This is a genomic window from Kocuria rosea (genome assembly GCF_023715525.1).
Lineage (GTDB): Bacteria > Actinomycetota > Actinomycetes > Actinomycetales > Micrococcaceae > Kocuria > Kocuria rosea_A.
Genome location: NZ_JAMBOG010000012.1, coordinates 1 through 114,635, shown reverse-complemented (window position 1 = coordinate 114,635; position 114,635 = coordinate 1). Strand labels below are relative to the sequence as shown.

Below are 114,635 nucleotides of genomic sequence, written 5' to 3'. Positions count from 1 at the left end.
GACCCGGGACCAGACCTCGGTCCCGCAGGTGCTGTTCGTCGACGAGGAGGACACCAGCCGCTCCCAGATCGCCGCGGCTCTGCTGATCCACTACGCCCGGGGTGCGGTCGTGGCCCGCTCGGCCGGGTTCACGGCCGGGGACGCGGTGGACCCCCTCGTCCTGGAGAAGCTGGCCGACCGCGGCATCACCACCGAAGGGGTCTATCCCAAGCCGGTGACCGACGACGTGGTGCGCGCCGCCGACCATGTGATCACTTTCGGCGCCAGCGACGGCATCCATGTCCATCCCGGCACCGCCCAGGAGCACTGGACGGTCGGAGGCCTGCCGCCCGGGACGACCCCGGAACGGGTCGGTGAGGTGGTGGAGGCCATCGACACCCGGGTCAAGGAGCTGCTGGAGCAGATCCGCACCGCGACCCCCTCCCCGGCCGCCACGGCCAGCCCCCGGACCGGCTGAGCCCCCGGCCTCTCGGCCCGCCCCACCGCCTTGCCACTCGTGGGTGGGCGAGCGAACCCGCCCACAGCGCCAACAGAGCCGGTCAGAACGCGATCAGGGCCGCGATCATCAGCGCCACGGCCCCACCCGACCCGAGCACGGCCGGTATCACCGGTCGGGCCACCGGGGGCGTGGTGCGGCCCACCTCGGCCAGGTCGTCCAGGCGCCGCCGCTCCAGGACACCGTCGATCTGGGCGAAGGCCCATTCCATGTCCGCCAGCTTCTGTGCTGCCCAGGCGGGCCGGGCCGCGCATCGGGTGTAGATCCGCTCGTAGCTCACCCGAACCTCGGCCCGCAGGCTGGCATGGTAGGCCTGGACCCGGCGCAACCGCACGGCGGTCCGCCACCGGCGCACCTGATGAGCCAACCACCAGGCCCCCGCCCCGGTCACGGCCACCACACCCACGAGCACCAGCAGCAAGGATCGCGGCATGGTTCCCCCTTCTTGAAAACACATGCGCTACGCGCCGTAGCCGGCACCCGCCCCGTGCGCCCAGGACCAGGCCGGGATCGTGTCCCAGCCGTGACATGGACCGATGCCCCCGGACCGCTTCCTCGAAGCCGGCTCCCCAGGATCGGAGCGCACCCGAGGCGAGTGTAATCCACGTCACTTCGGTCGCGTATCATCGACCCCACTCCGGCGGGCGAGCCTTCCGTTCCCGCCGTTCCCGGATCGAGGAGGACACCATGACCGTCGCCGCGCAGCGAGAGCTCGAGCGCAAGTACGACCTGCCCGACGGCGCCGGGGCCCGGATCGACTGGAGCGGGCTGGCCGGGTACACGGTGACCGATGCTGCGGTGGAGCACCGGATGGAGGCGGTCTACTACGACACCGCCGACATGGCCCTGCACCGGCACGGGGTGGCGCTGCGCCGGCGGACGGGCGGGGCCGATGACGGGTGGCACGTGAAGCTGCGCGAGACCGGCGGGCGCCACGAGGCCCAGTTCCCCTTGGCCGATGAGGCCCCGGAGCAGATGCCCGACGTTGTGCAGCGCCTGGTGGAAGGGGCTACCGGTGGGCAGCCGTTGCACCCGATCGCCACGCTGCGCACGACCCGGCGGGTGCTGTCCGTCACCGACGCGGCCGGGGCGCAGGTGGGCGAGGTCGCCATCGACGACGTCGAGGCCGTCGACGAACGCGCCCGGGCACCGCGGACGTGGTCGGAGTGGGAGGTGGAGCTCACCGACGCGACCATCTCCGAGGAGCACCAGGACCGGATCTTCACCGCCGTGGAACAGGCCCTGTTCGCAGCTGGCGGCCGGGCCTCGACCTCCGAGGCGAAGATCCTCCGCGCCCTCGGCCTCGAGGACGGCAACGGCGCCGACGGCCTGACGGGCCTGGCCGACGAGGACCCGGTCACGGCTGCCGCCCAGGAGACGGGCCCGGCCTCGGGGCAGCCGGGGGCCGGGAACCAGGCCGGTCACAAGGCAGATCAGCAGGATACCGGGGCCGATGTGCTCGTCACGGTGCTGGGGCAGCTGGCCGAGCAGCTGGTGCGGTGGGACCTCAAGGTCCGGCTGGACGTGCCCGATGCGGTGCATCAGATGCGGGTGACGTCCCGGTCGCTGCGCAGCCTGCTCAAGGCCGCCGCGCCGTACTTCACCGGCGACGCCGCCCGGGAGCTGGATGTGCGGCTGCGGGAGCTGGCCCGGGCGCTGTCGGGCGCCCGGGACGCGGAGGTCACCGCCGAGCTGCTGCCCGCCCGCGTGGCCGCTCTGGACGGGAAGGTGAACCCTGTGGCCGCGGAGGTGCTGCAGCACACCGCGGAGCAGCAGGCGCATGCGGCCACCGCCACCGTGCGCGGTGACCTGAGCAATCCGAAGCACCTGCGGTTGCTGGCCGACGTGCAGGCTTTTGCCGCCGATCCGCCCCTGAGCGCGAAGTGTCGCAAGGTCTCGGCCCGCAAGGCCTGCGACAAGATGCTGCGACGAGCCCTGCACAAAGTGCAACGGGCCGGGGCACGCGGCGTCGAGGCCGAGGACACGGGTGCCGAGGCAGACCTGGAGCACCGGCTGGAGCACCTCCACCAGGTGCGCAAGGACGTCAAACGGGTCCGCTACGTCAACGCGGCCCTGAGACGTTCAGGATTCACCTCGGGCAAGGCGACAGCCCACGCGGCCGCCGACGCCAAGGCCCACCAGGAGGCGCTGGGCGAGATCATGGACGCCGGGGTCGTGGCCGGCTGGCTGGAGCGCACGGCTCAGGCCTACCAGGGAACCGGGGAGGACCGCTACGCCGTGGGGGTTCTGCACGGGGCAGAGCTGGCCGCGGTGCGCACCGGGGTCGAGAACGGCCACCAGGTCGTGGCCGAGCTGGTGGCCCAGCTCGGCCACGACCTGTCCTGACCCGGGCGCCCAGGCGGACTGGCGTCCCGGCCACTGGCGAAGGCGGCTGCCCGGGGCGGTTGTCGGGCGTCAGCGGTGACGGCCGCTGATGGTGACCTGGAAGGTCATCGCCGCCGGGTCGTGGTCGACCCCGGACACCCCGGCCAGGTCCGGCCCGTGCAAATTGCCCAGCACCTGGTGGCAGGTGCGGGCCTCCAGCAGCGGACCGTCGGGGCGCAGGGACCGCCCGGAGCTGTCGGTGATCTCGGCGAGGTAGAGCCCGTCCTCGACGTCGTCGCAGATCAGCAGCACGGATGCGGCGCCGGGATAGCGGGTGCGTACCCGCAGGATCAGCTCCTGCAGGGCGGCGACCGTCAACTCGCGCCGGGCCCGCAGATAGGCCTGGCGGGCGGCCTCGAAGCCCGGGTGCGTGGTGGTGGGGCCTTGAGTGTCGGGCGGGGTCGTCCGGTCCCTCATGGCTCCGACCCTACCCCGGGGTGCTGGTGTGTTCACCGGCCCTCCACCGTGGCTCTCTACACTGACGTCCTAGCGACGCGGTGGGAACCCAGGAGTGAGGAGCAGCAATGTCGGAGGCCAGGAGACTGTGGGTGCCGGAGGACCAATGGGCGGTGCGGGAGAACCTGCGGGAGTTCATCGACCACCTCACCGAACAGGGCTACACCGTCCGCGACGGGCACTCCCACGACCCCGACCTCATCGACCCGGGCGGCTCGGCCGTGGAGACCTGGCGGGAGGACTACCCCTACGACCAGCTGATGGACCGGGAGGCCTACGAGCTGGAGAAGTACCAGCTGCAGATCGAGCTGCTGAAGTTCCAGTACTGGGCCCAGGACCACGACCTCCAGCACGTGATCGTGTTCGAGGGCCGCGACGCCGCCGGCAAGGGCGGGACCATCAAGCGCTTCACCGAGCACCTCAACCCCCGTGCGGCCCGGGTGGTGGCGCTGACGAAGCCCTCGGACCGGGAGGCCGGGCAGTGGTACTTCCAGCGCTACATCGCCCACCTGCCCACCGCCGGGGAGATCGTGATGTTCGACCGCTCCTGGTACAACCGGGCGGTGGTCGAACCCGTCATGGGCTTCTGCACCGAGGCGGAGTACCACCGGTTCATGGAGCAGGCCCCGGTGTTCGAGAAGATGCTGGTGGACTCCGGGATCCACCTCACCAAGTTCTGGTTCTCGGTCACCCGCCAGGAGCAGCGCACCCGCTTCGCGATCCGCCAGATCGACCCGGTGCGGCGGTGGAAGCTCTCCCCCAACGACCTGGCCTCCCTGGACCGCTGGGAGGACTACACCCGAGCCAAGGAGGAGATGTTCCTGCGCACCGACACCGACCACGCCCCGTGGATCACGGTGAAGTCCAACGACAAGAAGCGGGCGCGGCTGAGCGCGATGCGGGTGTTCCTGGACCAGTTCGACTACCAGGACAAGGACCCGGCGGTGGTCTACCCGGTGGATCCATTGATCGTGGCGCGCGGCCGCGACGCGGTCGGCGACTGAGCCCGGCGGGGTGTGCTGGCCGGCCAGGGGACAGTGATCGCTGAGGGAGATGCGCCGATCGAGAACCTGGAGTGGCTGCGGGCCGGGGAGCTGAACGCGGCTCACCGCCACGGGGTGGTTTACCACCGAGGCACCGTGGAGGACACCGATGCCCGGGCCGGTGGGGTGTGGACCCGCGAGGCCACCACCGGTCAGCGCCGGACGCTCATCCTGGGCGACGCCGAGCTGCGCCGCCACTGACCCGCCCCGCGAGCGATCCACGGTGACCGCCGGAACCGCTGCCGACCACCGCCACCGACTGCCGGGCTGCGCGACGGCGGGTCCGGACCGTCCGCACCCCCGCTGCGGCGACCATCAGCACCACGGTGATCCACCGGGCAGCGAAGACGGCGGTGGGCCCGCGCCGGTCGACCAGCTCCAGCGCCCTCTCCCACCGCTGGGCGCTGTCGAGCTGCCCCAGGGCGGACCGGCGCAACCGGGGACCGAGACACCGGCCGATGAGGAATGCCACCTGGTTCACGGCCACCGGCAGGAGCACGGACATCAGCAGAGCGGTGCGCCGCGACGGCGTCCGGTGCCGGGCTTGTGCATGCTTCTGTCACCTCCGGCCTGTCACGACACCGTTGGGATCATCGCACCTGCCGCCGGAGAACGGGTCTGCGCTGCAGCAGGACCCCCGGATGCCCGCACAGGAACTCCGGGCCTCCGCGATGATGGCACCACGGGAGCAGGGGCCTGGATAGGGGAGGTCAGAGGTCGTTGCCAGCCCAGGGTGCGATCCGCGGTTGTCGGGGCGGGCACCCGAGCTCACGGCCGCTCACCGCGGTCATGAGCCTGGCGGCCTTGTCCGCCCGCGCGTGCAGATGCGCCGGCCGCCGGATGTGGTCGTGCGGCGAGCACCGAGCACAGGACCCGGCGCGATCATCTAACGTCACGGTCGCCACCAGCACTCCGGATGATTCACAATAGGGAACGGAACGGCTGAGCGTTCCTTTCCCCTCCCCTCGTTGACGCTCCGGTGGTCGTGCGTGCCTGCATGCCGCCGGGCAAGGAGAACAGCCATGTCCCGTACCCCCTTCCTGTCCCTGGCGGCCCTGACCGCGGTGGCGGCGCTGGCCCTGATGCCGGCCACCGACGCCGCCCCGCGGGCCGTGCCGCCCTCTGCTCCTCCCACCACGGCCTCCTCGGCCACGGCCCCGTCGGCCCAGTCCGTTTCGGCCAAGGCCGGTGGTCAGGCCAAGAGGAGCGCTTTCGTGCCGGTTCCCGACGCCTCTGCGGACTCGCCGGTGCCGCCCTCGGCGCACCTGCACGCCGATGCCTCCGCGACCTCCACCGGTGAGATGACGACCTCGACCGTCGTGACCGCGTCCCTGACCACGGCGACGGCCACGACGGCCACCACGGTGTCGACCACCTCCCCGCAGGTGCGTTCCTGTCCTCTGCGCTTCGGCGTGGGCACCCCCGGCGGGGCCGGGGCCTCCGCCGAGCTGGCCGAGGTGGCCTCGCTGACCGGGGAGAAGCCCTCGATGGTGCTCGCCTACAAGGACTTCAAGCAACCGGTGCCCTACTGGGAGCTCGAGCAGGCCCGGGCCGCGGGGGCCACCACGCTGCTGACCTGGGAGCCGTGGACCTGGGGCGCAGGGATGAACCAGCCGGCCTACTCCCTGGACCGGATCGCCGCCGGGGACCACGACGCCCACATCACCGACTGGGCCACCCGCCTGGCCGGCTGGGGCCACCCGGTGATGCTGCGCTTCGGGCACGAGATGAACGGCAACTGGTACCCGTGGGCCGAGGGTGTGAACGGCAACGGGACCGGGGACTACGTCGCCGCCTGGCGCCACGTCCACGACATCTTCACCAAAGCCGGGGCCGACAACGTCCAATGGGTGTGGAACCCGAACGTGCCCTACTGGGGCTCCACGCCCCTGGACGGGCTCTACCCCGGCGCCGCCTACGTCGACGTCGTGGCCCTGGACGGCTACAACTGGGGCACCTCCCAGTCCTGGTCCACCTGGCAGCAGCCGTGGGAGCTCTTCGGCTGGGGGCTCTCCGAGCTGCGGCGGATCGCCCCGGGCAAGGAGATCATCGTCGCCGAGACCGCCAGTGCTGAGGCCGGCGGGTCCAAGGCGCAGTGGAACGCCCACCTGGTGTACTACCTGGCCCGTGAGCCCGGGGTGACCGGGCTGGTGTGGTTCCACTACAACAAGGAGACCGACTGGCGCATCAACTCCACCTCCTCCTCGGCCACCGCTCTGGCCGGCGAGCTCGCCAAGCGTCCCTGCCCCTGAGCCGCTTCCCCAGCCCGGATCCGGAGGCCGTCGTCCCCGTCGCGGGGGCGGCGGCCTTCGCCGTACCGCGGACCCATCAGCACGGGGCCGGCGTCGGCGGCCCGGACAGGGTCCACGCTCTGGATCGCGCCCGGACGAGCAGGGTGCGGCCCCGCACGCATGCACCATGGCGCCGGCACCGGGTCGTCCTCGGGGACCCGGTGTGGCGGGGTTCTCAGCGGGGACGGTCCTGGCGTTCCTCGAGCTGGGAGCCAACAGGAATCCCTCGTGCTCGAGCGACTGCGGAGGTGCGGGGTCGTCGCGCGTGAGGGACCCAAGGATTTTCCAGGACGCGGTGGCCAGGGTCAGTGTGCAAGGGTCCGCGCGGGCGCCGGAGCGCGGGTCGATAAGGTGGGACGGGGAATCCCGGAAGGAGGTGGAGGGGATGGATCAACCGACGCCGGTGCGCCCGGTGGCGCGTCTGGTGCGCGGATGGCTGGCCGCCTTCCTGTCCACCTCCCTGGCCGGGCTCTCCCACTGCGCCGCTGGTGCTTCCACGCCGAATCCGGTGCTGCTGCTGATCGCGGTGGCCGTCGCCGGAGTGGTGTGCGTGGTCCTGGCCGGACACCGGATGGGTCCGTTGCGCATCGGCGCGGCGGTGCTGGTGAGTCAGGGCGCCTACCACGCCCTGTTCTCCGTCCCGGCCCTGGCTCCGTGCGCGGTGCGTGGCGGATCGGCGATCGATCACGCTCACCACGGGACCGCGGGGATGCCTACCGTCTCCGCCCTGCACCCGGCCGCGTGTCTGACCCCGGTCGTCGAGGGGCATTCCCCGATGGTCGCCGCGCACCTGCTGGCCGCAGCGGCCACCTTCTGCGTCCTCCGCCACGGGGAGACGTCCTGGTGGGCGCTGGTCGATGCGCTCACCCCCCGGCTTACCCAGGTGCTGACCCTGGTACTGCCGTTGATCCCGGCGAAGCGTCCGGTGCGGCGGTCCGGACAGTTCTCCCACCGCGAGCTGCACGACACCGGGTGGGTGCGGGCGGCCATCTCGCGCAGGGGACCCCCGGTACCGGTGGTGTGACCCGTTCCTCCTGTTCTCGCACTGCCCGGTGATCATCCGGGGTCGAGGACAGGGATTCCCACCACCTGTGGAGACACGACGGCTCCGCCCTCGGCCCCGGCCGCGGCGGCGGCCCACCCGTCCGGTGGCGCCCATGGCGTCGAACCGTCCGTGATGCAGTGCCGTCCTCGCCCGGCGATCGGCCGCGGGCAGTGCAGCGTCCGTCTCCGCCCGCCACGCACGAGAGGTCCTGCCATGTCTGCACCCACCACGTCCCACTCCGTCCCGCAGTCCCCGCCTCCGCCGTCAGCACCTCCGTCCTCGAGGGGGTGGGGCACGGCGCTGCTGCTGCGCCTGCACTTCTACATCGGGGTCTTCATCGGCCCCTTCCTGCTCATCGCCGCCCTCACCGGTGCCCTCTACGCGCTGAGTCCCCAGCTGGAGCGGGTGTTCTACGCCGAAGCACTCACCAGCACCGCCACCGAGGCCCCGCTGTCCCTCGACGCCCAGGTCGCGGCCGCCCAGGCTGCCACCGGGCTGGAGGCGGCCCCGGCGGCGGTGCGCCCGGCCGAGGACGGGGGCACCACCCGGGTGATGTTCACCGACCCCGCCCTGGGGGCATCCGAGCACCGCGCGGTGTTCGTGGATCCGGGCGCCGGGGACGTGGTCGGGGACCTGACCGTCTACGGCTCCAGTGGGTCGCTGCCGCTGCGCACCACCATCGCCCAGTTCCACCGGTCCCTGGGCCTGGGTGAGCCCGGGCGGATCTACAGCGAGCTGGCCGCCTCCTGGCTGGGGGTCATCGCGTTGAGCGGGCTGGGACTGTGGGGGGTCCGGTGGCGCCGGACACGTCCCGGGCGGCGGGCCCGAGGCCTGCTGGTGCCGGACACCACCACGCCCAACAGATACCGGAGGACGCTGTCCCTGCACGCCGCCACCGGGGTCTGGCTGGCGGCGGGGTTCCTGTTCCTCTCCGCCACCGGGCTGACCTGGTCCGCCTACGCCGGGGCCAACGTCACCGCCCTGCGGGCGACGCTGGGGTGGACCACCCCGGTGCTGGAGAAGACCCTGGATCCCGCTCGGACCCCGGCCGGCGGGGACGAGCACGCGGACCACGGTGGCCACGACCACGCCGCCATGCCGGAGGCGGCCCCGGGTGGTGGTTCGTTCGACGCGGTGCTGGCCACCGCCCGGGATGCCGGGATCGATGCGTCCCAGGTGGAGATCAAGCCCGCCCCCGAGGCCGGGACGGCGTGGACGGTGGCGGAGATCGACCGGTCCTGGCCCACCCAGGTCGACACGGCGGCGGTGGACCCGGGCACCGGGCAGGTCACCGACCAGGTGCGCTTCGCCGACTACGGGGTCATGGCCAAGCTCGCCCAGTGGGGCGTGGCCGCGCACATGGGCGTGCTGTTCGGGGTGGCCAATCAGGTCCTGCTGGCCGTCACCGCCCTGGGGCTGGCCGCGATGGTGGCGTGGGGATACCTGATGTGGTGGCGCCGCCGTCCCACCCGCGCCACCGGGGCGGCCTTCGGGCCCCTCCCGGGGCGCGGAGCCCTGCGCCGGGCGCCCTGGCCCGCGGTGGCCGGGACCGCCGTGGTCGCGGTGACCCTCGGGGTGTTCTTCCCGCTGCTGGGGATCAGCCTGGCCGCCTTCCTGGCCCTGGACCTGAGCCTGGGCGCGCTCAGCGCCCGCAGATCCCGGTCCTCGGCCTCCTAGACCCCGGCAGACCTCCTGTCGATGCCGTCCAGCCATCCCGCCGCCGCAGGGACCCGGTTCCAGGCGCCTGCGCACTCCTCCAACATGAGGAAGGACACCGTGCTTATGTTCACCGGCACCCATTCGACGGTGCTGCGCAGAACGGCCGCCACCGTGGCGGTGGCCGGTATCACCGAACTCACCGTCTCGGCCAGTGCCTCCGGTGCACCAGCCTCGGCAGAGGAGGACATCGCCACCATTGACACCGCCGGATCCGGCCCCTTGTGCTCCGTTGCAGCAGGCGGGGCGGCGTCGGCCCTCTTGGTGCTCCTCGTGGTGCGACCGGTCGGGCGACGCCGCAGCACCTGACTCCGCTTCCGGGGTTCTTCCGGGGCACGGGAGACGTTCTCACTGCCGAGGTGCGGGGAGAGCGGACCGGATCAGCGGCCCTGGCGTGCACGCTGGAGCACCTGGATCAGCACTGTTCGGTGTGACCTGCCGACCGTGTGTCGGACACGAGGGAAGGCCGGGGAACGTTCCCGGCCTCCGCCGTGGGCAAAGGCCTTCCCCAGGCCCCCCGTATCCGCCCGCCGCTCGGCGGTCACCAGAGGCGCCAGCTCCGCACCGACGTCCACGTCCTGTGAACCCAGCTCGTTGAACGGACCCGGCCTCCTGAGGCGACCGAGGACGTCACCTGCCGATGTCTATTCTGGGCGGGTGAGTTCCTCGTCCTCGTCGTCCTCCTCGCCGGTCACGTCCTCGTCGGGATGGCGTGTCTCGGTGCCGCGTCCGGTCACGCTGGCTCGTTCGGGGCTGGTGGTGCTGGTCGGTGCGGCGCTGATCTCGGACCTGTGGAACGTCCACACGGGGGACATCGACCAGGGGGAGCTCCCGCTGATCATGATGATGTATCTGCCGCTGTTCGTCGTGGCGTTCCACGTCGGGGTCGCCGCCATCGTGTGGGGATTGTCAGCGCTGGTGTTGATCCTTGCCGGGTACGCCTTGGGGATCCTGGTGCCCTCCGTGGTGGTCGGCGCGACGGGGACGTACGCTTTGCCGCGCGCACGGGCCGCGGTCCTGGCCGGACTGGTGGTGGTGGCCAATGTGGCGGTGCCCTTCGTCGACGCCGATCATCGCCAGTTCTTCGTCTGGGTGGCGATCCCGATCGTGCTGGTCGCCCTGACGTGCGGGGCCCTGCTGCGCTGGTCCCATGCCCGATCGCAGCAGGACGCACGCCGGATCGACGAGCTGGAACAGGTCAACGAGCGAATCCGGCACGACGAGCGCAGCCATCTGGCCCACGAGCTGCACGACATCGTCGCCCACGACGTCACCGTCATCGCCATGCAGGCCCGCCGGGCGGAGTTCACCGACGACCCGCAGAAGATCCGCGCGATCCTGGAGACCATCGGGAACTCCGCCCAGCAGACCCTGCAGGACCTGCGCCGGCTGGTGGTGATCCTCCAGGAGGAGCACGCTCGCGAGATCCAGCAGCACGAGCATGCGGCGGCTCCCCCGGAGGCTGCCGCCGGGACCGGCGCCTCCGGGCCGGCCGTGGCCGGGACGGCGAGTGCCGTGCGGGCCATGGCCACGCTGGATCAAATCAATGGGGAGACCACCACGGCGGCCGGTTTCGTCGAGGACCTGCGCACCGTCGTCGCCGCTCTGGAGTCCACCGGCCTGGCCGTGGAGCTGGGCGTGCACGGTGATGTTGCGCGCGTCCCGATCAGCGTTCGTCAGGTGCTGCGCCGGACCCTGCGGGAGCTGGGGACCAACGTCATGAAGCACGGGATGCCCTCGAGCACCGTGCGGGTGGATCTGGCGGTCGGCCAGGACGCGGTGCGTCTGACGGTGGAGAACGAACGGACCACGATCGCCCCGATCATGTCGACCAGCACCGGTCTGCCGGCCATCCGGGAACGGGCCCGCGTGTTCGGCGGCAGCGTCGAGTTCGGCGCCCAGGGGTCGAGGTGGCGCAGCAGCATTGCGCTGCCCCTGCGCGGGGCGGCCGAGGCTCAGGCCTCCTGACACGACCGGCCCCGTGCACCGTTCGCGGGTGCAACAAGTTGGTAGGATCCCGTCCCGGAGCCGGTCATCGAACCGGCTCGGCGACCATGGGAGAGGCGGGGCAATGACGACGACGGTGCTGGTGGTGGACGACGAGTCGATCACCCGGGAAGCCGTCGTGGAGTTCGTCTCCTCGGATCCTGAGATCGTCGTGGTGGGAGAGTCCGCCGATGGTCGGGTGGCGATCGGCCAGACGCGGGCGCTGGCCCCGGACGTGGTGCTGATGGACATGCAGATGCCGGTCATGGACGGGGTGGAGGCCACCCGGATCATCCGCCGGGAGTTCCCGGACACCGCCGTCATCGCCCTCACCACTTTTTCCTCCGAACGCTATGTCGTGCCGGTCCTGCGGGCGGGGGCCTCGGGGTATCTGCTCAAGGACGCCAGGCCGCAGGAGATCATCGCGGCGATCCGCACCGTGCGTGACGGCGGCTCGATCCTGTCCCCGGCCGTCACCCGGCACGTGGTCGCCGGCATCGCCCAGTCCGTTCCGGCCCAGCCGGTCCCGGACCCCGAGCTGACCGCAGCGCTGACCGAGAAGGAGATCGAGGTCATCCAGTTGCTGGCCCAGGGCATGAGCAACCGGGAGATGGCCGAGGCGCTGTTCGTGACCGAATCCACCATCAAGGCCCGGTTCGGCAAGGTCACCGAGAAGCTCGGGGTCCGTGACCGGGTCCAGGTGCTGGTGAAGGCCACCGAACGGGGCCTGGTGCGGATCCGGGTCTCCTGACCGGGGCGGGCAGGGCTCAGCGGGCGGCGCCCAGGGCCGCGGGCAGGGGTCCTTCCAGGACCGGCAGTGCGCTGCGGGTCGGCATCCTCGGCGTCGAGGTGGTCGAAGACGTCCCCGGGGTCCAGGACCGATGTCGTGCCCCGGCCCATCAGTGCGTAGCGCACCGAGGTCTGGGACAGCGGCCGGGGCGTCCCAGGCCGGCTCCGGGTGTGAGCGCAGGATGGTCACGGCCTGGGCCGGCCCAGGGTGGAGACGGCCGACGGCGCGGCGTGCAGGACCCGCCCGCCGGTCCCGCAGGGCCACAGCACGTCCCGGGTGACGACCGGGCGGTCCGCGGTGCGGTGGCGGCCGATCAGGGCGGTGGCATCGAGCCGGCGCTCGGCCGGCTCCCGCTGGATGAGCGCGCCGCCCCCTGGGCACCACGGAGCGTGGGGCCCTGGCCCCACCGGCCGGCGGACCAGTGCCCTGACGGCCCGAGCCGAAGCCCGTCCCCGGGGGCAAGGCCTCCGAGGCGCGGGCAGGTCGGACGGGGAGAGCGGTTCAGCCCAGCAGGCGCAGGACGAGGACCACCAGCACCACACCACCGGCGAAGGAGACCACGGTGCGCACGGCCTTGGCCGACCGACGGGGCGCACCCGGGGTGGTCCCCTCGGGGGTGCGGCCCTGCTCGGAGGGCGCGCCGGCGGGGTCGGCCAGCGCCCGGGCCAGGCTGACGCGGGTGCCGGTGCGCAGCACGTTGTTGCCGTACAGGCGCACGGCCAGGTTGATGATCAGCGGGACAGCCACCACAGCGATGAGCACCGCCGTCAACTGCTCCTGCCAGGTCACCGCGTCCAGCCCCTGCCGGATCGGCATGAAGTACGGCGCGACCATCGGCACCAGGGAGGCGATCTCGGTCCACCGCTGGCCGGCGGCGGAGGGCAGGAAGAACATGCCGGCGGCGTAGACGAGCATGATCAGGATCTGCAGCGGGTTCGTGGCCGCCGCCAGGTCCTCCTGACGGGAGGCGGTGGAGGCCAGGCCGGCGTTGAGGGACGCGAAGACCACGAAGCCCAGGACGAACCACACCAGGAACCACACCAGGGTCGGGCCCGGGTGGATCCGGACCAGGGACCACCCCCCGACCGCGGTGAAGGCCACCGCGGCAGCGCCGCCGACGGCCAGCAGCTGGACCATGGTGAAGATCCCGCAGCCGATCAGCTTCCCCAGCAGCAGTTGCCGCACGCTCAGGCGGGTCAGGAGGATCTCCACGACGCGGGTGGATTTTTCCTCCACGACGCCGCTGGCGATCGAGCTGCTGGCGTAGGTGACCACGGTGACCAGCAGGGTGGTCATCACCGCCGCCAGCAGGACCTCGGTGTCCAGCGGCGGGGTGCCGGTGGCAGCGGTGCGGTCGACGAGCAGGTACCCGCCGACACCGGCGACCGCGGCGGCCAGCGCGGCCAGGAACGCGGTGGAGGCCAGCATGGCGCGGTTGCGGACCCGGGAGCTGAGCTCGCGCTGGATCACCAGTCCCAGTCCTTGGAACCATCCGGCGTCCTGGTGGTCGTTGCGGGCAGGAGTCGTTGCGGTCGGGGTCCGTGCGGTGGTGGTCGACGGTGCCGTGGTGAGGCTCATGAGCTGGGTGTCCTTCGGTGTGCGGTCGGGGCGGGGAGCCGGGGTCAGTGGTGGACCAGGGCGCGGGTGTGCGGTGGGGTCGAGGGCTCGGCGGCGCGTCGGCGCCCGGAGAGGACCTCCGCCAGCGAGGTGCGCTCCGGGGTGATGCCCATCAGGGTCCCGCTGCGCCCGGCGGCGGCGAGCACGGCCGCCGGGATCGGGCGGCGGGAACCGTCCACGGCCACCAGCGCTCGGGCCGGGTCCTGCGCATCGGCGCTGACCAGTACCCCGGGAATGTTCCCGGCCTGCTGCAGGAACGGGGCGGCGGTGCCCTGGAACTCGATCGACCAGCGGGACGTGCCGTCGTCGTCGAGCTCCTCCACCGTGCCGTCGACGACGACCCGGCCGGCCTGCAGCACGCACACCCGGTCACAGAGCCGCTCGACCAGTTCCAGCTGGTGGGAGGAGAACAGCACGGCCACACCCCGGTTCGCCTGGGCCAGGAGGAGCTCGGCCATGGCCTCGACCGCCTCAGGGTCCAACCCGGAGAAGGGCTCGTCGAGCACCAGCAGCTGCGGATCCCCCACGAGGGCGACGGCCAGCTGCACCCGCTGCTGGTTGCCCAAGGACAGGTCCTGCACCGCCGTCTGCTCACGCCCCTGCAGGCCGACGGCGGCCACCAGTCGTTGGCCGATCTTCCGGGCCGTCGCCGCCCCGGACCCGTCGAGCCGGGCGAACCACTCGATCTGCTCCCGCACCGGCATCCTGGGGTACAGCCCCCGCTCCTCGGGCATGTACCCGAAGGCGCGGCGGACCGTGTCGTCCACGGGCCCACCACCCCAGCTGACCGTTCCCCGGTCCGCTGCCAGCATGCCCAGGATGATCCGCATGGTCGTGGTCTTCCCGGCCCCGTTGCCGCCGATGAAGCCCACGATCTCGCCCTGTCCGACCGTCAGGTTCAGCTCCTCGAGCACTACCCGGTCCCCGAAACGTCGTGAGATGCCCTCCAGGATCAACCCGTTCATGGTCATCAGTCCTCCTGCGTCAGTGCGTGGCATCGGGCTGCGGCCCGACACATCTGTCCCGTGTCACCACCACGCTAGGAAGCATCCGCAGGAACCCTGTTAGACCAAGGTCGAACCTTCTCCGGCACCGACGTCGAACACGACTCGCGGGAACACCGGGAACCCTTGGCCGGGGCGACACCCCCGCCCCGGGCCATGGCGTATCGCTGAGGCGGACGGCGTGTGCAGCGCCCGAGCCGGCCCTCGCACATCCGCGGGCAGCGCTGCGGGACCGCGGCATGGGACGCGTCGGCGCTGTCGCGCTTATGCGTGGCTCGCGTCGGGATCCGATCGCAGGGACAGCGCCTCGGGACGGGGGCCGGTGAGCGTGGCGCGTCCGTAGCGTTGGAGCACGGCCACGGCGACGACCTGCTCGAACAAGGTCTTCAGCAGGTGGCGGTCCTCCTCGGTCGCCAGGGGCGACTCCCCCAGCAGGTCCAGGGCCTCGACCCCGACGGAGGCCTTCCGGCCCTCGGCGTCGGTGGCGTAGTCCATCGCCCACTGCGTTCGGCGCCACCACTCGGCCCGTCCGTCGGCCTCCTTGCGCTGTCGGTCGCCGTGCCAGGCGAGCACCGCGGCGACCTGGATGCCGATGATCAGCGTCCTCGCGAAAACCAGCTGGACGACCACGAAGAACGCCTTCGGCCACCAGCGCAGCGCCGCCCGACGCAGCCGCGCCGTGATGGTGGGCTGGCCGTGCCGGGCCGGGTCGGTGCGGTCTGCGAGCTCGTGGTTCTCCAGGGGTCGGGGATCTCCCTGCCCATGTGTGCGGAGACGACGCGGAGGCCTACCGCGCTGCGGTGGACGCGAAGTCCCGGGCTGCGCGCAGCACCACGGCGCTGACCTCGTCCACCGGGTGCTCGCACAGGGTCCGCGGACGACCAGTCCTTCAGCGCCGGGTTCCCCCCCTGGAACCACGTCTGCACGGTCGACGCCGAGGTCCTCGTCTCGCCGATCACCGCGGCCACCTGGTAGGCCAGGCGCAGGCGGTGCTCCACGACTCGGGTCGGCCGGCGGGTGCCGGCGGCCCACTGCCGTACCGTCTTCGTGTCGGCCACCCCGCCGGGGTAGGCGACCGGCTGCGCGACCAGCTGCGCGCCCAGCCGCTCCCGCAGCTCGGCGACCACCACGGGGAACGGGAGCTCTACCGACTCGCGGTAGACCGGAGGAGACCGACCAGCTGGGGAACTGGTCGAGCCTGGGCTCCGAGTACGCCTTCACGGCGACGGCAAGGACTACCTGGTCGCCGTCGTCGACGGCCGGGTGTGGGGCTTCCTGCAGGGCTACCACGACTGCCAGGGGTGGATGGCCTGCGAGATGAGGCCGGTCCCGCCGCAGACGTGGGCGACCAACAGGGTCGCCCATCTCGCCGTCCACCCCGAGGCCCGTGGCCACGGTCTGGACGGGGCCCTGCTGCGCGGGTGCATGTCCCAGGCCCGTGCGGCCGGCTCACAGTGGGTCATGATGCACCCGGCCGAGCGCGGCGCCGGCGGACGCCTCCCGGTGGCGATGCAGAAGCTGTGCCGCCACGCCGGGCGGCGCTGCGTGGAGCCGAAGGAGCTGCGGCGGCGCAACCGCCCCGCCCTGATGGCCGCCCCGCTGGTCGCCGCCCCGGCCTACCACCTCAAGGCCGCCGCCCACGTGCCGGAGCCCCAGCCGGTCCACAAGCGCCGGCGCACCCCGCAGCGGTGCTCCACGAGCAGGACTTCCTGGCCGATCTGCCGGCCTACACGGTCGCGGTCGACGGTGGAGCAGTCGTCGGGGTCTGCTGCGGGCACCACGCCTCCGGGTCTCGGAGGGAATGCCGGGCCGCCCCGCTGCCGCCGGCGGACTGGGACTGCAGCTACATCGACACCCTCGTCGTCGACGAACACCACCGCCGCACCGGGATCGGGACCGCGCTGCTGCGCGACTTCATGGGCCGGACCGCCACGGCCGGGTCGGACTGGCTGATGCTGTTCCCCAAGCGCGGGGACGGGCGCCCGATGCTCTCCGGTGCGCTGCCGGGCTTCTACGGGACGGCCGGGTTGCGGCTGCTGGAGCCGGCCGAGGACTACCTGCGCACCCGCCCGTGGATGATGGGTGTCCCGCGGGTGGCCAACCCCCAGTACGTCTTCGCTCGCTCCGCCGCGGCCGCCTCCGCGGCCTGACCAGTCCGGAGACCGGCTCGAGGGCGCGCGATGCGCGCCGCGACGACCGATCCATGCCCTTCCCCCACCATCGAGGGCTACGAGGCTGTGATCGACGTCTACGCCGCGGCCACCCAGCACGTGGACCATGGCCTGTCGCTGACGCTGGTCTCCAAGGACACCACTACCACCCGCGACATCGACAAGGCCAAGTGGTACGCCTGGAAGTCCGGGATCAAGACGATGTCCTACTCCTGAACTCGCAAGATGGCCCCGGAGGGCACCGGGGTCGAGGGCTACGTTTCCTGCGTCCTGTGACCGGGTAGTGCGTCATTGGAACGAGCTCTGTACCGCATACGCGGTGCGCGCAGCCACCACGTCCTCGACGAGATCCTCGCCCACGACCACGACGCGGCCCTGACGTGGGGTGCAGCGCACCTGCCGGGCATGGGGAAGATCCTCACCGGCCACGGGTTCGAGCTGGTCGGCTCCTACTGGCGCCCGGCGATCACCAAGCGCAAGCTCACCCAGGCCATCAGCGCCTCCCGTGCGGCCTCGCACGACCACCAGCGCTGGCTCAGGGAAGGGCATACCCTCCGGGAGTCCGTGCCCGTCCAGGACGTCCGCGCCATGCTCATCGAGCCGGGTGGCTCACCGACCCGGTTGCCGCCTGAGCGCCGGGTCCGCTGCTAGGTTCCCGACCATGAGCACCAGCGCTGCCCCGACCGGCCTCGGGCCCGGTTCGCCCACCAGCCTCATCGTCTTCGTGGCCCTCGCCCTGGCCGTTGTCGCGGCCTGCGTGACGATCGTCGTCCGGGTGCGCCGGCAGCAGCGCTCGCGGCCCGGCGGACCGGCAGGCCGTTCCTCCTCGTCCGACGGCTCCACCGCCGGGGTGTGGGGTTCCGGTGCCGTCGGTTCCGACTCCGGTTCCGACCGCGGGTCCGGTGCAGACGGCGGAGGCGGTGGTGGCGGTGACTGATCTGAGTCCAGCCGCGGTCGCGGCCATCGTCGTCGTGGCCCTCGTGGTGCTCTCCTGGATCGCCACGACGCTGATCCCCCGCCTCCGGCGACGCCCTGATGCTCACGGGCCGTCCGGGGGCGAACGGCCAGGGCCCTACGACGGGCCCGCGCCCCGGCCTCGCCCCGGCGTCAACGACCGGTACGGCTGGCACGACCCCGCGGGGTACTCCGACGGGCCAGGTCCCTCTCCCACCGATATGGGAGCTGACGAATGCCGCTGCTGACAGAACAGAACCCCGTGCTCGAAACGGGTGTTCTGGAGATCCTGGCCTTCGCCGTCCCACTGCTGATCGTCCCCGCACTGATCATCACCCAGCTCGTCGTCGAGAGCCCCCTCCTGCGCCGGGAGCCGGCCGCCTCCCGCCGGCGCACCGCGGCCGCCGTCCTGGCGGTCATCTCTCTGGTCGTGGCGGCCCCTCTGCTGCTGATGGTCTGGGCCCTGGGCGTCTTCGGTCTGCTGCTGCTGGGTGGACTGGTCGTCCCCGCCCTCCTCACCCTGAACCGCCTGCGCCAGCCACCACCACCCCCACCGATCACAGGAGCGACCCATGGGGACTGACCCCATCCTCACCCAGACCCCGATCGCCGTGCCGGTCGGGGCGTTCATCGGCCTGATCGCGCTCACCATCACGGCCTGGCCGGTCCTGGCCGGCGAGCCCGTCACCGCGCGCCGGCGCCGCCAGGCGACGTGGGGGTCGTGGGCGTGCCTGGCCGGGGTGGTCTTCGCCGCGTTCACCGAGCTGGCGCCGGGCCTCTACGGCTTCATCACTCTGGTGGCCATCGCCGCCGTGGCCTCGCTGACCCTGTGGCGAGCCCGCGCCCTGCCCGCTCCCTGACCTGCCACCCACCGCCGGTCCCGACCGGCCACGAAGGAGACCTGCGTGGCCGACCTCAAGCTGTTCCGCATCCGGGAGGGCACCGCCACCGAGCCGCCCGGGGCCCACTCCCCGCTGGAGAAGCACCTCCAGCGCGTGGTGGAGGCCAGCATGGAGACCTTGTTCGGCGTGCGGTTCCTGCAGTCGGAATACCGCACCGGTGACCGGCACGGCGGACGCATCGACTCCCTGGGCGCCGACGAGACCTGCTCCCCGGTGAGCTTCGAGTACAAGCGCACCCGCAGCGAGAACGTCATCGACCAGGGCCTGTTCTACCTGGACTGGCTGATGGACCACCAGGCGGAGTTCGAGCTGCTGGTGATGCGCTCGGACCACGCCGAGCTCGCTGACCTCATCGACTGGTCCCGCCCCCGGCTGATCTGCGTGGCCACCGACTACACCCGCTACGACCAGCACGCCGTCCAGCAGATCGCCCGCTCCATCGGGCTGGTCCGCTACCGCGACTTCGGCGGGGAGCTGCTGGCCCTGGAGCTGGTGCACTCCAGCTCCACCGTCTCCACCACGGCCGCTGCCCTGCCCGCTGCCGCCGGCACCGCGGCACCCGATGGGCCGGAGCCGGCCGACGCCTCCAGCGAGACCCCGGACGGGGAGCCTGCGAGCAAGGCCAAGGACATGACGGTGCTCCAGCGATTCGAGCAGGCATCACCGGACCTGCAGGAGGTGTTCACCACGGTGGCCGACTACTGCGAGGCCCTGGGCCCGGACGTGTCGAAGAAGACGCTCAAGCACTGGATCGCCTTCCGGCGGCTCAAGAGCTTCGCCACCATCGACATCCACCCGTCCTCCGGGCAGATCCTGCTGCACCTGCGCCTGGATCCGGACGCCGTGGAGCTCGAGGACGGCTTCACCCGCGACGTGCGCGCCATCGGCCATCACGGGGTCGGGGACCTCGAGGTCCGCATCAGCTCTGTCGCCCAGCTGGAAGCGGTCTACGCGCTCATCCAGCACGCCTACGAGAACGGCTGAGCCGGTGACCCGACGGCGCATCTTCGAGGAGGATGCGTGGCGCTCCCTGGCCCCGGTCCAGCAGGACCTGGTTATCGGGGTCGGTCTCGGTGCCCTCCTCGGGGCGTTCACCGACACGCTGGTCTGGCTTGCCGTCGGCGTGGGCCTCGGCGTCCTCATCGGGCGCCGTCGCTCCCCTGCCACGACCCCACCACGAACCTTGGCTACTCCAGTGACCACCCCACCCCGCCGCAAGCCCGCACCGGGAGTGCTCACCGAGGAGGAGCACGAGCACGCCAGTCACGGAGTGGAGGTCCTGTGGACCTCACCGGCGGGACCCTTCAGATGGAGCTGGTCTTCGACCGGATGCTCGACAGCGGCGAAGCTCGCGGCCGGACGCTGTCGGCCTTCGACGCCGCGGCCGCCCGGCTGTGCGCCCAGCACAGCGACGCCCCAGGGGAAGGCGCCGGCGCCATCCCGGCCTGATGCCCGGTCTTGTCAGACGGTGGCGGCCCGCACATAGGATCGGGTCACCACCGTCAGATGAGGGAGGACCGTTCCATGACAGATCAGCCAGATGAACTGAGCGAGGCACGCGCCGAAGTCGAGCAGGAGGACCTGAGCGTCGTCGACGACGACTCGTTGACCGCCAACACGACCACCGACAACGAGCGGGTCGACGACGAGACGTCCGGCCCGCCGACCGAGCAGCCGGGCGCGACGGAGTAGGGGCGTCGAGCATGAGCGCCGAGATGCCCGGCGACGACATCGAGATCCGCGACGAGCCGCGGGAGGCAGAGGAGAAGGCCGACGAGGACGCGGACCTCTACAGCTCCACGGGGGAGGTCTTCGAGTCGTCCACCGACCCGGACGACGGTGCGCCGATAGAGGTCAGCAAGACCGACACCGAGCTGCCTCCCGCGGGGTAGCCGACCGCTGCGCCACCCCAGCCCGCAATCCCTTCGCACTCGGGAATCCAGCCGTAGGCTGAGCGCATGTCGATCGCGCTCATCCTGAAGCTCCTCGTCTCGGCGCTCACCACCGCAACCATTGCGGGGGTCGTCTGGTGGGCACGGAAGCACCCCAACCGGTCCGAGGAGTATCCGGAGCAGCAGCGGATGCCGAAGTTCGTGCCGGCGGTGGGCTGGCTGTTCCTGGTCGTGGGCTCCCTCATGGGCTTGCTGTCCCTCACCACGGACCGCGCCCCGCTCGGCGCCCAGATCTCCTCGGTGGCGATCGTCCTGGGCGGTGTGGCGTTCGTGCTGATGTACCGCAACTTCTACGTGGCGCCGCGCGACTTCGAGGTGGCCTTCCGCAGTGTGCTCGGCAACGAGCACGTCATCCCCTACAGCGAGATCGCTGAGTATCGCATGCAGATGCTGAAAGGGATGCCGTTCCTGACGGTCAAGTCCGTCCACGGCGTCACGCTGAACCTGAACATCAGCACCTACGACATGTCACCGCTGATGCGGGCCATCGACTTTCACCAGGTCACCGGCAACTGGCCGGCCCGCGTAGAGGTCAGCGGCCGGTAATCGAATGGCGGCCGTATCCGCCCCGCCGAGGCCTTCCCCGCACGAGGGCCCGCACTCCCCCGCGAGTGCGGGCCCTCGTCGTGCCTCCGCACACATGAGGACTACGAAGCCCATCGCACCGCTCGCCCGCGACGTCGTCCGCCGCGCCGGTCCGTCCGCCGCCCGGCCGCCGTCCCCGGTCCGGTCCGTGCCGGCCCGTGTCCACGCCGCCCGCCACCCCCCCCGAGCAGTGGGTCACCATCGACTGGTCCGAGGCCGACGTGTCCCCGTTCTGCCCCGACGAGGACGGGCAGATCGGATTCCTCTTCGGCAACCACCGCTCGGAGGGCCCGGTGCTCATCGAGGGCAGGACCGTGCCCGTGGACTGCCCGTCCACCATCGGGGCCCGGATCCACAAGCTCTCGCCCACGACCCCGCACAACGCCGACGCCCTGGAGCTCTACCCGCGCACTACCGGCCTGGTCTCCCGCGCGTCGGACTTCGAGGTCCCGCTCACGGTGCGGGTGGGCCGCAGCGCCTGGGCCGGCCGACCGTCGGCACCAGCGCCCCGAGGACGAGCGTGCTGGACAGGTACCACCCCGCCTCCGCCCCCAGCCCGCCGGCGGGCTGCGCAGCGAGCCGGTGGCGGCGGCCAGGGCGAGCGTGAACACCGGCATGCCCAGCAGAATCACGACCCAGCGCCCGGCGCCGCAGCGCCAGGCGAACGCCCGTCCCAGCAGCCTCCGGACGCCGCCCGGCCCGTCGGCCAGGCGGGTGACGAGCAGGGCCGAGCCCAGCAGCGCCACAAAGGTCAGGAGGAGCAGGAACGGCTCCGTGGGCGCTCCGGTGAGCACGGGGGTCATCAGCGCCGCCCAGCCCAGGCCCAGAGCCAGGAGGAGGAAGACCGCCACGGGCCGACACCGGGCCACAGAACCGGCTGGGGTACGGCGGTCGGTGTCCCGCGGTGGTGGGATGGGCGGGGTCATGGGTCCTCCTGGCCGGTGCGCGACGACCCCGTCGGGCGCCCCGGTGTCCGGTGTGCGCCCACTTCCGCGGGGTCGTCGCAGCACCGGGCCCATGTTCCAGCGTCCGGCCCGCCGAGGCCGCCTGCCCCTGCGCGTCCACGGCCCGCGACGCGGACAGGAACCGCGGGAGAGCCCCACTGGCGAAGACCTGGCCTGCCAGGTCGAAGACCGTGCGCGGCCTCGCCGGTGACCAGTCCCTGTCCTCGGACCCGGTTTCACGGCTCGTGCCGGACCGAACCACACCACGTGGGTACGACCGTCGGCGGGCCCACCCGCCTCCCGGGAGACGCACCCGCCGGCCTCTGCAGAGGGACCGTTGAGCTGACCGACGAACCACGTCATCGCCCCTGGCGTTCGCGGCCGCCCCGCCCGTGCCTCCACCGGTACGAGGCGATGCGCGGCTGCACCGGCATGCAGCACGGATGCCGGTGCTGGTGATCGTTGCTAGCCTTGATCGCATGGAGCGTGCTCAGCGATTTCAGCGCCCCCGGCCGTTCAGTGGCCGCGGGGGCGTGAGCGCGCTACGTCAAGCCGACTAGTCTCCGCAGGCACGGCCGGGGGAACTCCCGTTCCAGCACCGCTCCCGCCACCCCAGGAGACTTCCATGTCGACTACGTCGTACATCACCCCTGACCAGCTCGCCAGAGCACTGACCCTGCGCGACCTCAGCGACGCGGCCCAAGGCACGCACTCGATGCAGCTCCTGCTGGAGCATCTCGTCACCGAGCTGCAGCACCAATGGGGCAGCTCCGTCCGCCAGGTGCGCAATCCGCCCCTCGTTGCGGTCCACGACAACTACGACCGTCTGGGCTACGACCCCGGCGACGTCACCCGGGCGCAGCGGTACACCCGCTACGCCTCGCCCACCGTGCTGCTGCGCACCCACACCAGCGCGGAACTGCCCACGGCCCTGGAGGACTACCGCACCCGGTCCGGCGTCGACGAGCTGCTCGTCGTCCCGGGCCTCGTCTACCGACGCGATGTCGTCGACCGCACGCACGTGGGCGAACCGCACCAGGTCGATCTGTGGCGGATCCGGTCCACACCGAGGACGACCGAGCAGGACATGCTCGAGATGATCACCACCGTCGTGGACGCAGTCCTGCCAGGAGCGCGATGGCAGGTCACCGACGTCGAGCACCCGTACACGATCGGCGGACGACAGGTGGACGTGCACCTGAACGGGCAGTGGCTCGAGCTCGCCGAATGCGGGCGCATCCACCCCGATGTGCTGCGCGGGTCCGGCCTCGACCCGCAGAAGTGGTCCGGATCGGCCCTGGGCATGGGGCTGGACCGGGCCCTGATGTTGCGCAAGTCGATCCCGGACATCCGTTACCTGCGCTCCTCGGAGCCGCGCATCGCAGCCCAGATGCTCGACCTGGAACCATGGCAGCACGTCTCGCTGCTCCCCGGGACGCGCCGGGACATCTCCGTCGTGCTCGACGACCACGAGGACGGCGAGACCATCGGTGATCGGATCCGCACAGCTCTAGGGCAGGACGCGGACCTCCTCGAAGCCGTCGAGGTCCTGTCCCTGACCCGGTGCGAGGAGCTTCCCGCCGCAGCCCGCGAGCGCCTCGGCATCGTCCCCGGCCAGAACAACGCGCTGATCCGGATCCACATCCGTCCGCTCCTGCGGACACTCACCTCCGCCGAGGCCAACGAGCTGCGCAACAGGATCTACCTCGCCGTCCATCAGGGACCCCATGTCGAACTGACCCAAGGGCAGGCCGACCCCTCGTGGACGGGCGTGAGCGAGGGCCTGTGACCGGGAGCGGCGTGGGCGTGCACCGATGGAGCCACGGAAGGTGCCGCAGCCACCGCCCGGCCCGACCCGGCGTCGAGCGCCTCCAGGGGACCGGTCGGTTCCACGGTGCTGTCTCGGTGGTGTCCGTGGCACCAGGGCCCGCGCGTCCAGCGTCCGGCCCCTGCGGCCCGGCCGGCGCCCTGCGACCCGGACGCCCCAGTGGGCGCCCCGCGATCCGGACGCCCCAGTGGGCGCCCCGCGATCCGGCGCCCCGGGAGTGTCCGGGGACGGCGCGGATGGGTCGGCGGTCCAGGAGGCCGGCAGCCGCACAGCCGCCCGCCGAGGGCGAACCCGCCGGGCCGTCCCTTGGTCACCGGACCGGGGATCCGGGGTGCATCCGGAGATGACGGGAGGTTGCACCGGCACAGCACGCCAGAATGTCCGTTCGCACCTGGGCAGATGCCTCCTCCGCGCCGGCACTGGACGAAAGTCCTGGAGGCCCCGCCGAGGCCTGGACACGGTGTCCTCGGCTGGCCCACGACCCCCATCGCGGCTCGACTCCATCCTTCGCCCCATGCAGCGACGGCGCAGGGCCTCAGCCCGGTTCGGGCTTCGTCGCGCAACAGGACTTCTCGTGCGTGCTCCCGCCGTCCGTGCCCGCCGGATCACTGGGCTCTCCGCCGCCCCCGTCGCCGTGCTGGTGGCCGGCGTGATGGTCTGGCAGGGCTCCACCGCCGCCTCCCGCAACTCCGGCAACTCCTGGGCCACCGGCCAGGTCGCCTCACCGACGACGACGCCGGCCGCGCCGGCGTCACCGTGGAGAACCTGGTCCCCGGCCGGACCGGCCAGAAGTGCATCGTGGTCACCCCCAGCTCCACCGTGGAAGGCGAGGTGCGCGCCTACGTGCAGAACCTCTCCGGCTCCGCCGCGGCGCCGGAGGACCGCATCACCTTGCAGGTCGAGGGCGGCACCGCCGGGTCCTTCGACGACTGCACCGGCTTCACCCCCGTCCCCGGCGCACTTCCGGCCCAGCCGCTGTCCACCCTGGCCCGGGTCAACAGGGACTACACCTCCGGCGGGGCCGCCTGGGACACCACCGGCACGGCCGGGGAGTCGAGCACTTACCGCGGCACCTGGACCTTCGACACCGCCGGCATGACGCAGACCCAGATCGACGCGCTGCAGGGATCCCGCGTCATCGTGGACCTGGTCTGGGACCTGCAGGGCGACGACGCCCCGGCCGCCTGAGCAGCTCTCGCGTGCAGATCCGGACCGAGCCAGAGCCCAGCTCCACCGCCGAGTCAGCACCTGCCGGTGTGACGGCCGCGCCGTGGGGCTGGGCCCGGCTCCCGGCCGGGACCGCCGCCCGGATCTACCTGGTGATGCTGGCCACCCTGGCCGCCGTCGCTTCACTTCCGATCCTGCTCGGCCGGCACGCCACCGTCGTCCAGACCGGGTCCATGGAACCGCACATCGCCCCCGGCGACGTCGTGGTGCTCTCTGCCCTGCCCGAGGTCCAGCCCGTGCGGGTGGGAGGAGTCGTACAGTCCACCAGCCCCTCCGGGGCCCGGTCCGGCGGGGTCGACCGGTTGATCCTGCACCGCATCGTCGGTGACAACGACGACGGAACGTACACCACCGCAGGTGACGCCCACGCCGATGTCCACTCCGCCCCACCGGTGCGGGAGCAGATCACCGGCCAGGCCCGTCTGCTCGTGCCCGGCATCGGCCTGCCCTCCCTGTGGCTGGTTACCGGCCGGAGCGGACCTCTGGCAGTGTGGGCCGCCGGCACCGTGGGTGCACTGTCGACCGCTCTGGCCGTCTTCCTCCCGCGCCAGCGCCGAGCCGGCCGGCCCGACGGACCGGACGTCGTCCGCACCACGCAGGGGACCCCCGATCTCGCCCGGCAGGGCGCCCTGGCCGTGGTCGGCACCGGAGTCCTGGCCGGCCCGGTGTCCCCGCCGGCCGCACCGAGCACCGCGGCCTTCACCTCCCGCACCAGCACACGCGCCTCCTGGACAGTCGCTGCCGCACCACCAGCGCTGACTCCGGGCCGGGCCGCGCTACGGCCTGCTGGCCTCGGCCGGCACCGTCAACCACACCCCCGGCGGGCACCAGACCACCGTGGGCGGCAGCGTGGGAACCCACCCCGGAACGAACGTCGTGGCGCTGCAGAACAGCGGCGCGCGCCCCAACGTGACCGGCGCCGTCGCAGCCGGCACCCCGGCTGCAGCCTCGGCGATGGCTGACGCCCGTGCCCTGGAACGAGCCCTGACCGCCCGAGCTGTGACCGCGACCCGCCCGACGTCGCCGACGGGCCGGACCACCGCCGGGGTCTACACCAGCACCACGGGGGCCTTCACCGTCTCATCGACCCTGATCCTCGACGCCCAAGGCGACCCGGCGGCGATGTTCATCTTCCGCGCCACCAGCATCACCGTCGCCCCGAGCAGCCAGATCGTCCTGGCCGCTGGCGCCAGGGCCGCCAACGGCCACTGGCTCTCCGCCGGGACATCACCATGGGGCTCAGCGTCACCGCCCGCGGCACCTACCCCGCCCGCGGCAGCATCAGGGCCAACCTCAGCTCCGGCGGGCCCACCCAGCGGTTCACCCTGGAGGGGCGCCTGTTCAGTCTGGGCACCGCGTCCCCCGGTGGCGCCGTCGAACCGAACCGCCCCACCATCACGCTTCCGGCCCCCTGAGCTCGCACGGTATTCGTGGGGCGAGATGGGGCCTCGGGGCAAAAGCCCTGGCTGTCCGACCGTGATGGGTGGCACGTCAGGTCCCCGGATGGCGGACCGCACCCGGGCATCCCTGCTGTGGGTCCCGGCCGTATCGGGCCACCGCCCCGCAGGACGGCGCGGAACCGGCACCGGCGAACCCGGGCGCCGGGTGCACCGGCCCCGGGGAATCGCCGGTTCCCGTGCGGTGCCGTCATGGTGGTCGGTTGCCTGCCTAGGGTGGGTGCCACCGACCCGGAAGGACACCTCCATGCATCACGCTCTCGCCCGTCTCACCGATCCGGTCTCACCGGTCTTCGGGGTCGTCTCGGCCGCCGCCTTCGGGGCTCTGAGCCTGTTGGATCCCGCCGCGCTGAGCCCAGCACGCCGCCGGGCCTACCGGGCGGGCGTGGCCACGACCACGGCGTGGTGGGCCGGGGTCACCACCGACCGGGACCGCACCGCGTTCGTGCCCGCCCACGTGGTGGCCGCCCTGATGGCCGGCGGGGCCGTCTGGGCCCTGGCCGGGCCCTCCGAGGCCCTCGACGCCCGGGTCGTGTCCCGGTTGCACGCAACCGGGGTGCGCCGTCCTCGGCGGTGGCTGGCGGCGGTCTCCGCCGCCGGTGTCCTGGCGTCCTTCGCCGCCGACCGCGCTGCGGCCGGCACCGAGGAGGGGTGTGGGTGGACGAGCTGCTGCGCGCCCGCCCCGTGACGCCACAGGTCCGTCAGATCATCGAGGGAATCCTCCAAGCCACCGACACCCCGGACGCTCAGGTGCTGCTGGCCCAGCTGGACGTGGCTCAGGAGTCCTACTACGACACCGGCGCCGACGTGGAGGCCGGCACCGGCGGGTTCTCCCCCATGGTGGAGTTCGAGGTGCCCGATGAGGTGGTCCGCGTGGTGCCGCACTCCCAGGTCCACCCGGTCCAGGCCCGGTTCCGGGCCAGCGGCGGCATCGAGCTGCAGGTGAGCCTGCAGCTGCACCGGGGCAAGCTGGCCCACCTCACCGTCGAGTACCCGGACCAGGACGAGGTCGTCGTCGGTGACGCCCTCGTCGAGGAGCTCGTGGACCGCTGGCCCGACCCGGCTCAGCTCCGGTATGTGCTCGACGGCTCCGACGGCGCCTCCCATACGCTGCCCTGAGCAGGCCCGCGCCTGCAGGACAGCCCCACCCGGCTCGGGGCATCCGGCGGCCGGTCGGCGCTGCCCCGATCCCGGCCCGCGCAGTACCGGAGGGAGACCATGGGCACCGGCCGCCCCGTCCCGCCGAGGGCGGCACGACCGGCGCACCAGGCGTTCTCGCCGGTCACCAGCACCCGGGGACTGTGCCGGCGTGGCAGCTCCTGCACCGGCCCGGGGCCTGAGCGCACCCGCACGGCGTGTCGATACCCTCCGGTTCTCCGTGCCGGGTTCTCGCGCACGGTCACACGGATGCTCGCCTGAGCGCAAGCGGCTGCGGTGGACGCCTCAGGTGCCCGGTGCGGTGCAGGAGGTCTCGGGGGCGTAGCGCAACCAGCCAGGAAGAGCTGCGGTGAAGGCCGCGCGGACGGCAGGGTCGTTGGTGGTGGTCCAGTCCACCTCCCCGTCGATCTCCACCTCGTGCTTGTCCCACTCGAACCAGTTGATCATCTTCAGCTGCGGGAAGTCCCGGGGGATCGAGGAGTCGAAGACCTGATCCCACCAGGCCTGCTTGATCTCCAGCTCCCCCGCCCCTTCCGCCACGGCCGAGGCGTAGAGGGCACCGGTCTCCGGAATGGACACCGGCTTGCCCCGGTCCCTGCCGTACTCGGCGTAGAAGTCCGGCACCGCGGTGTCGTCCCCGCCGGCCCCGTCGTAGGTGCCGGTCAGCTGGGCGAGGAACTTGCCCTCCTCCGGGACCTCGTTCTCCCCCCACGGGTGGGCGTCGCCCCAGTGGTAGAGCGACATCCCCACCCAGTCCACGTACTCGTCCCCGGGATAGTAGGGGGCATAGGAGTCATCAGCCATCGTGAGCTCCCCGTCATGATCGGTGTCCAGGATGGCGAAGTCCTCGGTGCCGGGCTCGGCCTCGTGAGCCCCACCGGCGAACGGGTAGCCGCCCCCGTAGTTGGGGGCCCACATCATCGCCGACCCCGGGGCCCTCTCGTGCACCGCCTCCGCCACGCGCCGGTAGGTCTCCACGTAGGCGACCGGTTGCTGGCCCCAGGCATACCAGGAACCGTTCATCTCGTGAGCGAACCGCACGATCACCGGCACGCCTGAGTCGTTGATCTCGGCCAGATCCGCCGCCAGCTCCTGCGCCGTCTCCTCGGTCACGGTCTGCAGCCCGCCCTCGGGCTCGAGGGTCAGCAGCATCATCTGCCCGTCGGCGCGGATCTGATCAGCGGCCATCCGCAGATACCGGTGGCCCCGCTCGTCATAGGGAAACCCGGTGAACGAGACGCTCACCGCCGGCTTGTGGCCCAGCCGCAGGGCGTAGTCGGCCAACGGCTTGTCCACCCAGTCCAGGTTCACCCCGAACAGCGCCCCGGCCTCCGGGACCAGCTCCTCCCGCCCCAGGACCTCGCACCGCGGGGCGACCGATGCCTGCTGCTGAGCGGCCTGGGCCTCCTGCCGGGACCTCTCCGACAGGTCGGTCCAGATGCCGACCCCGCCGTAGGCCAGGGTGCCGATGACGACCAGGGACACCAACGTGGATTCCTTCACCGTCCCAGCCTAGTAAAAACCAATGAATATTCATATGTATGACTGTCTCCTCGGGTGTGGACAGCATGAGCGACATGACGGTGTCCGGCCAGATCGGCCCCCCGCCGCGCCCAGGCGTGCAGTGCCGGTGCCGGCGAGGGGCAAGCCGGGACGCTCCTGCCCTTCCTTCCGGTGGCTGCCGCCCCGGGGGCAGACCCGACCCCGGCACCGACCGGGCAGTCCCTCACCGCCCCTGGGGCGTCGCCCACCGGGAACGCCGCACTGCCGCCTCCTGGGACCGCTACGGACAGGCCCCGGCCACCACCCTGCCTGCATGCCCGGTCATCGCCCGTCGGAGCGGACCCGGTGCGAGGCACGGCCTGGACGCCAGCCGCTGCCGGGCGCGCCGGTGGTGGGCTGCCCGCGACGCGCCGAGCGCGTGGGCCACCGGGGACCGTCACAGCCGTTCTCCACCGGCGACTCCGGGAGGTCTCCCACTGACCCGGGGACGGGGCATCGACCCGTGACCGCGGTGGGGCGCAGGCGCCGTGACACGTGGGGGCCTCCCCGGGGTGGTGTACCGGAGGGTGGATGCGGCGTAGCGTCCTGCCCATGGGGGACGACGTGCAGCGGTCGATGTTCACCACCCACGACCGAGCAGAGGCCCTGGCCGTGCTGGAGAAGGTCTACGCCGTGCGGGGAACGCACCAGCCCTCGACCGACGACGTCTCCGTGAGCGTGTCCACAGCCGGCACCGGGCCCGTGGCCCTGGAACGGGTGCGGTGGCAGGGCGCCCCGGCAGGCGGGGTCGGGGAGCACCCCGGAGTGCTGCGGGTCGGGCAGGTGCTGGGGGGCGCGGTGAGGGTCACCAGCGGCCGGGACACCCTCGCGTGCCGGGGCCCGTTCCTCCTGCCCCAGCAGCCTTATACGAGCCTCTGGGAGGACCTCGATGTGCTGACCCTCTCCCTGGACGCCGCAGTGGTCCAGGACGAGGCCCGGAACCTGTTTGCCTCCGATGTGCTGCGCCTGGAGTTCAGGGGTGCCGGCCCGGTGACCCCGGCCCTGGGCCGGTACTGGGCGGGCCTCATCGCCCACGTGGGCCGGGACCTGCTGCCGCGTGAGGAGGTGATGAGCAACCCGCTGCTGCGGGCGGAGATGACCCGGTCCCTGGTCACCGCGCTGCTGCACGTCTTCCCGAACTCGTTCCTCGAGCACCTCCAGGACCCCGCCCCAGCACCGCAGCCCGGCTCCGGTGGGGTCCGGCGGGCCGTGGCGTTCATCGACGCGTCCCTGGGCGAGCCCATCGGGCTGGCCGAGATCGCCGCGGCCGCCCGGATGAGCCCGCGAGGTCTGCAGGCCGCCTTCCGCCGGGAGAAGGGCACCACCCCGCTGGAGTACCTTCGCGCCGCACGGCTGGAGGCGGCCCACGCCGACCTCGTGGCCGCCGACCCCACCACGGGGGTGAGCGTGGCGGCGATCGCCGCCGGCTGGGGGTTCGCCCACCCGGGGCGGTTCGCCGCCGCCTACCGGAACCACTACGGCCAGGCCCCCTCGACCACCTTGCGCAGCTGATCCCGGCTCGCGAGGCACGCACGGGCGGAAATGCTCCGAGGTCATCTGTCCCGGGGGCCTGGGCGGGGCCCGGGACGGTGGCTAGCCTGGACGACATGATTGCCGCTGCCGTGGGGACAGCCGGAGCCTGGGCTCGGGACAGCCCCGGGGGGATGCTGCCCGGGGTTCTCGCGCCTGGGGACACTGCACCGGACGGAGCCTGCAGGGGGTGGACGTGACGCAGATCCTGCCGATCCGTCTGCGCTGTGTGACCACCGATCCCGATGTGGTCAACGAGCAGCTGTCCCGGGCCTACGCGGGCGCGGTCATCCATCCGCTCCGCGATGACCCGGCCTTCGTGTACCGCCAGGACGTGGACGGTGACGCGGAGCTCGCCCTGGGCCGTTTCCACTTCCGGGGTCAGGGGCAGGTGCACCTGGTGCTCGAGGACAGGGTCACGGTCAGCCTGCCGCGGTCAGGGACCCATCGCTGGGAGATCAACGGTCACCGCGGCACCGGCCTGGCGGTGAAGCAGCCGCACCAGGACTATCAGGCCGCACTCGAGTTCCTGAGCCTCGACACGGTCGATCTCAGCCTGGCCACCCTCGCCCGGACCGCCCGCACCGCCTACGGCAACGAGTCCCTCCCGGTCGTCTTCACGGCTCCGGGCCCGGTGTCGGCGCAGATGGCCGCCTACTGGCAGACCACCCAGGCCTTCGTCCACCGGGCGCTGACCGACCCCGAGATCGTCTCCGTGCCGATGCTGCGGGCCGAGCTGGTGCACCGGATGACGGTGGCCACCCTGGAAGCCTTCCCCCTGGCCGGGGACCCCCAGGCCCGGCGGGAGACGGTGGCGGCCCGGCAAGCCGCCTACACCCGGGCGGTGCAATTCATGCACGCCGCCGTCTCGCTGCCGATCACCGTCGAGGACGTCGCCCGCCACGCGCACCTGAGCACCGTCGAGCTCACCCGCACGTTCCGCGCCCACGCCGACACCACCCCCGGGGCCTATCTGCGCGGGCTGCGGCTGGCCGCCGCCCACCAGGACCTCGTCGGGGGTGATCCGACCGCTGGGGACACCGTGGCCGCGATCGCCGCGCGCTGGGGCTTCGCCCACCCCGGGGACTTCGCCCGCCGCCACCGTCAGGCTTACGGCCAGAACCCCGCCCACACGCTGCGTCACTAGGCCGTGTCCTGCGAAGCGGTGCTCCGGGGGTCCCCGGTCAGTGCAGCGGCACGACCGGAGATCCGTCCTGCCGGGTCGACGGAGGTGAACGGCGACAGCCCGGCTCGAGCCTGGCGTGGTGGAGGCACAGCACTGCGGCCACGACGAGGCCGATCGACCCCACCGCCGCCATCGTGGCCACCACCACCGGACGGGGTTGGAGCTGCAGCTCGAAGGGCAGCCGCAGCACGAAGATCTCCACGGCGGCCCCCACCGGCACCACCAGCCTGCAGAGCAGGCCCGACCGGCCGGAACGGGTGGTCCAGGCTCCGACCGGACCGAGCACCAGCCCGAGGAGAAGAGCGGCCGCGCCCCAGAAGGTCGTGTCGCCGATGAGACCGTCCCATGACGTGACGACGGGCGCCTGGGTGGGATCGATGTCGTACACCGGGTGGTCGCGATCATGATGGGTGTAGACCCCGTTGCGCAGATCGACCAGGTAGTACCCCACCACGGCCGGCAGCAGCGTGCCGACCGCGGCCACGGCCGGCCGTCGCCGCGCAAGGGCGCCGACCAGGATGCCGAGTCCGGCCCAGGACCAGCCGACCCCCAGGACCTGGGACAGAACGACCAGGGCAGGATGAGCCGCCGAGACCGCGTTGAGGCCCGCGACCAGGGCCCCGAAGCAGAACCCGCCCACGGTGCAGCAGAGCACCTGGGTGCTCCCGCGACTGTCTGAGGCCATTGCTCCACCGTACCCATGGGGCCGTGCCGTCCCGGGGAGGCGTGAGTGCACGTCCTGACCCGTGGTGCTGTCGCGACCACCGCACGGTGGCGGCGAGGGGCACCTCGGCCCGGCGGCAGGCGGCGCGTCAGGGGGAAGCTGCCGGATGACCACTCCCCTACGTGGACACCGCCCCATCGCCGAGGGGTCCCCACCGGCACAACCGGAAGCTCCCGGATGCTGCGGTGGAGGGCGGCCCCCGGCATGCCCGGGACGCGGTCGGCACCGTGCGGCCGAGGAGGCCCTCACTGCCACGCCCGGTGCGGGGGCGAGACAGCACTTCCGCGGGCGGGGCGTCGAGGGCGGCGAGCAGCCACTCCGGCGGTTGTCGCTGGGACCCTTGCGGCATGAAACCCCGACCGTCACCTGTCGACGCTTCAGTCCCTGCTCTTCCCGGCACTGAGGCCCGTCCGACCGAGCTGTCCGCCGGTGTGGGTGGTGGAGAACCGAGCCCGGTACTGGCTGGGCGCGACACCGAAGCGCGCCACGAAGACCCGGCGCAGGGTCTCGGTGCTGCCGAATCCGGCGGCGCGGGCGGTGACGGTGATGCTGTGCCCGGCGTCGAGGAGCACCTGGGCGTGGTCCAGGCGCGTGCGCTCGACCAGCCTGGCCGGTGAGATGCCCAGTTCGGCCGCGAAGAGCCGCGCGAGATGCCGGGGGCTGAGGCCGACGGCGGCTGCCAGCGACCCGGTGCTGTGGTCGAGCGCGGGCTGCGCGGCGACGAGCTCGACGGCGGCGCGCACCGCCGGCGCGCGAGGTGACCGCAGTCGCAGAGAGTCGGAGAACTGGGACTGGCCGCCTGGGCGCTGCATGAACATCACCAGGTTGCGGGCGACCGCCCGGGCGAGGTCCGGCCCGTGGTCGCCCTCGAGCAGGGCCAGGGCGAGGTCGATGCCCGCCGAGACCCCGGCCGAGGTGAACACGCCCCGGTCCTCCACGAACAGGGCATCGGACTCCACGCGGACATCGGGGTGGGCGCGGGCCAGGAGCGGGGCGTGGCGCCAGTGCGTGGTCGCCCGCCGCCCGGCCAGCACCCCGGCGGCGGCCAGGACGAAGGACCCGGTGCAGATGGAGACCAGCCGGCGCGGTCGGTCCCCGAGACCCCGGACCGCACCGACCAGGGCCTCGGGGATCGGCGCGGCCACGAGTCCGTCGCCCCCGGCGACGACCACCGTGTCGACCTCGGCCACCTCCGAGGCGGGCGCATCCACGGGCAGCCGGGTCCCGATGGAGGTCAGCACCGGCGCGCCCGACGGCGAGGCGTAGCTCAGCGCGTAGTCCGCGCCGAGGGCGTTGGCCTCGGCGAACACCTCGGCCGGGCCGGCGACGTCGAGCATCTTCACGCCGTCGAACACGAGGAACACCACACGCCGGGTCTGGGTCGTCACGATCTCACGCTACCGTCCGCGCCTCACCGGGTGCGCTCCGGGCCGGTTCACTCGGGCCAGGCGTTGTCCTGGATGATCCGCACGAAGTCCTCCCTGCGGAAGCCGGGGTCGAAGTGGGCGAGCACGTCGTCGTTCATGGTGCCGAAGGTCGTGCCGGGCCGGTCGGCCATGCCGTCGTAGAAGGCCCGGAGGATGCGGTTCTTGAAGTCCGTGCGGGGGTGGGCGGCGACGACGGCGGCGCGGTCGGCCTCGCTGATCCGGTCGAGCTCGAGCCCCAGGACGTCGGTCTCCACGCCGAGGGTGACGACCGCGACCTCGGGGCCCAGGTGGTGCGGGATCTCCGGGGTGGTGTGCAGGGCGATCGCCAGCCACACGGTGCGCGCCTCCTCCCGCGACCGGCCGTGGTCGCGCAGGAACGCCTGCGCCGCCTCGGCGCCGTCGATCTCGAACCGCTGCTCTCTCCTGCGGTGGGCGGCGGTGAGGCCCAGGTCGTGGAACATGGCGCCGACGTAGGCCAGCTCCGGGTCCACCTCGAGCCCCCGGGCGGCGGACTGGAGCATCCCGAAGAGGAAGACGCGGCGGGAGTGGTGGAACAGGTTCTCGTCGGCGGCCTGCCGCACCAGCGTCGTGGTGTCGCGGGCGAGGGCGGAGTCCGGGACGGCGATTCCGGCAATCGTTTCAGGCACTGTCTCTCCTCGTGGTCGGTGCGTGGCGGGACCGCTCATGGCCGTCCTCCCTCCACCCTCCCCGCTCGGCGGACGGGGGTCCACTGTCCGGGCGGACGACCGTCCCACAGATCCGGACATCCTCCGCCGGGTACGGCGTCATGGGCCGACGGAGGGGAGTCGGGGCCGCGGACCGGGGCGGCCGGCCGGCCCCGCATCCACCGGTAGAGGAGTCCAGGACATCCTGAGGTGGCGGATGACCTGGATGGCCGGATCCTCCGCCTCGATCGGTGCCGGCGCATGGCGGGTGCGCCGGCGGTGGGGGCCGGGCGTCGTCAGCCCGGATCCTTTCCGGCGGCCCGGCGCGTGGCCGCGGAGCCGGTGCTCCGCCCGGTGCGATCTCCCGCTCCCTCTGGATGCGGGCGGCCCTGACGGTGGACGGCATCGGTTCCATCGCAGTGGAGAAGTCCACGTCCTCCCGCATCGACCTCCAGGTGCTCCCCGCTTCGCTGACGGCGGGCCGGAGCACGTGACCGCGCACTCGGTGCCCGAGCTCAGCGGCTGGGCCGACTCCCGCTGCACCCGCGGGGCCCTGCCCCGTGGGGTGAGGCGCTGTCGCGCCGTCCCCACATGTAGCCACGCCGCCCGGTCCCCCGCTGCATCTACTGACCAGTAAAGTCGACTTCAGCAGGCACCGGGGTGCCGCCGGGGTTTCGCTGCGACACACGTCCCTGGGGGGACAGCGAAGCCCGTCCCGGACCACCCCCGCCTGCCGGAGCATTTCTGCCCTCCCCCGGGCAGGAATGCTTCCCCCCTGCTCCCCCTTCGCGGAGCTGCCCACGGAGCCGGCCTCCGCACGGGATCGGGCCGATTTCCACGACGCCGCACCCCACCCGACCGGTGGTTGGCCCCGCCACTCCGTCGGCGCATCCCTTGGTGACCCCTGCCCGGGGAGCGCGGCGCGGACCTCAGCCGGACAAGAACTCGGCACCCGCGGAATCTATTCGCCGGTCAATCTATTTCATAATGCAAATAAAAGTTATCGCATTGAATACTGAGGGGCATGACGCGCGATGCGGTGAGCTGTCGGCCTCGCAGCCGAAAGCATTTTCGGCATTCACCGACTTGGCGCGCGATCGGGTCGTGACGGAGCAGCATGGCCAGACGCGCACCGGATCACCGAGGGGGGCGACACCGCCGTCGGCCCGCCCCCTGCTCCTCGGTCTCCCTCCGGGGCAGACACGCACTGACCTGGGGCGCCATGCGCAACGGGGCCGGGGTCAACCCAAGAGCAACTCGCTCGGGCACCGCGTGCCACCGCCGCCGCACCGGGGTTTCGGCCTCTCCCCCAGGACGCGGACAACCTCCAAATATCGGTGACAATGGGCGCGTTTCACCCTCTTCATGTCATTTCATCTTTTTACAGGGCAATTCGAAGAAAACTATTAACACGCGTGAAATTTGCTTGCGAACAATGCGGAGGCGTCCTTAGCGTGTGCATACACCTGTTTCACCAATGGGAACCAGGTCACACACACAGGGGGAACACCATGGAAAAGCTGCACAAGACTCTGGCCGGCGCTGCGCTGGCGGGCCTGCTCGTGACGGGCGGCGCCTCCGCCCCGGCGTTCGCGGGGGACGACAAGGGCGACGACAAGGGCGGCTACAGCCACGACCACAAGGACAAGGGCAAGGACCACAAGGGTCGCCACCACGACCACGATGACGAGCGCAAGAACGGCGAAGTCGACGTCCACATCAAGTACAAGGACCGCCACGGCAAGTGGCACAAGAAGCACTACGAGGATGTCAGCCTCAAGAAGGCCGCCTCCATCGCCGAGCACAAGGGCGACGACGACTGGAAGAAGTACTACCGCGACGCCAAGTACACCGACAAGACCGGTAAGACGGTGCACACGGTGGACGAGTACAAGGTGGACGTCTGGTTCAAGCAGGACAACGATGACCACGACCACGACCACGACCACGACCACGACCACGACAAGGGCCACGGCAAGGGCCACGACCACGGCAAGGGCAAGGGCAAGGACTGAATTCACGGCCTGATGCGCTGAGGGCGCCCGTCCACCGGACGGGCGCCCTCGGTCGTTGCCCCGGGCAGTACCGGGCTCCGAACAGGTCGACGGCCTCCAGCGGCGCGATGTCCTCGGCCGTGGGCTGGCGCTGCGCACGTGATCGGCGTCCCCGCTCGCGGTGGCCGGTCCTGTAGCAGGGACCGGTCCACGTCCTGCGGAACGGAGGGCTTCTCGCGCGGCGCGTGCTGGAGCTCCGCCTGGCGAACGGAGTCGAGCCAGCCCTGGACCGCAGTGCGCGCCTTCCGGGGGATGTGCTCGGCCAGTTCGTGGTCCACCGCCGGATGCCCGGAGGCGAAGTCCGTGGCGCCGGAGCCGGTGCCGCCCAGCGTCCGGTTGGCGTTCGGGAACGGGGAGGAAGCAGTGTCGTGGAACATCGCCGCAGATGGGACGGGCCCTGCCCAGGCCGCCACGGCCTCGTGGCCGTCGTGTGCACCTGAGCCGCACCCGATTCCCGTCCGTCGCGTCCGCCCCCAGTGCCCCAGGGCCGGCCACGATCGCCCGGGTGGCATCCAACCCGTCCACCTCAGGCCAGCGGATGTTCATGAGCACGACGTCACGGCGAAGCTACCGCACCCGGGCCACCGGTCCCGGTCTGCTGCGGCCTCGTCGACGACGGCGACCTCCCCGGCCGTCGACCACGGCGGCGGGGATCAGGGGGCCGGACTCCGGGGACGCCTCGCACGGACGGCGGACCTGCCGTCGGCGCCGTGGCGGGCGGCGCGCGTGCGGCCGTGCAGACCCACGCGTTCGGCCCTTCCCAGGAGGTAGCGAACGCCGATGTCGGCGCCGGGGTCCGCTCGGCGAGATGATCCGGCCGCGAAGACCTCGTCCCGCACCCGCCCGGAGGGTGCAGCAGGAACGCCACCACAGCCACAGCCGATCCAGAACCGCCGGAACGCATCAAGCCCTCGCGCGACGCGAGCCCGGGGACAGGGGCGCCTCGCCGGGGGCCTGGCGCCTCCGGTGGATCGGGCGCGGGTCAGGCCGCCAGAGCGGGAAGCGACCATGTCTCTTCGGGCGCCCCGAGCGGCAGCGCGCGCACGGGCGGGTGGGCGCGGGAGCCGGAGGGCACGGCGATGGTCACCTCCCCCCGCCCGGGGAAGATCTCCTCGCGGTCGATGGCCGCGCGCAACGACGTCACCGCGGTGGGCTCCAGGTGCCGGACGGAGTCCAGGTCGACCTCCACGTGCACTTCGGGAGTGAGTGCGCGAGCGCGCCCGATCACGGGGTGGAGCACGTGCTGGTTCGCCGCGGTGAGACATCCCGTGACGAGTATGTGGACGTAGGTGCCGTCGAGGTCCACCTGGACCAGGACGGACATGGTGTGTTTCATGGTGAAGCTTTCACAAGATCGGGACCGGCGACCGCGAGGGCCAGCCGGTGAGGAATGAACGGACCCCAGGGGAACAAGGATGCAGGGCGCCCGGGGGCCGTGGCGGGGGCCGCGAAGGCGCTCCGCCGGAGGGAAGCGCCGCCGGCCTGTGGAGGCCGTGACGGCGGCAGGTCCGCAGGTCGCGCCCCGGCGGCGGGGATCCACGCCGGAGGAAGCGGGTGGCTCCACCTGCGGAGGCGGAAGGTGCCTCGAGGCCGTCAGCGGCCGCGGACGCTCCTGTTCCCGCGTGCCCCGGTGACCGGTCCGGGCGCCGCAAGCAGGCGTCCGACGACGGGGCGGGGACCCCGTGGGACATCGACGCACCCGGAGCACCGGGGTTCCGTGTCGGGGCGACGGGGCTCCTCGCCCGCAGCCGTGGCGGCGCGGGCGAGGCCGGCGTGCTGTCGGACCGGGGCGGTCCGCGGGCGGGTCGGCGAGGTGGTGCGCTCGCGGTCGGTGAGCTGGGGGGCCCACCGGGCGCGGACGCGATCGCCGGAGGCGTGACGGCTCTCGTCCTGGGCCTCCGTGCCCGGCCGGTGGCTGCGGCGCCGCAGACCACGGCAGGAGCCTAGACGCCGCCGGCTCCGGCAGAACCTGCGGCCCCGGCCGGGGCCGATGAGGCGCGCCGGTCCGAGGAGGCGGGCCCGGCGTCCGGTGATCGCCCCGTGGACCCGGGCCATCCCGTGCGCGGGGTGGCGACCGTGGAGGACCGCCACCCCGGCAGCGGGGACGAGGCAGAAAGCGGAAGTCGCCCCCCCCCCCCCCCCGGGGGCGGGGGGGGCGGGGCGGCCCGGCCGTTTTCGGGGCGCGCTCGCCGCGGCGGTACCCTGGGAGCTGATCGAGTCCAGGAAAGCCCCAGGCCGGACCGGCCCCCACCCACCCGCGTGCCCGGGCCGGCGCGCGCCGGGCACGAACACGACACGAAAGAGCGGTGCCACGAGTGACCCAGCGAAGCGACGAGAGGATCCCCGGGACGGGCGAGTTCGCGGCAGGGGCCGTCGGCCCCACGGGCCGCCCCGTGCGCAGTTTCCCGGAGCCCCCCGAGCTGACCGAGCACGGGCCCGCGCGGATCATCGCGATGGTCAACCAGAAGGGCGGCGTCGGCAAGACCACGTCGACCATCAACCTGGGCGCCGCCCTCGCCGAGCTGGGCCGGAAGGTCCTGCTCGTCGACTTCGACCCCCAGGGCGCGCTCTCGGCCGGGCTCGGGGCGAACCCGCACGAGCTCGAGCTCACGGTCTACAACGTCATGATGGACCGCAGCGTGGACGTGTGGGACGTCGTCCAGGAGACCGACGTCGACAACGTCGACCTGCTGCCCGCCAACATCGACCTCTCCGCCGCGGAGGTCCAGCTCGTCACCGAGGTGGCCCGCGAGCAGGTCCTCGCCAGCGCCCTGCGCAAGGTCGAGGAGCACTACGACGTCATCATCATCGACTGCCAGCCCTCCCTGGGCCTGCTCACCGTCAACGCGCTCACCGCCGCGCACGGCGTGATCATCCCGCTCATCGCCGAGTTCTTCGCGCTGCGCGCCGTGGCCCTGCTCGTCGACTCCATCGAGAAGGTCCAGGACCGGCTCAACCCGCGCCTGCAGATCGACGGGGTGCTCGCCACGATGTTCGACGCCCGCACCCTGCACTCGCGGGAGGTCATGGCCCGGATCGTCGACGCGTTCGGCGACAAGGTCTTCGACACCGTCATCAAGCGCACCGTGAAGTTCCCCGACGCCACGGTGGCCGCCGAGCCGATCCTCTCGTTCGCCACGGCGCACCAGGGCGCCGAGTCCTACCGTCAGCTGGCGCGGGAGCTCATCTCGCGCGGCGGCGCACCCTGATGCACGCCGAGGAGCTCCCAGGGCCCGACGGCCCCGGGGGCTTCGCCGTGCGGCTGGAGAACTTCGCGGGGCCCTTCGAGGTGCTGCTGTCGCTGATCGCCAAGCACGAGATGGACATTACCCAGGTGGCGCTCGCGAGCGTGACCGACGAGTTCCTGCACTACGTGCGCGCCCTCCAGCGCACCGGTTCCGCCCGGGCCCTCGACGAGGCCAGCGAGTTCCTCGTGGTCGCCGCGACCCTGCTCGACCTCAAGGCCGCCCGGCTGCTGCCCCGCGGCGAGGTCGAGGACCAGGACGACGTGGCCCTGCTGGAGGCCCGGGACCTGCTGTTCGCCCGGCTGCTGCAGTACAAGGCCTTCAAGGAGGTCGCCGGGCTCCTCGACGAGCGCCTGCGCGCGGAGTCCGCGCGCTTCCCCCGCGCCGTGCCGCTCGACCCGCAGGCCGCCGCGGCCCTGCCCGAGCTCGACTGGCGGACCACCCCCGAGCAGCTCGCCCGGCTCGCCCGCGCCGTGCTCGGCGCCCGCCCCGGCGCCCCCGCCGAGGTGGGCACCGACCACCTGCACGGCGCCGCCGTGAGCGTGCCGGACGAGGCCGAGGTGCTGGCGGGGCTGCTCGCCGACGGCCGCCCGCACGGCTTCCGGGCCCTGGTCGCCGACGCCGCGAGCACGCTCGTCGTCGTGGTGCGGTTCCTGGCGCTGCTGGAGATGTACCGCGACGCCGTCGTCGACCTCGTCCAGGACGGCCCGCTCGGGGAGCTGACCGTGCGCTGGACCGACCCCGACGGCGGCTGGAGCGCCGGGAGCCCGGGCGACGACGCCCCGTCCACCGCCGAGCCGGTCCCCGCCGCGCCGCGTGCCGCGGAGCTGACCGCCGGGGCGCTCGCGTGAGCGGGCCGGACGGGGCCGCCCGCCCCGACGTCGAGGCGCTGCCGGGCGGGCTGCGGGCGGCCGTGGAGGCGATCCTCATGGTCGCCGACGAGCCCGTCAGCGAGTACGCGATCGCCGCCGCCCTCGTGGTCCCCGTGGCCGCGGTCCAGCGGGTCCTGGACCGCCTGCGCGCGGAGTACGACGGACGCGGCGCGGATCCGGGGTATGATGGAACGTTGGAGCCGCGCGGATTCGAGCTGCGCAGCACCGGCGCCGGCTGGCGGATCTACTCCCGCAGCGCGTTCGCCCCCGTCGTCTCCGCGTTCGTCACGGAGGGACAGACCGCCCGGTTGTCCCAGGCGGCCCTGGAGACCCTGGCCGTCGTGGCGTACCGCCAGCCTGTGAGCCGCGGACGGATCTCCGCGATCCGCGGGGTGAACGTCGACGGCGTGGTGCGCACGCTCGTGCAGCGCGGGCTCATCCGCGAGCTCGAGCGCGACGGCGAGTCCGGCGCCGTGCTCTACGGCACGACCGGATTCTTCCTGGAGAAGATGGGCATCGGCTCGCTCGACGAGCTCCCCGAGATCGCCCCTCACCTGCCGGGCATCGACCAACTCGACGACTACGAGGACTGAGACACCACCATGGCCACTTCACGATCATCATCCGGACGCCCCGGCCCCGGCGGCCGGCGCGGCGCCGGCGCGCAGAGCGGCCGCGGCGCCCCGAGCAGGACCGCCAAGGGCTTCCAGGGCGGCAAGCCCGGCGCCGGCAAGACCACCGGCAAGACCACCGGCAAGGCGACCGGCCGCAGCACCGGCCAGGGGGCCTCCGGCAAGACGCAGGGCTCCGCCCCGGAGCGGGGACCGCGCCCCTTCGCGTCCTCCGAGAAGAGCGCCCGGCGGATGCCCGCCACGCCCTACCGCCCGCCGCACCGCAAGCGCCGGCCCAAGAACCCCCCGGTCGACCGGCTCGACCAGCACGACCCGGACGGCGTGCGCCTGCAGAAGCTCATGGCCCAGGCCGGGGTGGCCTCGCGGCGCGTGTGCGAGGAGATGATCGAGGCCGGCCGCGTGCAGGTCAACGGCGAGACCGTCACCGAGCTCGGCGTGCGCGTGGACCCCGCCACCGCGGAGATCCACGTGGACGGCATCCGGGTCCAGCTCGACGAGAACCTCGTGTACTACGCCTTCAACAAGCCCGAGGGCGTCCTGTCCACCATGGAGGACCCCGAGGGGCGCCCCTGCGTGTCCGACTACCTCGACCACCGCAAGAACGAGCGCGTCTTCCACGTGGGCCGCCTCGACGTCGAGACCGAGGGCCTGCTGCTGCTGACCAACGACGGCGAGCTCACCAACCGCCTCACCCACCCCTCCTACGAGGTGCCCAAGACCTACCTCGTGCAGGTCCGCGGGCCCATGGAGAAGGGCGTGGGCACCGCCATGAAGGCCGGCATCCAGCTCGAGGACGGCATGGCCTCCGTCGACTCGTTCCGCCTGGTGGACTCCACCCCCGGGCACATCCTCGTCGAGGTCGTCCTGCACTCGGGGCGCAACCGCATCGTGCGCCGGCTCTTCGACGCCGTGGGCCACCCCGTCGAGAAGCTCGTGCGCACCCAGGTGGGCCCCATCCGGATCGGGGACCAGCGGCAGGGCACCATCCGCAAGCTGTCCAAGACCGAGGTCGGGCACCTCCTCGCCTCGGTGGGGATGTAAGGAGCACCCGTGAGCCAGCCCCCCTCCGGGCCTCCCGCCCCGGCCGCGACCACCGGCCCGGTGCTCGTGATCGGCGCCGGCCTGCTCGGCGCCAGCATCGGGCTGGGCCTGCGCCACCTCGGCGTCGACGTCTGGCTGCAGGACGCCTCCCCCACCGCCGAGGCCGTGGCCCAGGACATCGGCGCGGGCCGCTCCTGCCGCGCGGCGGGGGACCGTGCGGTGCCCGGGCCCGCGCTCGTCGTCGTCGCCACCCCGCCCGACGTCGCGGGGCAGACCGTGGCCGAGGCGCTGGGGCGCCACCCGGGCGCCGTCGTCGTCGACATCGCCTCCGTCAAGGAGGCCGTGCTCGACGACGTGCGGGCGCGCGGGGCCGACCTCACCCGGTACGTGGGCACCCACCCCATGGCCGGGCGCGAGAAGTCCGGCCCGGTCGCCGCCCGCGGGGAGCTGTTCACCTCCATGCCCTGGGTCGTGTGCGACTCGGGGCGGTCCTCGCCCGTCGCGCTGGCGGCGGCGAAGAACCTCGCCGTCGACCTCGGGGCGACCGTCACCTTCATGGACGCCCGGGAGCACGACGCGACGGTCGCGCTGATCTCCCACCTGCCGCAGGTCATGTCCTCGCTGCTGGCGTCCCGGCTGCAGGACACCCCCCTGCACCACCTCTCGCTGGCCGGGCAGGGCCTGCGGGACACCACCCGGATCGCCGCGTCCGACCCCCACCTGTGGGTCCAGATCCTCGCCGCGAACGCCGCCCCGGTCGTGGCCTCCCTGCACGGGGTGCGCCAGGACCTCGACCGGCTCATCGCCACCCTCGAGGCGCCCCGGGCGCCGGGGGCGCGGCTGGACATCGCCCAGCTCATCGCCGAGGGCAACGCCGGGCAGGCCCGCATCCCGGGCAAGCACGGCGGCGCGCCCCGGGCGTTCGCGACCCTCACCGTCCTGGTGGGCGACGTGCCCGGGCAGCTCGCCCGGCTCCTCGCCGAGATCGGGGAGATCGGGGTCAACCTCGAGGACCTGCGCCTCGAGCACTCCCCGGGCCAGCCCGTGGGCCTCGCGGAGGTCTCGGTGCTGCCCAACCGCCGCAAGGAACTCGTCGAGGCGCTCCAGGAGCGCGGATGGAAGGTCGTCCAGTGAACTCGGGAACGAACACGCGCACCAACACGCCACCGGTCCCGCTGCCGGGCACCCAGCCCGGCGGCCCCGGCGCCGCCGGGGCGCCCACCCCCGCGGACCGCCCCCTCGTCGTCGCCATCGACGGTCCCTCGGGCTCCGGGAAGTCCAGCGTCTCCCGGGAGGTCGCCCGCCGGTTCGGGCTCGCCTACCTCGACACCGGCGCGATGTACCGGGCGCTCACCTGGTGGTGCCTGGACCAGGGCGTGGACCTCGCCGACGGCGACGCCGTGGTCGAGGCCGCCCGCGCCCTCCCGCTCGAGCAGGGCGTGGACCCGGACCGGGAGCAGGTCCTCGTGGCCGGCGCGGACGTGGCCGCCGAGATCCGGGGCGCGCGCGTGACCGAGGCCGTGAGCGCGGTGGCCACCAACCCCGCCGCCCGCAGCATCCTGGTCGCCCGCCAGCAGGCGCTGATCACCGGCAGCGGCCGGCGGATCGTGGCCGAGGGCCGGGACATCACCACGGTGGTCGCCCCCGACGCCGACGCCCGGATCCTGCTCACCGCCGACGAGCGGGCCCGGATGGCCCGCCGCGGCCTGCAGAACGGCGGGACGCCGGACGCCGAGCGGCTGCGCGAGCAGGTCGTGGGCCGCGACGCCAAGGACTCCGCCGTCGTGAACTTCACCGAGGCCGCCGACGGCGTCGTCACCGTCGACTCCTCCGAGCTCACCGTGGAGCAGACCGTCCAGGCCGTGATCGAGGTGGTCCTCCGGGCCGCCGGGCGCCCCGCCTAGACTGGCCCCGGGGCCGGCCCCTCCACCCCCAGCACCATCCCCCAGCACCACGACCGGCCGCTCGCGGCCCAGCGAAGGACAGCCATGACCGACAGCCCCGCGCACGACCCGGCCCACGACCCCTACGAGGACGAGCTCCTCGGCGGCGCCACGGACGACGTCGCCGAGCGGCTCGCGGCCATCGACGACGACGAGGCCGAGCAGCGGGCCCAGGTGCTGCGCGCCGGGCTCGAGGACTACGAGCTCGACGAGGAGGACGCGGCGCTGCTGGCCGAGTGGTCCGAGGGCGAGGACAGCGCCCCGGCCCGCCGGCCCGCCCCCGTGCTCGCCATCGTGGGCCGGCCCAACGTCGGCAAGTCCACCCTGGTCAACCGGATCCTGGGCCGCCGCGAGGCCGTCGTGGAGGACACCCCCGGCGTGACCCGCGACCGGGTCTCCTACCGGGCCACCTGGAACGGGCGCAACTTCACCCTCGTGGACACCGGCGGATGGGAGTACGACGCCAAGGGCATCAACGCCCGTGTCGCCGAGCAGGCCGAGCTCGCCGTGCAGTACGCCGACGCGGTGCTGCTCGTCCTCGACGCCACGGTCGGCGTGACCGCCGCCGACGAGGCGATCGTGAAAATGCTGCGCAAGGTCAAGAAGCCGGTCGTGCTGGTCGCCAACAAGGTCGACTCCCCGCAGCTCGAGGTCGAGGCCACCTACCTGTGGTCCCTCGGCATGGGGGAGCCGCGCCCGGTCTCCGCGCTGCACGGGCGCGGAGCCGCCGACGTCCTGGACGCCGTCATGGACGTGCTGCCCGAGTTCTCCGCCGTCGCCGAGACGGAGCTCACCGGCGGGCCCCGCCGCGTGGCCCTCATCGGCCGGCCCAACGTCGGGAAGTCCTCGCTGCTCAACAAGCTCGCCGGGTCCGAGCGCGTCGTCGTCGACCCCCTGGCCGGCACCACCCGCGACCCCGTCGACGAGCTGATCCAGCTCGGCGGCAAGCCGTGGCGGTTCATCGACACCGCCGGCATCCGCCGCCGCGTGCACATGCAGCAGGGCGCCGACTTCTACGCGTCCCTGCGCACCCAGGCCGCCCTCGAGCGCGCCGAGGTCGCCGTGGTGCTGCTGGCCGCCGACGAGGTGCTCTCCGAGCAGGACGTGCGGATCCTGCAGATGGCCGTGGACTCCGGCCGGGCGCTCGTGCTGGCGTTCAACAAGTGGGACCTCGTGGACGAGGACCGCCGCTACTACCTCGAGAAGGAGATCGACCGGGACCTCGCCCACGTGGCCTGGGCCCCGCGCGTGAACGTCTCGGCGCGGACGGGCTGGCACAAGGACCGGCTGGTGCCCGCCCTCGAGACCGCCCTGGCCTCGTGGGACACCCGCATCCCGACCGGGCGGCTCAACGCCTTCCTAGGCGAGATCGTCGCCGCCCACCCGCACCCCGTGCGCGGCGGCAAGCAGCCCCGCATCCTCTTCGGCACCCAGGCGTCCTCGCGCCCGCCGCGGTTCGTGCTGTTCACCACCGGGTTCCTCGACCCCGGCTACCGGCGGTTCATCACCCGCCGGCTGCGGGAGACCTTCGGCTTCGAGGGGACCCCCATCGAGGTCTCCATGCGCGTGCGGGAGAAGCGCAGCCGGAAGCGCTGAGCGGCCGTGGCGCCCCGAGATGAATTCCGTCCCCGGTTGCTGTAATGTGTTCCGAGTGCTCAGGGCGGCGACGCGGTGAGCACATCGGGCTGTGGCGCAGCTTGGTAGCGCACTTGACTGGGGGTCAAGGGGTCGCAGGTTCAAATCCTGTCAGCCCGACCGAGAGGACCCTGATCTGCTCCGGCAGGTCAGGGTCCTTTTTGCTGTCCGCCGGGCCGCCGCGGTGCGGCGATACACTGCACGGGGTCCTGCCGCACCGGCGGGGCCCGGCCGGACCGGGACGCGAAGGAGCGCCGTAGGTGAAGGACCTGTACACGCTGCCGAAGGCGGAGCTGCACCTGCACGTCGAGGGCACCCTGGAGCCGGAGCTCGCCTTCGAGCTCGCCGCCCGCAACGGCGTCGCGCTGCCCTTCGGCTCGGTCGAGGAGCTGCGGCGCCACTACGACTTCGAGGACCTGTCCTCGTTCCTGGAGCTCTACTACGCCACGATGGCCGTGCTGTGCGACGCCCCGGACTTCGAGGCCCTCACCACCGCCTACCTCGACCGGGCCGCGGCCCAGGGCCTGCGCCACGTCGACCTCTTCTTCGACCCCCAGGCCCACGCCTCCCGCGGGGTGCCGGTCGGTGCGGTGATCGACGGCCTCCGCGCCGGCCTCGAGGCCGGGCGGGCCGCGCACGGGATCACCGGCACCCTGGTGATGTGCTTCCTGCGCGACCGCCCGGCCGAGGAGGCCCTGGCGCTGTTCGAGTCGCTGGGCGAGGACCTGTCCCGGATCGACGGCGTCGGCCTCGACTCGGCCGAGGTGGGCCACCCGCCCGCCCTGTTCCGGGAGGTCTTCGCCCGGGCTCGGGCGGCCGGGCTGCACGTCGTCGCGCACGCGGGGGAGGAGGCCGGCCCCGACTACGTCCGGGAGGCCCTCGACGTCCTCCACGTGGAGCGCGTCGACCACGGCATCCAGTGCCTGCGCGACCCGGCGCTCGTCGAGCGGCTCGTGGCCCAGCAGGTCCCGCTGACCGTGTGCCCGCTGTCCAACGTCCGGCTGCGCGTCGTCGGCGCCCTCGCCGAGCACCCGGTCCTCGAGATGCTCGAGCGCGGGCTGGCCGTGACCGTCAACTCCGACGACCCCGCGTACTTCGGCGGCTACGTCGGCGACACCTTCCAGGGCCTGCGCGAGGCCCTCGGGCTGACCGACGAGCAGGCGGAGGCCCTGGCGCGCAACTCCGTGGACGCGTCCTTCGCCGCGCCGCGGCGCAAGCGCGCGATCCACGCCGAGATCGACGCGTGGGCCACGCGCTGACGCGCCCCGGTCCCCGGGGCGCCCTGTGCCATAATCGAGCCGTCCGCACCCGCCCGACCAGGAGTGACCCATGAGCAACATCCCTGCCGACCTGTCCTACACGGCCGAGCACGAGTGGGTCGCCGCCCCCGACGCCGAGGGCGTCGTGCGCATCGGGATCACCGACCACGCGCAGAGCGAGCTGGGCGACGTCGTCTTCGTCCAGCTGCCCGAGGTGGGGGAGACGGTCGAGGCGGGCGCCGCCGTGGGGGAGATCGAGTCGACGAAGTCGGTCAGCGACATCTTCGCCCCGGTCTCCGGGGAGGTCGTCGCGGTCAACGACCGGCTCGAGGACGAGCCGGCGGCCGTCAACTCCTCCCCCTACGGCGACGGGTGGCTCTTCGCGCTCCGCCCCGCCGACGAGGACCACCGCTCCGGGCTGCTCGACGCGGACGGCTACGCCGCCCAGCTCGGCTGAGGCCCCGTCCGGCACCGCCCGGCCACGGCCGGGACTCCCGCCCGGTCGCCCGTCCCTGTCGCCCCCACCCGGTACACTGAACAACATCCGGGCGGCTCCGGCCGCCGCCCGGAACACCGCCGGATCCGGCGGTCGCGGGGTCGGGATCCCACGGGATCCGTCATCCATCACGTCACCAGTCGAGGGAAGAGATGTCCAAAAACCGTCACGGCTCGAACGCACCCCTGGGGGAGCCGGAGACCACGTCGATCCAGATCGTGGGCGAGGTCCTCTCGCGCGCCGCTTCCCACAAGCTCTCGCCCGAGGAGAACGCCGCGGTCTCCGCGCTGCCCCCGCGCAGCGCCCTGCTCGTCGCCCACGACAGCGCCGGGGCCGGTTCCCGCTTCCTCCTCGACCGCGACGAGGTGCCCGCCGGACGCCACCCCTCCTCGGAGATCTTCCTCGACGACGTCACCGTCTCCCGCCGGCACGCGCGCTTCGTCCGCCGCGGCGACACCTTCGAGGTCCTCGACTCGGGCTCCCTCAACGGCACCTACGTCAACGGGGACCGCGTGGACAGCGCCGTGCTCGACAACGGCGACGAGGTCCAGATCGGCAAGTTCCGGTTCACGTTCTACCGTTCGCTGCGCCAGCCGTCGGAGCAGTAGAAGGGAGCCATGACCGACCACGCGGAGACCACCTCGTCCCGGGACGACGTCCAGCACGAGCCCCGGGTGGGCATCAGCGCCGTGCTTAAGGAGCTCAGCGAGGACCACCCCGGCATCACCGCGTCGAAGCTGCGCTTCCTCGAGGACAAGGGACTGGTGCACCCGACCCGCACCGCCTCGGGCTACCGGAAGTTCTCCCGCGCCGACATCGACCGGCTGCGCCGCATCCTCGAGCTCCAGCGCGACCGGTACCTCCCGCTGAAGGTCATCCGGGAGCGCCTCGACACCGACGGGGACGCCCGTGCCGACGACGACCGGCGGGTGCCCGAGCCGGCGCCCCCCGGCCCGGTGCCCCCGTTCTCCCCGGCCCGCACGTACACGCTGCGGGAGCTCGCGGCCCGGACCGGCGCCGGGATCCCGCTCGTGCGCGAGCTCGTGAGCTACGGGCTGATCCGCGAGCAGGACGGCGCCTTCGACGACCACGCCCTGGCCATCACCGGCGCCGCCCTGGCCCTGACCGCCCACGGGCTGGAGCCCCGCCACCTGCGCCCGTTCAAGGCCGCCGCGGACCGGGAGCTCGGCCTCGTCGAGCGGGCCGTGGCGCCCCTGACGTCCCGGCGCGACCCCGCCTCCCGCGCCCGCGCCGTCGAGCGGGCCCAGGAGATCTCGGGCCTGTGCCTGACCATCCACACCTCCCTCGTGAGGTCGGAGATCGCCGCGCTGCAGGAGCGCGCCGCGGTGGAGGGCTGAGATGGCCGTGCACCAGGTCCTGATGGAGATCGCCGGGGTCCGGATGGACGTCCCGTCGGCCCAGCCCGTGGTCGTGCTGAAGGAGGTGGAGGGGGGCCGGCACCTGCCGATCTGGATCGGCACCAACGAGGCGACGTCCATCGTGTTCGCCGTCCAGGGCATCGACCCGCCCCGGCCGCTGACCCACGACCTCGTGCTGTCCGTGGCGACCGCCTTCGGCCGCACGCTCACGCGGGTGCGCATCCACACCGTGGACGAGGGCGTCTTCCACGCCGCCCTGGAGTTCTCTGACGGGACGGTCGTCGACTCCCGCGCCTCGGACGCGATTGCGCTGGCGGCCCGCACCGACTGCCCCATCCTGTGCACGGAGACCGTCCTGGACGAGGCCGGGCTCGTGATGAGCGCGGACGGGGAACTGCGGGAGCCCACGCAGCGCTCCGCCGCCGGGGAGCCGTCGGTGCCCCCGGAGACGCAGGTCGAGCAGTTCCGGGACTTCCTGGACAACGTGGACCCCGAGGACTTCTGAGCCGCACCCCGCGGGCCCGCCCCGGCCCGGCCGACACGCCCGGGACCGGGCGGACGGCCTCGGCCCCTGCACCCGGAGGATGCGGGCGGTCCTATACTTGAGGGGTCCCCCGGGGGTCCGGACGCCCTTGCTGAGACGATCCACCGCCGGCACCGCGAGGGCCGGCCCACGAGCGAGGAGGCGGCGTGAGCAACGGTGACCAGCCCGGCGGCACGGCCGGGCCCGACAGTCCCCTCGCGCACGGCACCCAGGGCGTCCTGTTCGACGACTCCGTGATCCGCGACGAGTCCGTCGGCTACCGCGGCCCCACCGCGTGCAAGGCCGCGGGCATCACCTACCGGCAGCTCGACTACTGGGCCCGCACGGGCCTCGTGGAGCCCACCGTCCGCGGCGCCGCCGGCTCCGGGACGCAGCGGCTGTACAGCTTCCGGGACATCTTGGTGCTCAAGATCGTCAAGCGCCTCCTGGACACCGGCGTCTCCCTCCAGCAGATCCGCACCGCCGTGACCGCGCTGCGCGCCCGGGGGATCGAGGACCTCGCGCAGCTGACGATGATGAGCGACGGCGCCAGCGTCTACGCCTGCACCTCACCGCACGAGGTCATCGACCTGGTGCAGGGCGGGCAGGGCGTGTTCGGCATCGCCGTGGGCCGGGTGTGGCGCGAGGTCGAGGGGACCCTCGCGGCGATCCCCGGCGAGCACACCGGCCGGGACCGCAGTCCCGGGCAGGACCCCCTGCCCGGCGACGAGCTCTCGGCGCGGCGCGCCCGGCGGCAGAACGCCGGCTGACCCCGCGCCCGGTTCAGGCCGTGCGCTCGAGCAGGCCCTGCAGGATCGCCGTGTAGCGGCCGGCGATGTCCCGGGCCTCGGCCCCGGGCCAGCGGTGGATCGGCCACGCCGCCCCCTGCGCCTGCTGCCACACGGGAAGATCCGGGATCACCGGGCTCACGAGCAGCGGGCCGAAGAGCTCCTGCAGCTCCGCCAGACGGTGCCGGTGCTCCACGGACGAGTGCCGCACCTTGTTGACCACCACCCCCGCGGCCGGGACCGCCCAGGTGCGGCTCTGCTCGAACTGGGCGATCGCCGTCATCGTGCGCTTGGCCCCCGCCACCGAGAACAGGGACGGCTCGGCGACCGAGAGGACCTTGTCGCTCGCGGCCCACGCCGTGCGGGTCAGCGCGCTGAGGGTCGGCGGGCAGTCCACGAGCACCAGCTCGTAGCCCGTCACGCCGGCGAGCGCCCGCTCCAGCCGGCCCAGGTCCTTGTCCCGGTACTCCGAGCGGTCGAGGTGCGAGGACCGGGCGGAGCCGGGGGCGACGTCGAGCGCCTTGGCGTCCCGGCCCTCCTGCACCGCCCAGGACGAGGCCATGAGCACGCGCTCGAGCGCGCCGCGGCGGGGCCGGCGCAGGACCTCCCCGATGTCGTGGCCGCGCTGCGCGTGCACCCCCAGCCCGGTCGTGGCGTCGCCGTGCGGGTCGAGATCCACCACGAGGGTGGGCACCCCCGCCTGCAGCGCCGCCGAGGCGATCCCGAGGGTCACGGAGGACTTGCCGACACCGCCCTTGAGGCTGCTGACGCTGACGATCTGCACCGGGGGGACACCCTTCGCTCGCGGAACACGGGGAGCCGTCCGCTGCGGCCGGGAACCGGGGGACGGGCGGCGGGGGGAGACGGTCCGGGCCCATCGTAGCCGGGCGCGGGCACCGGGCCCCGGCGCGGCGCGGGCCCGCCCGCTCGAGCACGCCACGGCGCCGTGCGCCGATGTGTGACGCTGTTCACGGTGCTCCGCCCTGCGGCGTGGTTGACTTGTGGCACGGCTCACGGCGGGGCACGCTGGTCCTGTCCGTGTCCTGGCGCCGTGCTGCTCCCGGCACGGCGCTCCTGGTCCTGCACGTTCGAGTATTCAGTGCCCGGCCCCTCCTGAGGACCCGGGCACGGGACGGTTGTCGATGTTCTCCAAGATCCTGGTGGCCAACCGAGGCGAGATCGCGATCCGCGCGTTCCGCGCCGCGTACGAGCTCGGGGCCAAGACGGTGGCGGTGTTCCCCTACGAGGACCGCAACTCGATCCACCGCCAGAAGGCCGACGAGGCCTACCAGATCGGCGAGGAGGGGCACCCGGTGCGGGCCTACCTCGACGTCGACGAGATCGTGCGGGTGGCCCAGGAGTCCGGCGCGGACGCGATCTACCCCGGCTACGGCTTCCTGTCCGAGAACCCCGGCCTGGCCCGGGCCGCGGAGGCGGCCGGGATCACGTTCGTGGGCCCCAAGGCCGAGATCCTCGAGCTGGCCGGGAACAAGGTCGCGGCGCTGAAGGCCGCCAAGCGCGCCGGGATCCCCACCCTCGAGTCCTCCGAGCCGTCCGCGGACCCGGAGGCCCTGCTGGCCGAGGCCGACCGGATCGGCTTCCCCATCTTCGTCAAGGCCGTCGCCGGCGGCGGCGGGCGCGGGATGCGCCGGGTGGAGACGCCCGAGGCGCTGCCCGAGGCGCTCGCCGCGGCGATGCGCGAGGCCGACACCGCGTTCGGGGACCCCACCGTGTTCCTCGAGCAGGCCGTGCTGCGCCCCCGGCACATCGAGGTGCAGGTCCTCGCCGACGCGGCCGGCAACATCGTCCACCTCTTCGAGCGCGACTGCTCCCTGCAGCGCCGCCACCAGAAGGTCGTGGAGATCGCCCCCGCCCCGAACCTCGACGAGGACATCCGCCAGGCGCTGCACCGGGACGCGGTGAAGTTCGCCAGGGAGCTCGGCTACGTCAACGCCGGCACCGTGGAGTTCCTCGTGGACACCGCCGGCGAGCGCGCCGGTCAGCACGTGTTCATCGAGATGAACCCGCGCATCCAGGTGGAGCACACCGTCACGGAGGAGGTCACCGACGTCGACCTCGTCCAGTCCCAGCTGCGCATCGCCGCGGGGGAGACCCTCGCCGACCTGGACATCGCCCAGGAGGACCTGCGTGTGCGGGGCGCGGCCCTGCAGTGCCGGATCACCACCGAGGACCCGGCCAACGGGTTCCGCCCGGACGTGGGCCGGATCTCCGCGTACCGCTCCGCGGGCGGAGCGGGGGTGCGCCTGGACGGCGGCACCGTCTACGCCGGGGCGGAGATCTCCCCGCACTTCGACTCCATGCTGGTGAAGCTCACCTGCCGCGGCCGCGACTACCCCACCGCCGTGCACCGGTCCCAGCGCGCGCTGGCCGAGTTCCGCATCCGCGGGGTCGCCACCAACATCCAGTTCCTCCAGGCGGTGCTGGCCGACCCGGAGTTCCTGGCCGGGAACGTGGCCACCGACTTCATCGAGCGGCGCCCGGAGCTGCTGGAGGCCCGGGTCTCCGGCGACCGGGCCACGAAGGCCCTCACCTGGCTGGCCGAGGTGACGGTCAACCAGCCCAACGGCCCCCGCGTGGAGGGGATCGACCCGCGCACCAAGCTCCCGCGCTACCCCGGGGACAAGGTCGAGGAGCCCTTCCGCTCCCCGTTCGACGGGCCCTCGGCGCACCAGCCGCCGGCGGGGTGGCGGCAGCGGCTGCTCGAGCTCGGCCCGGAGGGCTTCGCCCGGGCGCTGCGCGAGCAGACCGCGGTCGCGGTCACGGACACGACCTTCCGCGACGCCCACCAGTCCCTGCTGGCCACCCGGGTGCGCACCCGGGACCTGCTCGCCGCCGCACCGGCCTACGCCCACACCCTCCCGCAGCTGCTGTCGGTGGAGGCCTGGGGCGGGGCCACCTACGACGTGGCGCTGCGCTTCCTCGGCGAGGACCCGTGGGAGCGGCTGGCCCTGCTGCGGGAGGCCATGCCCAACATCCCGATCCAGATGCTGCTGCGCGGGCGCAACACGGTGGGCTACACCCCGTACCCCACGGAGGTCACCGACGCGTTCGTGGCCGAGGCCGCCGCCACCGGGGTGGACATCTTCCGGATCTTCGACGCCCTCAACGACGTCTCCCAGATGGCCCCGGCGATCGAGGCCGTCCGCAAGACGGGCACCGCCGTCGCGGAGGTCGCCCTGTGCTACACGGGCAACCTCCTGGACCCCGCCGAGGACGTCTACACCCTCGACTACTACCTCGAGCTCGCCCAGCGCTGCGTCGACGCCGGCGCCCACGTGCTCGCCATCAAGGACATGGCCGGGCTGCTGCGCCCGGCGGCGGCCGCGACGCTGGTCACCGCGCTGCGGAAGCGCTTCGAGCTGCCCGTGCACCTGCACACCCACGACACCGCCGGCGGCCAGCTGGCCACCCTGATGGCCGCGATCGAGACCGGGGTGGACGCGGTGGACGTCGCCTCGGCCTCGATGGCCGGCACCACGTCCCAGGTCCCGGCCTCGGCGCTGATCGCCGCCCTGGAGAACACCTCCCGCGACACCGGCATCCCCCTTGAGGCCGCCACGGCCCTGGAGCCCTACTGGGAGGTCATCCGGGCGATGTACTCCCCCTTCGAGTCCGGGCTCACCGCCCCCACCGGGCGGGTCTACCGCCACGAGATCCCGGGCGGGCAGCTGTCCAACCTCCGCCAGCAGGCCATCGCGCTGGGCCTGGGGGAGCGCTTCGAGGCCATCGAGGACATGTACACCGCCGCCAACGCCATGCTCGGGCGGCTCGTGAAGGTCACGCCCTCCTCCAAGGTGGTCGGCGACCTGGCGCTGCAGCTCGTGGGCATGGGCGTGGACCCGGCGGAGTTCGAGGCGAACCCGCAGAGGTTCGACATCCCCGACTCGGTGATCAGCTTCCTCGCCGGAGAGCTCGGCACCCCGCCCGCGGGCTGGCCCGAGCCCTTCCGGTCGAAGGCCCTGGAGGGGCGCAACGTCAAGGTCGGGATCACCGAGCTGGCCCCGGAGGACTCCCAGGCCCTCGCCGGGGACTCCGCGACCCGCCGCGACACCCTCAACCGGCTCCTGTTCGCCGGGCCCACCCGGGACTTCAAGGCCAGCCGCGACAAGTACGGCGACCTGGCGCTGCTGCACACCCGGGACTTCCTCTACGGGCTGACCACCGAGCACGAGCACGTGATCTCGCTCGGCAAGGGCGTGCGCCTGCTGGTGACCCTGCAGGCCGTCTCGGACCCGGACGACAAGGGCCTGCGCACCGTGATGGTCACCCTCAACGGCCAGCCCCGCATGGTCGAGGTCCGCGACACCTCGGTGGCCTCGGCGGTCCCCGAGACCGAGAAGGCCGACCCGGCCAATCCCGGTCACGTCGCCGCGCCCTTCGCCGGGGCGGTGACCGTGACCGTGGCCGCCGGCGACTCCGTCGAGCCCGGCGCCCAGATCGCGACCATCGAGGCCATGAAGATGGAGGCCTCCATCACCGCGCCCACCGGCGGCACCGTCAAGCGGGTCGCCCTGGCCGGCGTCGCGCAGGTCACCGGCGGGGACCTGCTGGTGGAGCTGGAGCCCGCCGGCTGAGCCGTCGCCCGGCCGTGCGCGGGGCGGGCCCTCCTCCTGGTGGGCCCGCCCCGCTCACGCCGAGTACACCTCGCGGAACTTCCCGGTCCGGTCGGGCCGGGGCGGCTCGGCGGAGTGCTCGACGCGCACCGCGCCCAGTCCGTGCTCCGCGAGGAAGGCGCGCAGCCGGGCGTCCACGGCCGCGCGCACCGCGCCCGGATCGGCGCCGGGCGCCGGGTCCAGCCGCACCACCAGCACGTCGGGGCCCGTCCGGACCGCCTGGAACCGGCGCACCCCGGGGGTCTCCCCGACGACCGTGCCCAGCGCGAGGGGCAGGACCGGCACCGCGCGCCCGCCGGCCGCGCGGAAGGGGAGCGCCTCCCCGGTGCGGCCCTCGACCCGCACCACGGGCAGCGGGCTGCCGCACGGGCACGGCCGGGCCGAGACCTCGACGCGGTCCCCGAGGTCGTAGCGGATGAGGGGCTGCACGCGGTTGGCGAGGTTGGTCACCAGCACGGTCGAGGAGGTCCGGCCCGGGGGCACCGGCCGGTGCTGCTCGTCGACCGGCTCGAGCAGGTACCAGTCGGCGTTGACGTGCAGCCGCCCCCGGGGGCAGGCCACGGCCAGCCCGGGCACCTCGGACGCGGCGTACTCGTCGAGGACCGGGCAGCCGAAGGCCCCCCGGATCCGCTCGCGCGCCGCCGCGGTGAGGACCTCCCCGCCGACCGCCACCAGCGCGGGCGCGATCCGCAGCCGGCCGGCCTCCTGCTCGACCGCCAGCAGCGCCAGGGCGCTCGGATAGCCCAGCAGCACCGTCGGGCGCAACGCGTCGAGCTCCGCCACGAGCTCCCCGGCGGGCCTCAGCACCGAGAGCACCCGGACCCGGTCGGCCAGGAACCGGCTGCGCCGGCGCACGTCCTCGGCGGCGGCAGCCGCGGCGAAGTGCCCGCCCGTGGCGACGAGCACCCCCACGCGCAGGCCGTGGTGCAGCACGGGCCCCACCACCCCGGGCCGGAGCACGCTGCGCCGGGCCCGGACGCGCAGCACGACGTCGGCGACCGTCCACGAGCGCCGGTCGTGGAGCATCACGACCGGCTCGCCGCTGGTCCCCGAGCTCGTGACCACGTGGTACCGGCCGAGGTAGGGGGCGCCCGCCGGGACCGGGCCGGCGAGCACGTCCCGGCGCACGGACGCGAGCGTGACCTCGGGGTCGGTCACCCACTCGTCGAAGTGCGCCATGAGCTCCCGCTTCGCGACCGGGGGGAGCACCCGCGGGTCGGCGACGTCGGCGGGCAGGCCCCGGTACAGCCGGCGGTAGTACGGCGAGCCCGCCCGGGCGTGCCGCACGAGCTCGCCCAGCCGGGTCCGCTGCCGTCGGGCCAGGGCCTCGGGGCCGGCGTGCTCGGCCCACCACGCGTCGCCCGCGACGCCCAGCGCGCCGAGCCTGTCCCGCATCGTCCGCCCCCCGCCGACCCGTTCCGGTCGCTCCAGCGTAGGCCCGCCCGCGGGTCCGCGCGAGGCCCCGCATAGGATGGGCGCCATGCGAGAATTCGATCTCATCATCATCGGCTCCGGCTCCGGCAACTCCATCCTCACCGAGGACTACGACGGGCTGGACGTGGCGATCATCGACGGCGGGACCTTCGGCGGCACGTGCTTGAACGTGGGCTGCATCCCCACGAAGATGTACGCCTACCCGGCCACCCTCGCCCGCCGCGCCGTGGAGGCCGACCGGCTCGGGGTGGACGTCGAGGTGCGGGACGTGCGCTGGCGGCAGATGCGCGACCGGATCTTCGGGCGGATCGACGCGATCTCCTCCGGGGGCCTCGACTACCGCCGGTCCCTGCCGCACGTGACCGTCTACACGGAACACGTGCACTTCATCGGCCCCCGCACGCTGTGCACGGCGTCGGGCGAGGAGCTCACGGCCGCCCAGATCGTGGTGGCCTCCGGCTCCCGCCCCGTGCTGCCGGAGGTCCCGGGCATCGACCTGCCGCAGGTGCACACCTCGGACACCGTGATGCGCATCGACGAGCTGCCCCGGCGGGTCGTGGTCGTGGGCGGTGGCTACATCGGCGCCGAGTTCGCCCACGTCTTCTCGAGCCTGGGCTCCCGGGTGACCCAGGTCAACCGCTCCCACCGCCTCCTGCGCTACCACGACCCGGAGATCGCCGAGCGCTTCGCCCGGGAGGCGTCGCGGCAGTGGAAGCTCGAGATGGGCTGGTCCCTGAGCGCGATCGAGGAGTCCGACGGGGAGGGCTCCGCCGTGACGGTCACCTTCCGCGACCCCGAGGACCCGGAGCTGACCCTGCGCCTGCCCGCCGACGTCGTGCTGGTGGCCACCGGGCGGCAGCCCAACACCGATCTGCTGCACGCGCAGACGGGCGGCCTCGACGTGCGGGAGGACGGCCTGCTGGCCGTCGACGAGCACCAGCGCGCCCTGTCCGGGGGCGTGCCGGCCGAGGGCGTGTGGGCGCTCGGCGACATCAGCTCGCCCTACCAGCTCAAGCACGTGGCCAACGCGGAGGCCCGCACGGTCCAGCACAACCTACTGCACCCCGACGACCTGCGCGCCACGGACCACCGCTTCGTGCCCTCCGCCGTGTTCACCAGCCCGCAGATCGCCTCCGTGGGCATGACCCAGGAGGAGGCGGAGGAGTGGGCGCTCGAGCACGGCACCGAGATCACCGTCAAGGTCCAGGACTACGGCTCCACCGCCTACGGGTGGGCCATGGAGGACCGCACCGGGCTGTGCAAGCTCATCGCGGAGAAGGGCACGGGGCGGCTGCTCGGAGCCCACCTGGTGGGGGAGGAGGCGTCGGTGCTGATCCAGCCGATCGTCCAGGCGATGTCCTTCGGCCTCGACGCCCACACGATGGCGCGCGGGCAGTACTGGATCCACCCGGCGCTCACCGAGGTCGTCGAGAACGCGCTGCTCGGCCTCGAGGTTCCGGAGCACTCCCCGCTGGAGCCCGAGGCGCTCGCCGGCGGCCGGTGACCCGCACCGGCCGCCGGGCGGGTCAGCCCTCGCCGCGGCCGGGCAGGTGCGCGTGGGAGAGCTTCTCCCGGATCCGCTCCGCCGCCCCGGCCGCCGCGGGCTCGGGGGCGGGGCGGGAGTAGATCTCCTCGATCTGCGCCCCGAAGTCCTGGGCGATCTTCGCCCGCTTGATCTTCATGGACGGGGTCAGGTGGCCGGAGGCCTCGGTCCAGTCGACGTCGAGGATCTCGAAGGCCCGGATGCCCTCGGCCCGGGAGACCGCCTTGTTGGCCTGGTCGACGATCTCCTGGACGTGCTCCACGATCCGGGGGTGGCGCGCGGCCTCGGCCACGTGCATCGCCGGGTCCAGGCCCATGAGCTCGAGCCGGGCCGGGAGCACCTCCTGGTCCAGGGTGATCAGCGCCGCGACGAACGGGCGGTCGTCGCCCACGACCATGACCTGCGAGACGACGGCGGAGGCGCGGATCGGGTCCTCCAGCACGTTGGGGACCACGTTCTTGCCGCCCGCGGTGACGATGATCTCCTTCTTGCGCCCGGTGATGCTCAGGGCCCCGTCCTCGTCGAGCTCCCCGAGGTCCCCGGTGCGGAACCAGCCGTCGTCGAAGGCCGCGGCGGTGAGGTCCTCGCGCCCGTGGTAGCCGCGCATCACGTGGGCGCCGCGGACCTGGACCTCCCCGTCGTCGGCGATCCGGATCTCGTTGCCCGGCAGGGGCAGGCCCACCGTGCCGATCTTGCCGATCTCGGGGGTGTTGACCGCGATCGGGGCGGTCGTCTCGGTGAGGCCGTAGCCCTCAACGACGTACACCCCGATCCCGTTGAAGAAGTGGCCCAGGCGCGGGCCGAGCGCGGCGCCGCCCGAGACGGCGTGCGTGACCTCGCCGCCCATGGCCTCGCGCAGCTTCGAGTAGACGAGGCGGTCGTAGAGCGCGTGGCGGGCGCGGAGCAGGGGCAGCACCCGCCCGGCCTGCTCGGCCTTCGAGTAGGCCACGGCGGTGGTGACGGCGCGCGTGAAGATCAGGGCCTTCAGCTTCCCGCCTTTCTCCGCCTTGAGCCGGGCGCTCTGGTAGATCTTCTCGAACACGCGCGGGACCGCGAGGATGAACGTGGGCCGGAACGACGCCAGGTCCCCCATGAGGTTCTTCACGTCCGGGGTGTGGGCCAGCACGGTGCCGGTGTACAGGGCGATCACCTGGACGAAGCGGGCGAAGACGTGGGCCAGCGGCAGGAACAGCAGGGTCCGGGCGCCCGGGTGGATGATGTCGGAGACCACGAGCGCCGTGTTCTCGCACAGCCGCACGAAGTTGCCGTGGGTCAGCTCGCAGCCCTTGGGCGGGCCGGTGGTGCCGGAGGTGTAGATGATGGTGGCGATGTCCTCCAGGGTGCGCGACGTGCGGCGCGCCTCGAGCTCCTCGTCGGTCACGCCCGCCCCCGAGCGCTCGAGCTCGTCCAGGCCGGTCCCGGTGCCGTCCAGGCGCCAGATCCGCTCGGCGGCGGCGAACGGCGTCTCCCGGGCGGCCTCCACGACGGTGTCCTCCAGCGCCTCCGTCTCCACGAAGATCGCCTTGGCGTCGGAGTCGCCCATGATCCAGGCGATCTGCTGGGCGGAGGACGAGTCGTAGACGGGGACGGGCACCGCGCCGGCGTACCAGACGGCGAAGTCGGCCAGGGTCCACTCGTAGCGGGTGCGGCTGAGGATGCCCACCCGGTCCCCGGGCTCGATCCCCGCCGCCACCAGACCCTTGGCCACGCCGCGCACGGCCGCGAGGAACTCGCGCGCGCGCACCTCGCGGGCCGGGCCGTCCGAGGCCAGGACGGTGTACAGGTGCGGGTCCTCGGGCCGCTCCGCCTGCATCCGGAGGAAGTCGGTGATGCTGCGGTGCACGGGCGGGTCCACGAGGGCGTCGGTGGCGACGTGGCGCATGGGGTCTCTCCTCGGATCAGGGTCGGGCGTCGCCCCCCAGTCTAGTGAGTTGCCTCACGCAAACTCCGTCAGACGCGGGCGCCGTCGTCGAAGTCGTCCCGCTCCTCGGGTAGGGAGTGCAGCAGGTGGCCGATCGCCGCGACCACGGCGGCGAGCCCGGTCACGGTCGCCCACCACGGCATCGAGCCGGGGAGCAGGGCCAGGACCACGAGCAGCACCGGCGCCCCGACCAGCACCGTCCACGCCAGCAGCGCCCCCGGGCTGAGCCCCTGGGTGACGGGGCCCGGGTCGGGGGAGTAGGTGGCGTCGTCCTCCTCGGCGGGGGCCCGGTCCTCCTCGGCGGGGGCCTCGGCCTCCGCGGCCCGGCGGTCCTCCGGCGGCCCCGCGGTCCGGGTCTCCCCGGGATCCCCGGTCCCGCGGGGACCGCCGGCCTCGGGGGGCCGCTCGCCGGGGGCGGCGAGGTGCCGGTCCCCGGCCCGGCGCACGTCCTCGAGCTCCGCCACGATCCGCGCCCACTCCTCGTCGGGGCCCGGCACCGCCCCGCCCGCGGGCCCGGGGCTCACCGGGCGCCCCGCGGGCGGGAGCGGTCGAGGGGCAGCGCGGTCACGGGGTTGCGCCCCTCCACGAGGTCCCGCACGAAGCGCGCTGAGCGTGCGTTCACCACGTCCGCCTCACGGTCCAGGGTGGCCACGTGGTAGCTCTCGGCGAGGCGCACGACGGCCACGTCCCCGCCGGCGTGGCGCAGCACGTGCCGGTGGGACAGCTCGGAGACCACGTGGTCGTGCTGCGAGCGCAGCACCAGCACGGGGGCGGTCACGGCGGGCAGCATCCTCCGGGTCCGGGTCATGAACCGGCCGAGCTCGGCGACCCCGGCCACGGGGGTGCGCGGATAGGCGTGCTCGGTGACCCCCGGCAGGCTGATGTCGTCGCCGACGCCCGGCACGGAGGGCACGGCCCGGTGCAGCGCCGCCGCGAAGCGCGCCGTGCGGCTGACGAGGGACAGCGCCGGGTTCAGGACGACGACCCCGTCCACGGGCAGCAGGGCGGCCAGGTGCAGGGCCAGGGTCCCGCCCATCGACAGCCCGCACACCACCACGACGTCGTGCCGGGCGCGCAGCTGCCGGACGTGCTCGGCCGCGTGGTCGCGCCACCGCTGCCACGGGGTGGCGGCGAGGTCCTCCCAGCGGGTGCCGTGCCCGGGCAGGAGGGGGCCGACGACCTCGGCGCCGGCCCCGTGCAGGGCCGCGCCCCACGGGCGGACGCTGAACGGGACGCCGGTGAACCCGTGCAGCACGAGCACGCCGGCGGGGCCGTCCGCGGGAAGGCGGAACGGGGCGGCGGGGTGCTCCCCGGCGGCGAGGGCCGGACGTGGGTGCTCGACCGGATGCGTCATGGCTCCATGATGGCAGGCCGCGGTGCGGGGAGCTGGCTCCGGCCGCCACGCGGACGTGAGAGAATACCGGAGGCCGGATCCGGTCCTCGCGGCGGGGACCTCCGCGTCCACCCGATCAGCACGAAGGAGTCCTCTCCCACATGGTCTACATGTTCCTCAAGCGCTACGTCGTCGGACCCCTGGTCAACGTCGCCTTCCGGCCCGAGGTCCGCGGCCTGCACCACGTGCCCGCCGAGGGACCGGCCATCCTCGCGAGCAACCACCTGTCGGTCTCCGACTCGGTGTTCATGCCCGTGGCCGTGCCCCGCCAGGTGTTCTTCCTGGCGAAGGCTGACTACTTCAACGGCCCGGGGCTCAAGGGCCGGGTCACGTCGGCGTTCTTCCGGGCCATCAACCAGATCCCGATGGACCGCTCCGGGGGCCGGGCCAGCGCCCGGTCGCTGAGCGCCGGTGGGCGCAAGCTCCAGGAGGGGCAGCTGCTGGGCATCTACCCCGAGGGCACCCGCTCGCCCGACGGGCGCCTGTACAAGGGCAAGATCGGCGTGGCGCGGCTCGCCCTCGAGAGCGGAGCCCCGGTCGTGCCCATCGCGATGGTCGGCACCGACAAGGTCCAGCCGATCGGCGCACGGATGCCGCTGCCCCGCCGCAAGGCACGCGTCGCCACCGTCTTCGGCGAGCCCCTGGACTTCTCGCGCTACCAGGGCCGGCAGGGCGAGCACGCCCTGCTGCGCGAGGTGACGGACGAGATCATGCACGCCATCCAGGCCCTCTCGGGCCAGGTGTACGTGGACGTCTACGCCGCCGACCAGAAGCGGCGCCTGGCCGAGCAGAAGCGCCACGAGACCAAGCAGGCCGCCGTCGAGCTCGTGGGCAGCGCCAAGGACAAGGCCCGCTCCGCGGCCCACACCGCCGCCCAGTCCGCCAAGCACGCCGCCGACAACCTCACCCACCGCGACCGCCCCCAGGACCAGGACTCCGCCCGGGCCGACGACGCGGTGCCGACCACCGAACCCTGATCCCCGACCGGGCCGCCCCGGACGAGACATAGGAAGACATGATGCTCGACTTCACCGTTCCCGACAGCCTCCGACACCTGGCCGCCCCCGTGCCCTCCGCGGCCGACTACCCCGGGCTGGACGACTGGCGGGAGCTCGTCGCCGACCAGCAGCCCACGTGGCACGACCACCCCGACTTCGCCTCCTCGATCGCCGAGCTCAGCGCGGTCCCGCCGCTGGTGTTCGCCGGCGAGGTGGATCAGCTGCGCTCCCGCCTCGCGGAGGTCGCCAACGGCCGGGCCTTCTTCCTGCAGGGCGGCGACTGCGCCGAGACCTTCGAGGGGGCGACCGCCGCCCGGATCAGCGCCCGCGTCAAGACGCTGCTGCAGATGGCCGTCGTCCTCACCTACGGCGCGTCCATGCCGGTCGTGAAGATGGGGCGCATGGCCGGGCAGTTCTCCAAGCCGCGCTCGTCCAACGACGAGGTGCGGGACGGCACGACTCTGCCGTCCTTCCGCGGCGAGATGGTCAACGGCTTCGACTTCACCCCGGAGTCCCGGGTCCACGACCCCCGGCGCATGGTCCGCGGGTACCACACCTCCGCGTCCACGCTGAACCTCATCCGGGCGTTCACCACGGGCGGCTTCGCCGACCTGCGGCTCGTGCACGCGTGGAACATGGGCTTCACCACGAACCCGGCCCACGCCCGCTACGAGTCCCTCGCCCGCGAGATCGACCGCGCGGTGAAGTTCATGGACGCCTGCGGCGCGGACTTCGACGCCCTGCGCACCACCGAGTTCTACGCCGGGCACGAGGCCCTGCTGCTCGACTACGAGCGGGCGCTGACCCGCATCGACTCCCGCACGCACCTGCCCTACGGCACGTCGGGGCACTTCCTGTGGATCGGGGAGCGCACCCGCGAGCTCGACGGTGCCCACGTGGACCTGCTCTCCCGCCTGCGCAACCCCATCGGCGTGAAGCTCGGCCCGAAGACGACCGGCGACGACGCGCTGGCCCTGATCGACAAGCTGGACCCGCAGCGGGAGCCCGGCCGGCTCACCTTCATCACCCGGATGGGCGCGAAGAACATCCGCGAGAAGCTGCCTCCGCTCGTCGAGGCCGTGGAGCGCTCGGGCGCCAAGGTCGTGTGGGTGACCGATCCCATGCACGGCAACACCGTGTCCCTGCCCTCGGGGTACAAGACCCGCAACTTCGACGACGTCGTGGACGAGGTCCGCGGCTTCTTCGAGGTGCACGAGGCGATCGGCTCGTTCCCCGGCGGCATCCACGTGGAGATGACCGGCGACGACGTCGCGGAGTGCCTGGGCGGCGCCGACCCCGTGGACGAGTCCTCCTTCGAGGACCGGTACGAGTCGCTGTGCGACCCGCGCCTGAACCACATGCAGTCGCTCGAGATCGCGTTCCTCGTGGCGGGCTACCTCTCCCGCCGCTGAGCGCGGGCACCGGCCGGGGCCGGGACCGTGCCGACCGTCACAGGACGGTGGGGACGGCCCCGGCCCCGGCCGTCTCCCGGACGCTCCCGTGCAGGGCCGCCTCGTGCGGTCCCGCCCCGGTGAGGTGCTGCCCGGCGAGCCCGGACAGCGTGCCGTGCGCGTCCGGGGCGTCCCCGGAGGCGCCGGCCGCGGAGCCGATGAGCCAGCCCAGGAACGCCGCCGCGGCCACGGCGAGGGCGACCAGGGCGAGCGCCGCTGCCGTGCGCAGGGGGCGGACCGGGCGCAGCTCGATCGCGGGCCGCCACGGGTCCGAGGAGCCCCGGGGCAGGGCGGCGGCGTCCTGCGCGGCGGCCGGGCCGGGCACGCCCAGCACCCGGGTGCGGTCGTCGGCCCGTCCCAGGACCTCCGTGGCGGGCCCCGGGGCGGGACCGCGTCCCGTCGTGCCGTCGAGCACCTCGGCCGGCCCGTCCCCGTGCCGGGGCGGGGGGTCGCCGGGCCGGCGGTCGAGCTCCCCGGGGCGCAGCCCCGCCCGGACGGTGCGCAGCTCGGCCAGCAGCCGTCCGGCGTCGGCGGGCCGGCGGGCCGGCTCGCGCGCGGTGGCCCGGGCCACCAGCAGCGCCACGGCGGGCGGGACGCCGGGGGCGAGGGAGCGCACGTCGGGAACGGCCCCCTCGACGTGGGCCCGGGCCACGGCCAGCGGGGCGCCCACGAACGGGCGGCGGCCGGCGAGCAGCTCGAACAGGACGATCCCGGCCGAGTAGACGTCGGAACGGGCGTCCACGGCCCGCCCGGCCACGAGCTCCGGCGCGGCGTAGCCCACGGTCCCGAGGACGGTGCCCGTGGGGGTGTTCTGGTCGACCGCGCGGGTCAGACCGAAGTCCGCGACGGTGACCCGGCCGGTGCGGCCGATCAGCACGTTCTCCGGCTTCACGTCCCGGTGCACCAGCCCGGCGCGGTGGGCCGCGGCGAGACCGTCGAGGACGGGGTCCAGGACCTCCAGCGCCTCGCGGACGGTCAGGGCGCCCCGCTCGTGCAGCAGGTCGCGCAGGGTGGAGCCCTCGACGAGCTCCATGACGAGGTAGGGCAGCCCGTCCGGGGCTCGGCCCTGGTCCAGCACGGAGACCACGTGCGGGTGGGACAGCTTCGCCGCGGCCCGGGCCTCGCGCACGAAGCGGTCCGCGGCGGCGGGGTCCTCGGCGAGGTGGGGGTGCATGAGCTTCACCGCGACGGTGCGCTCCAGCCGGGTGTCCACGGCCCGGTAGACGGCGGCCGTGCCGCCGCGGGCGATCCGCGGGCCCAGCTCGTAGCGGCCCTCGAGGACGGTGCCGGTCAACGGGTCGGGAGCGGCGTGCTGCACGGGGCCAGCCTAGGACGCCGCGCTGGGGGAACGCTGGGCCGGGGGCGGCTCACCCGCGGAACTCGGCGCGGTGGGCCTTCACGCTCTTCACGTAGTGCTTCGTGTCGTCGTACATCCCGTACTTCTTCACGCCGTGCAGACCCTGGTAGTACGCGCCGATGGCCACCTCCGTGCTCGGGGCGCTGAGGCCGAGCTGACGGATGATCGCCACACCGGCGGTGACGTTGTCCTGCGGGTCCAGCAGGTCCAGCTCCCGGCCGACGAGACCGGATGCCCAGGCGCCGGCGTCGGGGATGACCTGCATCGTGCCCACGGCGTCGGCGGGGGACACGACCCGGTGGTTGAACCCGGACTCCTGGTAGGCGTGGGCCAGCGCGAGGGACGGGTCCACGCCCATCCGCACGGCGGTGTCGTGCACCATGCGCCGGATCTGCTCCGGGCCCGGCGCGGGACGGGCCGCGAGCTCGGCGTGGTGGCGGTTGGCGGAGTCGACCACCCGGTCCCCGTACGTGCGCCCGAGGAACGTGTCCCCGACGGCCCGCTGCGCCTTGGGCTCCGCCGCGGGCTCCGGAGCGGACTCCGCCGCGGGCTCCGGAGCGGCCGCCCGTGCCGGAGCGGGCCCCGCCACGGACAGCCGCTGGCCCGGGCGCAGCAGGGAGCTGACCGTGAGGTCGTTGGCGTCGAGCAGCTGCTGGACCGACACGCCGTGGGCCTGGGCGATGCCCCACAGGCTGTCCCCGGCCCGCACGGTGTAGCCGCCCGGGGCGTCCTTCTGCGCCGGCGCCGCCCCCGCCGCCGCGGATCCGGTGCTCCCGGGCCCCGGACGGGAGCTCGCGGCGGGCTCCCCGGCCAGCCGCAGCTTCTGGCCCGGCAGCAGCAGGGCCGCGCCGGAGAGGTCGTTCCAGCGCATCAGGTCGCCCACCGCGACGCGGTGGCGCTGTGCGATCCCCCACAGGGAGTCGCCCGGCGAGACGGTGTGCACGGGCGCCGCGGAGCCCTTCTGCCCGACGAGGGCGGGCGCGGCGGCGACGTGGGCCAGCGGTGCGGGGGCGGCGTGGGCCACCGTGCTGCCGCCCAGCGCGGCGAGCGCGGCCACGGCGGTGGCGGCGGTGGCGGCGGCGGACCCGGTGCGGGCGCGGCGGGCCCAGCCGGGGGCACGGTCCCCGGTCGTCCCGGCGTCCCGGCCGGGCTCGGCGGCGAGGGGGGTCGCGGGGCCGTGCTGTGCGTCGTTCGGGTCGGTCGTGTCGCTGTCGGGGGAGTACGGCATGAAGGGGCTCTCTGACGCTGATCGGGGAAGGCGCGGATGGCTCAGCGATCTCCGCGGGTCGAGCATATCGCGGCGGGCCCGCGTGGCACGGGCAGGCACGGACGTGGCACCCTGTAGGCGTGAAGAACACAGCCGGAATCAGCACCGAGGAGTTCGACCGCATGGACGCCCTCGTCCAGGAGTGGTTGCCCCTGCCCGACATCGCCGAGCAGCTCGGCCTCGTCGTGACCCGCGTCCACGGACTCGTCGACGACGGGACCCTGCTGGCGGTGCGCAGCCCGCACGACGGCGTGCGGCGCGTCCCCGCCGCCTTCCTGATGGACGGGGCCGTGCTCGACTCCCTCCGGGGCACGGTCGCGGTCCTGCGGGACGCCGGGTTCACCGACACCGAGGCGATCACCTGGCTGTTCACGGAGGACGAGTCCCTGCCCGGCCGGCCCATCGACGCCCTGCGCGACGGCCGCAAGACGGAGATCCGCCGCCGCGCCCAGGCCCTCGCCTGGTGACCCCCGCCTGAGCCGCGCCCGGCCGGGCGCGGCTCAGGCGGCGCGGCGCACGGCCGCGGTGGCGAGCGCCCGCAGCGCGGCCATCGGCACCGGACCGGCCCCCAGCCGGTCGAGCGCCGCGAACGCCTGGCCGCTGAGCGCGTCGATCAGCTCCTCGGTCGCCTGCAGCGCCCCGCAGGCCGTGATCAGGGCCCGGAGCCGCCGGACGTCGTCGTCGTCGAGGTCCTGGCTGCCCAGGGCGGCCTCGAGCTCGGCGATCTGCTCCTCCGAGCCGCGGCGGCGGACGAAGCCCACCAGGACCGTGCGCTTGCCCTCGCGCAGGTCGTCCCCGGCGGGCTTGCCCGTGGTGGCCGGGTCCCCGAACACGCCGAGCACGTCGTCGCGCAGCTGGAAGGCCTCGCCGAGCGGCAGCGCGAACGCCGAGCACCGCGCCAGGGCGGGCTCGTCCGCTCCCGCGAGGGCCGCACCGAGGGCGACGGGGTGCTCCACGGAGTACTTCGCGGACTTGTAGCGGATCACGTCCAGCGCCCGCTGCACGGCGCCCGCCCGGTCCTGGCCCGCGCCGGCGACCTCGCCCTGGACGTCGAGGTACTGCCCGACCATGACCTCCGAGCGCATCAGGTCGAACACGGCGCGCGCCCGGGCCGCGCCCGGCAGCTGCGCCGCGGCGGCGGCGAACAGCTGCTCGCTCCACGACAGGCACAGGTCCCCGGCCAGGATCGCGGAGGCCACCCCGAACGCCGGCCCGTCCAGCTGCCACGACTCGGCGGCGTGCAGGCCCTCGAACCGCCGGTGCACGCTCGGCGCGCCCCGGCGGGTGTCCGAGCGGTCGATGACGTCGTCGTGGATCAGCGCGGCGGACTGGAACAGCTCGAGCGCGGCCCCCGCCCGGGCCACCGCCGGGTCCTCGGGGTCGCCGCCCGCCGCCCGCCAGCCCCAGTAGCACAGTCGCGCCCGCAGGCGCTTGCCGCCCGAGGACAGGGCGGCGACGGCGTCCAGCAGCGGCAGCGCGTCGGCCGAGATGCCGGCGAGCACCGCACGCTGCCGGTCCAGGAACTCCTCCAGCTCGGCGTGCAGCCGGCGGACGAACCGCTCGTCCTCGGCGCGGAAGGCCGCCACGGCGTCGAGCGGGGCGTCGAGCGGGGCGTCGGGACGGGGCTGGAGCGGCGGGGGCGTCATGGGCGGTCGACCTCGATCTCGGTGCGGCGGCGGACGGGCGGGCGCCCGCGGGATCCGCCCCAGCCTACCGAAGCCCCGTGCCGCCGCCCGGGCCGGCCGGTCCCGCCCCGCACCGATGTCCGCGGCGCTGACTATGCTGTGGCCGGTGCGGGAGGAGGACGGGTGAGCGGGACGTCGAGGGACCAGCTGGCGCGCTGGCGGGCGTGCGCCGTCATGCACGTCGACATGGACATGTTCTACGTGGGGGTGGAGCTGCTGGCCGCGCCCGGGCTGCGCGGGCGCCCCGTCATCGTGGCGGCCTCCGGCAACCGGTCGGTCGTGCTCTCGGCCTCCTACGAGGCGCGCGCCTTCGGGGTGCGCTCCGGGATGCCGCTGGCCCGCGCCCGCGCCCTGTGCCCCGGCGCGGTCCTGCTGGAGCCCCACCGCCGCGCGTACGACGACTACTCGCGGCGCGTGATGGCGATCTTCGCCGAGATCACCGACCGCGTCGAGCAGGTCAGCGTGGACGAGGCGTTCCTGGACGTCTCCGGGGCCGTGCGCCGGCTCGGCCCGCCCGTGCAGATCGCCCGCCGGCTGCGCACCCGGATCCACGGCGAGCTGGGCCTCACCGCCTCCGTGGGCATCGGGGCGACCAAGACCGTCGCGAAGATCGCCTCCACCCGCTCCAAACCGGACGGGCTGCTGCTGGTCCAGCCGGAGGACACCGTCGCCTTCCTCGCCGAGCTGCCGGTCTCGGCGCTGTGGGGCGTCGGCGACCGCACCGCCGAGGCCCTCGCCGGGGCCGGCCTGCGCACCGTGGGGGAGCTCGCCGCCGCTCCCGTCCCGCAGCTGGTGCGGGTCGTCGGCCCGGCCGCCGGCCACCACCTGCACGAGCTCGCCAACGGACGCGACCCCCGGCCGGTGGTCCCCGTCCGGGAGGAGAAGAGCCTCGGCGCGGAGGAGACCTTCGCCGAGGACGTCTCGGACACCCGGGTGCTGCGCGAGACCCTCCTGCGGCTCAGCCACCGCACCGCCTCCCGGCTGCGCCGCCAGGGCCTGCGGGCCCGCCGGGTCGGCCTGAAGCTGCGCTACGCCGACTTCACCACCATCACGCGCTCCCGGACGCTGGCCCAGCCCTTCACCTCGGCCCACGACCTCCTCGAGCACGGGGTGGGGCTGCTCGCGGAGCTGGGGGAGCGGCCCCAGGCGGTACGGCTCATCGGGGTCCGGGCGGAGCGGCTGGAACCGGCCGGCGACGCCCTGCAGCTGAGCCTCGACGGCCGCGAGGAGGAGTGGGGGGCCGCGGAGCAGGCCATGGACCGGGTGCACGCCCGCTTCGGCGCCGACCGGCTCGGCCCCGCCCGGCTCCTGCCGCCCGCCCCGCGGGACCCGGAGGGGGAATTCAGAGGGTGTTGACAGCCGCCGTCGCGGTGCCAATTCCGCACCCGACGGTCTATCCTGGTAGCACGCGGCGCCGGAACGGCCGGGCAGTCCGCACCCGAAGGATGAGGAGGCATACCGTGCCACTGTCCGAGCACGAGCAACAGCTCCTGGCGCAGCTGGAGAAGCAGCTCCACGCGGACGACCCGCGCTTCGCCACGAGCATGGGCTCCCGGGCCGTCCGGGGGGCCTCCACCCGCAACATCGTCCTCGGCATCGTCGTCGCTGTCGTCGGGCTCCTGGTCCTCCTCGGGGGCGTCGTGCTCAAGTCCGTCCTGGTCGGGGTCCTCGGCTTCGTCATCATGGGCGCCGGGGTCTACTTCGCGACCCTGCGCTCGGGCAGGCCCCGCTCCGCGGGCGGCAAGGGCAGCGCAGCCCGCCGCTCGTCGCCGTTCCTGCAGAACCTCGAGGAGCGCTGGGACCAGCGCAACTCCGGGGGACAGCCCTAGACCCCTCCACGACCCCCCACCCCGCGCCCCACCGGGCGCGGAACCACCGCCCCACCCGCTCCCCGGCGTCCCGCCGGGGAGCTTTTTCCGTCCGGGGCGGACCGGGGCCCCGCGTCCCGCCCCACCTCCCTCCCCGCCGCACCCCGCCCGGCCCGCCCTCTGCCACCTGGGACGACGTCCGCCGCACGGCGCGGCGGCCGCGCCACGCCGGGGCCGGGCGGGCCCCGTGTTCGTTGACCGGGGAGTGAAGTGGAGTAAAGTGGGGCCAAGAGAGAGGCCAGGGAGAACTCTCGGGCTGAAGAGGCGGTGGGTGTGTTTCTCGGAACGTACTCACCCCGCCTCGACGAGAAGGGCCGCGTGATCCTGCCGGCGAAGTTCCGCGAGGAGCTCGCCGACGGGCTCGTCCTGACCCGCGGGCAGGAGCGCTGCCTCTACGTCTTCAGCATCCGGGAGTTCGAGCGGGTCCACGAGCAGCTCCGGGCGGCCCCGCTGTCGTCCAAGCAGGCCCGGGACTACATCCGTGTCTTTCTCTCCGGGGCCTCGGACGAGGTCCCGGACAAGCAGGGCCGAGTCACGATTCCCCCGCCGCTGCGGGAGTACGCGGGACTCGACCGGGAGCTCGCCTTCATCGGGGCGGGCACCCGGGCGGAGATCTGGGACGCCCAGGCCTGGAACGACTACCTGACCGAGAAGGAGGCCGTCTTCTCCGACACCGAGGAAGAAGTGGTGCCCGGACTCTTCTGAGCGAAGAGCCCACCGAGACGCACCCGCGGACCCCGCGGACCGTTTCCCGGATGAGATCTCCAGCCGCGCAGCCGTCACCGTCCTGACTCACCTTCCCCTGAGGCAGGCCGGATTCGAGGGACGGCCAGCGGATGGGGGTCTGATCCTGGAAGAACCGCTGCCGCACCCCGGCGTCGCCCCCACGGCGCCGGCCACTGTGACCGACCGACCGCCGAAGAGAGGGTTCATGGCGCAACGCCCAGCCGAGCAGCTGCACGTCCCCGTGCTGCTCGACCGCTGCCTGGACCTGATGGCTCCCGCGCTCCAGGAGGACGGCGCCGTGGCGGTGGACGCCACGATGGGCATGGGCGGCCACTCCGAGGCCCTGCTGCGCCGGTTCCCCGGCGTCCAGCTCGTCGCCGTCGACCGCGACCCGCAGGCGCACCAGCTGGCCGGGGCCCGGCTCGCCCCCTTCGGCGACCGGTTCCACCCCGTGCACACCACCTACGACCGGATCCCGGAGGCCCTCGCCCGGCACGGCCTCGACCGGGCCGACGCCGTCCTCTTCGACCTCGGCGTCTCCTCCCTCCAGCTCGACGAGCGCGAGCGCGGCTTCGCCTACTCCTACGACGCGCCCCTCGACATGCGCATGGACGCCACGGCCCCGGTCACCGCCCAGGACGTGGTCAACGACTACAGCGAGGCCGACCTGCGCCGCATCCTCCGGGACTGGGGCGAGGAGCGCTTCGCCGTGCGCATCGCCCGGGCCATCGTCGAGCGCCGGGCACAGGCCCCGCTGCGCACCACCGGCGAGCTCGTGGACGTCGTGCGGGCCGCCGTCCCGCAGGGCGCCCAGCACCGCAAGGGCCACCCCGCCAAGCAGACGTTCCAGGCGCTGCGCATCGAGGTCAACGAGGAGCTCGACGTGCTGCGCCGGGCGATCCCCGCCGCGCTTGAGTCCGTGCGCGTCGGCGGGCGCGTCGTGGTGATGAGCTACCACTCCCTCGAGGACCGGATCGTCAAGCAGGCCTTCGCCCACGGGGCGTCCTCCACGGCCCCGAAGGGCTTCCCCGTGGAGCTCGAGGAGCACAAGCCCACCCTGCGGATCCTGACCCGGGGCGCCGAGGCCCCCACCGCCCAGGAGATCGCGGAGAACCCCCGTGCCGCGTCCGCGCGGTTGCGCGCCGTCGAGCGCATCCGGGAGAACGCACACCAGCACGCACCACAGAAGGCACAGAGGAACAGGGCATGAGCGGAACCGGACTGCAGCGACGACCGGCCCGTTCGGCCACCCCCCGCGCGGGGATCGGCGCCTGGGCCGCCCGCCGCGGGCACCGGCCCCCCACGGAGGGCAGCACCGCCCGCCAGCTCGAGGCACCGTCGCCGCGCCCGACCGGCTCCACCGCCCCCGTCCACCCGACCGGGTCCACCCGCGCGCCCCTGTCCGTCGTCCCGGCCCGGGCCCGGCGCCGGCGCGTGTCCACCGTGGTGGTCAGCCTGATCGCCCTCGTGGTCGCGCTCGCCACCATCCTCGTGCTCAACATCCAGATCTCCGACGGCCAGTACCGCCTGGTCGAGCTGCGGGCCCAGGAGCAGGCCCTGAGCCAGCAGAACGAGGCCCTCACCCAGGACCTCGAGTTCTACAACGCCCCCCAGAACCTCGCGGTGATGGGCGCGGACCTCGGCATGGTCCCCGCGCAGGGCTCCGGCACGGTGGACCTCACCGACGGGACGGTCGAGGGCGACCCCCTCCCGGCGCAGGCCCAGGAGGACCACGAGATCCTCGTCGACCACGCCCACCAGACCGGTTCCGAGGCCGCGGACCGCGCCGCCCAGCGCGCGGAGGACCGCGCGCGCGAGAAGGCGGAGCAGGAGCGCGAGGAGGCCCGGGAGCAGGCCCGCCAGGACGAGGCGGCCGCCACCGGCACGCAGTCCAACGGCGGCTCCCTCCAGGCCCCGCAGCAGCGGGCCCCCGGCAACTGACCCGGGCGCCGGGACCCGCCCCGGCAGCACGGTCCTCCCACGGGACCGCGCGGACCCGGCGCATCCCCCCGCACCCAGCGCACCGACCAGGAACGAGGCAACCACGTGGCACGCGCACGCTCGACGTCGACCGGGAACGGCTCCGGCTCCTCCGTCATCGGCCGCAGCCACGTCGGCGTCGCGCTCGTGCTCGCGCTGCTGCTGGTCCTCGGGGTGCGCCTGGTGTGGGTGCAGGGCTTCGACGTCGCCGGCCGCGCCGAGCGGGCCGCCGCGGACCGCTCTCGCACCGAGGTGGTCCCCGCCCTGCGGGGGGAGATCCGCGACACCGACGGCAAGGTGCTGGCCCGCACCCTGCAGCGCTACGACGTGACGGTCGACCAGCAGCTGGTCCGCGAGTTCGAGCGGCCCAGGGCGGACGGGACCACGGAGACGGTGACCCCCACCCAGGCGGTCTACCAGCTCGCCGACGCCCTGGAGCTCGAGGACGAGGACGTGAAGAAGGCGCTCGACGGCGACAAGCCGTTCGAGTACGTCGCCCGCGGGGTGACCCCCGAGCAGTGGAACACCGTGCGCGAGCTCGGCCTGCCGTACGTCTACGGGCAGCCCTCCTCCGACCGCATCTACCCCAACGGCCCGGTCGCCGGCAGCGTGGTCGGCTTCATGGGCGGCGACGACGAGGCGCTCGGCGGCATCGAGCAGACCCAGGACGAGCTGCTCAGCGGCACCGACGGCAAGCGCACCTACGAGATCAGCGCCGACGGCGTGCGCATCCCCGTGGCCCCCACGGAGGAGACGCCCGTGGAGGACGGCTCGGCCGTCCAGCTGTCGATCGACAGCGACGTCCAGTTCTTCGCCCAGCAGGCGGTCACGGAGCGCGCGCAGGAGCTCGACGCCGAGTGGGGCACCGCGGTGGTGATGCGCGTCTCCGACGGCGCCGTGCTCGCACTCGCCGACTCCTCGACCGTGGACCCCAACGACCCCGGCGCCGCCGAGGCCGAGGACCTCGGGGCCCGGGCCGTCACCCAGGCCGTGGAGCCCGGCTCGACCCAGAAGATCCTCACCGCGGCGGCCGCCGTCGAGGAGGGCCTCGTGACCCCCGAGACCGAGATCACCGTGCCCCCCTTCCTGGAGATCGACGGCCAGAAGATCACCGACGCCTTCGACCACGGGAAGCAGGACCGCACGTTCGCCGGGATCATCGCCGACTCGATGAACACGGGCACGGTGATGGTCGGCAGCCGGCTCTCCCCGGACCAGCGCCACGACTGGATGGCGCGCTTCGGCGTCGGGGAGGCCACGGGCATCGAGCTGCCGGGGGAGTCCCCGGGCATCCTCGCCGCCGCGGAGCAGTGGGACACCCGCCAGCAGTACACGGTGCTGTTCGGCCAGGGCGTGGCCCAGACGCCCCTGCGCACCGCGACGGTCTTCCAGGCCGTGGCCAACGGCGGGGTGCAGGTGGAGCCCCGGGTCGTCGAGGCCGTCGTCGCCCCGGACGGCACGTCCACGCCGGTGGAGCGGCCCGCCGGCGAGCGGATCGTCTCGGAGGAGACGTCGCGGCAGGTCCTCGACATGATGGAGGTCACCGTCACCGAGGGCGGCGCCAAGGAGGCCGCCGTCGAGGGCTACCGCGTCGGCGGCAAGACCGGCACCGCCGAGGCGCCCAGCCCCGAGGGCGGCTACGACGGCTACACGACCTCCTTCGTGGGGGTCGCCCCCATCGAGGACCCCCAGTACCTCGTGGCCGTGACCCTGCAGCGCCCCAAGGGCGCCGTGGGCACGATCGGCACGACCGGGGCCTTCAGCAAGATCATGGGCCAGGTCCTGCGGCACTACGACGTGCCGCCCTCGACGACCGACCCGGTGGACATCCCGCTGCGCACGGACGTCCCCGAGGGCAGCCCCGCCGAGAGCGCCCCGGAGGACACCCCGCCCGACGTCGTGGGGACCGAGGACGCCGCCGGGGGCACCGCCCGGGAGGCCGCCGAGGGCACCGCCGGCGACGGGGCCGACCCCGTCCCGACCAGCGCTTCCACCCCGGCCGCGTCCCGGCGGGCCGACGAGGGCGGCTAGACTTCCGTATCGCCGTGCCCGGCCATCCCCGGGCCGCCACCCCCCCCCCGGCGGAGCACCCACCCGCCCACCTGACCACGAAGGACGTTGATGGACGCGACAGCCCAGCAGGGACACGACGCGCAGACGATGCGCCCCGCCCGGCCCCGGCCGCTGAGCCTGGCCGAGACGGCGCGGCTCGCGGGCGGCACCCTGGGCGCCGGCGAAGCCTCCGCGGCCGTCACCGGCGTCTCCCTGGACTCCCGGCAGCTGCGCCCGGGGGACCTCTACGCGGCCCTGCCCGGCGCCCGCGCCCACGGCGCCCAGTTCGCCGCGGACGCCCGGCGCGCGGGCGCGGTCGCCGTGCTCACCGACACCGCGGGCCGGGAGCTGCTCGAGCGCTCCGGGGTCGGCCTGCCCGTCGTCGTCGCCCCCGACCCCCGCCGGTCCGTGGGCGCGATCGCCGCCCGCGTCTACGGCTCCCGGCCGGAGGACGGCACCGCGCCCGCCCTCTTCGCCGTCACCGGGACCAACGGCAAGACCACCACCACCTACTTCACGAACTCGCTGCTGCGCGCCCTGGGCCACCGCACCGGGCTGATCGGGACCATCGAGATCCTCGCCGGCGACGAGTCCATCCCGTCCCGGCTCACCACGCCCGAGGCCCCGCACGTGCACTCCCTGCTCGCGCTGATGCGCGAGCGCGGCATCACCGCGGCGTCCATGGAGGTCTCCTCGCACGCCCTGCAGTTCCACCGGGTGGACGGGGTCCGCTACGACGTGGCCGGGTTCACCAACCTCACCCAGGACCACCTGGACCTGCACGGGTCGATGGAGGAGTACTTCGCCGTCAAGGCGCAGCTGTTCACCCCCGAGCGCACGCGCCGGGCGGTGGTCGTCGTCCAGGACGTGGACGACGCCTGGGGCCTGCGGATGGCCGAGCACGCGCGCGAGCAGCTCGGGGCCGAGCACGTGGACACGATCGCCCTGCGCGGCGACGTGCCCGGGGACCGCAACGGCGGCCCGGACCGCCACGGGGCCGACTGGACGCTCACCGCCCTCGACCGCCGCGGCATCGGCCACGCCTTCGAGCTGCGCCACCGCGACGGCCGGGCGCTGCGCGTGTCCACCGGGCTGCCCGGGGACTTCAACGTGGCCAACGCCGCCCTCGCCGTGGTCATGGTCGTGGCCTCCGGGGCCGGCGTCGCCGACGTCCAGCGGGCGCTCGACGACGCCGACCCGCTGACCACGGACGTGCCCGGCCGGATGCAGCTCGTCGGCACGGAGCCGACCGCCGTCGTGGACTTCGCGCACAACCCGGACGCCCTGCGCCGGGCGCTGGGCGCCGTCGAGCCGCCCGGACGCGGCGGGCGCCTCATCGTGGTCTTCGGGGCCACGGGGGAGCGCGACCGCTCCAAGCGCCCGATCATGGGCGAGGTCGCGGCCCGGCACGCCGACGTCGTCATCGTCACCGACGACGACCCGCACGACGAGGAGCCCGCCGGGATCCGCGAGCAGGTCGCCGGCGGCGCCCGCGCCGCGCAGGAGGCCGGCGCCCGCGCCACGGAGGTGCTCGTGCTCGAGCCCCGCGCCGTGGCCATCCGCGCCGCGGTGGCCATGGCGGGGCCCGAGGACTCCGTGCTCGTGGCGGGCCGCGGGCACGAGACGGTCCAGGAGATCCGGGGCGTGGACCACCCGCTGGACGACAGGGAAGAGCTGCGGGCCGCACTGGCCGACGCGCAGCAGGGCCGTTGGGAGGACCGATGATCGAACTGACCGCTGCACAGATCGCGCAGATCACCGGCGGGCGCGCGGTCGACGCAGCCGGCCGGGACGCCGCCGGGGGAACCGGCGGAGGGAGCGCCGGCGAGCACGCCGGGGAGGTCCTGGTCCGGCACGTCACCACCGACTCCCGCGAGGCCCGTCCCGGGACCCTGTTCGTGGCCAAGCCCGGTGAGGTCACCGACGGCCACGAGTTCGTGGGCGCCGCCTTCGCGGCAGGCTCCGTGCTGGCCCTCGTGGAGCGCGAGGTCGCCGACGCCGCGGGAGCCGTCTACCCCGCCGTGGTCGTCCCGGACGTCGTGGAGGCCATGGGCCGGCTCGCGGCGTGGGTCGTCGCGCAGCTGCGCGCCCAGCACGGGGTCAAGGTCGTCGCCGTGACCGGGTCCGTGGGCAAGACCACCACCAAGGACCTGCTCAAGGGCATCTTCGAGGCCGAGGGCCCGACGGTCGCGCCGCGCGGGTCCTACAACGGCGAGGTCGGCGTGCCCCTGACCGTCTTCGAAACCACGCCCGAGACCCGCTACCTCGTCGTGGAGATGGGCGCCACCAGGATCGGCAACATCGACTACCTCTGCCGCATGGTCCGCCCGGACGTCGGGGTGGTGCTGTGCGTGGGCTCCGCCCACGCCGGCGAGTTCGGCGGTGTCGCCAACATCGCCCGGGCCAAGGGCGAGCTCGTGGAGGCGCTGCGCGCCGACGGGGTGGCCGTGCTCAACGACGACGACCCCGCGGTGCGCCAGATGCACCGCCGCACCGCCGCCCCGGTGGTCTTCTTCGGGGAGTCCCCGGCCAACGTCCTGCCCGACGTCCCGGCGGCCCGCGTGCACGCCGCGGACGTGCGGCTCGGCCCCGGCGGCTCGCCCGAGTTCGACCTGCACTTCCCCGACGGCTCCGTGCACCGGATCGTCTCCCGGCTCATCGGCGAGCACCACGTCACCAACCTGCTCGCCGCGGCGTCGGCGGCCTTCGTGGCCGGCGTCGCCCCCGAGCGGATCGCGGCCTCGCTCAACGCCCAGGGCGCCGCGAGCCGGTGGCGGATGGAGCGCACCGAGCGCCCCGACGGCGTCACCGTGATCAACGACGCCTACAACGCCAACCCCCAGTCCATGCGCGCGGCGCTGCAGAGCCTCGCCCAGCTGGGCCGCGGCGCCGACGGCGCCGGTCCCCGCCGCACCTGGGCCGTGCTCGGCGGCATGCTCGAGCTCGGCGAGAGCACCGTCGAGGAGCACGACGCCCTCGGGCGGATGGTCGTGCGGCTGAACATCTCGAAGCTGATCGCGGTCGGCGAGCTCGCCCGCCCCGTCTACGACGCCGCCCAGCTGGAGGGCTCCTGGGGCAACGAGGCCACGTGGGCGGCCGACGCCGAGGAGGCGGAGGAGATCCTGCGCCACGAGCTCGCCCCCGGCGACATCGTCCTGTTCAAGTCCTCCAACGCCTCCGGGCTGCGCGTGCTCGGCGACCGGGTCGCGGCCGCGGCCGGCGCCGGCCAGGACGGGCCGGCGCCGCGCAACGACGCCCCCGCCCGCGGCGACCACTGGCGCTCGGCGGGCCCCTTCGTCAACGCGGGCCTCGACGCCGACGGCCCCGCCGGCACCGCGGGCCCCGCCGCGCAGGAGGACCGCAGCGCATGATCCAGATCCTCATGGCGGCCGGCTTCGCCCTGGCCCTCTCCCTGCTCGGGACGCCCGCCTTCATCAAGTTCCTCGCCCGGCGCGGCTACGGCCAGTTCATCCGGGACGACGGGCCCACGAGCCACCACACCAAGCGCGGCACCCCCACGATGGGCGGCGTCGCGATCCTCGGCTCGGTCGTGCTCGCCTACGGCCTCACCCACCTCGTCTCCTCGCTCGTGTGGCCCGGCTACGGGGGCGTCACGCTCTCCGGGCTGTGCGCGCTGCTGCTGATGCTGGGGATGGGCGCGGTCGGGTTCGTCGACGACTACAAGAAGATCGCCAAGAAGCAGAACCTGGGCCTCAGCGCCGCCGGCAAGATCGTCCTGCAGGGCGTCATCGGCGTCGCCTTCGCCCTGCTCGTGCTGCTCGTGCCCGACGCGACCGGGGCGACCGCCGCGTCCTCGGCGATCTCCCTCACCCGGGACACCGCCGTGGACCTCGCCTTCGCGGGGCCCGTGCTCGGGGCGGTGCTGTTCGTCGTGTGGGTGAACCTCATCGCCACGGCCACCACCAACGCCGTCAACCTCACCGACGGGCTCGACGGGCTCGCGACCGGCGCCTCCATCCTGGTGTTCAGCGGCTACATGCTCATCGCGATGTGGCAGAACACGCACCTGTGCGGGTCCGGGGTCCAGGGGGTGTGCTACGAGGTGCGCGACGCCGCCGACCTCGCCCTCACGGCCGCCGCGCTCGTCGGGGCCCTCGTCGGCTTCCTGTGGTGGAACACCTCGCCGGCCAAGATCTTCATGGGCGACACCGGGTCCCTGGGCCTGGGCGGGGCGCTGGCCGCCTTCGCGGTCCTCACCCGCACCGAGCTGCTGCTCGTGCTCATCGCCGGGCTGTTCGTGATCATCACGGTCTCCGTCATCCTGCAGGTCGGCTACTTCAAGCTCTCCGGCGGCAAGCGCATCTTCAAGATGGCGCCCCTGCAGCACCACTTCGAGCTCAAGGGCTGGCACGAGGTCACCATCGTGGTCCGGTTCTGGATGATCGCCGGGCTGTTCGTCGCGGCCGCGCTCGGCGTGTTCTACGGCGACTGGCTGCTGTCCCACGGAGGTATGGTCCAGTGATCCACGCGAGCAACGACAACCCCGTCCACGAGGACCCGCGCCTGGCGGGGCTCACCAGCTGGGACGCCGACTGGGCGGGACTGCGCGTCGTCGTGGCCGGCCTCGGCGTCTCCGGCTTCGCCGCCGCCGACACCCTGATCGAGCTCGGCGCGCGCGTCGTCGTCGTCGACGGCACCGACTCCCCGCAGACCCGCGGCAAGGCGGACACGCTCCGGATCGTGGGCGCCGCCGACGTGCTGCTCGGGGAGGGCGTCTACGACGCCGTGCCCGACGTCGAGGGCCGCCGCCCCGAGCTGGTCGTCACCTCCCCGGGCTTCCCCCCGGGCCACCCCCTGCTGGCGGCCGCCGCCGCGGAGGGCGTCCAGATCTGGGGCGACATCGAGCTGGCCTGGCGCGTGCGCGAGCGCGCCGGGAAGCGCACCGCCGAGTGGGTGTGCATCACCGGCACCAACGGCAAGACCACGACCGTCGGGATGACGGAGGCCATGCTGCGGGCCGGCGGCCTGCGCGCGGCCGCCGTCGGCAACGTGGGCACCCCCGTGCTCGACGCCCTGCGCGAGCCCGTCGAGTACGACGTGCTCGCCGTCGAGCTCTCCAGCTTCCAGCTGCACTGGGCGCACTCCCTGTCCCCGCTGGCCTCGGTGGTGCTCAACATCGCCGAGGACCACGTGGACTGGCACGGCGGCTACGACAACTACGCCGCGGACAAGTCCCGGATCTACGAGAACACCCGCATCGCCTGCGTCTACAACGCCCAGCAGCCCGAGACCGTGCGCATGGTCGAGGAGGCCGACGTCGTGGAGGGCTGCCGGGCCGTGGGCTTCACCCTCGACACCCCGGACGTGAGCATGCTCGGCGTGGTCGAGGACCTGCTCGTGGACCGCGCCTTCCTCACGGAGCGCCGCGGCTCCGCGCTGGAGCTCGCCTCGATCGCCGACACGGGCCCGATCCCCACCCGGCACGGGGTGGCCAACGCCCTGGCCGCCGCGGCCCTGGCCCGCGCCGCGGGCGTCGCGCCCGAGGCAGTGCGCGACGGGCTGCGCGCCTGGGAGCCCGGCGACCACCGGATCCAGGCCGTCGCCACGACCCACGGGGTCGTGTGGGTCAACGACTCCAAGGCCACCAACCCGCACGCCGCGGACGCGTCCCTGTCCGCCTTCGACTCCGTGGTGTGGATCGCCGGGGGCCTGTCCAAGGGCGTCTCCTACGACCGGCTCGTCGCCCGCCACGGCGGGCGGCTGCGCTCCGTCGTGCTGATCGGCACGGACAACGGCTCCCTGCTGGAGGCCCTGGCCGAGCACGCCCCGGACGTGCCCGTCCTGCACGCCGCCGAGGACGGGTCCCGGGAGGGCGACGCCGTGATGGCCGAGGCCGTGCGCCTGGCCCACGGGGCGGCGCGCCGGGGCGACACCGTCCTGATGGCCCCCGCCTCCGCGTCGATGGACCAGTTCACCTCCTACGCCCACCGCGGCGACGCCTTCATCCGGGAGGTCGCGGACCTCGTGGAGCGGCTGTCGTGACCGCGCTCCAGGACCGGCCCGGCCTGCGCCAGGCGACGCGCGGCTCCGTGGGCGGGGCCCGCCGGTTCTGGCGCGCCCTGGTCGACGGGCCGCTCATCCACTCCTACTACGCGCTCGCCGGGTCGGTGCTGCTGCTCACGGGCATCGGGATCATGATGGTGCTCTCCGCCTCCGCGGTGGAGTCCATCTCGGCGCAGCAGTCCGCCTACTCCTACTTCCTCAAGCAGGCCACCTTCGCGGGCCTGGGCGTCGTGCTGATGTTCGGGCTCTCCTTCGTGCCCACGGAGTGGTACCGGCGCGGGGCCACCGGCCTGCTCGTGCTCGCCGTGCTGTTGCTCGGGCTCGTCTTCACGGGCCTCGGCAACAGCGTCAACGGCAACCGCAACTGGATCGTGGTGGGCGGGCAGACGTTCCAGCCCTCCGAGGCCGCCAAGCTCGCCGTGTGCCTGTGGCTCGCCGTGGTCCTGGCCCGGCAGGGCGACGCCGTGCGCGACTGGCGCCAAGCCCTGTGGCCGTCGGTGCTCGGCTTCGGGGTGCCCGTGCTGATGGTCGCCCTGGGCAAGGACATGGGCACCGTGCTCGTGTTCGTGCTCATCTACGCCGCCGCGCTGTTCTTCGCCGGCGCGCCGCTGCGGCTGTTCGGCGCCGCCGCCGCGGGGGCCGCGGTCCTCGGCACCCTCTCCGTGGCCACCGCCCCCCACCGCGTGGACCGCATCAAGGGCTGGCTGTTCGGGGACTGCGGGGCCACCGACGCCTGCTACCAGTCCGAGCAGGGGCTCAGCGCGCTGGCCTCCGGCGGCTGGTGGGGCGTGGGACTCGGCCAGTCCCGGCTCAAGTACAGCTACGTCCCCGAGGCGCACAACGACTACATCTTCTCGATCATCGGGGAGGAGCTCGGGCTGCTGGGCACCGTGCTGATCCTCGGGTTGTTCGCGCTGATGGCCCTGGCCATGGCCCGCGTCATCCTCCGGGCCCGCAGCCGCTTCGTCCGGATCGCCACCGCGTCGATCGTCACGTGGCTCGTGGGGCAGGCGTTCATCAACATCGGCATGGTCACCGGGTTGCTCCCGGTCATCGGCATCCCCCTGCCGTTCATCAGCTACGGTGGGTCCTCGCTGCTGATGAGCCTCGCGGCCGTCGGCGTGGTCATGTCCTTCACCCGCCTGCCCCGCCGGATCCCCGTCCCGGCCCGCGCCCCCCGCCCCCGAACCCCCAACAAGGATCGCGCATGAGCCCGTCCGACCCGCCCACCGCCCACCCCGGACCCTCCGTCCTGCTGGCCGGCGGCGGCACCGCCGGGCACGTGAGCCCCCTGCTGGCGATCGCCGCCGCCCTGCGCGAGCAGGCGCCCGGCGTGCGCCTCACGGCCGTGGGCACCGCCTCGGGGATGGAGACCCGCCTCGTGCCCCTGGCCGGGGTCGCCCTCGAGCTCGTCGACCGCGTGCCCATGCCCCGCCGGCTCTCCGTGGACCTCGTGCGGCTGCCCGGCCGGCTCCTCGGCGCCGTCCGGCAGGCCGGCGAGATCCTCGACCGGGTCCGGCCCGACGTCGTCGTCGGCGTCGGCGGCTACGTCTGCACCCCCGTCTACCTCGCCGCCGCCCGGCGCGGGCTGCCCGTGGTGGTCCACGAGGCCAACACCCGGCCCGGGCTGGCCAACCGCGTCGGCGCCCGCCGGGCCCGCACCGTGGCCACGGCCTTCTCCGGCACGCCGCTGCCCGGGGCCGTGACCGTGGGCATGCCCATGCGCCGGGAGATCGCCGGGCTCGACCGCGCCGCGCTGCGGGCCGAGGCGCGCGGCTCCTTCGGGCTCGCCCCCGACGTGCCGACCGTCGTGGTCACGGGCGGCTCCTCCGGGGCCCTGAACATGAACCGGACCGTGGCGGGCGTCGCGGCGGAGACCGCGGAGCACGGCTACCAGCTGCTGCACGTCACCGGGCGCGGCAAGCAGCTCACCGGGGACGACGGCGCGCTGCTGAGCGCCCCCGGCTACGTCCAGGTCGAGTACGTGGACGGCATGGAGCGCGTCTACGCCGCCGCGGACCTGCTCGTCGCCCGGGCCGGGGCGGCGACCGTGTCCGAGGTCGCGGCCGTGGGCCTGCCCGCCGTGTTCGTCCCCCTGCCGGTCGGCAACGGCGAGCAGGCGCTCAACGCCGCCTCCCTCGTGGAGGCCGGCGCGGCACAGCTCGTGGCCGACGACGCGTTCACCCCCGCCTGGTGGCGCGAGCACGTCCACCCCCTCGCGGCCGACCCGGCCCGGCTGGCCGCCATGGCCGCCGCGAGCCGCGACCGCGGGGTGCGCGACGCCGACGCCGTGATGGCCCGTCTGATCCTCCAGGAGGTCCCCGTTGAGCGCTGAGCAGCACGTCGCCCCCGAGCAGCTGGGCCGGGTGCACTTCATCGGCATGGGCGGCGCGGGCATGTCCGCGGTCGCGAAGCTCCTGCTCGCCCGCGGCGCCGACGTCAGCGGCTCCGACCGGCAGGACTCGCCGGCGCTGCGGGAGCTCGAGGCCCTGGGCGCCACGGTGTTCGTGGGGCAGCGGGCCGGGAACGTGGCGGGGGCCTCCACCGTGGTGGTCTCCACGGCGATCGCCGGGGACAACCCCGAGTACGCGGCCGCCCGGGCCGCCGGCCTGCGCGTGCTGCACCGCTCCGAGGGGCTGGCCGCCGCGATGCACGGCCGGGACGTGGTGGCCGTCGCCGGCACCCACGGCAAGACCACCACCAGCTCCATGGCCGCGCTCGTCCTGCAGCACGCCGGGCTGGGGCCGTCCTGGGCGATCGGCGCGCACGTGGCCGACCTCGGCTCCAACGCGGCCCTCGGCACGGGCCGCTGGTTCGTGGCGGAGGCGGACGAGTCCGACGGTTCGTTCCTCCGGTACGGCCCCCGGGTCGCCGTGGTCACCAACATCGAGCCGGACCACCTCGACTTCTACCCCTCCCGCGAGGCCTTCTTCCGGGCCTTCGACGACTTCGCGGCGACCCTGCCCCCGGACGGCCTGCTCGTGGCCTGCCAGGACGACCCCGGCTCCCGGGGCCTCGCCGAGCGCCACCGGTCGGCCGGGGGCCGGGTGCTCACCTACGGCACCGACGCCGGCGCGGACGTGCGCGTGCTGCCCGGGGGGACGGACGGGCTGAGCACGCGCAGCACGCTCGTGCTCGGCGAGGGCGCCGCCCGCCGGGAGGTGCCGCTCGTGCTGGCGGTGCCCGGTCGGCACAACGTCCTCAACGCGGCGGCCGCCTTCTGCGTGGCCCTGGAGGCGGGCGTGGACCCCGAGGACGCGGCCCGGGGCCTCGCCGGGTTCCACGGCTCCGCCCGGCGTTTCGACCTGCGCGGGGAGGTCCGGGGGGTGCGCGTCTTCGACGACTACGCCCACCACCCCACCGAGGTCGTGGCGGCCCTCACGGCCGCCCGCGAGGTCGCGGGGGAGCACCGCGTGATCGCGATCTTCCAGCCGCACCTGTTCTCCCGGACCCGGGAGTTCGCCGCCGAGTTCGCAGACGCCCTCGCGCTGGCGGACGAGAGCCTCGTGCTGGACATCTTCGCGGCCCGCGAGCAGCCCGTGGCCGGGCTCACGAGCGAGATCATCACCGACCGTGCGCCGGCCCACGTGCGCTACGTCCCCCGCGGGGCCGACGCCGTCGCCGAGGCCGCCGGCGCCGCCCGGCCGGGCGACCTCGTGCTCACCGTGGGCGCCGGTGACGTCACCGGTCTCGGGGCCCGGCTCGTGGACAGCCTCGCGGACCGCTCCGGGACCCGCTGATGAGCCGGCACGGCCGACCGCACCAGCCCCGGTTCGGGGAGCACCCCGGGGAGCATTCCGGGGAGCACCCGGGGGACGGCGAGGCCTCCGCCGGGCCCGCCGTCGACCGGGCGGACGACCGTGCCACCGAGCGTGCCGGCGACCGGGCCCACGCCCCGGATCCCGGGGCGCCCTGGGCGGACGCCCCGGCCGCGCCGGCCGGCGGGGACCCGGCGGTCCGGATCCGCGTCAACGACGGCGCCAAGGTCTCGCCCCTCGTGGACGAGGACGAGCTCGAGGAGGTGCCCGCCGCCGGCGGCCGCTTCAGCGCGTGGCGCCGGCACCGGCAGGAGCGCGCGGCCTCCCGCATGCTGACGGCCTCCCGCGTGCCGGACGACGCCGAGGCCGTGCCCGGCGGCTCCACGGCGGCCGGGGCGGCGCCCGCGGCGGACCGCGGCGGGGACCGGCCCGGCGGGGCCACCGTCGTCGCGTTCCCCGGCTCGCCCCGGGCCCGCCGGCGCCGCCGCCGGCTGGGGATCGCCCTCGGCGTCCTGGCGGCCCTGGCGGTGCTCCTCGGCATGCTCTTCCTCTCCCCGCTGCTCGCCGTGCGGGACGTCTCCGTGCGCGGCGCGGAGCTCACCGACCCGGCCCGGGTGGAGGCCGCCCTGGAGCCCTACCGGGGCGTGCCCCTGACCCGGATCTCGAAGCAGGAGGTCCGTGAGACGGTCGGGCAGATCCCGCAGGTGCGCTCGATCGAGGTGCTGCTCGAGCCCCCGCACCGGCTCGTGGTCGAGCTCCACGAGCGGGTGCCCGTGGCCGCCGTCGAGGACGGCGGCGAGTTCGTGGTCGTCGACTCGGAGGGGGTCGAGCTGACCGTCGCCGCCGACGCGGAGGAGGCCGCGGTGCCCGTCGTCACCGGCGGCCGCGAGGTGCTGGCCACGGAGCGCTTCGACGTCATCGCCGACGTGCTGGCGGCCCTGCCGGAGTCCGTGCTCGCCCAGCTGCGCACCGCCTCGGCGGAGTCCCTGTCCTCGGTGGAGCTGGCCTTCACCGACGGCCGCACGGTGGTGTGGGGCACCGCCGAGGAGAGCGAGCTGAAGGCGCAGGTGCTGCGCGAGCTCGTCGAGGCCCGGGGGGCCGGCACCGGCATCGAGACCTACGACGTCTCCAGCCCCACCCGGCCGGTCGTGCGCTGAGCGGCGGGTGCCCCTGCTCACTCTCCGGCAGAGCCTGAGAGTTGTGCCCAATCCTGGGACCACCTGCGGTTTTGGCGAAAAGTGTCGAAAGCGGTATGGATTGTCGTGCAGGTGATGCCCGTCGTTGTTAGTCTTGACCCCGACATCGAACCTCCCCGGGGAACAGCTGACGGCCTGATGTTCGACCTTCGATCGAGGGTTGAGGTCGGGCACGTGATCCGGGACTACTTCCTCTCGAGTTAGGCACCCATGGACTCCTCCACCCCCCAGAACTACTTGGCCGTCATCAAGGTCGTCGGAATCGGCGGCGGCGGCGTCAACGCGGTCAACCGGATGATCGAGGAGGGGCTGCGCGGCGTCGAGTTCATCGCGATCAACACGGACGCCCAGGCCCTGCTGATGAGCGACGCCGACGTCAAGCTCGACGTCGGGCGCGAGCTCACCCGGGGTCTCGGCGCCGGCGCGAACCCAGACGTCGGGCGCCAGGCGGCGGAGGACCACCACGAGGAGATCGAGGAGGTCCTCAAGGGGGCCGACATGGTGTTCGTGACCGCCGGCGAGGGCGGCGGCACCGGCACCGGCGGGGCGCCCGTGGTCGCCCGCATCGCGCGCTCGCTGGGTGCCCTGACCATCGGCGTCGTCACCCGCCCGTTCACCTTCGAGGGCCGGCGCCGCTCCAACCAGGCCGAGAACGGCATCGAGACGCTGCGCGACGAGGTCGACACCCTCATCGTCATCCCCAACGACCGGCTGCTGTCCATCTCGGACCGCAACGTGTCCATGCTCGACGCCTTCAAGTCCGCCGACCAGGTCCTGCTCTCCGGTGTCCAGGGCATCACCGACCTGATCACCACCCCGGGCCTGATCAACCTCGACTTCGCCGACGTCAAGTCCGTGATGCAGGGGGCCGGCTCCGCGCTCATGGGCATCGGCTCCGCGCAGGGCGAGGACCGGGCCGTGAAGGCGGCCGAGCTCGCGATCGCGTCCCCGCTGCTGGAGGCGTCCATCGACGGCGCCCACGGCGTGCTGCTGTCCATCCAGGGCGGCTCGGACCTCGGCCTGTTCGAGATCAACGAGGCGGCCCGCCTGGTCCAGGAGGTCGCCCACCCCGAGGCGAACATCATCTTCGGCGCCGTCATCGACGACGCCCTGGGCGACCAGGCGCGCGTGACGGTCATCGCCGCCGGCTTCGACTCCGTGAGCCCGGAGACCAACGCCAACAACACCAACGCCGCGGCCCAGCAGGCCGCGACCACCCGTGCCGCCTTCGGCTCCGGCGCGGGTCAGCCCGCCGGCCTGGGTCGCTCCCCGCAGCGCGGTGGGGCCCCGGCCTTCGGCCAGCCCTCCGCCCAGCAGAAGTGGGCGCAGCCGGTCGGCAACGACGACGTCCCCGACGACGCCGGGTTCGACGTGGACCTGCCCGCCGAGGCCGAGACCGGCTCGGGCGTGGGCGCCGCGCGCAAGGACTCCCTGGACTTCCCCGACTTCCTGAAGTGAGCTCCGACCCGGGGGCGGGCGCGGGCGACCGCGTCCGCCCCCGGGCGCGTTAACCGCCGGGCGGCGGACGGGACACGGCAGGACGAGCCAGCGCCGACGAGGCGGGACAGGAGGACCAGGTGTTCTGGTGGCAGGAGGACGTCGGGCAGGGCGTGCGGGTGGCGTTCACGGACCGCGGGGCGGGCAACCTGGCCCTGCACACGGGCGACGACGGCGGCGCGGTGCGGACCCGGCGCCGGGCCCTCGAGGGGGCCATGGGGGTCCCGGCGGGCTCGCTGCTCTTCCTCAACCAGGTGCACGGCACCGCGGTGGCCGACGCCGACGACCCCGCCCTGCCCCCGGTGCCCACGGCGGACGCCGCCGTCTCGGCGGACGGTGCGTCCCTGGCCGTGATGGTCGCCGACTGCGTGCCCGTGGTGCTGGTCGGCCGCGGCCCGCACGGGCCCGTCACCGCCGTGGCGCACGCCGGGCGGCGCGGGCTGCTGGACGGCGTGCTCGAGCGGACCGTCGAGCAGCTGCGGGCCCGCGGGTCCGACGGGCTGGCGGCGTGGATCGGGCCGTCGATCTGCGGCGGGTGCTACGAGGTGCCCGCCGCGATGCAGGAGGAGTCCGTGCGGCGGATCCCGGCGGTGGCGGCCACGACCACCTGGGGCACCCCGTCGCTCGACCTGCCCGCGGGCGCCCGCGACCGGCTCGAGGCCCTCGGGGTCACGGTCGCCGGGCCGGCCGGGGCCTCCTGCACGCGCGAGAACGAGCGGCTGTCCTCGCACCGCCGGGACCCGGGCTCCGGGCGCATCGCCGGCCTCGTCTGGCGCAGCGCGCCCGCGGACCCCGCGCAGGGCGCCGCGTGAGCGCCGGGCCGGACCCGGCCCGCCGGGACGCGGGGGAAGACCCGCGCACCCGCGAGCTCGCGCACGCCCTCGACCGGGTCCGCGCCCGGGTCGCCACCGCCGCGGCCGGCCAGGACCCCCGGGCGGACGAGCCCACGCTGATCGCGGTGACGAAGTTCTTCCCCGCGGCCGACGTCGCCCGGCTGCACCGCCTGGGCGTGCGCGACGTGGGCGAGAACCGCGACCAGGAGGCCTCCGCCAAGGCACGGGAGGCGAGGGAGCTCGGCGCTGCCCCGCTGACCTGGCACTTCATCGGCCAGCTGCAGTCCAACAAGGCGAGGTCGGTGGTCCGCTACGCCTCCTGGGTGCACTCGGTGGACCGCGCCTCGCTGGTGACGGCCCTCGGCCGGGCCGTGCTGCGCCACCGGGAGGCCGCGGCCGCCGGGGACGAGCCGCCGGGCCCGTGTGCGGCCGAGGACCTGACGTGCCTGGTCCAGGTCTCCCTCGACGCCGAGGAGCACCGCGGCGGGGCCCGCCCCGAGGACGTCGTCGCGCTCGCCGAGCGGATCGCCGCCACGGAGGGCCTGCGCGCGGGCGGCGTGATGGCCGTCGCGCCCCTGGGCGCGCCGCCGGGCCCGGCCTTCGACCGGCTGCACGAACTGTCGCAGCTCCTGCAGCGGTCCCTGCCGGGGGCCACGGCGGTGTCCGCCGGAATGAGCCACGACCTGGAGGAAGCCGTCGCCCGGGGAGCCACCCACGTGCGCGTCGGCTCCGATATCCTCGGCCCCCGACCACCCGTACGATAGCTTGGAGGACGGCCCTGACGGGCCAGGGCCGTACCGCGCTCCGTGCATCCCTGCGGGCGCGTGGCGGCCGAGGATCCCGGACCTCCCCCCACCGCCGATATCCGCACAGACAGTCAAGGAGAGCACCATGGCCGGAGCGTTGCGCCGCACCATGATCTATCTCGGCCTCGCCGAGACGGACGAGGACTACGACGAGCCGACGCCTGACCGCCAGGAGCACCAGTCCGCTGTCGCGATCCGCGAGGAGCCGCGCGAGGCGCGCGCCCAGGAGTCCACCGCCGTGGCGGCACCGCGCCGCTCGGCCGAGTACCGGGCGCCGGTGACCCCCATCAAGCGCGCCTTCTCCAGCTCTCGAGAGGACAGCTCGACCTTGCGCACCATCACCACCGTCCACCCCCGCTCCTACAACGACGCGAAGTCCATCGGCGAGGCGTTCCGGGAGGGCACTCCCGTGATCATGAACGTCAGCGACATGGGCGACGCGGAGGCCAAGCGGCTCGTGGACTTCTCCGCCGGACTGGTCTTCGCCCTGCACGGATCCATCGAGCGGGTGACCGGCAAGGTCTTCCTGCTCACCCCGTCCTACGTCGAGGTCGTCGGGCACCCCTCCGCGGCCGACGAGGCGGACGAGGCCGACGACGACCAGGAGAACTGAGACTCCCCATGGAACTGCTGCTCTCCGTGCTGTACCTCGCCCTGCACCTCGTCTACGTGGCCCTGCTGGCGCGCCTCGTCCTCGACTGGGTCCAGATGTTCGCCCGCAACTGGCGGCCCCGCGGCGCCGCCCTCGTCGCGGCGTCGGCGGTGTACACCATCACGGACCCGCCCATGCGCCTGCTGCGCCGGCTCGTGCCGCCGCTGCGCCTGGGCGGGGTGTCGCTGGACCTGGGGTTCCTCATCCTCATCTTCGCGATCAGCATCCTGCAGGGCATCGTCGGCCAGCTGCTGATCTGAGCCGGGCCGCGACGGCCCACCCTGTACCCTGTAGCCGGACCGCCCGCCGGGTCCCGGCCCCGCTCCCGGCGCCGCCCCGGACCCGGTCGGCCGGACCCCCGCCGACCCCGCGGACGCGCCCGCCCCAGCCCCGCACAAGGAGGAATGCCCCATGGCCCTGACCCCCGAAGACGTCATCAACAAGCGTTTCCAGCCCACCAAGTTCCGTGAGGGCTACGACCAGGACGAGGTCGACGACTTCCTCGACGAGATCGTCGTGGAGCTGCGCCGCCTGAACCAGGAGAACACCGACCTCAAGCAGCAGCTCGAGGCCGCCGGGCAGTCCGTGGCGCCCCGGGAGTCCGCGCCGTCGCCGGTGTCGGAGCCGGGGCTGCCCACCGCCGCCGAGCCCGCGCAGACCTCCGCCGTCACCGTCACCGAGGCTCCCGCGGAACCGGCCGAGCCCGCCGCGGCGACCGGGGCCGCCCCGGCCGTCGACGTCGCCCAGTCCGCGGCCGGCGTGCTCGCCATGGCCCAGAAGCTGCACGACGACTACGTCTCGCAGGGCACCGCCGAGCGCGAGCGGCTCATCGCCGAGGGCCGCACCCGGGCCGAGGAGCTCGTGGCCGACGCCCGGCGCACCCGCGAGGAGACCCTCTCCGTGCTGCAGGAGGAGCAGGCCGAGCTGGAGACCCGTGTCTCCGGGCTGCGCGCCTTCGAGGCCGACTACCGCACGAACCTGCGGGGCTTCATCCAGGACCAGCTGCAGGACCTCGACACGACCCCGTCGCTCGAGCCCGCCGGCGCCCGCCCCGCCGACGCGGTCGAGCAGGCCTGAGCCCGGCCGCCCCGGGCACGACGACGGAGGGACCGGCCACGGGCCGGTCCCTCCGTCGTCGTGCCCGGTCCGCCGCGCTGCTGGTCTACGCCCTCGACCAGCTCACCAAGTGGTGGGTCGTCTCCGCCCTGGTGCCCGGGCGGCGGATCCCCGTGGTCGACGGCCTGCTGTGGTGGCAGTTCATCCGCAACCCGGGCGCCGCGTTCTCCCTGGGCGAGAGCATCACCTGGGTGTTCACCCTCGTCATGGCGGTCGTCTCCGTCGTCATCGTCCGCACCCTGCTCCGCGTGCGCTCCGCGCCGTGGGCGCTGGCCCTGGGCCTCGTGCTGGGCGGGGCGCTCGGCAACCTCACCGACCGGCTCCTGCGGCAGCCCGGCTTCGGGGTGGGCCACGTCGTCGACTTCATCGCGGTGCCCCGCTTCGCCATCTTCAACGTCGCCGACTGCGGGGTCGTCGCCGGGGTCGGCCTCGTCGTGCTGCTCACCCTGCTCGGCCGCGAGCTCGACGGCACCCGCCCGGGCCGGGGCACCGGCTCCGGGCCCGGTGCCGGCCCGGGAGGCGCGCTCGGCGCGGCGCCGGGGGAGGAGGGGACCCGTGCCTGAGCCCACCCACTCCGAGGAGCGCTTCACCGTCCCGCCCGAGCTCGAGGGCCAGCGCGTCGACGCGGCCGTGGCCGCGCTGACGGGGCTCTCCCGCTCCGCCGCCGCCGGGCTGTGCGCGGAGGGGCGCGTGCTGCACCGCGGCCGGGCGGTCGCCAAGTCCTTCCGCGTGGAGACCTCCCAGACCCTCACCGTGCACGTGCCCGTCCCGGAGGACCCGGGCCGGATCGTCCCCCAGCTCGTCGACGACTTCCGCGTGGTCCACCTCGACGACGACATCGTCGTCATCGACAAGCCCCCGGGGGTCGCCGCCCACCCGTCGCCGGGCTGGAAGGGCCCCACCGTGGTGGGCGCCCTGGCCGGGGCCGGGGTCGCCGTGAGCACCTCGGGGGCCCCCGAGCGCCAGGGCGTGGTGCACCGCCTCGACGTCGGCACCTCCGGGCTGATGGTCGTGGCGCGCACGGAGCGGGCGTACACGGCCCTCAAGCGCGCCTTCAAGGAGCGGACGGTCACGAAGGTCTACCACACCGTGGTGCAGGGACTGCCCGACCCGCTGCGGGGCACGATCGACGCCCCGATCGGGCGCCACCCCGGCTACGACTGGCGGTTCGCGGTGGTCGAGGGCGGGCGCCACGCGGTCACCCACTACGAGGTGCTCGAGGCGTTCGGCCGGGCCACGCTCGTGGAGGTGCACCTGGAGACCGGGCGCACCCATCAGATCCGCGTGCACTTCTCCGCGCTGCGCCACCCGTGCTGCGGCGACCTCACCTACGGCGCCGACCCGGCGCTGTCGGCCGGGCTGGGACTGACCCGGCAGTGGCTGCACGCCAAGCGCCTCGGCTTCGAGCACCCGGGGACGGGGGAGCCGGTCGAGTTCGACAGCCCCTACCCGCCGGACCTCTCCTTCGCCCTGGAGAGCCTGCGGGACGGCGGGCCCGCCTGAGCGGCGGGCCCGGGCCCCGGCCGGGGCCGTCGGAGCGGAGCACTACACTGGACGGGTGACGACGGCATCCGGCAAGAAGAGCTTCACCCACCTGCACGTGCACACCGAGTACTCGATGCTCGACGGTGCCGCGCGCCTCGACGACCTCTTCGAGGCGTGCCACGAGATGGGCATGACGTCCCTCGCCACCACCGACCACGGCTACGTCTTCGGCGCCTTCGACTTCTGGAACAAGGCCCGCAGTGCCGGAATCAAGCCGATCATCGGCGTCGAGGCGTACCTCACCCCCGGCACCGCCCGCTCCGACCGCTCGCGCGTGAAGTTCGCCGACGGCGGGCGCGACGACGTCTCCGGCGGTGGCGCGTACACCCACATGACCCTGCTCGCCCAGTCCACGGAGGGCATGCAGAACCTCTTCCGCGCCTCGTCCCTGGCCTCCCTCGAGGGCCAGCTGTACAAGCCGCGCATGGACCGCGAGCTGCTCAACCAGTACGGCAAGGGCCTCATCGCGACCACCGGGTGCCCGTCCGGGGAGGTCCAGACGCGGCTGCGCCTGGGCCAGTACCAGGAGGCCCGCGAGGCCGCCGCGGAGTTCCGGGACATCTTCGGGGCCGAGAACTTCTACTGCGAGCTGATGGACCACGGGCTCGCGATCGAGAAGAACGTCACGAGCGACCTGCTCAGGCTCGCCAAGGACCTCGGCCTGCCGCTCGTGGCCACCAACGACCTGCACTACACGCACGCGGAGGACGCCAAGTCCCACGCCGCGCTGCTGTGCGTGCAGTCCGGCTCCACCCTGGCGGACCCCAAGCGGTTCAAGTTCGACGCCGACGAGTTCTACCTGAAGTCCCCCGCCGAGATGCGGGAGCTCTTCCGCGACTTCCCGGAGGCGTGCGACAACACCCTCGAGATCGCCGAGCGCTGCTCCGTCGAGTTCGACACCTCCGCCAACTACATGCCGCGCTTCCCGGTGCCCGAGGGCGAGGACGAGCAGTCCTGGTTCGTCAAGGAGGTCCAGCAGGGCCTGCACCACCGCTTCCCGGGCGGGATCCCCGAGGAGGTGCAGAAGCAGGCCGACTACGAGATCGGGATCATCCTGCAGATGGGCTTCCCCGGGTACTTCCTGGTGGTCGCGGACTTCATCAACTGGGCCAAGAACAACGGCATCCGGGTCGGTCCGGGCCGTGGCTCCGGGGCCGGCTCCATGGTCGCGTACGCCATGCGCATCACCGAGCTCAACCCCCTCGAGCACGGCCTGATCTTCGAGCGCTTCCTCAACCCGGAGCGCGTGTCCATGCCCGACTTCGACGTCGACTTCGACGACCGCCGCCGTTCCGAGGTGATCCGCTACGTCACCGAGAAGTACGGCGACGAGCGCGTGGCCATGATCGTCACCTACGGCACCATCAAGGCCAAGCAGGCGCTGAAGGACTCCTCGCGCGTGCTCGGCTACCCCTTCTCCATGGGCGAGAAGCTCACCAAGGCGATGCCGCCGGACGTCATGGGCAAGGGCATCTCCCTCAAGGACGTCTACGACCCGGGCGCCAAGCGCCACGGCGAGGCGGAGGAGCTGCGCGAGATCCTCGCCCAGGACGCCGAGGCGAAGAAGATCTTCGAGACCGCCGAGGGCCTGGAGGGCCTCAAGCGCCAGTGGGGCGTGCACGCGGCCGGCGTCATCATGTCCTCGCACCCGCTGATCGACATCATCCCGATCATGCGCCGGGAGCAGGACGGGCAGGTCATCACCCAGTTCGACTACCCCACGTGCGAGGGGCTCGGGCTGATCAAGATGGACTTCCTGGGGCTGCGCAACCTCACGATCATCTCCGACGCCCTGGAGAACATCCAGCTCAACCAGGACGGCTTCGAGCTGGACCTCGAGAACCTCGCCCTGGACGACAAGGACTCCTACGAGCTGCTCGCCCGCGGCGACACCCTCGGGGTGTTCCAGCTCGACGGCGGGCCCATGCGCCAGCTGCTCAAGCTCATGCGTCCCGACAACTTCGAGGACATCTCCGCGGTGCTCGCGCTGTACCGCCCGGGGCCCATGGGCGTGAACTCGCACACCAACTACGCGCTGCGCAAGAACGGGCAGCAGGAGATCACCCCGATCCACCCGGAGCTCGAGGAACCTCTCGCCGAGATCCTGGACACGACCTACGGCCTGATCGTCTACCAGGAGCAGGTCATGGCCGCCGCGCAGAAGCTCGCGAACTACTCGCTGGGCCAGGCCGACCTGCTGCGCCGGGCCATGGGCAAGAAGAAGAAGTCGGAGCTGGACAAGCAGCAGGCCGTCTTCTTCGAGGGCATGCAGGGCAACGGCTACTCGCTCGAGGCCTGCCAGACCCTGTGGAACGTGCTGGAGTCGTTCTCGGACTACGCGTTCAACAAGGCCCACACCGCCGCCTACGGGCTCGTGTCCTACTGGACGGCGTACCTCAAGGCGCACTACCCGGCCGAGTACATGGCCGCGCTGCTGACCTCGGTGGGCGACGACAAGGACAAGCTCGCGCTCTACCTCAACGAGTGCCGGCGGATGGGCATCACCGTGCTGCCCCCGGACGTCAACGAGTCCGCCCTGAACTTCACCCCGGTGGGCAGCGACATCCGGTTCGGCATGGGCGCCGTGCGCAACGTGGGCGCCAACGTCGTCACCGCCATGGTCGAGGCCCGCGAGGAGAAGGGCGCGTTCACGTCCTTCAACGACTTCCTCGCCAAGGTCCCCGCGGTGGTGTGCAACAAGCGCACGATCGAGTCCATGGTCAAGGCGGGCGCCTTCGACCGGCTCGGACACACCCGGCGGGGCCTCGTGATGTGCCACGAGGAGGCGGTCGACGCCACGGTCGCCGTCAAGCGCCAGGAGGCGGCCGGTCAGTTCGACCTCTTCGGCGGGATGGGGATGGACGAGGACCCCACCACGTCCCTGACGGTCGCGGTGCCCGACGTCCCGGAGTGGGAGCGCAAGGACCTGCTCGCCTTCGAGCGCGAGATGCTCGGGCTCTACGTCTCCGACCACCCGCTGCGCGGGCTCGACGAGGCGCTGGGCCAGTACGCCGACACCTCGATCCAGCCGCTGCTCGGCGAGGACGGCCGGCCCGACGGCGCGGTGGTCACCGTGGCGGGGATGATCACGTCCCTGTCCCGGCGGATCGCCAAGACCTCCGGCAACGCCTACGCCCGGGTGGAGTTGGAGGACCGGACGGGGTCCATCGAGATCATGTTCTTCGGCAAGGCCTACGCCCCGATCGCCGGGGTGCTCGCCGAGGACCTGATCTGCGTGATCAAGGGACGGCTGCAGCGCCGGGACGACGGGTCCGTGACGATCTCCGCCCAGGAGCTGACCGTGCCGGAGCTCTCCGCCGACGGGCACAACGGGCCAGTGCTCATCGCGCTGCCCGAGTTCCGGGCCACCGAGGAGACGGTCAAGGAGATCGGGGCGGTGCTGCGCAACCACCGCGGCGACTCCGAGGTCCGCATCCACCTGGAGACCCGGCAGAAGGTGCAGGTCCTGCGCCTGGGCCCGGACCTGCGGGTGAACCCCTCGCCGGCCCTGTTCGGGGACCTCAAGGTCCTGCTCGGGCCCACCTGCCTGGAGGTCTAGCGCACCCGGGCGGCGAGCGCAACGAGCCGAGCGCACCCGGGCGGCCCGGTGGAATACCATGGATGTCGTGACTACAGCTGAGACGACCACGACAGCGGCCCTGCGGACCATCGACCTGCGCGGCCGGCGCCTGTCGTGGTCCGAGCTGCGCTCGGTCGTGCCCCGGCAGAGCACCGGCTCGCGCGCGTCCGCCGAGCAGGCCGTCGCCGAGATCCTCGAGGCCGTCCGGACGGAGGGCGCCGCCGCCCTGCGCCGCTACGCCCAGCGCTTCGACGGCGTGGAGCAGGACCGGCTGCGGGTCGACCCGGCCGGGATCCGCCGGGCCGTCGACGCCCTGGACCCCGCCGTGCGCAGGGGCCTGGAGACCGCCATCGAGCGCACCCGCGCGTTCGCGCAGGCCCAGCGGCCCGCGGACGCCCGCGTGGAGGTCGCCCCCGGCGCGGTCCTCGTCCACCGCTGGACGCCGCTGCGCCGGGCCGGGCTCTACGTGCCCGGCGGGCTCGCGGTCTACCCGTCCTCCGTCGTGATGAACGTCGTGCCCGCCCAGGCCGCCGGCGTGGGCTCCGTGGTGCTGTGCACCCCGCCGCAGAAGGAGTTCGGCGGGCTGCCGCACCCCACCATCCTCGCCGCCGCCGGGCTGCTCGGCGTGGACGAGGTGTGGGCGATCGGCGGCGCCCAGTCGCTGGCCGCCATGGCCTACGGGGTCGCCGACGGCGACGACGTCCTCGAGCCCGTGGACACCGTCACGGGTCCCGGCAACATCTACGTGGCGACCGCCAAGCGCCTGCTGCGCTCGGTCGTGGGCGTGGACGCGGAGGCGGGGACCACGGAGATCGCCGTTCTCGCCGACGACACCGCCGACCCCGCCTACGTCGCCGCGGACCTCGTCTCCCAGGCCGAGCACGACCCGGCCGCCGGCGCCGTGCTGATCACGCACTCGCCCGGGCTCGCCGCGCGCGTGGAGGCGGAGCTGGCCGTGCAGGTGCCCGCGGCCAAGCACCGGCAGCGGATCGCGACCGCCCTGTCCGGGCCCCAGTCCGGGATCGTGCTCACCGACGACCTCGACGCCTCGATCGCCGTGGCCGACGCCTACGCCGCCGAGCACCTCGAGATCCACACCGCCGACCCGCAGGCGGTGGCCGCCCGGGTGCGCAACGCCGGGGCGATCTTCCTCGGCCCGTACAGTCCCGTCCCGCTGGGCGACTACGCCGCCGGGTCCAACCACGTCCTGCCCACGGGCGGGACCGCGGTGCACGCCCAGGGGCTGTCCACCACGGCGTTCATGAAGGCCGTGCAGCTCGTCGAGTACTCGCAGGAGGCGCTGGCCGCGATCGGCCCGGACATCGTGGCGGTGGCGCAGTCCGAGGACCTGCCCGCGCACGGGCGGGCCGTCACGATCCGCACCGGGGGCTGAGCCGCGCCGTGCACTGCCCCTTCTGCCGCCACGCCGACTCCCGCGTCGTCGACAGCCGCACCACAGACGACGGGACGGCCATCCGCCGCCGCCGGCAGTGCTCCGAGTGCGGGCGCCGCTTCTCGACCCTGGAGACGACGACCATCTCGGTAATCAAGCGCTCCGGCGTGACCGAGCCCTTCGACCGGCAGAAGATCGTCAACGGCGTCCGCAAGGCCTGCCAGGGCCGGCCCGTGAGCGAGGACGACCTCGCGATGCTCGCCCAGGAGGTCGAGGAGACGATCCGGGCCATGGGCGCCGCCGAGATCGAGGCCCATGAGGTGGGGCTCGCGATCCTGGCCCCGCTGCGCCGCCTGGACGTGGTCGCCTACCTGCGCTTCGCGAGCGTCTACCAGGCCTTCGACGGCCTGTCCGACTTCGAGGACGCGATCGACCTGCTGCGCGCCCAGCAGGCCGAGCAGACGGGGCAGCAGACGATCCCGGCCACCGTCGAGCCCCCGGGTTCCGGGGCGCGCAAGCGCTCGGGCCGCCGGCCGAGGAACAAGGGCCTCGAGGGCGTGTCCCAGCCGCGGCTGCTCTGACCCGCCGGTTCCCCGGAGGATTTTCCCGGCGTGTCCCTTGCCGCCCGCCGGTGGCGGTCGTAGAGTGGGGAGCGCAACAGACCCCCGCCGGGGGCTGCGGAGGGGAAGCCGCGGCCTCCGGCGGGTTTTTTTCGTGCCGGTGCTCCTGGCCCCGGCCACGGCGTCTCCCGCACGACGACGCCCGGGGCCCTCTGTGCAGAGGGCCCCGGGCGTCGTCGTGCGGGAGGGGTTCAGCCCTCGGGCGTGTGCGGGATGCCGGCCCACAGGGCCGCGCCGACGATGCCGGCGTTGTTGCGCAGCCGGGCGACCTCGACCGGGGTGCGCAGCTGGAGGTACGGCAGGAACTTGTCCGCGGTCTTGGAGACCCCGCCGCCCACGATGAACAGGTTCGGGGAGAAGAGGAACTCCACGTGGCTGAAGTAGCGCTGCAGCCGCTTGGTCGCCCATTTCTTCCACGACAGCTCCTCGCGCTCGCGCGCGGACGCCGAGGCGCGGGTCTCGGCGTCGTGGCCGTCGATCTCCAGGTGGCCGAGCTCCGCGTTCGGCACGAGCTGGCCGTTGAGGATCAGCGCGGAGCCGATGCCGGTGCCCAGGGTGATCACGATGACCAGCCCCTTCACGCCCCGCCCGGCGCCGTAGACCGCCTCGGCCAGGCCGGCGGCGTCGGCGTCGTTGAGGGCCTCGACGGGACGGCCCAGCCGCTCGGTCATCAGCGCGTCGACGTCCGTGCCGATCCACGCCTTGTCGATGTTCGCGGCCGACAGGGCGACGCCGTCCTTGATGATGGCGGGGAAGACGATCCCCACGGGGGAGTCCGGCTCCGGGGCCTCCGGCCGGGACTGCAGCTCGGCGACGATCTGCTCCACGACGCCGGCCACGGCCTCCGGGGTGGCGGGCTGGGGAGTGGGGATGCGGAAGCGCTCCCCGACGAGCTCGCCGGTGTCCAGGTCCACGATCCCGCCCTTGGTGCCGGTGCCACCGAAGTCGATGCCGATCACGCGACGGCTCGGTACGTTCGCGACGGTGCGATCTGGTGTGGTCATGGGGCGGTCCTCTCGGGGTGCCGTGGGCGGATGATCAGTCGGCAGTCTACGGCAGGGTCAGGATGTCCACACCGTCCTCCGTCACCGCCAGCGTGTGCTCGAACTGGGCGCTGCGGCGGCGGTCCCGGGTGGTCACCGTCCAGTCGTCGTCCCACTGCTCCCACTGGATCGTGCCCAGGGTCAGCATCGGCTCGATGGTGAACACCATGCCGGGGACCATGACGGTCGAGTAGGACGGGGCGGCGTCGTAGTGGGGGACGATCAGGCCCGAGTGGAACTCGCGGCCCACGCCGTGGCCGGTGAAGTCCCGGACCACCCCGTAGCCGAAGCGCTGGGCGTACTTCTCGATGACCCGGCCGATGACGTTGATCTCCCGGCCGGGGCGGACGGCCCTGACCGCCCGGTGCAGGGCCTCCTGGGTGCGCTCGACGAGCAGGCGGGACTCCTCGTCGACGTCGCCCACCAGGAACATGTGGTTGGTGTCCCCGTGGAAGCCGTCCTTGTAGGCGGTGACGTCGAGGTTGAGGATGTCGCCGTCCTCGAGGACCGTCGAGTCGGGGATGCCGTGGCAGATCACCTCGTTGAGGGACGTGCACACGGACTTGGGGAAGCCCCGGTAGCCGAGGGTGGAGGGGTAGGCCCCGTGGTCGCACATGTACTCGTGGGCGATCCGGTCGAGCTGGTCGGTCGTGGCGCCGGGGACCGCGGCCCGGCCCGCCTCGTGCATGGCGCGCGCGGCGATCGTGCCGGCCGCGCGGATCAGCTCGACCTCCTCGGGGGTGTAGACGTTGCCGCCCCGGCCCTCGTCCGGCTCGGCGCGCCCGACGTACTCGGGGCGCACGATGCGCGGGGGAACGGTCAGCTCCGGGCTGACGGTCCCCGGGGTGAGGGTGCCGACGGGGGCGGTCGCGCCGGGGACGGGGGTGTTGTGCGAGGGCACGGGGGTCTGGACCTCCTGGATCGGGATGCGCCCGGCCCCGGGGGAGCCGGTCCGGGCCTAGGATCTACCCTAACGCCCCGGGTGCCGCCACCGGCCCGGTGGCGGTCACGGAGAGGAGACGGCATGGCCGAGTTCTGGTTCAACACCTACACCCACGAGGTCGAGGAGGGCGCCCAGTCGGACTACCGCAAGCTGCTCGGCCCCTACGCGACGCGCGAGGAGGCGCAGAACGCCCTCAGGCTCGCGGCGGAGCGCACGAAGAAGTGGGACGAGGAGGACCGGGCCTACCGGGAGGACTGAGCGCCCCGGGCCGGCCCGCGTCCGCGCCGCTGTGGGCGCGGGGTCAGTAGCTGTGCTCCGGGCCGGGGAACCGGCCGGTGCGCACGTCCTCGACGTAGCGGCCCACGGCCTCCGAGACCACGCCGTGCAGGTCCGCGTACCGGTGGACGAAGCGGGGCAGCCGCCCCTGGCGCAGGCCCAGCATGTCCTGCCACACGAGCACCTGGCCCGTGGTGGCGGCCCCCGCGCCGATCCCCACGGTCGGCACCTCCAGGGCGGCGTCCACCGCGGCGGCGGCCTCGGCCGGGACCATCTCCATCAGCACGCAGAAGGCCCCGGCGTCCTGGAGGGCGCGCGCGTCCTCCAGGAGGGTCCGGGCCGCGTCGCCGCGGCCCTGCACCCGGTACCCGCCGAGGGCGTGCTCGCTCTGCGGGGTGAAGCCCACGTGCGCGACGACGGGCACGCCGGCCTGCGTCATGGCCCGCACGTGGGGGGCGAACCAGGCCCCGCCCTCCAGCTTCACCGCGTGGGCCCCGCCCTCCTTGAGGAAGCGCACCGCGGTGGCCACGGCCTGCTCGGGGGAGCCCTCGTAGGAGCCGAACGGCAGGTCGACGACGACGAACGCGCGCTCCACCGCGCCCGACACGGCACGGCACAGCGGCAGCAGCTCGTCCACGGTGACGGGCAGCGTGGTGGCGTAGCCCAGGACGTTGTTGCCCGCGGAGTCGCCCACGAGCAGGGTGTCGACGCCGGCGGCGTCGAAGATCGCCGCCGTCAGGGCGTCGTAGCTCGTGAGCATGGTGAACTTCTCGCCGCGGCGCTTCGCCTCCCGCAGGTGGTGCGTGCGCACCCGGCGCACGTCGAGGGCGCCCGCCTCCGGGCGGGGGGTGTCCTGGGACTGCTGGGTCATGGGCTCCAGCCTAGCGGGCGCGCCCGGGGCACCCCCGCGGGCGGGCCCCGGAGGCGCGTTAGAGTGGGCGGGACAGGGATCGACCCCGGCCGACGCCGCCCGTGCGGGCCGCCGGCGGCGCGGAGCAGGAAGACGAGGAAAGAAGACCATGGACCGTCAGCAGGAGTTCGTCCTCAGGACCATCGAGGAGCGCGACGTCCGCTTCGTCCGCATGTGGTTCACGGACGTCGTCGGCGCCCTCAAGTCGGTGGCCCTGGCCCCCGCCGAGGTGGAGGCCGCGTTCGAGGAGGGCCTGGGCTTCGACGGCTCGTCCATCGAGGGCCTCTCGCGGGTCTACGAGTCCGACATGCTGCTCCAGCCGGACCCCTCCACGTTCCAGATCCTGCCGTGGCGCGGGGAGACGGAGCCCACGGCCCGGATGTTCTGCAACATCCTCACGCCCGACGGCGAGCCGTCGGCCTCGGACCCCCGCGGGGTCCTCGGGCGCGTGCTGGACAAGGCCTCCGACATGGGCTTCACCTGCTACACCGCCCCCGAGATCGAGTTCTACCTCATGAAGTCCGACCAGCTCGACGCCGACGGCCAGCCCGTCCCCGTGGACCAGGAGGGCTACTTCGACCACGTCCCGGGCGGGGTCGTCCAGGACTTCCGCCGCAAGGCCGTCAACATGCTCGAGGCCGTGGGGATCTCCGTCGAGTTCTCCCACCACGAGGCGGGCCCCGGGCAGAACGAGATCGACCTGCGCTACGCCGACGCCCTGCAGACGGCGGACAACATCATGACGTTCCGCACCGTGATCAAGGAGGTCGCCCTCTCCCAGGGCCTCTACGCGACCTTCATGCCCAAGCCCTTCACGGAGCACCCGGGCTCGGGGATGCACACGCACTTCTCGCTGTTCGAGGGGGACACCAACGCGTTCTTCGAGGCCGGGGCCGAGTTCCGGCTCTCCCGCACGGCCCGCCACTTCATCGCGGGCATCCTGCGCCACGCCCCGGAGTTCACCTCCGTCACCAACCAGTTCGTCAACTCCTACAAGCGCCTGTGGGGCGGGGGCGAGGCGCCCTCCTACCTCTCGTGGGGCCACAACAACCGCTCCGCTCTCGTGCGGGTGCCCCTGTCCAAGCCGGACAAGGTCCAGTCCGCGCGGATCGAGTACCGCGGCATCGACTCGGCCACGAACCCCTACCTCTCCTACGCCGCGATCCTGGCGGCGGGGCTGAAGGGCATCGAGAACGGCTACGAGCTGCCCCCCGTGGAGATGGACGACGTCGCCGCCATGAGCTCGGCCGAGCGCCGCGCCCTCGGCCACAGCCCGCTGCCCTCGAGCCTCTACGACGCGATCCGGGAGACCGAGGAGTCGGAGTTCATGGCCGAGCTGCTCGGGGAGCAGGTCTTCGACCACTTCCTGCGCAACAAGCGCCGCGACTGGAACGAGTACCGGCGCGTCGTCACGCACTTCGAGCTCAGGAGCAACCTCGGCATCCTCTGAGGCCCCGGCGGGACCGCCCGCGGGCGGTCCCGCCGCCCCGCGCCCACCGTGCACCCTCCCGGTGCCCGACATCCCCGGACGGACCGCGCCATGACCCACCCTCCCCAGCCCGCGACGTCGCCCGGAGCCGGCGACGCCGTCGCCTCCGGGCGGCTCATCAAGGTGGGCTTCGCCGACACCCGCAACGCCCAGCGCTGGCTCGGCTTCCCGGAGCTGGCCGGGGTCGACCGGGAGCGGCTGCTCCAGGGCCTCGCGCTCGCCGCCTCGCCCGACGTGGCCCTGCAGCTCACCGTGCGCCTGCTCGAGCGGGTGCCCGAGCTCGCCGACCGGATCAACGCCGGCCCCGAGGCGTCCGAGACGGTCTTCCGGCTGCTGGGCGCCTCCGAGGCCCTGGGGGAGTTCCTGCTCCGCCGGCCCGAGCAGCTGGACCTGCTCGCCGAGCCCGCGGCGGCCGAGCCCGGGGAGATCCCGGCGGAGGAGTTCCGCGCCCACCTGCTGGCCGCCGTGGGCGCGGACCCCGCCGCCCGCACCCCCGTGGCCGGCGGCTCCGGCGACGACGCCCACAGCGCCCTGCGCGTGGCCTACCGCCGGGAGCTGACCCGCATCGCGCTGCGTGACGTCGGCGCGCTCTACCCGGCGGACTACATGCCCGCGGTGGGCCGGCAGCTCGCCGACCTCGCGGCCGCGGCGGTCGACGCCGCGCTCGCCGTCGCCCGCGCCGAGGCGGGCGGCACGTGGGCCCCGGAGCTCGTCGACCGGGTCCGGCTCGCCGTGATCGGGATGGGCAAGTGCGGCGCGCGGGAGCTCAACTACATCTCCGACGTCGACGTCGTCCACGTCATGGCGGTCGACGACGACCCCGCCGATTCCCTCGACGCGACCGAGGCGACGAACATCGCCACGGCCCTGGCCACGGGCACCGCCCGGGCGATCATGGCGCGCGGGAGCGAGCCCCCGCTGTGGGAGCTCGACGCGAACCTGCGGCCCGAGGGCAAGGACGGCCCGCTCGTGCGGACCCTGGACTCCCACGTGCGCTACTACGAGCGCTGGGCGGAGTCCTGGGAGTTCCAGGCCCTGCTCAAGGCCCGCCCCATCGCGGGGGACCCCGCGCTGGGCGCGGCGTACCAGCGGGCGATCGCCCCGTTCGTGTGGCGCAGCGCCGCCCGAGAGGGCTTCGTGGAGTCGGTGCAGGCCATGCGCCGCCGCGTCACGGACAACATCCCGGACGCCGAGCAGGAGCGCCAGATCAAGCTCGGCCCCGGCGGGCTGCGCGACGTCGAGTTCACCGTCCAGCTGCTCCAGCTCGTGCACGGGCGCACCGACGAGCGGGTCCGGACCCAGGCCACGACCGACTCCCTGGCCGCCCTGTCCGAGGGCGGCTACATCGGCCGCCGCGACAGCGAGCAGTTCCACGCCCACTACCGGTGGCTGCGCCTGCTCGAGCACCGGATCCAGCTGTTCCGGCTGCGCCGCACCCACCTGATGCCCCGGGAGGAGCGGGAGCTGACGGTCATCGCCCGCTCCGTGCGCGGTGCCGCAGACACGGCCCGCCCGTCCGCGGAGTCGCTGCTCGAGGACTGGCGCCGGGTCAAGCGGGACGTCCGCGGCATGCACGAGCGGATCTTCTACCGGCCCCTGCTGGCGGCCCTCGCCCACCTGCCCGAGACAGGCACGCAGCTCTCGCCCGAGTCCGTACGGGACCGCCTGGCCGCCCTCGGCTACCGGGACCCGAAGGCCGCCGTGCGCCACATCGAGGCGCTCACCCGCGGGGTGAGCCGGCGCGCCGAGATCCTGCGCACGCTGCTGCCCGTGCTGCTGTCCTGGTTCGCGGACGGGGTCGACGCCGACGCCGGGCTGCTGGGCTTCCGTCGGCTCTCGGAGTCGCTGGGCACGACCCCGTGGTTCCTGCGCCTGCTGCGGGACTCCAACGCCGCCGCCGAGCGGCTGTGCCACATCCTCTCGAGCTCCCGCTACGTCACCGACCTGCTGGAGACCGCCCCGGAGGCCGTCGCGTGGCTCGGCCACGACGACGACCTGTGCCCCGTGGCGTTCGAGACCCTGTGGAGCGAGATCCGCTCGCAGATGGCCCGCCACCCGGACTCCGGCGAGGCCGTGCGGATGATCCGGCTGATCCGCCGCCGCGAGGAGCTGCGCGTCGCGCTCGCGGACACCTCCGGGCTGCTCGACGTCGAGGACGTCGCCGCGGCGCTGTCCGACATCGACCGGGCCTGCATCCTCGGGGCCCTGCACGTGGCCGAGCGGGAGGTCTACGGCCGCTCGGGCCGGCTGGCCGACGTCCTCGTCGTGGCCATGGGCCGGCAGGGCGGGCGGGAGATCGGCTACGGGTCGGACGCGGACGTCGTGTACGTCTACGCGCCCGTGGACGGCGCCGAGCCCGGCGCGGCGCGGGCCCAGGCGGAGACGCTGCTGCAGCGCACGGTGCAGCTGCTCAAGGCCCCCTGCACCCCGCCCATCGTGGCCGAGCGGGTCCTGGAGATCGACAACGACCTGCGCCCGGAGGGCAAGCAGGGGCCCATGGTGCGCTCCGTGGAGGCCTACGCCGAGTACTACGCCCGGTGGGCCCAGACCTGGGAGTTCCAGGCGCTGACCCGGGCCCTGCCCATCGCCGGCAGCGACGAGCTCGCCGAGGCGTTCCGCCGGGTGGTCGACCCCTACCGCTACCCGGCCCGGTTCACCGAGCAGCAGCTGCTGGACATCCGGCGGATGAAGGCCCGCGTGGAGAACGAGCGGATGCCCCGCGGCGCCGACCCCTCCCGCCACCTCAAGCTCGGCCGGGGCGGGCTCTCCGACGTCGAGTGGCTGGTCCAGACGCTGCAGCTGCAGCACGGGCACCGGGTCGAGGGGCTGCGGACGACCGGCACGCTGACCGCCCTGCGCGCCGCCGAGCGGGAGGGACTGGTGAGCGCGGAGGACGCGGCGGCGCTGGCGGCGGCGTGGCGACTCGCGACGGCGGTGCGCAACGGCAACGTGCTGCGCACCGGCCGGGCCTCCGACGTGCTGCCCGCCAAGCGCGCCGACCTGGAGGCCGTGGCCCGCTGGTGCGGCTACCAGCACGGCGGGGCCGGGCGGCTCGAGCAGGACTACCTGCGCACCACCCGCCAGGCCCGCGCCGTGTTCGAGCGGCTGTTCTACGGGTCCTGACGCCGGGTCCTGACCAGCGCGGCGCACGGGCCCGCCCGGGCGGTCCGCGACCCGGACACGGGGAAGGCCCCGGACCCTGCGAGGGGTCCGGGGCCTTCCCCGTGCGGCGGGCGATCCGTGCGGATCAGACGCCGTATCCGTGCGGATCAGACGCCGTAGTAGAGCTCGAACTCGAGCGGGTGCGGCACGAGCGAGAGCGGCTTGAGCTCGTTCTCGCGCTTGTAGGCGATCCAGGTCTCGATGAGGTCCTCGGTGAACACGTCCCCGGCCAGCAGGAACTCGTGGTCCGCCTCGAGGGCCTGCAGGGCCTCCTCCAGGGAGCCCGGGGCCTTCTTGATGTCCTTGGCCTCCTCCGGCGGGAGCTCGTAGAGGTCCTTGTCGATCGGGTCGGCCGGCTCGATGCGGTTGCGGATCCCGTCCAGGCCCGCCATCAGCTGCGCGGCGAACGCCAGGTAGGGGTTGCACGAGGGGTCCGGGGCGCGGAACTCGAGGCGCTTGGCCTTCGGGTTGGTGCCCGTGATCGGGATGCGGATGCCGGCGGAGCGGTTGCCCTGCGAGTACACCATGTTGACCGGGGCCTCGAAGCCCTTGACCAGGCGGCGGTAGGAGTTCACGGTCGGGTTCGTGAACGCCAGCACGGCGGAGGAGTGCTCGAGCAGGCCGCCGATGTACCAGCGGGCGAGGTCGGACAGGCCCGCGTAGCCCTTCTCGTCGTAGAACAGCGGCTCGCTGCCCTTCCACAGGGACTGGTGGCAGTGCATGCCCGAGCCGTTGTCGTTGAACACCGGCTTCGGCATGAAGGTCGCCGACTTGCCGAAGGCGTCCGCGGTGTTCTTGATGACGTACTTGAACTTCAGCAGGTCGTCCGCGGCCTTGGTGAGGGTGTTGAAGCGGTAGTTGATCTCGGCCTGGCCGGGGGCGCCCACCTCGTGGTGGGAGCGCTCGACCTCGAGGCCGACCTCGTCGAGGGCCACGCACATCGCGTCGCGCAGGTCGGCCTGCTTGTCGACGGGGGACACCGGGAAGTAGCCGCCCTTGGTGAGGGTCTTGTTGCCGAGGTTGCCGCCCTCCTCCTTGCGCCCGGAGTTCCAGGGCGCCTCGTCGGAGTCGATGGAGTAGAACGAGCCCTGCGGCTGGACCTGGAAGCGCACGTCCTCGAAGATGAAGAACTCGGCCTCGGAGGCGAAGTTCGCGACGTCCGCGATGCCGGTCGAGGCCATGTACGCCTCGGCGCGCTCCGCCACGCCGCGCGGGTCGCGGTGGTAGGGCTCCCCGGTGCGCGGGTTGACGATCGAGCAGGTGACCACGAGGGTCTTCTCGACGCGGAAGGGGTCGACGAACGCGGAGGTCGGGTCCGGGATCAGCTGCATGTCGGACTCGGCGATGCCCTGGAAGCCCCGGATGGAGGAGCCGTCGAACAGCTGGCCGTGCACGAAGAAGTCGTCGTCCACCGCTTTGGCCGGGAGGTTGAAGTGCTGCTGCACGCCGGGCAGATCCGTGAACCGGATGTCGACGAAGACGATCTCCTCGTCCTTGATGAACGCGAGGACTTCCTCGGGTGACTGGAACATCAGCTGTTCTCCTTCATAGGTGGGCTGGACAACCGGGCCGTGGCCGTGCGCGGCGCCCTATTCCGGAGCCCACGCTACGGACACGGCATTAAGGCCCCGTATCCCGGGTGTTTCGGCGATGTTACACGCGCCCGGCGCCGCCGTGGCGTGCGCCCGGTCCGGGGACCCGCCGGAAGGGCGGGTCGGTGCCGGCCGATACCCTGGGACCATGATCGACAGACGCGACGTGGGCTCCTGGCTCGAGGGGCCGCAGACGGGCCAGCAGTACCCGGGGCAGCGCCTCGGCCGGCCCGCGGAGGGACGGGGTTCCGTCGGCCGCTTCGGGCGGCGGGCCGTGGCCCTGGTGGTGGACTGGTACCTGTGCTGGGCGGTCGCGCAGTGGCTGGTGCCCCAGTGGAACGAGCACGGGCTGATGACCCTCGTCCTGCTGCTCGTCCTCAACGTGCTCCTCGTCGGGACCCTCGGCCACACACCGGGCCACCTGCTGGTGGGCCTGCAGGTCCAGACGCTCGACGGCCGGCCGGCGGGCCCGGCCCGCGCCGCGCTGCGGTCCCTGCTGCTGTGCCTGCTCCTGCCGCCCGTCGTCTTCGACGCCGACCAGCGCGGGCTGCACGACCGGGCCGTGGGCACGCTCGTGGTCCGCGTCCGCTGACCCGCCGCCCCGGCACGGCGGGCCGGCAACGACGACGGCGCCCCTCACCTCGGGAGGTGGGGGGCGCCGTCGTGGTGGCGGAGCCGGGCTCAGCGGCCGCGCATGGCCTTGCGGTCCGGCCGGGCGCGCATGGGATCCACGCCCTTGGGGATCGGCAGTCGGTTGCCGAGGGTGCTCATCCGCTTGTGCACCGTCTGCACCTCCTGCTGGGTGAGCTTCTTCTCCAGCTTCTTCATCTGCTTGGACAGCTCGCGCAGGGGCACCTGGCCCTCGCCCTTGCCGGTCTTGATGACGTGGATCGGCACGTTCTGGATCACCGGTCCGATCCGGCGGCGCTCCTTGGAGACGAGCTTGTCCACGCGGCCGGCGGGGCCCTCCGTCACGAGCACCACGCCGGGACGGCCCACGGCCCGGAAAACGAGGTCACGGGTGCGAGGGTCCATGGCGACGGGCTGCTCCTCGACGATCCAGCCGCGGCGCAGGGCGGAGAGGGCGGCCCCGGCGGCGCCGGGCTGGTCCTCGATCCGGGCGAACGCGGCGCGCTCGGCCCGGCGGGAGAGGTAGAAGGAGGCCGCCAGCACGGCGAAGGGCAGGCCGATGAGCAGCCAGGTGATCCAGTTGCCGACCAGCACGCCGATCAGCAGGAACACCAGCAGGACGCCGAGGCCCAGCAGCAGCATCCACCACCCGATGTTCGGCTCGGTCTCGCGGGTCATCCCGTAGACCTGCTTGATCTGCCCGAGGAAACCGGGGCCCTTGGCGGCCTTCCGCTGCTTCTTCGCCTCGCGCTTCTGCGCCCGGGTCGGCTTCTCGGCCGGCTTGTCGGACGGCTTCCCGGAGGAGGCGGATCGCGACGTGGCGCGCGACTTGGCGTGGGAAGGTGACACGGTGAGACCTCGTCCTGTGGTGCGGTGGCGGTGGTTCGGGGACACGGCGGCGGGCGCGCCGAAGCGCGCCGTACCCGGCCCGTCCTCCAGTTTAGCGGGTGGTCGCGGCGTCGAGCGGCCGACGGCTCAGCCGAGCCGCTGCACGAGCGAGGACGCCTCCTGGGAGGCGCTGCCGGTGTCCTCGATGTGCGCCAGGTGGGCGGGGATCTCCCGCCCGGACTTCTCCATGGCCCGCGCCCACAGGCGTCCGGCGCGGTACGAGGAGCGCACCATGGGACCGGCCATCACCCCGAGGAAGCCGATCTCCTCGGCCGCCGCGGACAGCTCCACGAACTCCTCGGGCTTGACCCACCGGTCGATCGGGTGGAACAGCGGAGAGGGCCGCAGGTACTGGGTCAAGGTGATGATGTCGCACCCGGCGTCGTTGAGGTCGCACAGCGCCTCGTGGATCTCCTCGGTGGTCTCGCCCATGCCGAGGATGAGGTTGGACTTCGTGATCATGCCCGCCTCCTTGCCCTGGGTGATGACGTCGAGGGAGCGCTCGTAGGTGAACGCGGGGCGGATCTGGCGGAAGATGCGGGGGACGGTCTCGACGTTGTGCGCGAACACCTCGGGCTGCGCGTCGATGACCTGCTGCAGCCGGTCGGGCTTGCCCTGGAAGTCCGGGATGAGGATCTCCACGCCGGTGTTGGGGTTCAGGGTGTGGATGGCGCGGATGGTCTCGGCGTAGAGCCACGCGCCGCCGTCCTCGAGGTCGTCGCGCGCCACGCCCGTGACGGTCGCGTAGCGCAGGCCGAGCTCCTTGACCGACTCCGCGACCTTCCGGGGCTCGGTGACGTCGAGCAGGTCCGGCTTGCCGGTGGCGATGTCGCAGAAGTCGCAGCGGCGCGTGCACTTGGACCCGCCGATCAGGAACGTGGCCTCCCGGTCCTCCCAGCACTCGTAGATGTTGGGACAGCCCGCCTCCTCGCAGACCGTGTGCAGCCCCTTGCCCCGGGCGAGGGACTTGAGCTCCTGGAACTCCGGGCCCATGCGGGCGGTGTTCTTCAGCCACGAGGGCTTCTTCTCGATCGGCGTCTGGGCGTTGCGCGCCTCGACGCGCAGCAGGCGGCGGCCCTCGGGGGCAACGGTCATGGTCGGTCTCCTTGTCGAGATGTCGACGGTGGTGCGCTGTGGGTCCCGGTGGTCCCGGGGACGGCGCAGGTCAGCTGACGGCGGTCGGCCAGGGCAGCGGGCCGGGGGTCCCGGACGGGGTGAACTGTTCGCACAACTCGTCCTGCCGGGCGGATATTTCCTGTTCCATGCGCCCCGCCACCATGGCGGGGGTCACGCGCCGGCCCGTCTCCTGGGAGATGCTCGTGACGGAGGCGTCGGTGATCCCGCAGGGGATGATCTTGCCGAACGGGCGCAGGTCGTTGGAGCAGTTGAGCGCGAAGCCGTGCAGGGTCGCCCGCCGGGAGACCTGCACGCCGATGGCCGCGATCTTGCGGTCGGGCCCGCGCTCGTCGGCGAGCACCCAGGCCCCCGAGCGGCCGTCGACGGTGGTGGCCGCCACGCCGAAGTCGGCGACCACGGCGAGGATGATCTGCTCCAGCTGCCGGACGAACCGGACCACGTCGATGGGCACGGGCAGCCGGACGATGGGGTAGCCCACGAGCATCCCGGGGCCGTGGTAGGTCAGCTTGCCCCCGCGCCCGATCTCGACGACCTCGGTCCCGTCGTACGGGTACTCGTGGGCCTCGGTGCGCCGCCCGGCCGTGTAGACCGGCGGGTGCTCCAGCAGCAGCACGGTGTTGGCCCGCTCGCCGGCGACGACCTGACGGTGCACGTTCTGCTGCAGCTCGAGGGCCGCCCGGTAGTCGACGAGGTGCGGGTCGAAGCCGAGGCGTTCGAAGGAGAGGGGCATGCCCCCCAGCCTACCGCGCGGGCGGGAGGCCCGCCGGGGCCGGGGCTGTGGACGGCCCCGGCGGGCGCGGGCGCCGCCCGGGCATCCTGGGCCCATGGACCACAGCGCAGGCGCCGCGCCGGCGGACCCCCCGATCCCGTCCGTGCCCCGTCCCCGCGGGAGCGGCTGGCCGCCGCTGCGGGGGGCGGTGCCCGCGGCGGCGCGGCGCCGTCCGGGCAGCCCGGCCGTGCGCCGCTCCTGCCGGAGGCGGAGGGGCTGCAGAGCGTGCGGCCGCTGGGGCGCAGCACGTGGCTGGTGCGCGAGGAGCGCTCCGGGGAGGAGTTCGTGCTGCGCGTGTGCGCCCGGGGCGGGGCGGGACCAGGCCTCGCCCCGGCCGTCGCGCGGGCGGCGGCCGGGGACCTGGCGGGACGGCAGACGCCCCACCTCGTGGCGGTGCGGGCCCTGCTCGGCCCCGCGGCCACCCCGGTCGGGCTCGTCGAGGACCGCCTGGCCGCCGGCTCCCTGGCGGAGCGGCTGGCCCGGCGCGGACCGCTCCGCGCGGACGAGGCCGCCGAGGTGCTGCGCGGGGCCGCCGCGGGCCTCGCGGCGCTGCACGCGCTCGGGGCTGGTGCCACGGGCGCCTCACCGCGCGGCAGGTCCTGTTCCGGGGTGAGGGGACGGACGGCGTCGCCCTGGCGGGGGCCGCGGTGCCGCCCGGCGGGGGCGGCGGCCGCCCGGAGGACGACGTCCGCGCCCTAGGCGTCGTGGCGTGGACGGCGCTCACCGGCCGGGTGCCGGGGCCCGACGGCCACCGCGTGCCGCTGGCCCTGCTGTGTCCGGCCGCCCCGCCGGAGCTCGTCGGCTCGGTGCAGGCGGCCCTCGCCGTCGAACCGGCCGACCGGCCCACCGCGGCGGCGCTCGCCGCGGGGGCCGCGGCGTCCCCGGCCCCTGGGTCCGGGCGGGCGGCGCCGGGCCGGGCGGTGCCGGGCGGGGTGGACACCGGCGCCCGGCGGCCCGGGCGTGCGCGTCGGGCGGGGGGCCGCGCGCGGGCCGGCGCCCGGCGGTGGCACGGGCGCCTGTCGGTGGCGGCCGCCCTGGTGCTCGCCGCCGCTGCCGCGGGCCCGCTGCTGGTGCCCGAGGAGGACGGCCGGTCCGCTCCCGGGAGCCCGCCGGTCCCGGGAGTGTCCGCGACTCGACCGGCCGGTGTCCCCGGGGCCGCCGGGACGGGGCCGGCGGAGGACCATGACCCCGGGCACCGGTCGGCGGAGGACACGCGGACGGGCCGGGAGGCGGATGGCGCCGTGGCGGACGGGGCCGGCGAGGCCCTGCGGGAGCTCGTGGCGCGGCGGGGGCGGGCCCTGCGCACCGGGGACGCCCGGCTCCTCGAGGAGGTCTACGCCCCCGGCAGCGCGACCCTGGAGGCGGACCGGCGCACGCTCGAGCGGGCGGACCGCGGCGGCGGGTACCCGTTCGCCGGACTCGTGCTGGAGGTGGCGGCGGTGCGCCCGGCCGGTCCTGCCGCCCCGGCAGCCGGCGTCGTCGAGGTCGTGGCCGAGGTCCGCACGCACGGCTACCGCGGGGACCCGGGCGCCGCCCCGTCCGTGGTCCCGGCCGGCGACGACTGGGTGCAGACCGTCGACGTCGTCCTCGTGCGCACCGCGCGGGGCTGGCGGCTGCGCGACGTGGCACCCGCTGCTGCCGCCGGGGACCCGGCGACGCAGGACCCCCGGCGCTGAGGGGCAGCACCGGGGGTCCGGACGGGGCGGAGCGGGATCACCAGAGCGTGGCGACCGCCATGTTGATCAGCGCGGACCCGCCCACGGCGTGGGCCAGGCCGGTCGAGACCGTCTCGCCGCGCCTGGTCCTGCGGTGCCCGACGAACGCCGCGACCGCCACCACGAGGGCGATGAGGAGCTTGACCGTGATCTTCGTGCGGTTGACCTCGCCGTCGCCCATCTCGTGGATCCCCACGAGCAGCACCCCGGTGACCAGGCTCAGCAGGGACGCGTGGAACTGCCCCGGCGAGACCGTGGGGAGCTTCAGGGTGTAGATCCACGTGCCCACGATGATCGCGGCGCCGACGAGGTGCAGGAAGACGAGGAGTCCGGTCAGGAAGGTCATGCTCCGAGCCTATCGGAGCCGTCCGGGACGACGGCGGGAGGGCGTGCCCCTGTGACCAGGAACACGCCCTCCCGTGCTGCGGTGGTGCCGCCGCGTCAGCGGCCGGCCGTCAGCCGAGTCCTCAGAGCCCGACCTCCGACTCGAACCGGCCCTCCTCGAGGCGCGCCTTGAGCGCCTGGAGGAAGCGGCCCGCGTCGGCGCCGTCGACGAGACGGTGGTCGTAGGTCAGCGCCAGGTAGCACATCTGACGGATGGCAATCGTGTCGTTGCCGTCGGCGTCGGCGACGACCATCGGCCGCTTCACGATCGCGCCCGTGCCCAGGATGGCGACCTGCGGCTGGTTGATGATCGGGGTGTCGAACAGGGCGCCGAAGGAGCCCAGGTTCGTGATCGTGAAGGTGCCGCCGGTGAGGTCGTCCGGCGTGATGTTGCCCTCCTTGGCGCGCGCGCCCAGGTCCGCGATCTGCTTGGCCAGGCCGCCCAGGTTGAGGTCCCCGGCGTTCTTGATCACCGGCACCAGCAGGCCCTTCGGGGTGTCCACCGCGATCGCGATGTTCTCCGAGCCGTTGTAGACGATCTCCTTCTCGGCCTCCTTGAAGGTGGCGTTGAGCTTGGGGTGCGCCTGCAGGGCCTCGGAGACCGCCTTCGCGAAGAACGGCAGGTAGGTCAGCTTGGCGCCCTCGCGCTGCTGGAACTTCGCCTTGGCCCGGTCGCGCAGCACGGCCACGCGGGTCATGTCGACCTCGATGACCTGCGTGAGCTGCGCCGACTCCTGGAGGGACTCGCGCATGCGCTGGGCGATCGTCATCCGGATCCGCGGAGCCTTCTCCGTGGTGCCGCGCTTGGCGTCCGGCTTGGGGGCCGGGGCCGCCTGCGGGGCCGGGGCGGCCGCTGCCGCGGGGGCCGGGGCGGCCTGCGGCGCCGGGGCGCTGTCCTTCTTCTTCTGCTCGGCGGCGGCCAGCACGTCCTGCTTGCGGATCCGCCCGCCCACGCCGGTGCCGGTGAGGGTGGAGAGGTCGATGCCCTCCTTCTTGGCGAGCTTGCGCACCAGCGGCGTCACGTACGCGGTGCCGTCCCCGGAGGGGGCCCCGACGTTCTCGGTCCGGGCGCCGTCGCGCTCGGCGGCGTCCTGCTGCTTTTCGCCGGAGGTCTCCGCGAGCACGGGCTCGTCGGTCTTCACCAGGGCCTCCTCGCGGGAGGTGGCGGGCTCCGGCGCGCCGGCGGCCGTGCCCTCGTAGCCCTCGGCGCCCGCCGCGGGCCCGGCGGGCGACTGGGCGGGAGCGGTCTGCTGCGCAGCGGGGGACTGCTGCGGGGCCGACTGCTGCGGGGCCGACTGCTGCGGGGCGGGGGCGCCGGAGCCGATGACGGCCAGGACCTGCCCGACCTCGGCGTCCTCGTCCTCCTGGACCCGGATCTCCAGCAGGGTGCCGGCCACGGGGGAGGGGACCTCGGTGTCGA

General features: G+C 73.6%; 105 protein-coding genes, 1 tRNA gene and 2 pseudogenes (1 of these 108 running past the window's edge). 81 read left to right on the top strand and 27 right to left on the bottom strand.

Annotated elements, in window-relative coordinates; all coding sequences use genetic code 11:
- Window positions 1-457: the 3' portion of an arsenate-mycothiol transferase ArsC gene (locus M3185_RS10560; protein WP_251333634.1), read on the top strand. 239 nt of this gene lie to the left of the window's left edge; 457 of the gene's 696 nt are visible here — the last part of the coding sequence; its start codon lies off the left edge, out of view; it ends in the stop codon at window positions 455-457.
- A gap of 82 nt (window positions 458-539) precedes the next feature.
- On the opposite strand, the gene M3185_RS10555 is transcribed toward M3185_RS10560, so the two are convergent.
- Window positions 540-929 carry a hypothetical protein gene (locus M3185_RS10555; protein WP_251333633.1) on the bottom strand — a complete coding sequence of 130 codons (390 nt, stop codon included), beginning with the start codon at window positions 927-929 and terminating at the stop codon, window positions 540-542.
- A gap of 254 nt (window positions 930-1,183) precedes the next feature.
- Between M3185_RS10555 and M3185_RS10550 the strand changes: the two genes are divergently transcribed.
- Entirely contained in the window at window positions 1,184-2,842 is a 1,659-nt protein-coding gene (locus tag M3185_RS10550) for a CYTH and CHAD domain-containing protein (RefSeq protein WP_251333632.1), read from the top strand.
- A 69-nt stretch (window positions 2,843-2,911) separates the two neighbouring features.
- On the opposite strand, the gene M3185_RS10545 is transcribed toward M3185_RS10550, so the two are convergent.
- On the bottom strand, window positions 2,912-3,298 hold the full coding sequence (locus M3185_RS10545; protein ID WP_251333631.1) for a hypothetical protein: 387 nt from the start codon (window positions 3,296-3,298) through the stop codon (window positions 2,912-2,914).
- Window positions 3,299-3,405: 107 nt separating this feature from the next.
- On the opposite strand from M3185_RS10545, the gene ppk2 reads away from it, so the two are divergent.
- The 8 genes from ppk2 (at window position 3,406) to M3185_RS10505 (ending at window position 12,169) form a co-directional block, all read left to right on the top strand.
- Window positions 3,406-4,341: a polyphosphate kinase 2 gene (gene ppk2, locus M3185_RS10540; protein WP_251333630.1), complete on the top strand. Its 936-nt coding sequence runs from the start codon at window positions 3,406-3,408 to the stop codon at window positions 4,339-4,341.
- Between the two features lie 33 nt (window positions 4,342-4,374).
- Complete coding sequence (locus M3185_RS10535; RefSeq protein ID WP_251333629.1) at window positions 4,375-4,581, top strand: hypothetical protein; 207 nt, start codon at window positions 4,375-4,377, stop codon at window positions 4,579-4,581.
- 821 nt (window positions 4,582-5,402) lie between these two features.
- Window positions 5,403-6,632 carry a glycoside hydrolase family 26 protein gene (locus M3185_RS10530; RefSeq protein ID WP_251333628.1) on the top strand — a complete coding sequence of 410 codons (1,230 nt, stop codon included), beginning with the start codon at window positions 5,403-5,405 and terminating at the stop codon, window positions 6,630-6,632.
- Window positions 6,633-7,056: 424 nt separating this feature from the next.
- Window positions 7,057-7,695 (top strand): hypothetical protein, encoded by a 639-nt coding sequence (locus M3185_RS10525; RefSeq protein WP_251333627.1) that lies wholly within the window; start codon window positions 7,057-7,059, stop codon window positions 7,693-7,695.
- Between the two features lie 234 nt (window positions 7,696-7,929).
- Window positions 7,930-9,393, top strand: coding sequence for a PepSY-associated TM helix domain-containing protein (locus M3185_RS10520; RefSeq protein WP_251333626.1), 1,464 nt, complete (start codon window positions 7,930-7,932; stop codon window positions 9,391-9,393).
- Window positions 9,394-9,492: 99 nt separating this feature from the next.
- Window positions 9,493-9,741, top strand: coding sequence for a hypothetical protein (locus tag M3185_RS10515; RefSeq protein ID WP_251333625.1), 249 nt, complete (start codon window positions 9,493-9,495; stop codon window positions 9,739-9,741).
- A 411-nt stretch (window positions 9,742-10,152) separates the two neighbouring features.
- Window positions 10,153-11,400: a sensor histidine kinase gene (locus M3185_RS10510; RefSeq protein ID WP_251333624.1), complete on the top strand. Its 1,248-nt coding sequence runs from the start codon at window positions 10,153-10,155 to the stop codon at window positions 11,398-11,400.
- Between the two features lie 103 nt (window positions 11,401-11,503).
- Window positions 11,504-12,169 carry a response regulator gene (locus M3185_RS10505; protein WP_251333623.1) on the top strand — a complete coding sequence of 222 codons (666 nt, stop codon included), beginning with the start codon at window positions 11,504-11,506 and terminating at the stop codon, window positions 12,167-12,169.
- Between the two features lie 540 nt (window positions 12,170-12,709).
- Here M3185_RS10505 and M3185_RS10500 read toward each other — a convergent pair.
- The 3 genes from M3185_RS10500 to M3185_RS10490 all read right to left on the bottom strand — a co-directional run bounded on the left by M3185_RS10500 (window position 12,710) and on the right by M3185_RS10490 (window position 15,459).
- Window positions 12,710-13,786 carry an ABC transporter permease gene (locus M3185_RS10500; protein WP_251333622.1) on the bottom strand — a complete coding sequence of 359 codons (1,077 nt, stop codon included), beginning with the start codon at window positions 13,784-13,786 and terminating at the stop codon, window positions 12,710-12,712.
- 44 nt (window positions 13,787-13,830) lie between these two features.
- Window positions 13,831-14,790 carry an ABC transporter ATP-binding protein gene (locus tag M3185_RS10495; protein ID WP_251333621.1) on the bottom strand — a complete coding sequence of 320 codons (960 nt, stop codon included), beginning with the start codon at window positions 14,788-14,790 and terminating at the stop codon, window positions 13,831-13,833.
- Between the two features lie 303 nt (window positions 14,791-15,093).
- Complete coding sequence (locus M3185_RS10490; RefSeq protein ID WP_251333620.1) at window positions 15,094-15,459, bottom strand: hypothetical protein; 366 nt, start codon at window positions 15,457-15,459, stop codon at window positions 15,094-15,096.
- A 1,058-nt stretch (window positions 15,460-16,517) separates the two neighbouring features.
- Between M3185_RS10490 and M3185_RS10485 the strand changes: the two genes are divergently transcribed.
- From M3185_RS10485 to M3185_RS10405, 18 genes and pseudogenes are all read left to right on the top strand, one after another.
- On the top strand, window positions 16,518-16,979 hold the full coding sequence (locus tag M3185_RS10485) for a GNAT family N-acetyltransferase (protein WP_251333619.1): 462 nt from the start codon (window positions 16,518-16,520) through the stop codon (window positions 16,977-16,979).
- 75 nt (window positions 16,980-17,054) lie between these two features.
- Window positions 17,055-17,216: pseudogene (locus M3185_RS10480) on the top strand (hypothetical protein); the annotation flags it as partial.
- A 75-nt stretch (window positions 17,217-17,291) separates the two neighbouring features.
- Window positions 17,292-17,651: a hypothetical protein gene (locus tag M3185_RS10475; protein ID WP_251333618.1), complete on the top strand. Its 360-nt coding sequence runs from the start codon at window positions 17,292-17,294 to the stop codon at window positions 17,649-17,651.
- A gap of 10 nt (window positions 17,652-17,661) precedes the next feature.
- Window positions 17,662-17,937 (top strand): hypothetical protein, encoded by a 276-nt coding sequence (locus M3185_RS10470; protein WP_251333617.1) that lies wholly within the window; start codon window positions 17,662-17,664, stop codon window positions 17,935-17,937.
- Between the two features lie 252 nt (window positions 17,938-18,189).
- A complete protein-coding gene (locus tag M3185_RS10465; RefSeq protein ID WP_251333616.1) occupies window positions 18,190-18,537 on the top strand; it encodes a hypothetical protein in 348 nt (115 codons plus the stop codon).
- Window positions 18,527-18,814 (top strand): hypothetical protein, encoded by a 288-nt coding sequence (locus M3185_RS10460; protein ID WP_251333615.1) that lies wholly within the window; start codon window positions 18,527-18,529, stop codon window positions 18,812-18,814. The genes M3185_RS10465 and M3185_RS10460 overlap by 11 nt, the downstream gene beginning before the upstream one ends.
- Window positions 18,815-18,859: 45 nt before the next feature.
- Window positions 18,860-19,840, top strand: a complete 981-nt coding sequence (locus tag M3185_RS10455) for a DUF5655 domain-containing protein (RefSeq protein ID WP_251333614.1) — start codon at window positions 18,860-18,862, stop codon at window positions 19,838-19,840.
- 297 nt (window positions 19,841-20,137) lie between these two features.
- Entirely contained in the window at window positions 20,138-20,305 is a 168-nt protein-coding gene (locus M3185_RS10450; RefSeq protein ID WP_251333613.1) for a hypothetical protein, read from the top strand.
- Between the two features lie 75 nt (window positions 20,306-20,380).
- On the top strand, window positions 20,381-20,548 hold the full coding sequence (locus tag M3185_RS10445; protein WP_251333612.1) for a hypothetical protein: 168 nt from the start codon (window positions 20,381-20,383) through the stop codon (window positions 20,546-20,548).
- Window positions 20,549-20,559: 11 nt separating this feature from the next.
- Entirely contained in the window at window positions 20,560-20,748 is a 189-nt protein-coding gene (locus M3185_RS10440; protein ID WP_251333611.1) for a hypothetical protein, read from the top strand.
- A 66-nt stretch (window positions 20,749-20,814) separates the two neighbouring features.
- Window positions 20,815-21,354: a hypothetical protein gene (locus M3185_RS10435; RefSeq protein WP_251333610.1), complete on the top strand. Its 540-nt coding sequence runs from the start codon at window positions 20,815-20,817 to the stop codon at window positions 21,352-21,354.
- 1,608 nt (window positions 21,355-22,962) lie between these two features.
- Entirely contained in the window at window positions 22,963-24,126 is a 1,164-nt protein-coding gene (gene srmL, locus M3185_RS10430; protein WP_251333609.1) for a PheS-related mystery ligase SrmL, read from the top strand.
- Between the two features lie 837 nt (window positions 24,127-24,963).
- The gene (locus tag M3185_RS10425) at window positions 24,964-25,353 is read left to right on the top strand and encodes a hypothetical protein (protein ID WP_251333608.1); all 390 of its coding nucleotides are present in this window, start codon (window positions 24,964-24,966) and stop codon (window positions 25,351-25,353) included.
- An 11-nt stretch (window positions 25,354-25,364) separates the two neighbouring features.
- The gene (locus M3185_RS10420; RefSeq protein ID WP_251333607.1) at window positions 25,365-26,354 is read left to right on the top strand and encodes a S24/S26 family peptidase; all 990 of its coding nucleotides are present in this window, start codon (window positions 25,365-25,367) and stop codon (window positions 26,352-26,354) included.
- Window positions 26,242-26,562, top strand: a pseudogene (locus M3185_RS17535) (ice-binding family protein); the annotation flags it as partial. The gene M3185_RS10420 and the pseudogene M3185_RS17535, both read left to right, overlap by 113 nt.
- 62 nt (window positions 26,563-26,624) lie before the next feature.
- A complete protein-coding gene (locus tag M3185_RS10415) occupies window positions 26,625-26,807 on the top strand; it encodes a hypothetical protein (protein WP_251333606.1) in 183 nt (60 codons plus the stop codon).
- Between the two features lie 289 nt (window positions 26,808-27,096).
- The gene (locus tag M3185_RS10410; protein WP_251333605.1) at window positions 27,097-27,537 is read left to right on the top strand and encodes a hypothetical protein; all 441 of its coding nucleotides are present in this window, start codon (window positions 27,097-27,099) and stop codon (window positions 27,535-27,537) included.
- Entirely contained in the window at window positions 27,507-27,968 is a 462-nt protein-coding gene (locus M3185_RS10405) for a hypothetical protein (protein WP_251333604.1), read from the top strand. The genes M3185_RS10410 and M3185_RS10405 overlap by 31 nt, the downstream gene beginning before the upstream one ends.
- A gap of 324 nt (window positions 27,969-28,292) precedes the next feature.
- On the opposite strand, the gene M3185_RS10400 is transcribed toward M3185_RS10405, so the two are convergent.
- Complete coding sequence (locus tag M3185_RS10400; RefSeq protein ID WP_251333603.1) at window positions 28,293-29,510, bottom strand: glycoside hydrolase family 26 protein; 1,218 nt, start codon at window positions 29,508-29,510, stop codon at window positions 28,293-28,295.
- 591 nt (window positions 29,511-30,101) lie between these two features.
- Here M3185_RS10400 and M3185_RS10395 point away from each other — a divergent pair.
- Complete coding sequence (locus M3185_RS10395; RefSeq protein ID WP_251333602.1) at window positions 30,102-31,061, top strand: helix-turn-helix transcriptional regulator; 960 nt, start codon at window positions 30,102-30,104, stop codon at window positions 31,059-31,061.
- A 214-nt stretch (window positions 31,062-31,275) separates the two neighbouring features.
- Window positions 31,276-32,226 (top strand): helix-turn-helix transcriptional regulator, encoded by a 951-nt coding sequence (locus M3185_RS17390; protein WP_251333601.1) that lies wholly within the window; start codon window positions 31,276-31,278, stop codon window positions 32,224-32,226.
- A 37-nt stretch (window positions 32,227-32,263) separates the two neighbouring features.
- On the opposite strand, the gene M3185_RS10385 is transcribed toward M3185_RS17390, so the two are convergent.
- The 3 genes from M3185_RS10385 to M3185_RS10375 all read right to left on the bottom strand — a co-directional run bounded on the left by M3185_RS10385 (window position 32,264) and on the right by M3185_RS10375 (window position 35,063).
- Window positions 32,264-32,950, bottom strand: a complete 687-nt coding sequence (locus M3185_RS10385; protein WP_251333600.1) for a hypothetical protein — start codon at window positions 32,948-32,950, stop codon at window positions 32,264-32,266.
- A gap of 416 nt (window positions 32,951-33,366) precedes the next feature.
- On the bottom strand, window positions 33,367-34,377 hold the full coding sequence (locus M3185_RS17385) for a GlxA family transcriptional regulator (RefSeq protein WP_251333599.1): 1,011 nt from the start codon (window positions 34,375-34,377) through the stop codon (window positions 33,367-33,369).
- Between the two features lie 47 nt (window positions 34,378-34,424).
- The gene (locus M3185_RS10375) at window positions 34,425-35,063 is read right to left on the bottom strand and encodes an HD domain-containing protein (RefSeq protein WP_251333598.1); all 639 of its coding nucleotides are present in this window, start codon (window positions 35,061-35,063) and stop codon (window positions 34,425-34,427) included.
- Window positions 35,064-36,592: 1,529 nt separating this feature from the next.
- Between M3185_RS10375 and M3185_RS10370 the strand changes: the two genes are divergently transcribed.
- On the top strand, window positions 36,593-37,096 hold the full coding sequence (locus tag M3185_RS10370) for a hypothetical protein (RefSeq protein WP_251333597.1): 504 nt from the start codon (window positions 36,593-36,595) through the stop codon (window positions 37,094-37,096).
- A gap of 1,021 nt (window positions 37,097-38,117) precedes the next feature.
- Here the strand turns inward: M3185_RS10370 and M3185_RS10365 are convergent.
- The gene (locus M3185_RS10365) at window positions 38,118-38,471 is read right to left on the bottom strand and encodes a hypothetical protein (RefSeq protein WP_251333596.1); all 354 of its coding nucleotides are present in this window, start codon (window positions 38,469-38,471) and stop codon (window positions 38,118-38,120) included.
- A gap of 979 nt (window positions 38,472-39,450) precedes the next feature.
- Here M3185_RS10365 and M3185_RS10360 point away from each other — a divergent pair.
- The 14 genes from M3185_RS10360 to M3185_RS10295 all read left to right on the top strand — a co-directional run bounded on the left by M3185_RS10360 (window position 39,451) and on the right by M3185_RS10295 (window position 50,930).
- The gene (locus M3185_RS10360) at window positions 39,451-40,344 is read left to right on the top strand and encodes a ParA family protein (RefSeq protein ID WP_251333595.1); all 894 of its coding nucleotides are present in this window, start codon (window positions 39,451-39,453) and stop codon (window positions 40,342-40,344) included.
- A complete protein-coding gene (locus M3185_RS10355; RefSeq protein ID WP_251333594.1) occupies window positions 40,344-41,231 on the top strand; it encodes a segregation and condensation protein A in 888 nt (295 codons plus the stop codon). The genes M3185_RS10360 and M3185_RS10355 overlap by 1 nt, the downstream gene beginning before the upstream one ends.
- Window positions 41,228-41,845 (top strand): SMC-Scp complex subunit ScpB, encoded by a 618-nt coding sequence (gene scpB / locus M3185_RS10350; protein ID WP_251333593.1) that lies wholly within the window; start codon window positions 41,228-41,230, stop codon window positions 41,843-41,845. Before M3185_RS10355 ends, scpB begins: the two co-directional genes overlap by 4 nt.
- A gap of 9 nt (window positions 41,846-41,854) precedes the next feature.
- Window positions 41,855-42,925, top strand: coding sequence for a pseudouridine synthase (locus M3185_RS10345; RefSeq protein WP_251333592.1), 1,071 nt, complete (start codon window positions 41,855-41,857; stop codon window positions 42,923-42,925).
- Window positions 42,926-42,934: 9 nt separating this feature from the next.
- Window positions 42,935-44,059, top strand: a complete 1,125-nt coding sequence (locus M3185_RS10340; RefSeq protein ID WP_251333591.1) for a prephenate dehydrogenase — start codon at window positions 42,935-42,937, stop codon at window positions 44,057-44,059.
- On the top strand, window positions 44,041-44,829 hold the full coding sequence (cmk, locus tag M3185_RS10335; RefSeq protein WP_251333590.1) for a (d)CMP kinase: 789 nt from the start codon (window positions 44,041-44,043) through the stop codon (window positions 44,827-44,829). Before M3185_RS10340 ends, cmk begins: the two co-directional genes overlap by 19 nt.
- 84 nt (window positions 44,830-44,913) lie before the next feature.
- On the top strand, window positions 44,914-46,464 hold the full coding sequence (gene der / locus M3185_RS10330; protein WP_251333589.1) for a ribosome biogenesis GTPase Der: 1,551 nt from the start codon (window positions 44,914-44,916) through the stop codon (window positions 46,462-46,464).
- An 85-nt stretch (window positions 46,465-46,549) separates the two neighbouring features.
- A tRNA-Pro gene (locus M3185_RS10325) sits at window positions 46,550-46,623 on the top strand.
- Between the two features lie 140 nt (window positions 46,624-46,763).
- On the top strand, window positions 46,764-47,762 hold the full coding sequence (locus M3185_RS10320) for an adenosine deaminase (RefSeq protein WP_251333588.1): 999 nt from the start codon (window positions 46,764-46,766) through the stop codon (window positions 47,760-47,762).
- Between the two features lie 70 nt (window positions 47,763-47,832).
- Window positions 47,833-48,219, top strand: coding sequence for a glycine cleavage system protein GcvH (gene gcvH / locus M3185_RS10315; protein ID WP_251333587.1), 387 nt, complete (start codon window positions 47,833-47,835; stop codon window positions 48,217-48,219).
- Between the two features lie 191 nt (window positions 48,220-48,410).
- Window positions 48,411-48,866, top strand: a complete 456-nt coding sequence (locus M3185_RS10310; protein ID WP_251333586.1) for an FHA domain-containing protein — start codon at window positions 48,411-48,413, stop codon at window positions 48,864-48,866.
- 9 nt (window positions 48,867-48,875) lie between these two features.
- Complete coding sequence (gene ftsR / locus M3185_RS10305) at window positions 48,876-49,616, top strand: transcriptional regulator FtsR (RefSeq protein WP_251333585.1); 741 nt, start codon at window positions 48,876-48,878, stop codon at window positions 49,614-49,616.
- A gap of 1 nt (window position 49,617) precedes the next feature.
- Entirely contained in the window at window positions 49,618-50,142 is a 525-nt protein-coding gene (locus tag M3185_RS10300; protein ID WP_251333584.1) for a bifunctional nuclease family protein, read from the top strand.
- 185 nt (window positions 50,143-50,327) lie between these two features.
- Window positions 50,328-50,930 (top strand): MerR family transcriptional regulator, encoded by a 603-nt coding sequence (locus M3185_RS10295; protein WP_374238495.1) that lies wholly within the window; start codon window positions 50,328-50,330, stop codon window positions 50,928-50,930.
- A 13-nt stretch (window positions 50,931-50,943) separates the two neighbouring features.
- Here M3185_RS10295 and M3185_RS10290 read toward each other — a convergent pair whose 3' ends face one another.
- Entirely contained in the window at window positions 50,944-51,732 is a 789-nt protein-coding gene (locus M3185_RS10290) for a ParA family protein (protein ID WP_251333583.1), read from the bottom strand.
- 358 nt (window positions 51,733-52,090) lie between these two features.
- On the opposite strand from M3185_RS10290, the gene M3185_RS10285 reads away from it, so the two are divergent.
- Window positions 52,091-55,543, top strand: a complete 3,453-nt coding sequence (locus M3185_RS10285; RefSeq protein WP_251333582.1) for a pyruvate carboxylase — start codon at window positions 52,091-52,093, stop codon at window positions 55,541-55,543.
- A gap of 54 nt (window positions 55,544-55,597) precedes the next feature.
- Here M3185_RS10285 and M3185_RS10280 read toward each other — a convergent pair whose 3' ends face one another.
- On the bottom strand, window positions 55,598-56,977 hold the full coding sequence (locus M3185_RS10280; RefSeq protein WP_251333581.1) for a phenylacetate--CoA ligase family protein: 1,380 nt from the start codon (window positions 56,975-56,977) through the stop codon (window positions 55,598-55,600).
- An 85-nt stretch (window positions 56,978-57,062) separates the two neighbouring features.
- Between M3185_RS10280 and M3185_RS10275 the strand changes: the two genes are divergently transcribed.
- Window positions 57,063-58,520, top strand: a complete 1,458-nt coding sequence (locus M3185_RS10275) for a mycothione reductase (protein ID WP_251333580.1) — start codon at window positions 57,063-57,065, stop codon at window positions 58,518-58,520.
- Between the two features lie 22 nt (window positions 58,521-58,542).
- On the opposite strand, the gene M3185_RS10270 is transcribed toward M3185_RS10275, so the two are convergent.
- The 3 genes from M3185_RS10270 to M3185_RS10260 form a co-directional block, all read right to left on the bottom strand.
- Entirely contained in the window at window positions 58,543-60,441 is a 1,899-nt protein-coding gene (locus M3185_RS10270) for an AMP-dependent synthetase/ligase (RefSeq protein ID WP_251333579.1), read from the bottom strand.
- A 68-nt stretch (window positions 60,442-60,509) separates the two neighbouring features.
- Complete coding sequence (locus tag M3185_RS10265; protein WP_251333578.1) at window positions 60,510-61,004, bottom strand: hypothetical protein; 495 nt, start codon at window positions 61,002-61,004, stop codon at window positions 60,510-60,512.
- Complete coding sequence (locus tag M3185_RS10260; protein WP_251333577.1) at window positions 61,001-61,834, bottom strand: alpha/beta hydrolase; 834 nt, start codon at window positions 61,832-61,834, stop codon at window positions 61,001-61,003. The genes M3185_RS10265 and M3185_RS10260 overlap by 4 nt, the downstream gene beginning before the upstream one ends.
- Before the next feature lie 140 nt (window positions 61,835-61,974).
- On the opposite strand from M3185_RS10260, the gene M3185_RS10255 reads away from it, so the two are divergent.
- Both M3185_RS10255 and M3185_RS10250 read left to right on the top strand, forming a co-directional pair.
- Complete coding sequence (locus M3185_RS10255) at window positions 61,975-62,850, top strand: lysophospholipid acyltransferase family protein (RefSeq protein WP_251333576.1); 876 nt, start codon at window positions 61,975-61,977, stop codon at window positions 62,848-62,850.
- 38 nt (window positions 62,851-62,888) lie between these two features.
- Complete coding sequence (locus M3185_RS10250; RefSeq protein WP_374238494.1) at window positions 62,889-64,283, top strand: class II 3-deoxy-7-phosphoheptulonate synthase; 1,395 nt, start codon at window positions 62,889-62,891, stop codon at window positions 64,281-64,283.
- Window positions 64,284-64,320: 37 nt separating this feature from the next.
- Here M3185_RS10250 and M3185_RS17150 read toward each other — a convergent pair whose 3' ends face one another.
- Entirely contained in the window at window positions 64,321-65,640 is a 1,320-nt protein-coding gene (locus M3185_RS17150; protein WP_308222192.1) for a protein kinase domain-containing protein, read from the bottom strand.
- Window positions 65,641-65,689: 49 nt separating this feature from the next.
- Window positions 65,690-66,907 (bottom strand): LysM peptidoglycan-binding domain-containing protein, encoded by a 1,218-nt coding sequence (locus M3185_RS10240; protein WP_251333575.1) that lies wholly within the window; start codon window positions 66,905-66,907, stop codon window positions 65,690-65,692.
- Between the two features lie 161 nt (window positions 66,908-67,068).
- Here M3185_RS10240 and M3185_RS10235 point away from each other — a divergent pair, with 161 nt between their 5' ends.
- The gene (locus tag M3185_RS10235) at window positions 67,069-67,413 is read left to right on the top strand and encodes an Rv2175c family DNA-binding protein (RefSeq protein ID WP_251333637.1); all 345 of its coding nucleotides are present in this window, start codon (window positions 67,069-67,071) and stop codon (window positions 67,411-67,413) included.
- A 33-nt stretch (window positions 67,414-67,446) separates the two neighbouring features.
- Here the strand turns inward: M3185_RS10235 and M3185_RS10230 are convergent, their stop codons facing one another.
- On the bottom strand, window positions 67,447-68,592 hold the full coding sequence (locus M3185_RS10230; RefSeq protein ID WP_251333574.1) for a polyprenyl synthetase family protein: 1,146 nt from the start codon (window positions 68,590-68,592) through the stop codon (window positions 67,447-67,449).
- A gap of 162 nt (window positions 68,593-68,754) precedes the next feature.
- On the opposite strand from M3185_RS10230, the gene dinB reads away from it, so the two are divergent.
- From dinB to nrdR, 25 genes are all read left to right on the top strand, one after another.
- Window positions 68,755-69,987, top strand: a complete 1,233-nt coding sequence (gene dinB / locus M3185_RS10225) for a DNA polymerase IV (RefSeq protein WP_308222191.1) — start codon at window positions 68,755-68,757, stop codon at window positions 69,985-69,987.
- 104 nt (window positions 69,988-70,091) lie between these two features.
- Window positions 70,092-70,460: a DUF3040 domain-containing protein gene (locus M3185_RS10220; protein WP_251333573.1), complete on the top strand. Its 369-nt coding sequence runs from the start codon at window positions 70,092-70,094 to the stop codon at window positions 70,458-70,460.
- Window positions 70,461-70,772: 312 nt separating this feature from the next.
- Window positions 70,773-71,204 (top strand): division/cell wall cluster transcriptional repressor MraZ, encoded by a 432-nt coding sequence (mraZ, locus tag M3185_RS10215; protein ID WP_251333572.1) that lies wholly within the window; start codon window positions 70,773-70,775, stop codon window positions 71,202-71,204.
- Between the two features lie 226 nt (window positions 71,205-71,430).
- Window positions 71,431-72,435, top strand: a complete 1,005-nt coding sequence (gene rsmH / locus M3185_RS10210; protein ID WP_251333571.1) for a 16S rRNA (cytosine(1402)-N(4))-methyltransferase RsmH — start codon at window positions 71,431-71,433, stop codon at window positions 72,433-72,435.
- Window positions 72,432-73,166, top strand: coding sequence for a hypothetical protein (locus M3185_RS10205; RefSeq protein WP_251333570.1), 735 nt, complete (start codon window positions 72,432-72,434; stop codon window positions 73,164-73,166). Before rsmH ends, M3185_RS10205 begins: the two co-directional genes overlap by 4 nt.
- 105 nt (window positions 73,167-73,271) lie before the next feature.
- A complete protein-coding gene (locus M3185_RS10200) occupies window positions 73,272-75,236 on the top strand; it encodes a peptidoglycan D,D-transpeptidase FtsI family protein (RefSeq protein ID WP_251333569.1) in 1,965 nt (654 codons plus the stop codon).
- A gap of 90 nt (window positions 75,237-75,326) precedes the next feature.
- A complete protein-coding gene (locus tag M3185_RS10195; RefSeq protein WP_251333568.1) occupies window positions 75,327-76,982 on the top strand; it encodes a UDP-N-acetylmuramoyl-L-alanyl-D-glutamate--2,6-diaminopimelate ligase in 1,656 nt (551 codons plus the stop codon).
- Window positions 76,979-78,628 carry a UDP-N-acetylmuramoyl-tripeptide--D-alanyl-D-alanine ligase gene (locus M3185_RS10190; protein WP_251333567.1) on the top strand — a complete coding sequence of 550 codons (1,650 nt, stop codon included), beginning with the start codon at window positions 76,979-76,981 and terminating at the stop codon, window positions 78,626-78,628. Before M3185_RS10195 ends, M3185_RS10190 begins: the two co-directional genes overlap by 4 nt.
- A complete protein-coding gene (gene mraY / locus M3185_RS10185) occupies window positions 78,625-79,740 on the top strand; it encodes a phospho-N-acetylmuramoyl-pentapeptide-transferase (RefSeq protein ID WP_251333566.1) in 1,116 nt (371 codons plus the stop codon). The genes M3185_RS10190 and mraY overlap by 4 nt, the downstream gene beginning before the upstream one ends.
- Complete coding sequence (gene murD, locus M3185_RS10180) at window positions 79,737-81,260, top strand: UDP-N-acetylmuramoyl-L-alanine--D-glutamate ligase (RefSeq protein WP_251333565.1); 1,524 nt, start codon at window positions 79,737-79,739, stop codon at window positions 81,258-81,260. The genes mraY and murD overlap by 4 nt, the downstream gene beginning before the upstream one ends.
- Window positions 81,257-82,492, top strand: coding sequence for a putative lipid II flippase FtsW (gene ftsW / locus M3185_RS10175; RefSeq protein ID WP_251333564.1), 1,236 nt, complete (start codon window positions 81,257-81,259; stop codon window positions 82,490-82,492). Before murD ends, ftsW begins: the two co-directional genes overlap by 4 nt.
- Complete coding sequence (murG, locus tag M3185_RS10170; protein WP_251333563.1) at window positions 82,489-83,616, top strand: undecaprenyldiphospho-muramoylpentapeptide beta-N-acetylglucosaminyltransferase; 1,128 nt, start codon at window positions 82,489-82,491, stop codon at window positions 83,614-83,616. The genes ftsW and murG overlap by 4 nt, the downstream gene beginning before the upstream one ends.
- The gene (gene murC, locus M3185_RS10165; protein ID WP_251333562.1) at window positions 83,606-85,021 is read left to right on the top strand and encodes a UDP-N-acetylmuramate--L-alanine ligase; all 1,416 of its coding nucleotides are present in this window, start codon (window positions 83,606-83,608) and stop codon (window positions 85,019-85,021) included. Before murG ends, murC begins: the two co-directional genes overlap by 11 nt.
- Complete coding sequence (locus tag M3185_RS10160; protein WP_251333561.1) at window positions 85,021-86,196, top strand: cell division protein FtsQ/DivIB; 1,176 nt, start codon at window positions 85,021-85,023, stop codon at window positions 86,194-86,196. Before murC ends, M3185_RS10160 begins: the two co-directional genes overlap by 1 nt.
- Window positions 86,197-86,445: 249 nt before the next feature.
- Complete coding sequence (gene ftsZ / locus M3185_RS10155; RefSeq protein ID WP_251333560.1) at window positions 86,446-87,693, top strand: cell division protein FtsZ; 1,248 nt, start codon at window positions 86,446-86,448, stop codon at window positions 87,691-87,693.
- Window positions 87,694-87,812: 119 nt separating this feature from the next.
- Window positions 87,813-88,544, top strand: a complete 732-nt coding sequence (locus tag M3185_RS10150; RefSeq protein WP_251333559.1) for a polyphenol oxidase family protein — start codon at window positions 87,813-87,815, stop codon at window positions 88,542-88,544.
- The gene (locus M3185_RS10145) at window positions 88,541-89,329 is read left to right on the top strand and encodes a YggS family pyridoxal phosphate-dependent enzyme (RefSeq protein WP_251333558.1); all 789 of its coding nucleotides are present in this window, start codon (window positions 88,541-88,543) and stop codon (window positions 89,327-89,329) included. Before M3185_RS10150 ends, M3185_RS10145 begins: the two co-directional genes overlap by 4 nt.
- Before the next feature lie 127 nt (window positions 89,330-89,456).
- On the top strand, window positions 89,457-89,984 hold the full coding sequence (locus tag M3185_RS10140) for a cell division protein SepF (RefSeq protein ID WP_251333557.1): 528 nt from the start codon (window positions 89,457-89,459) through the stop codon (window positions 89,982-89,984).
- Window positions 89,985-89,992: 8 nt separating this feature from the next.
- Window positions 89,993-90,283, top strand: coding sequence for a YggT family protein (locus M3185_RS10135; protein ID WP_251333556.1), 291 nt, complete (start codon window positions 89,993-89,995; stop codon window positions 90,281-90,283).
- 151 nt (window positions 90,284-90,434) lie between these two features.
- A complete protein-coding gene (locus M3185_RS10130; RefSeq protein ID WP_251333555.1) occupies window positions 90,435-91,100 on the top strand; it encodes a DivIVA domain-containing protein in 666 nt (221 codons plus the stop codon).
- A 131-nt stretch (window positions 91,101-91,231) separates the two neighbouring features.
- Window positions 91,232-91,702, top strand: a complete 471-nt coding sequence (gene lspA / locus M3185_RS10125; protein WP_374238493.1) for a signal peptidase II — start codon at window positions 91,232-91,234, stop codon at window positions 91,700-91,702.
- The gene (locus tag M3185_RS10120; protein WP_251333554.1) at window positions 91,695-92,642 is read left to right on the top strand and encodes an RluA family pseudouridine synthase; all 948 of its coding nucleotides are present in this window, start codon (window positions 91,695-91,697) and stop codon (window positions 92,640-92,642) included. The genes lspA and M3185_RS10120 overlap by 8 nt, the downstream gene beginning before the upstream one ends.
- A 55-nt stretch (window positions 92,643-92,697) precedes the next feature.
- Window positions 92,698-96,243 (top strand): DNA polymerase III subunit alpha, encoded by a 3,546-nt coding sequence (gene dnaE, locus M3185_RS10115; protein WP_251333553.1) that lies wholly within the window; start codon window positions 92,698-92,700, stop codon window positions 96,241-96,243.
- Between the two features lie 58 nt (window positions 96,244-96,301).
- Complete coding sequence (hisD, locus tag M3185_RS10110; RefSeq protein WP_251333552.1) at window positions 96,302-97,657, top strand: histidinol dehydrogenase; 1,356 nt, start codon at window positions 96,302-96,304, stop codon at window positions 97,655-97,657.
- Between the two features lie 8 nt (window positions 97,658-97,665).
- Window positions 97,666-98,238 (top strand): transcriptional regulator NrdR, encoded by a 573-nt coding sequence (gene nrdR, locus M3185_RS10105; RefSeq protein ID WP_251333551.1) that lies wholly within the window; start codon window positions 97,666-97,668, stop codon window positions 98,236-98,238.
- Window positions 98,239-98,468: 230 nt separating this feature from the next.
- Here the strand turns inward: nrdR and ppgK are convergent, their stop codons facing one another.
- Both ppgK and map read right to left on the bottom strand, forming a co-directional pair.
- Window positions 98,469-99,281 carry a polyphosphate--glucose phosphotransferase gene (ppgK, locus tag M3185_RS10100; protein WP_251333550.1) on the bottom strand — a complete coding sequence of 271 codons (813 nt, stop codon included), beginning with the start codon at window positions 99,279-99,281 and terminating at the stop codon, window positions 98,469-98,471.
- Between the two features lie 46 nt (window positions 99,282-99,327).
- Window positions 99,328-100,221 carry a type I methionyl aminopeptidase gene (gene map / locus M3185_RS10095; protein ID WP_251333549.1) on the bottom strand — a complete coding sequence of 298 codons (894 nt, stop codon included), beginning with the start codon at window positions 100,219-100,221 and terminating at the stop codon, window positions 99,328-99,330.
- Between the two features lie 123 nt (window positions 100,222-100,344).
- Here map and M3185_RS10090 point away from each other — a divergent pair, with 123 nt between their 5' ends.
- Window positions 100,345-100,521 carry an SPOR domain-containing protein gene (locus M3185_RS10090; protein WP_251333548.1) on the top strand — a complete coding sequence of 59 codons (177 nt, stop codon included), beginning with the start codon at window positions 100,345-100,347 and terminating at the stop codon, window positions 100,519-100,521.
- Window positions 100,522-100,564: 43 nt separating this feature from the next.
- On the opposite strand, the gene panB is transcribed toward M3185_RS10090, so the two are convergent.
- Complete coding sequence (gene panB, locus M3185_RS10085; protein WP_251333547.1) at window positions 100,565-101,410, bottom strand: 3-methyl-2-oxobutanoate hydroxymethyltransferase; 846 nt, start codon at window positions 101,408-101,410, stop codon at window positions 100,565-100,567.
- 148 nt (window positions 101,411-101,558) lie between these two features.
- Here panB and glnA (M3185_RS10080) point away from each other — a divergent pair, with 148 nt between their 5' ends.
- A complete protein-coding gene (glnA, locus tag M3185_RS10080; protein ID WP_251333546.1) occupies window positions 101,559-102,899 on the top strand; it encodes a type I glutamate--ammonia ligase in 1,341 nt (446 codons plus the stop codon).
- Between the two features lie 90 nt (window positions 102,900-102,989).
- Window positions 102,990-106,061 (top strand): bifunctional [glutamine synthetase] adenylyltransferase/[glutamine synthetase]-adenylyl-L-tyrosine phosphorylase, encoded by a 3,072-nt coding sequence (locus M3185_RS10075; protein ID WP_251333545.1) that lies wholly within the window; start codon window positions 102,990-102,992, stop codon window positions 106,059-106,061.
- A gap of 146 nt (window positions 106,062-106,207) precedes the next feature.
- On the opposite strand, the gene glnA (M3185_RS10070) is transcribed toward M3185_RS10075, so the two are convergent.
- Window positions 106,208-107,632 (bottom strand): type I glutamate--ammonia ligase, encoded by a 1,425-nt coding sequence (glnA, locus tag M3185_RS10070; protein WP_251333544.1) that lies wholly within the window; start codon window positions 107,630-107,632, stop codon window positions 106,208-106,210.
- A 208-nt stretch (window positions 107,633-107,840) separates the two neighbouring features.
- Between glnA (M3185_RS10070) and M3185_RS10065 the strand changes: the two genes are divergently transcribed.
- A complete protein-coding gene (locus M3185_RS10065; RefSeq protein WP_251333543.1) occupies window positions 107,841-108,284 on the top strand; it encodes an RDD family protein in 444 nt (147 codons plus the stop codon).
- 89 nt (window positions 108,285-108,373) lie between these two features.
- Here the strand turns inward: M3185_RS10065 and M3185_RS10060 are convergent, their stop codons facing one another.
- The 3 genes from M3185_RS10060 to lipB all read right to left on the bottom strand — a co-directional run bounded on the left by M3185_RS10060 (window position 108,374) and on the right by lipB (window position 111,077).
- Complete coding sequence (locus M3185_RS10060; protein ID WP_251333542.1) at window positions 108,374-109,171, bottom strand: DUF4191 domain-containing protein; 798 nt, start codon at window positions 109,169-109,171, stop codon at window positions 108,374-108,376.
- A gap of 126 nt (window positions 109,172-109,297) precedes the next feature.
- Window positions 109,298-110,305: a lipoyl synthase gene (gene lipA, locus M3185_RS10055; protein WP_251333541.1), complete on the bottom strand. Its 1,008-nt coding sequence runs from the start codon at window positions 110,303-110,305 to the stop codon at window positions 109,298-109,300.
- A 70-nt stretch (window positions 110,306-110,375) separates the two neighbouring features.
- The gene (gene lipB, locus M3185_RS10050) at window positions 110,376-111,077 is read right to left on the bottom strand and encodes a lipoyl(octanoyl) transferase LipB (RefSeq protein ID WP_251333540.1); all 702 of its coding nucleotides are present in this window, start codon (window positions 111,075-111,077) and stop codon (window positions 110,376-110,378) included.
- A gap of 264 nt (window positions 111,078-111,341) precedes the next feature.
- Here lipB and M3185_RS10045 point away from each other — a divergent pair, with 264 nt between their 5' ends.
- Both M3185_RS10045 and M3185_RS10040 read left to right on the top strand, forming a co-directional pair.
- Window positions 111,342-111,815: a hypothetical protein gene (locus M3185_RS10045; RefSeq protein ID WP_251333539.1), complete on the top strand. Its 474-nt coding sequence runs from the start codon at window positions 111,342-111,344 to the stop codon at window positions 111,813-111,815.
- A 5-nt stretch (window positions 111,816-111,820) separates the two neighbouring features.
- On the top strand, window positions 111,821-112,792 hold the full coding sequence (locus M3185_RS10040) for a hypothetical protein (protein WP_251333538.1): 972 nt from the start codon (window positions 111,821-111,823) through the stop codon (window positions 112,790-112,792).
- A 37-nt stretch (window positions 112,793-112,829) separates the two neighbouring features.
- Here M3185_RS10040 and M3185_RS10035 read toward each other — a convergent pair whose 3' ends face one another.
- Together M3185_RS10035 and sucB are read right to left on the bottom strand one after the other, a co-directional pair.
- Window positions 112,830-113,177, bottom strand: coding sequence for a hypothetical protein (locus M3185_RS10035; RefSeq protein WP_251333537.1), 348 nt, complete (start codon window positions 113,175-113,177; stop codon window positions 112,830-112,832).
- A 121-nt stretch (window positions 113,178-113,298) separates the two neighbouring features.
- On the bottom strand, window positions 113,299-114,635 hold a 1,337-nt coding region (gene sucB, locus M3185_RS10030), incomplete at its 5' end, for a 2-oxoglutarate dehydrogenase, E2 component, dihydrolipoamide succinyltransferase (protein WP_251333536.1).

What these genes read in the sequence shown, in the direction of transcription:
- M3185_RS10555 (WP_251333633.1), bottom strand. Translation starts at nt 929, where the DNA reads ATGCCGCGATCCTTGCTGCTGGTGCTCGTGGGTGTGGTGGCCGTGACC.
- M3185_RS10550 (WP_251333632.1), top strand. Translation starts at nt 1,184, where the DNA reads ATGACCGTCGCCGCGCAGCGAGAGCTCGAGCGCAAGTACGACCTGCCC.
- M3185_RS10545 (WP_251333631.1), bottom strand. Translation starts at nt 3,298, where the DNA reads ATGAGGGACCGGACGACCCCGCCCGACACTCAAGGCCCCACCACCACG.
- ppk2 (WP_251333630.1), top strand. Translation starts at nt 3,406, where the DNA reads ATGTCGGAGGCCAGGAGACTGTGGGTGCCGGAGGACCAATGGGCGGTG.
- M3185_RS10530 (WP_251333628.1), top strand. Translation starts at nt 5,403, where the DNA reads ATGTCCCGTACCCCCTTCCTGTCCCTGGCGGCCCTGACCGCGGTGGCG.
- M3185_RS10525 (WP_251333627.1), top strand. Translation starts at nt 7,057, where the DNA reads ATGGATCAACCGACGCCGGTGCGCCCGGTGGCGCGTCTGGTGCGCGGA.
- M3185_RS10520 (WP_251333626.1), top strand. Translation starts at nt 7,930, where the DNA reads ATGTCTGCACCCACCACGTCCCACTCCGTCCCGCAGTCCCCGCCTCCG.
- M3185_RS10505 (WP_251333623.1), top strand. Translation starts at nt 11,504, where the DNA reads ATGACGACGACGGTGCTGGTGGTGGACGACGAGTCGATCACCCGGGAA.
- M3185_RS10500 (WP_251333622.1), bottom strand. Translation starts at nt 13,786, where the DNA reads ATGAGCCTCACCACGGCACCGTCGACCACCACCGCACGGACCCCGACC.
- M3185_RS10495 (WP_251333621.1), bottom strand. Translation starts at nt 14,790, where the DNA reads ATGAACGGGTTGATCCTGGAGGGCATCTCACGACGTTTCGGGGACCGG.
- M3185_RS10470 (WP_251333617.1), top strand. Translation starts at nt 17,662, where the DNA reads ATGAGCACCAGCGCTGCCCCGACCGGCCTCGGGCCCGGTTCGCCCACC.
- M3185_RS10465 (WP_251333616.1), top strand. Translation starts at nt 18,190, where the DNA reads ATGCCGCTGCTGACAGAACAGAACCCCGTGCTCGAAACGGGTGTTCTG.
- M3185_RS10460 (WP_251333615.1), top strand. Translation starts at nt 18,527, where the DNA reads ATGGGGACTGACCCCATCCTCACCCAGACCCCGATCGCCGTGCCGGTC.
- M3185_RS10445 (WP_251333612.1), top strand. Translation starts at nt 20,381, where the DNA reads ATGACAGATCAGCCAGATGAACTGAGCGAGGCACGCGCCGAAGTCGAG.
- M3185_RS10440 (WP_251333611.1), top strand. Translation starts at nt 20,560, where the DNA reads ATGAGCGCCGAGATGCCCGGCGACGACATCGAGATCCGCGACGAGCCG.
- M3185_RS10435 (WP_251333610.1), top strand. Translation starts at nt 20,815, where the DNA reads ATGTCGATCGCGCTCATCCTGAAGCTCCTCGTCTCGGCGCTCACCACC.
- srmL (WP_251333609.1), top strand. Translation starts at nt 22,963, where the DNA reads ATGTCGACTACGTCGTACATCACCCCTGACCAGCTCGCCAGAGCACTG.
- M3185_RS10415 (WP_251333606.1), top strand. Translation starts at nt 26,625, where the DNA reads ATGGGGCTCAGCGTCACCGCCCGCGGCACCTACCCCGCCCGCGGCAGC.
- M3185_RS10410 (WP_251333605.1), top strand. Translation starts at nt 27,097, where the DNA reads ATGCATCACGCTCTCGCCCGTCTCACCGATCCGGTCTCACCGGTCTTC.
- M3185_RS10395 (WP_251333602.1), top strand. Translation starts at nt 30,102, where the DNA reads ATGGGGGACGACGTGCAGCGGTCGATGTTCACCACCCACGACCGAGCA.
- M3185_RS10385 (WP_251333600.1), bottom strand. Translation starts at nt 32,950, where the DNA reads ATGGCCTCAGACAGTCGCGGGAGCACCCAGGTGCTCTGCTGCACCGTG.
- M3185_RS10370 (WP_251333597.1), top strand. Translation starts at nt 36,593, where the DNA reads ATGGAAAAGCTGCACAAGACTCTGGCCGGCGCTGCGCTGGCGGGCCTG.
- M3185_RS10365 (WP_251333596.1), bottom strand. Translation starts at nt 38,471, where the DNA reads ATGAAACACACCATGTCCGTCCTGGTCCAGGTGGACCTCGACGGCACC.
- M3185_RS10355 (WP_251333594.1), top strand. Translation starts at nt 40,344, where the DNA reads ATGCACGCCGAGGAGCTCCCAGGGCCCGACGGCCCCGGGGGCTTCGCC.
- M3185_RS10345 (WP_251333592.1), top strand. Translation starts at nt 41,855, where the DNA reads ATGGCCACTTCACGATCATCATCCGGACGCCCCGGCCCCGGCGGCCGG.
- cmk (WP_251333590.1), top strand. Translation starts at nt 44,041, where the DNA reads ATGGAAGGTCGTCCAGTGAACTCGGGAACGAACACGCGCACCAACACG.
- der (WP_251333589.1), top strand. Translation starts at nt 44,914, where the DNA reads ATGACCGACAGCCCCGCGCACGACCCGGCCCACGACCCCTACGAGGAC.
- gcvH (WP_251333587.1), top strand. Translation starts at nt 47,833, where the DNA reads ATGAGCAACATCCCTGCCGACCTGTCCTACACGGCCGAGCACGAGTGG.
- M3185_RS10310 (WP_251333586.1), top strand. Translation starts at nt 48,411, where the DNA reads ATGTCCAAAAACCGTCACGGCTCGAACGCACCCCTGGGGGAGCCGGAG.
- ftsR (WP_251333585.1), top strand. Translation starts at nt 48,876, where the DNA reads ATGACCGACCACGCGGAGACCACCTCGTCCCGGGACGACGTCCAGCAC.
- M3185_RS10300 (WP_251333584.1), top strand. Translation starts at nt 49,618, where the DNA reads ATGGCCGTGCACCAGGTCCTGATGGAGATCGCCGGGGTCCGGATGGAC.
- M3185_RS10285 (WP_251333582.1), top strand. Translation starts at nt 52,091, where the DNA reads ATGTTCTCCAAGATCCTGGTGGCCAACCGAGGCGAGATCGCGATCCGC.
- M3185_RS10280 (WP_251333581.1), bottom strand. Translation starts at nt 56,977, where the DNA reads ATGCGGGACAGGCTCGGCGCGCTGGGCGTCGCGGGCGACGCGTGGTGG.
- M3185_RS10275 (WP_251333580.1), top strand. Translation starts at nt 57,063, where the DNA reads ATGCGAGAATTCGATCTCATCATCATCGGCTCCGGCTCCGGCAACTCC.
- M3185_RS10270 (WP_251333579.1), bottom strand. Translation starts at nt 60,441, where the DNA reads ATGCGCCACGTCGCCACCGACGCCCTCGTGGACCCGCCCGTGCACCGC.
- M3185_RS10260 (WP_251333577.1), bottom strand. Translation starts at nt 61,834, where the DNA reads ATGACGCATCCGGTCGAGCACCCACGTCCGGCCCTCGCCGCCGGGGAG.
- M3185_RS10255 (WP_251333576.1), top strand. Translation starts at nt 61,975, where the DNA reads ATGGTCTACATGTTCCTCAAGCGCTACGTCGTCGGACCCCTGGTCAAC.
- M3185_RS10250 (WP_374238494.1), top strand. Translation starts at nt 62,889, where the DNA reads ATGATGCTCGACTTCACCGTTCCCGACAGCCTCCGACACCTGGCCGCC.
- M3185_RS10240 (WP_251333575.1), bottom strand. Translation starts at nt 66,907, where the DNA reads ATGCCGTACTCCCCCGACAGCGACACGACCGACCCGAACGACGCACAG.
- M3185_RS10235 (WP_251333637.1), top strand. Translation starts at nt 67,069, where the DNA reads ATGGACGCCCTCGTCCAGGAGTGGTTGCCCCTGCCCGACATCGCCGAG.
- M3185_RS10230 (WP_251333574.1), bottom strand. Translation starts at nt 68,592, where the DNA reads ATGACGCCCCCGCCGCTCCAGCCCCGTCCCGACGCCCCGCTCGACGCC.
- rsmH (WP_251333571.1), top strand. Translation starts at nt 71,431, where the DNA reads ATGGCGCAACGCCCAGCCGAGCAGCTGCACGTCCCCGTGCTGCTCGAC.
- M3185_RS10205 (WP_251333570.1), top strand. Translation starts at nt 72,432, where the DNA reads ATGAGCGGAACCGGACTGCAGCGACGACCGGCCCGTTCGGCCACCCCC.
- M3185_RS10195 (WP_251333568.1), top strand. Translation starts at nt 75,327, where the DNA reads ATGGACGCGACAGCCCAGCAGGGACACGACGCGCAGACGATGCGCCCC.
- M3185_RS10190 (WP_251333567.1), top strand. Translation starts at nt 76,979, where the DNA reads ATGATCGAACTGACCGCTGCACAGATCGCGCAGATCACCGGCGGGCGC.
- mraY (WP_251333566.1), top strand. Translation starts at nt 78,625, where the DNA reads ATGATCCAGATCCTCATGGCGGCCGGCTTCGCCCTGGCCCTCTCCCTG.
- murG (WP_251333563.1), top strand. Translation starts at nt 82,489, where the DNA reads ATGAGCCCGTCCGACCCGCCCACCGCCCACCCCGGACCCTCCGTCCTG.
- M3185_RS10160 (WP_251333561.1), top strand. Translation starts at nt 85,021, where the DNA reads ATGAGCCGGCACGGCCGACCGCACCAGCCCCGGTTCGGGGAGCACCCC.
- ftsZ (WP_251333560.1), top strand. Translation starts at nt 86,446, where the DNA reads ATGGACTCCTCCACCCCCCAGAACTACTTGGCCGTCATCAAGGTCGTC.
- M3185_RS10140 (WP_251333557.1), top strand. Translation starts at nt 89,457, where the DNA reads ATGGCCGGAGCGTTGCGCCGCACCATGATCTATCTCGGCCTCGCCGAG.
- M3185_RS10135 (WP_251333556.1), top strand. Translation starts at nt 89,993, where the DNA reads ATGGAACTGCTGCTCTCCGTGCTGTACCTCGCCCTGCACCTCGTCTAC.
- M3185_RS10130 (WP_251333555.1), top strand. Translation starts at nt 90,435, where the DNA reads ATGGCCCTGACCCCCGAAGACGTCATCAACAAGCGTTTCCAGCCCACC.
- hisD (WP_251333552.1), top strand. Translation starts at nt 96,302, where the DNA reads ATGGATGTCGTGACTACAGCTGAGACGACCACGACAGCGGCCCTGCGG.
- ppgK (WP_251333550.1), bottom strand. Translation starts at nt 99,281, where the DNA reads ATGACCACACCAGATCGCACCGTCGCGAACGTACCGAGCCGTCGCGTG.
- M3185_RS10090 (WP_251333548.1), top strand. Translation starts at nt 100,345, where the DNA reads ATGGCCGAGTTCTGGTTCAACACCTACACCCACGAGGTCGAGGAGGGC.
- panB (WP_251333547.1), bottom strand. Translation starts at nt 101,410, where the DNA reads ATGACCCAGCAGTCCCAGGACACCCCCCGCCCGGAGGCGGGCGCCCTC.
- glnA (WP_251333546.1), top strand. Translation starts at nt 101,559, where the DNA reads ATGGACCGTCAGCAGGAGTTCGTCCTCAGGACCATCGAGGAGCGCGAC.
- M3185_RS10075 (WP_251333545.1), top strand. Translation starts at nt 102,990, where the DNA reads ATGACCCACCCTCCCCAGCCCGCGACGTCGCCCGGAGCCGGCGACGCC.
- glnA (WP_251333544.1), bottom strand. Translation starts at nt 107,632, where the DNA reads ATGTTCCAGTCACCCGAGGAAGTCCTCGCGTTCATCAAGGACGAGGAG.
- M3185_RS10065 (WP_251333543.1), top strand. Translation starts at nt 107,841, where the DNA reads ATGATCGACAGACGCGACGTGGGCTCCTGGCTCGAGGGGCCGCAGACG.
- lipA (WP_251333541.1), bottom strand. Translation starts at nt 110,305, where the DNA reads ATGACCGTTGCCCCCGAGGGCCGCCGCCTGCTGCGCGTCGAGGCGCGC.
- lipB (WP_251333540.1), bottom strand. Translation starts at nt 111,077, where the DNA reads ATGCCCCTCTCCTTCGAACGCCTCGGCTTCGACCCGCACCTCGTCGAC.
- M3185_RS10035 (WP_251333537.1), bottom strand. Translation starts at nt 113,177, where the DNA reads ATGACCTTCCTGACCGGACTCCTCGTCTTCCTGCACCTCGTCGGCGCC.